This window comes from Streptomyces pinistramenti (assembly GCF_020564935.1).
GTDB lineage: Bacteria > Actinomycetota > Actinomycetes > Streptomycetales > Streptomycetaceae > Streptomyces > Streptomyces pinistramenti.
On the sequence record NZ_JAJCXB010000013.1, the window covers coordinates 1 to 113325 of the forward strand.

112 protein-coding genes and 5 pseudogenes (1 of these 117 only partly in view) are annotated in these 113325 nt (G+C 70.5%); 69 read left to right on the top strand and 48 right to left on the bottom strand.

Annotated elements, in window-relative coordinates:
* Nucleotides 1-126: 126 nt before the first annotated feature.
* Nucleotides 127-603, top strand: coding sequence for an NUDIX domain-containing protein (locus LIU39_RS11820; protein ID WP_227046606.1), 477 nt, complete (start codon nt 127-129; stop codon nt 601-603).
* Nucleotides 604-814: 211 nt separating this feature from the next.
* On the opposite strand, the gene LIU39_RS11825 is transcribed toward LIU39_RS11820, so the two are convergent.
* Nucleotides 815-2299 carry a peptide deformylase gene (locus LIU39_RS11825; RefSeq protein ID WP_227046607.1) on the bottom strand — a complete coding sequence of 495 codons (1485 nt, stop codon included), beginning with the start codon at nt 2297-2299 and terminating at the stop codon, nt 815-817.
* Nucleotides 2300-2517: 218 nt separating this feature from the next.
* On the opposite strand from LIU39_RS11825, the gene queC reads away from it, so the two are divergent.
* From queC to LIU39_RS11925, 20 genes are all read left to right on the top strand, one after another.
* Nucleotides 2518-3228, top strand: coding sequence for a 7-cyano-7-deazaguanine synthase QueC (queC, locus tag LIU39_RS11830; protein WP_227046608.1), 711 nt, complete (start codon nt 2518-2520; stop codon nt 3226-3228).
* Nucleotides 3225-3929: a 6-pyruvoyl trahydropterin synthase family protein gene (locus LIU39_RS11835; protein ID WP_227046609.1), complete on the top strand. Its 705-nt coding sequence runs from the start codon at nt 3225-3227 to the stop codon at nt 3927-3929. The genes queC and LIU39_RS11835 overlap by 4 nt, the downstream gene beginning before the upstream one ends.
* The gene (locus LIU39_RS11840; RefSeq protein WP_227046610.1) at nt 3916-4644 is read left to right on the top strand and encodes a 7-carboxy-7-deazaguanine synthase QueE; all 729 of its coding nucleotides are present in this window, start codon (nt 3916-3918) and stop codon (nt 4642-4644) included. The genes LIU39_RS11835 and LIU39_RS11840 overlap by 14 nt, the downstream gene beginning before the upstream one ends.
* Nucleotides 4634-5083: a DUF6884 domain-containing protein gene (locus LIU39_RS11845; RefSeq protein ID WP_227046611.1), complete on the top strand. Its 450-nt coding sequence runs from the start codon at nt 4634-4636 to the stop codon at nt 5081-5083. Before LIU39_RS11840 ends, LIU39_RS11845 begins: the two co-directional genes overlap by 11 nt.
* Entirely contained in the window at nt 5080-5652 is a 573-nt protein-coding gene (locus LIU39_RS11850; RefSeq protein ID WP_227046612.1) for a phosphoribosyltransferase, read from the top strand. Before LIU39_RS11845 ends, LIU39_RS11850 begins: the two co-directional genes overlap by 4 nt.
* Nucleotides 5653-5699: 47 nt before the next feature.
* Nucleotides 5700-6398: a PIG-L deacetylase family protein gene (locus LIU39_RS11855; protein WP_227046613.1), complete on the top strand. Its 699-nt coding sequence runs from the start codon at nt 5700-5702 to the stop codon at nt 6396-6398.
* Nucleotides 6398-7117: a WbqC family protein gene (locus LIU39_RS11860; RefSeq protein ID WP_227046614.1), complete on the top strand. Its 720-nt coding sequence runs from the start codon at nt 6398-6400 to the stop codon at nt 7115-7117. Before LIU39_RS11855 ends, LIU39_RS11860 begins: the two co-directional genes overlap by 1 nt.
* Nucleotides 7114-7722, top strand: coding sequence for a GTP cyclohydrolase I (gene folE, locus LIU39_RS11865; protein ID WP_227046615.1), 609 nt, complete (start codon nt 7114-7116; stop codon nt 7720-7722). Before LIU39_RS11860 ends, folE begins: the two co-directional genes overlap by 4 nt.
* Before the next feature lie 134 nt (nt 7723-7856).
* Nucleotides 7857-8408: a formylglycine-generating enzyme family protein gene (locus tag LIU39_RS11870; RefSeq protein ID WP_227046616.1), complete on the top strand. Its 552-nt coding sequence runs from the start codon at nt 7857-7859 to the stop codon at nt 8406-8408.
* Nucleotides 8405-9511, top strand: a complete 1107-nt coding sequence (locus tag LIU39_RS11875; protein ID WP_227046617.1) for a glycosyltransferase family 4 protein — start codon at nt 8405-8407, stop codon at nt 9509-9511. Before LIU39_RS11870 ends, LIU39_RS11875 begins: the two co-directional genes overlap by 4 nt.
* A gap of 8 nt (nt 9512-9519) precedes the next feature.
* Nucleotides 9520-10311, top strand: a complete 792-nt coding sequence (locus LIU39_RS11880) for a reverse transcriptase family protein (RefSeq protein WP_227046618.1) — start codon at nt 9520-9522, stop codon at nt 10309-10311.
* A gap of 23 nt (nt 10312-10334) precedes the next feature.
* The gene (locus LIU39_RS11885) at nt 10335-11717 is read left to right on the top strand and encodes a glycosyltransferase family 4 protein (RefSeq protein WP_227046619.1); all 1383 of its coding nucleotides are present in this window, start codon (nt 10335-10337) and stop codon (nt 11715-11717) included.
* Nucleotides 11714-12541, top strand: a complete 828-nt coding sequence (locus LIU39_RS11890) for a 5'-3' exonuclease (RefSeq protein WP_227046620.1) — start codon at nt 11714-11716, stop codon at nt 12539-12541. The genes LIU39_RS11885 and LIU39_RS11890 overlap by 4 nt, the downstream gene beginning before the upstream one ends.
* On the top strand, nt 12538-13314 hold the full coding sequence (locus tag LIU39_RS11895) for an HAD family hydrolase (RefSeq protein ID WP_227046621.1): 777 nt from the start codon (nt 12538-12540) through the stop codon (nt 13312-13314). The genes LIU39_RS11890 and LIU39_RS11895 overlap by 4 nt, the downstream gene beginning before the upstream one ends.
* A gap of 64 nt (nt 13315-13378) precedes the next feature.
* Nucleotides 13379-14677, top strand: a complete 1299-nt coding sequence (locus tag LIU39_RS11900) for a PLP-dependent aminotransferase family protein (RefSeq protein WP_227046622.1) — start codon at nt 13379-13381, stop codon at nt 14675-14677.
* 194 nt (nt 14678-14871) lie between these two features.
* Nucleotides 14872-15705: an endonuclease/exonuclease/phosphatase family protein gene (locus LIU39_RS11905; protein ID WP_227046623.1), complete on the top strand. Its 834-nt coding sequence runs from the start codon at nt 14872-14874 to the stop codon at nt 15703-15705.
* Between the two features lie 208 nt (nt 15706-15913).
* Nucleotides 15914-16570 (top strand): hypothetical protein, encoded by a 657-nt coding sequence (locus LIU39_RS11910; RefSeq protein ID WP_227046624.1) that lies wholly within the window; start codon nt 15914-15916, stop codon nt 16568-16570.
* Between the two features lie 94 nt (nt 16571-16664).
* The gene (locus LIU39_RS11915) at nt 16665-16907 is read left to right on the top strand and encodes a hypothetical protein (protein WP_227046625.1); all 243 of its coding nucleotides are present in this window, start codon (nt 16665-16667) and stop codon (nt 16905-16907) included.
* A 69-nt stretch (nt 16908-16976) separates the two neighbouring features.
* Complete coding sequence (locus LIU39_RS11920; RefSeq protein ID WP_227046626.1) at nt 16977-17471, top strand: hypothetical protein; 495 nt, start codon at nt 16977-16979, stop codon at nt 17469-17471.
* A 2453-nt stretch (nt 17472-19924) separates the two neighbouring features.
* The gene (locus LIU39_RS11925) at nt 19925-20131 is read left to right on the top strand and encodes a cold-shock protein (RefSeq protein ID WP_227046723.1); all 207 of its coding nucleotides are present in this window, start codon (nt 19925-19927) and stop codon (nt 20129-20131) included.
* Here the strand turns inward: LIU39_RS11925 and LIU39_RS35545 are convergent.
* Both LIU39_RS35545 and LIU39_RS11935 read right to left on the bottom strand, forming a co-directional pair.
* Nucleotides 20118-20651, bottom strand: coding sequence for a DUF6233 domain-containing protein (locus LIU39_RS35545; RefSeq protein WP_372463846.1), 534 nt, complete (start codon nt 20649-20651; stop codon nt 20118-20120). The two genes, LIU39_RS11925 and LIU39_RS35545, sit on opposite strands and share 14 nt — an antisense overlap.
* A 559-nt stretch (nt 20652-21210) precedes the next feature.
* Nucleotides 21211-22086, bottom strand: coding sequence for a haloalkane dehalogenase (locus LIU39_RS11935; protein ID WP_227046627.1), 876 nt, complete (start codon nt 22084-22086; stop codon nt 21211-21213).
* 410 nt (nt 22087-22496) lie between these two features.
* On the opposite strand from LIU39_RS11935, the gene LIU39_RS11940 reads away from it, so the two are divergent.
* From LIU39_RS11940 to LIU39_RS11965, 6 genes are all read left to right on the top strand, one after another.
* Nucleotides 22497-22901 carry a hypothetical protein gene (locus tag LIU39_RS11940; protein WP_227046628.1) on the top strand — a complete coding sequence of 135 codons (405 nt, stop codon included), beginning with the start codon at nt 22497-22499 and terminating at the stop codon, nt 22899-22901.
* Nucleotides 22898-23158, top strand: coding sequence for a hypothetical protein (locus LIU39_RS11945; protein ID WP_227046629.1), 261 nt, complete (start codon nt 22898-22900; stop codon nt 23156-23158). The genes LIU39_RS11940 and LIU39_RS11945 overlap by 4 nt, the downstream gene beginning before the upstream one ends.
* Nucleotides 23159-23326: 168 nt before the next feature.
* Nucleotides 23327-23887, top strand: coding sequence for a hypothetical protein (locus tag LIU39_RS11950; RefSeq protein WP_227046630.1), 561 nt, complete (start codon nt 23327-23329; stop codon nt 23885-23887).
* A complete protein-coding gene (locus LIU39_RS11955) occupies nt 23884-24090 on the top strand; it encodes a hypothetical protein (RefSeq protein ID WP_227046631.1) in 207 nt (68 codons plus the stop codon). The genes LIU39_RS11950 and LIU39_RS11955 overlap by 4 nt, the downstream gene beginning before the upstream one ends.
* 130 nt (nt 24091-24220) lie before the next feature.
* Complete coding sequence (locus tag LIU39_RS11960) at nt 24221-24784, top strand: ATP-binding protein (RefSeq protein WP_227046632.1); 564 nt, start codon at nt 24221-24223, stop codon at nt 24782-24784.
* 135 nt (nt 24785-24919) lie between these two features.
* Complete coding sequence (locus tag LIU39_RS11965; RefSeq protein WP_264482677.1) at nt 24920-25438, top strand: WhiB family transcriptional regulator; 519 nt, start codon at nt 24920-24922, stop codon at nt 25436-25438.
* A 230-nt stretch (nt 25439-25668) separates the two neighbouring features.
* On the opposite strand, the gene LIU39_RS11970 is transcribed toward LIU39_RS11965, so the two are convergent.
* Entirely contained in the window at nt 25669-27216 is a 1548-nt protein-coding gene (locus LIU39_RS11970) for a flagellin (RefSeq protein ID WP_227046633.1), read from the bottom strand.
* Nucleotides 27217-27630: 414 nt separating this feature from the next.
* Between LIU39_RS11970 and LIU39_RS11975 the strand changes: the two genes are divergently transcribed.
* Entirely contained in the window at nt 27631-28092 is a 462-nt protein-coding gene (locus LIU39_RS11975) for a hypothetical protein (protein WP_227046634.1), read from the top strand.
* Between the two features lie 549 nt (nt 28093-28641).
* Here the strand turns inward: LIU39_RS11975 and LIU39_RS11980 are convergent.
* Entirely contained in the window at nt 28642-29094 is a 453-nt protein-coding gene (locus LIU39_RS11980; RefSeq protein WP_227046635.1) for a hypothetical protein, read from the bottom strand.
* 355 nt (nt 29095-29449) lie between these two features.
* A pseudogene (locus tag LIU39_RS35260) lies at nt 29450-29680 on the bottom strand (SPDY domain-containing protein); the annotation flags it as partial.
* 824 nt (nt 29681-30504) lie between these two features.
* Between LIU39_RS35260 and LIU39_RS11990 the strand changes: the two are divergent.
* Nucleotides 30505-31068, top strand: coding sequence for a DUF3291 domain-containing protein (locus LIU39_RS11990; protein ID WP_227046636.1), 564 nt, complete (start codon nt 30505-30507; stop codon nt 31066-31068).
* Nucleotides 31069-31129: 61 nt separating this feature from the next.
* Here LIU39_RS11990 and LIU39_RS11995 read toward each other — a convergent pair.
* A pseudogene (locus LIU39_RS11995) lies at nt 31130-31686 on the bottom strand (IS3 family transposase); the annotation flags it as partial.
* An 83-nt stretch (nt 31687-31769) separates the two neighbouring features.
* Here LIU39_RS11995 and LIU39_RS12000 point away from each other — a divergent pair.
* The 10 genes from LIU39_RS12000 to LIU39_RS12045 all read left to right on the top strand — a co-directional run bounded on the left by LIU39_RS12000 (nt 31770) and on the right by LIU39_RS12045 (nt 40463).
* Entirely contained in the window at nt 31770-32123 is a 354-nt protein-coding gene (locus tag LIU39_RS12000; protein WP_227046637.1) for an AMP-binding enzyme, read from the top strand.
* Nucleotides 32120-32347: a phosphopantetheine-binding protein gene (locus LIU39_RS12005; RefSeq protein WP_227046638.1), complete on the top strand. Its 228-nt coding sequence runs from the start codon at nt 32120-32122 to the stop codon at nt 32345-32347. The genes LIU39_RS12000 and LIU39_RS12005 overlap by 4 nt, the downstream gene beginning before the upstream one ends.
* Before the next feature lie 895 nt (nt 32348-33242).
* Entirely contained in the window at nt 33243-33755 is a 513-nt protein-coding gene (locus LIU39_RS12010) for a DUF4232 domain-containing protein (RefSeq protein ID WP_372463847.1), read from the top strand.
* A 390-nt stretch (nt 33756-34145) separates the two neighbouring features.
* Nucleotides 34146-34736, top strand: a complete 591-nt coding sequence (locus LIU39_RS12015) for an STAS domain-containing protein (protein ID WP_227046639.1) — start codon at nt 34146-34148, stop codon at nt 34734-34736.
* 12 nt (nt 34737-34748) lie between these two features.
* Entirely contained in the window at nt 34749-36611 is a 1863-nt protein-coding gene (gene dnaK, locus LIU39_RS12020) for a molecular chaperone DnaK (RefSeq protein WP_227046640.1), read from the top strand.
* Complete coding sequence (grpE, locus tag LIU39_RS12025; RefSeq protein WP_227046641.1) at nt 36608-37234, top strand: nucleotide exchange factor GrpE; 627 nt, start codon at nt 36608-36610, stop codon at nt 37232-37234. Before dnaK ends, grpE begins: the two co-directional genes overlap by 4 nt.
* Before the next feature lie 731 nt (nt 37235-37965).
* Nucleotides 37966-38757 carry an SDR family NAD(P)-dependent oxidoreductase gene (locus LIU39_RS12030; protein ID WP_227046642.1) on the top strand — a complete coding sequence of 264 codons (792 nt, stop codon included), beginning with the start codon at nt 37966-37968 and terminating at the stop codon, nt 38755-38757.
* Between the two features lie 310 nt (nt 38758-39067).
* Entirely contained in the window at nt 39068-39646 is a 579-nt protein-coding gene (locus LIU39_RS12035; protein WP_227046643.1) for a DUF2975 domain-containing protein, read from the top strand.
* Nucleotides 39646-39879, top strand: a complete 234-nt coding sequence (locus LIU39_RS12040) for a helix-turn-helix domain-containing protein (protein ID WP_227046644.1) — start codon at nt 39646-39648, stop codon at nt 39877-39879. The genes LIU39_RS12035 and LIU39_RS12040 overlap by 1 nt, the downstream gene beginning before the upstream one ends.
* A 182-nt stretch (nt 39880-40061) precedes the next feature.
* Nucleotides 40062-40463 carry a PPOX class F420-dependent oxidoreductase gene (locus LIU39_RS12045; RefSeq protein ID WP_227046645.1) on the top strand — a complete coding sequence of 134 codons (402 nt, stop codon included), beginning with the start codon at nt 40062-40064 and terminating at the stop codon, nt 40461-40463.
* A 26-nt stretch (nt 40464-40489) separates the two neighbouring features.
* On the opposite strand, the gene LIU39_RS12050 is transcribed toward LIU39_RS12045, so the two are convergent.
* The 12 genes from LIU39_RS12050 to LIU39_RS12105 all read right to left on the bottom strand — a co-directional run bounded on the left by LIU39_RS12050 (nt 40490) and on the right by LIU39_RS12105 (nt 51452).
* Complete coding sequence (locus LIU39_RS12050; RefSeq protein WP_227046646.1) at nt 40490-41152, bottom strand: 2OG-Fe(II) oxygenase; 663 nt, start codon at nt 41150-41152, stop codon at nt 40490-40492.
* A 206-nt stretch (nt 41153-41358) separates the two neighbouring features.
* The gene (locus LIU39_RS12055; protein ID WP_227046647.1) at nt 41359-41712 is read right to left on the bottom strand and encodes a tail fiber domain-containing protein; all 354 of its coding nucleotides are present in this window, start codon (nt 41710-41712) and stop codon (nt 41359-41361) included.
* 29 nt (nt 41713-41741) lie between these two features.
* Nucleotides 41742-42281, bottom strand: coding sequence for a hypothetical protein (locus tag LIU39_RS12060; RefSeq protein WP_227046648.1), 540 nt, complete (start codon nt 42279-42281; stop codon nt 41742-41744).
* Between the two features lie 454 nt (nt 42282-42735).
* Nucleotides 42736-43302: a hypothetical protein gene (locus LIU39_RS12065; protein WP_227046649.1), complete on the bottom strand. Its 567-nt coding sequence runs from the start codon at nt 43300-43302 to the stop codon at nt 42736-42738.
* Entirely contained in the window at nt 43299-44420 is a 1122-nt protein-coding gene (locus LIU39_RS12070) for an ROK family glucokinase (RefSeq protein ID WP_227046650.1), read from the bottom strand. The genes LIU39_RS12065 and LIU39_RS12070 overlap by 4 nt, the downstream gene beginning before the upstream one ends.
* 202 nt (nt 44421-44622) lie before the next feature.
* On the bottom strand, nt 44623-45432 hold the full coding sequence (locus LIU39_RS12075; RefSeq protein ID WP_227046651.1) for an ATP-binding cassette domain-containing protein: 810 nt from the start codon (nt 45430-45432) through the stop codon (nt 44623-44625).
* Entirely contained in the window at nt 45429-46496 is a 1068-nt protein-coding gene (locus LIU39_RS12080; protein ID WP_227046652.1) for an ABC transporter permease, read from the bottom strand. The genes LIU39_RS12075 and LIU39_RS12080 overlap by 4 nt, the downstream gene beginning before the upstream one ends.
* A complete protein-coding gene (locus tag LIU39_RS12085) occupies nt 46493-47476 on the bottom strand; it encodes a sugar ABC transporter substrate-binding protein (protein ID WP_227046653.1) in 984 nt (327 codons plus the stop codon). The genes LIU39_RS12080 and LIU39_RS12085 overlap by 4 nt, the downstream gene beginning before the upstream one ends.
* Nucleotides 47477-47904: 428 nt before the next feature.
* The gene (locus LIU39_RS12090; protein ID WP_308409377.1) at nt 47905-48624 is read right to left on the bottom strand and encodes a GntR family transcriptional regulator; all 720 of its coding nucleotides are present in this window, start codon (nt 48622-48624) and stop codon (nt 47905-47907) included.
* 170 nt (nt 48625-48794) lie between these two features.
* Complete coding sequence (locus LIU39_RS12095) at nt 48795-49643, bottom strand: transporter substrate-binding domain-containing protein (RefSeq protein ID WP_227046655.1); 849 nt, start codon at nt 49641-49643, stop codon at nt 48795-48797.
* Nucleotides 49644-49876: 233 nt separating this feature from the next.
* Nucleotides 49877-50545, bottom strand: coding sequence for a bifunctional 4-hydroxy-2-oxoglutarate aldolase/2-dehydro-3-deoxy-phosphogluconate aldolase (locus tag LIU39_RS12100; RefSeq protein WP_227046656.1), 669 nt, complete (start codon nt 50543-50545; stop codon nt 49877-49879).
* Between the two features lie 457 nt (nt 50546-51002).
* Nucleotides 51003-51452 carry a ribonuclease domain-containing protein gene (locus LIU39_RS12105; RefSeq protein ID WP_227046657.1) on the bottom strand — a complete coding sequence of 150 codons (450 nt, stop codon included), beginning with the start codon at nt 51450-51452 and terminating at the stop codon, nt 51003-51005.
* Nucleotides 51453-51671: 219 nt separating this feature from the next.
* On the opposite strand from LIU39_RS12105, the gene LIU39_RS12110 reads away from it, so the two are divergent.
* From LIU39_RS12110 to LIU39_RS12120, 3 genes are all read left to right on the top strand, one after another.
* Nucleotides 51672-52298, top strand: coding sequence for a helix-turn-helix domain-containing protein (locus LIU39_RS12110; protein ID WP_227046658.1), 627 nt, complete (start codon nt 51672-51674; stop codon nt 52296-52298).
* Nucleotides 52299-52357: 59 nt separating this feature from the next.
* A complete protein-coding gene (locus LIU39_RS35265) occupies nt 52358-52573 on the top strand; it encodes a DUF6126 family protein (protein WP_227046659.1) in 216 nt (71 codons plus the stop codon).
* Nucleotides 52574-52896: 323 nt separating this feature from the next.
* The gene (locus LIU39_RS12120; RefSeq protein WP_227046660.1) at nt 52897-53577 is read left to right on the top strand and encodes a thiaminase II/PqqC family protein; all 681 of its coding nucleotides are present in this window, start codon (nt 52897-52899) and stop codon (nt 53575-53577) included.
* A gap of 115 nt (nt 53578-53692) precedes the next feature.
* Here LIU39_RS12120 and allB read toward each other — a convergent pair whose 3' ends face one another.
* Together allB and LIU39_RS12130 are read right to left on the bottom strand one after the other, a co-directional pair.
* Nucleotides 53693-55027 (bottom strand): allantoinase AllB, encoded by a 1335-nt coding sequence (allB, locus tag LIU39_RS12125; RefSeq protein ID WP_227046727.1) that lies wholly within the window; start codon nt 55025-55027, stop codon nt 53693-53695.
* Nucleotides 55028-55486: 459 nt separating this feature from the next.
* Nucleotides 55487-56290, bottom strand: a pseudogene (locus tag LIU39_RS12130) (cytosine permease); the annotation flags it as partial.
* Between the two features lie 136 nt (nt 56291-56426).
* On the opposite strand from LIU39_RS12130, the gene LIU39_RS35270 reads away from it, so the two are divergent.
* Both LIU39_RS35270 and LIU39_RS12140 read left to right on the top strand, forming a co-directional pair.
* On the top strand, nt 56427-56879 hold the full coding sequence (locus LIU39_RS35270; protein ID WP_308409374.1) for a hypothetical protein: 453 nt from the start codon (nt 56427-56429) through the stop codon (nt 56877-56879).
* Nucleotides 56880-57001: 122 nt separating this feature from the next.
* On the top strand, nt 57002-57805 hold the full coding sequence (locus tag LIU39_RS12140) for an IclR family transcriptional regulator (protein ID WP_227046661.1): 804 nt from the start codon (nt 57002-57004) through the stop codon (nt 57803-57805).
* 56 nt (nt 57806-57861) lie between these two features.
* On the opposite strand, the gene LIU39_RS12145 is transcribed toward LIU39_RS12140, so the two are convergent.
* Together LIU39_RS12145 and LIU39_RS12150 are read right to left on the bottom strand one after the other, a co-directional pair.
* Nucleotides 57862-58374, bottom strand: coding sequence for a DinB family protein (locus LIU39_RS12145; protein ID WP_227046662.1), 513 nt, complete (start codon nt 58372-58374; stop codon nt 57862-57864).
* A gap of 152 nt (nt 58375-58526) precedes the next feature.
* On the bottom strand, nt 58527-58844 hold the full coding sequence (locus tag LIU39_RS12150; RefSeq protein ID WP_227046663.1) for a DUF5955 family protein: 318 nt from the start codon (nt 58842-58844) through the stop codon (nt 58527-58529).
* 359 nt (nt 58845-59203) lie between these two features.
* On the opposite strand from LIU39_RS12150, the gene LIU39_RS12155 reads away from it, so the two are divergent.
* The 5 genes from LIU39_RS12155 to LIU39_RS12175 all read left to right on the top strand — a co-directional run bounded on the left by LIU39_RS12155 (nt 59204) and on the right by LIU39_RS12175 (nt 63986).
* Entirely contained in the window at nt 59204-59452 is a 249-nt protein-coding gene (locus tag LIU39_RS12155; protein ID WP_227046664.1) for a hypothetical protein, read from the top strand.
* A gap of 109 nt (nt 59453-59561) precedes the next feature.
* Nucleotides 59562-60140, top strand: coding sequence for a nucleotidyltransferase family protein (locus LIU39_RS12160; protein ID WP_227046728.1), 579 nt, complete (start codon nt 59562-59564; stop codon nt 60138-60140).
* A 285-nt stretch (nt 60141-60425) separates the two neighbouring features.
* Nucleotides 60426-62069, top strand: a complete 1644-nt coding sequence (aceB, locus tag LIU39_RS12165; RefSeq protein WP_227046665.1) for a malate synthase A — start codon at nt 60426-60428, stop codon at nt 62067-62069.
* Between the two features lie 219 nt (nt 62070-62288).
* Complete coding sequence (locus LIU39_RS12170; protein WP_308409375.1) at nt 62289-62555, top strand: SCO5918 family protein; 267 nt, start codon at nt 62289-62291, stop codon at nt 62553-62555.
* A 549-nt stretch (nt 62556-63104) separates the two neighbouring features.
* Nucleotides 63105-63986 (top strand): chitosanase, encoded by an 882-nt coding sequence (locus LIU39_RS12175; RefSeq protein ID WP_227046666.1) that lies wholly within the window; start codon nt 63105-63107, stop codon nt 63984-63986.
* A 73-nt stretch (nt 63987-64059) separates the two neighbouring features.
* On the opposite strand, the gene LIU39_RS12180 is transcribed toward LIU39_RS12175, so the two are convergent.
* From LIU39_RS12180 to LIU39_RS12215, 8 genes are all read right to left on the bottom strand, one after another.
* Nucleotides 64060-65517: a nucleobase:cation symporter-2 family protein gene (locus LIU39_RS12180; RefSeq protein ID WP_227046667.1), complete on the bottom strand. Its 1458-nt coding sequence runs from the start codon at nt 65515-65517 to the stop codon at nt 64060-64062.
* A gap of 317 nt (nt 65518-65834) precedes the next feature.
* Nucleotides 65835-67235 carry an 8-oxoguanine deaminase gene (locus LIU39_RS12185; RefSeq protein WP_227046668.1) on the bottom strand — a complete coding sequence of 467 codons (1401 nt, stop codon included), beginning with the start codon at nt 67233-67235 and terminating at the stop codon, nt 65835-65837.
* 45 nt (nt 67236-67280) lie between these two features.
* Nucleotides 67281-68678: a nucleobase:cation symporter-2 family protein gene (locus LIU39_RS12190; RefSeq protein ID WP_227046669.1), complete on the bottom strand. Its 1398-nt coding sequence runs from the start codon at nt 68676-68678 to the stop codon at nt 67281-67283.
* An 83-nt stretch (nt 68679-68761) separates the two neighbouring features.
* Nucleotides 68762-69718 carry a factor-independent urate hydroxylase gene (pucL, locus tag LIU39_RS12195; RefSeq protein ID WP_227046670.1) on the bottom strand — a complete coding sequence of 319 codons (957 nt, stop codon included), beginning with the start codon at nt 69716-69718 and terminating at the stop codon, nt 68762-68764.
* Between the two features lie 7 nt (nt 69719-69725).
* On the bottom strand, nt 69726-70157 hold the full coding sequence (gene uraH, locus LIU39_RS12200) for a hydroxyisourate hydrolase (protein WP_227046671.1): 432 nt from the start codon (nt 70155-70157) through the stop codon (nt 69726-69728).
* Nucleotides 70154-70675, bottom strand: a complete 522-nt coding sequence (gene uraD, locus LIU39_RS12205) for a 2-oxo-4-hydroxy-4-carboxy-5-ureidoimidazoline decarboxylase (protein WP_227046672.1) — start codon at nt 70673-70675, stop codon at nt 70154-70156. The genes uraH and uraD overlap by 4 nt, the downstream gene beginning before the upstream one ends.
* Nucleotides 70676-70842: 167 nt before the next feature.
* Nucleotides 70843-71223, bottom strand: coding sequence for a helix-turn-helix domain-containing protein (locus tag LIU39_RS12210; protein ID WP_227046673.1), 381 nt, complete (start codon nt 71221-71223; stop codon nt 70843-70845).
* Nucleotides 71220-71489, bottom strand: a complete 270-nt coding sequence (locus LIU39_RS12215) for a YkoF family thiamine-binding protein (protein ID WP_227046674.1) — start codon at nt 71487-71489, stop codon at nt 71220-71222. Before LIU39_RS12215 ends, LIU39_RS12210 begins: the two co-directional genes overlap by 4 nt.
* A 136-nt stretch (nt 71490-71625) precedes the next feature.
* On the opposite strand from LIU39_RS12215, the gene LIU39_RS12220 reads away from it, so the two are divergent.
* From LIU39_RS12220 to LIU39_RS12250, 7 genes are all read left to right on the top strand, one after another.
* Nucleotides 71626-72465: a TIM barrel protein gene (locus LIU39_RS12220; RefSeq protein WP_227046675.1), complete on the top strand. Its 840-nt coding sequence runs from the start codon at nt 71626-71628 to the stop codon at nt 72463-72465.
* Nucleotides 72466-72532: 67 nt separating this feature from the next.
* Nucleotides 72533-73426 carry a 2-hydroxy-3-oxopropionate reductase gene (locus LIU39_RS12225; protein WP_227046676.1) on the top strand — a complete coding sequence of 298 codons (894 nt, stop codon included), beginning with the start codon at nt 72533-72535 and terminating at the stop codon, nt 73424-73426.
* A 5-nt stretch (nt 73427-73431) separates the two neighbouring features.
* Nucleotides 73432-74619, top strand: coding sequence for a thiamine pyrophosphate-binding protein (locus LIU39_RS12230; RefSeq protein ID WP_227046677.1), 1188 nt, complete (start codon nt 73432-73434; stop codon nt 74617-74619).
* A 225-nt stretch (nt 74620-74844) separates the two neighbouring features.
* Nucleotides 74845-76302 (top strand): catalase, encoded by a 1458-nt coding sequence (locus LIU39_RS12235; protein ID WP_227046730.1) that lies wholly within the window; start codon nt 74845-74847, stop codon nt 76300-76302.
* Nucleotides 76303-76860: 558 nt separating this feature from the next.
* Complete coding sequence (locus LIU39_RS12240; RefSeq protein ID WP_227046678.1) at nt 76861-77598, top strand: hypothetical protein; 738 nt, start codon at nt 76861-76863, stop codon at nt 77596-77598.
* Nucleotides 77599-77667: 69 nt separating this feature from the next.
* Nucleotides 77668-78168, top strand: coding sequence for a GNAT family N-acetyltransferase (locus tag LIU39_RS12245; RefSeq protein ID WP_227046679.1), 501 nt, complete (start codon nt 77668-77670; stop codon nt 78166-78168).
* 96 nt (nt 78169-78264) lie between these two features.
* The gene (locus LIU39_RS12250) at nt 78265-78639 is read left to right on the top strand and encodes an MmcQ/YjbR family DNA-binding protein (protein ID WP_227046680.1); all 375 of its coding nucleotides are present in this window, start codon (nt 78265-78267) and stop codon (nt 78637-78639) included.
* A 19-nt stretch (nt 78640-78658) separates the two neighbouring features.
* Here the strand turns inward: LIU39_RS12250 and LIU39_RS12255 are convergent, their stop codons facing one another.
* Entirely contained in the window at nt 78659-80296 is a 1638-nt protein-coding gene (locus LIU39_RS12255; RefSeq protein WP_227046681.1) for an AMP-binding protein, read from the bottom strand.
* Nucleotides 80293-81996, bottom strand: a complete 1704-nt coding sequence (locus tag LIU39_RS12260; RefSeq protein ID WP_308409376.1) for an AMP-binding protein — start codon at nt 81994-81996, stop codon at nt 80293-80295. Before LIU39_RS12260 ends, LIU39_RS12255 begins: the two co-directional genes overlap by 4 nt.
* A 93-nt stretch (nt 81997-82089) precedes the next feature.
* Between LIU39_RS12260 and LIU39_RS12265 the strand changes: the two genes are divergently transcribed.
* The 3 genes from LIU39_RS12265 (at nt 82090) to LIU39_RS12275 (ending at nt 84850) form a co-directional block, all read left to right on the top strand.
* Nucleotides 82090-82935 (top strand): helix-turn-helix transcriptional regulator, encoded by an 846-nt coding sequence (locus LIU39_RS12265; protein ID WP_227046682.1) that lies wholly within the window; start codon nt 82090-82092, stop codon nt 82933-82935.
* Nucleotides 82936-83212: 277 nt separating this feature from the next.
* Nucleotides 83213-83770: a GNAT family N-acetyltransferase gene (locus LIU39_RS12270; RefSeq protein WP_227046683.1), complete on the top strand. Its 558-nt coding sequence runs from the start codon at nt 83213-83215 to the stop codon at nt 83768-83770.
* 222 nt (nt 83771-83992) lie between these two features.
* A complete protein-coding gene (locus tag LIU39_RS12275) occupies nt 83993-84850 on the top strand; it encodes a methionyl-tRNA formyltransferase (RefSeq protein WP_227046684.1) in 858 nt (285 codons plus the stop codon).
* On the opposite strand, the gene LIU39_RS12280 is transcribed toward LIU39_RS12275, so the two are convergent.
* Genes LIU39_RS12280 through LIU39_RS12290 form a run of 3 tightly spaced genes read right to left on the bottom strand, consistent with a single transcriptional unit; the run spans nt 84847 to nt 88116 of the window.
* Nucleotides 84847-87237, bottom strand: coding sequence for an ATP-binding protein (locus LIU39_RS12280; RefSeq protein WP_227046685.1), 2391 nt, complete (start codon nt 87235-87237; stop codon nt 84847-84849). The genes LIU39_RS12275 and LIU39_RS12280 overlap by 4 nt on opposite strands.
* 2 nt (nt 87238-87239) lie before the next feature.
* Nucleotides 87240-87854, bottom strand: coding sequence for a DUF6879 family protein (locus LIU39_RS12285; RefSeq protein ID WP_227046686.1), 615 nt, complete (start codon nt 87852-87854; stop codon nt 87240-87242).
* A complete protein-coding gene (locus LIU39_RS12290) occupies nt 87847-88116 on the bottom strand; it encodes a hypothetical protein (protein WP_227046687.1) in 270 nt (89 codons plus the stop codon). Before LIU39_RS12290 ends, LIU39_RS12285 begins: the two co-directional genes overlap by 8 nt.
* A 532-nt stretch (nt 88117-88648) precedes the next feature.
* Between LIU39_RS12290 and LIU39_RS12295 the strand changes: the two genes are divergently transcribed.
* Nucleotides 88649-89335 (top strand): alpha/beta hydrolase, encoded by a 687-nt coding sequence (locus tag LIU39_RS12295; RefSeq protein WP_227046688.1) that lies wholly within the window; start codon nt 88649-88651, stop codon nt 89333-89335.
* Nucleotides 89336-89360: 25 nt separating this feature from the next.
* Here the strand turns inward: LIU39_RS12295 and LIU39_RS12300 are convergent.
* A pseudogene (locus LIU39_RS12300) lies at nt 89361-89846 on the bottom strand (hypothetical protein).
* 201 nt (nt 89847-90047) lie between these two features.
* On the opposite strand from LIU39_RS12300, the gene LIU39_RS12305 reads away from it, so the two are divergent.
* From LIU39_RS12305 to LIU39_RS12315, 3 genes are read left to right on the top strand one after another with little or no spacing between them, the layout of a single operon-like run.
* Entirely contained in the window at nt 90048-91301 is a 1254-nt protein-coding gene (locus LIU39_RS12305; protein WP_227046689.1) for a helix-turn-helix domain-containing protein, read from the top strand.
* Nucleotides 91302-91357: 56 nt separating this feature from the next.
* A complete protein-coding gene (locus LIU39_RS12310; protein ID WP_227046690.1) occupies nt 91358-91723 on the top strand; it encodes a DUF6415 family natural product biosynthesis protein in 366 nt (121 codons plus the stop codon).
* Nucleotides 91720-92394: a recombinase family protein gene (locus LIU39_RS12315; protein WP_227046691.1), complete on the top strand. Its 675-nt coding sequence runs from the start codon at nt 91720-91722 to the stop codon at nt 92392-92394. The genes LIU39_RS12310 and LIU39_RS12315 overlap by 4 nt, the downstream gene beginning before the upstream one ends.
* A 190-nt stretch (nt 92395-92584) precedes the next feature.
* Here LIU39_RS12315 and LIU39_RS12320 read toward each other — a convergent pair whose 3' ends face one another.
* From LIU39_RS12320 to LIU39_RS12340, 5 genes are all read right to left on the bottom strand, one after another.
* Nucleotides 92585-93778 carry an XdhC family protein gene (locus LIU39_RS12320; protein ID WP_227046692.1) on the bottom strand — a complete coding sequence of 398 codons (1194 nt, stop codon included), beginning with the start codon at nt 93776-93778 and terminating at the stop codon, nt 92585-92587.
* An 89-nt stretch (nt 93779-93867) separates the two neighbouring features.
* Nucleotides 93868-95325, bottom strand: a complete 1458-nt coding sequence (locus LIU39_RS12325; RefSeq protein WP_227046693.1) for an NCS2 family permease — start codon at nt 95323-95325, stop codon at nt 93868-93870.
* A gap of 282 nt (nt 95326-95607) precedes the next feature.
* Nucleotides 95608-97992: a xanthine dehydrogenase family protein molybdopterin-binding subunit gene (locus LIU39_RS12330; RefSeq protein ID WP_227046694.1), complete on the bottom strand. Its 2385-nt coding sequence runs from the start codon at nt 97990-97992 to the stop codon at nt 95608-95610.
* 5 nt (nt 97993-97997) lie between these two features.
* A complete protein-coding gene (locus LIU39_RS12335) occupies nt 97998-98606 on the bottom strand; it encodes a (2Fe-2S)-binding protein (RefSeq protein ID WP_227046695.1) in 609 nt (202 codons plus the stop codon).
* Nucleotides 98597-99484: an FAD binding domain-containing protein gene (locus LIU39_RS12340; protein ID WP_227046696.1), complete on the bottom strand. Its 888-nt coding sequence runs from the start codon at nt 99482-99484 to the stop codon at nt 98597-98599. The genes LIU39_RS12335 and LIU39_RS12340 overlap by 10 nt, the downstream gene beginning before the upstream one ends.
* 265 nt (nt 99485-99749) lie before the next feature.
* On the opposite strand from LIU39_RS12340, the gene LIU39_RS12345 reads away from it, so the two are divergent.
* The 3 genes from LIU39_RS12345 (at nt 99750) to LIU39_RS12355 (ending at nt 103787) form a co-directional block, all read left to right on the top strand.
* Complete coding sequence (locus LIU39_RS12345; protein ID WP_227046697.1) at nt 99750-101414, top strand: PucR family transcriptional regulator; 1665 nt, start codon at nt 99750-99752, stop codon at nt 101412-101414.
* Nucleotides 101415-101682: 268 nt separating this feature from the next.
* Nucleotides 101683-102594 carry a hypothetical protein gene (locus LIU39_RS12350; RefSeq protein ID WP_227046698.1) on the top strand — a complete coding sequence of 304 codons (912 nt, stop codon included), beginning with the start codon at nt 101683-101685 and terminating at the stop codon, nt 102592-102594.
* A gap of 317 nt (nt 102595-102911) precedes the next feature.
* On the top strand, nt 102912-103787 hold the full coding sequence (locus tag LIU39_RS12355) for a hypothetical protein (RefSeq protein WP_227046699.1): 876 nt from the start codon (nt 102912-102914) through the stop codon (nt 103785-103787).
* A 30-nt stretch (nt 103788-103817) separates the two neighbouring features.
* On the opposite strand, the gene LIU39_RS12360 is transcribed toward LIU39_RS12355, so the two are convergent.
* The gene (locus LIU39_RS12360) at nt 103818-104594 is read right to left on the bottom strand and encodes a GntR family transcriptional regulator (protein ID WP_227046700.1); all 777 of its coding nucleotides are present in this window, start codon (nt 104592-104594) and stop codon (nt 103818-103820) included.
* Between the two features lie 130 nt (nt 104595-104724).
* Here LIU39_RS12360 and LIU39_RS12365 point away from each other — a divergent pair, with 130 nt between their 5' ends.
* From LIU39_RS12365 to LIU39_RS12380, 3 genes are all read left to right on the top strand, one after another.
* Nucleotides 104725-105564, top strand: a complete 840-nt coding sequence (locus LIU39_RS12365) for a (2Fe-2S)-binding protein (RefSeq protein WP_227046701.1) — start codon at nt 104725-104727, stop codon at nt 105562-105564.
* Between the two features lie 199 nt (nt 105565-105763).
* Entirely contained in the window at nt 105764-106606 is an 843-nt protein-coding gene (locus tag LIU39_RS12370; RefSeq protein ID WP_227046702.1) for an SAM-dependent methyltransferase, read from the top strand.
* A 916-nt stretch (nt 106607-107522) separates the two neighbouring features.
* A complete protein-coding gene (locus LIU39_RS12380; RefSeq protein ID WP_227046703.1) occupies nt 107523-107879 on the top strand; it encodes a hypothetical protein in 357 nt (118 codons plus the stop codon).
* A gap of 769 nt (nt 107880-108648) precedes the next feature.
* On the opposite strand, the gene LIU39_RS12385 is transcribed toward LIU39_RS12380, so the two are convergent.
* The 5 genes and pseudogenes from LIU39_RS12385 to LIU39_RS12405 form a co-directional block, all read right to left on the bottom strand.
* Complete coding sequence (locus tag LIU39_RS12385; RefSeq protein ID WP_227046704.1) at nt 108649-109749, bottom strand: DUF5954 family protein; 1101 nt, start codon at nt 109747-109749, stop codon at nt 108649-108651.
* A 395-nt stretch (nt 109750-110144) separates the two neighbouring features.
* Nucleotides 110145-110650 (bottom strand): annotated as a pseudogene (locus tag LIU39_RS12390) (phosphotransferase).
* Between the two features lie 106 nt (nt 110651-110756).
* The gene (locus tag LIU39_RS12395; RefSeq protein WP_227046705.1) at nt 110757-111434 is read right to left on the bottom strand and encodes a hypothetical protein; all 678 of its coding nucleotides are present in this window, start codon (nt 111432-111434) and stop codon (nt 110757-110759) included.
* Nucleotides 111435-111481: 47 nt separating this feature from the next.
* Nucleotides 111482-112114, bottom strand: a complete 633-nt coding sequence (locus tag LIU39_RS12400) for a hypothetical protein (RefSeq protein ID WP_227046706.1) — start codon at nt 112112-112114, stop codon at nt 111482-111484.
* 9 nt (nt 112115-112123) lie between these two features.
* Nucleotides 112124-113325: the 3' portion of a putative T7SS-secreted protein gene (locus LIU39_RS12405; protein WP_227046707.1), read on the bottom strand. The gene runs 16 nt beyond the window's last position; the window shows 1202 of its 1218 coding nt (coding positions 17-1218); its start codon lies beyond the right edge, outside the window; it ends in the stop codon at nt 112124-112126.

Genomic DNA, 113325 nt, shown 5'->3' on the forward strand with positions numbered 1-113325 from the left:
TCAATACGTGCCCAAAGATCGTCCGACACCACCCACGGCGGACCATTGCCCTTCCCCATACCCGGCCCAACGACCCACCCAGGTACCAGACATGGCCTCCCCAGCTCTTTCTGTTAGCTCCTCTTAGTGACCTCCGCAGCCGCCGCCTTCATCCAACGGGCGGACGGTCGGGTGCTCCTGGTCCACCACGCGGGCACCGGGTACTGGGTTGCCCCGGGAGGAAAGACCGACGAGCACGAGACCCCGTTCCAGTGCTGTGAACGGGAGGCCCGGGAGGAGACCGGGGTGCCGGTCACCCCGGGGCGTCTGCTTGTCGTGCAGTGGCTTCCCGGCGGCCAGTTGGGCACATACAAGAACCCATTCCCGTGCCACCTGTTTCTCTTCGCCGCCACCATCGCCCCGCAGGACGTTGACCGCATCCAGGTCCCCGAACGCGAACTGCTCGGCTGGAAATGGGTCGACCCCGACCACGCCCCCGCCCTCATGGATGACACCAACGCGGCGCTGTTCACCGCTGCCGTGAAGGTGACGTCCGGCGCCGCGGCGGCACCGGTCTACCTCGAAGGCCGCCACGCGCCCACGGCGGTGCCGGCCGTTGAGTAGCAGCCGCGCCGTCCGGCACAGGGGTGTGGGAAGACGCCTTGTGTGAAGAGCTCGCCGTCGTCGCGCAGCGTTGCATCGCCGGGTAAAGCGACGACCCGGCCGGCCAGCGCCTCTTTGGTGCGGTCGAGGCTGACGAACGCGCTGACCGGCGCCCCTCCCGTGCCTGTACTTGCCTGCTGTGGTGGGGCGTTGACCGGCTGGAGTGCCGGATTCAGCGGTATGTCCAGCTCTGCCCGGTCCCCCGGTACTCCTCGACCGGGATCGGGCGGACGCCGGGGCGCATGCGGTCCCGGTAGAGCGTGCCGTGGAGGTGGTCGACCTCGTGGAGTACAAGGCGGCCGAGCCCGCGCTCGAAGCGGGTGAGGCGCGGGGTTCCGTCGGGTTCGGTGTGGGCGATGAGGATGCTGAGCGGTCGCGGCACCAGTCCCCGTACGTCGAAGTAGGACAGGCAGCCCTCGTACTGCTCGTCTTCGTCGGACGACGTTTCGGCGATGACGGGGTTGAGGAGCACGACGGGGTCGGCGCCGTCCTGGGGCGGGATGATGACGGCGGCGGCGCGGTCGATGCCGATCTGGCAGGCCGCAAGGCCCATGCCCTTCCCGAAGACGTGGAGCCGGCGCACCCGGCCGATGGCCTCGAAGATTTCGGCCACGACCCGCTGAGCCTCGTCTGCTTCGGCGGGGAGGGTGAACGGGCGAGCGGTGGCGTGCAGGAGCGGGTCGCCGTCCTGGACGATGCCGGCGTCGGCCATGGCGGTGCTGGGCGCCAGGGGGTTCATGGGCGCGGGCTCACTCTCTTCGGGGTCGGGGGACTTGAGTCGCCATTCCAGGCGGTACCGGGCGTGGAGTTGGGGATTGCTTGTGGTCCAGGAGAAGACCGTCCGATCCCCGTCCGCTCGTTGTGCGGGTGGCGTGCGCACCGGTACGAAGTCGGCGGTCAGGGAGGTTTCGGTGCCCCAGACGGTGGGTTCGGATGCGGCGGGGAAGGTCAGGGACACGGTCAGTTCACGGGTGGGTACGCGGACCGCCCGCTGGAACCAGGGCCCCCATTTGTCGGCGCTGACGGAATAGGAGTAGGTGATCTCTGCCTCCTGCCCGGGGTAAAGCGGGTAGCGGGCCTGGTTGTTGGCGAAGGTCAGCCACACCTCTTTGAACGCGTCGCGGTCGTGCTTGACGATCCAGCCCATCGCCTCGGGGCCGCAGTGCGCTTCGAGCTGCAGTTCCTCCCACGTCAGCGGCTGTGCCCGGTAGTGGGCGTTGGAGCGTTCGGGGTCACCCGGGTACCGGTCGACCGCGATCCGTACGAGGTAGCGGGTGACGGGTTCGTCGCCGGTGTTGCGCAGCAGGCGCCGCATCCGCAGGTGGTACGTCGATCCGTCATATCGCAGGTCCGCGGCGTCCTCCAGGACGAGGAGACCCGTGGACGCCGGGAGGCCCGGGGGCTTGATCTCGGGGGCGGTGCTTGCGTCGTCGCGCTGCCAGGCTTCCCACACTGCGCCGGCCGCCGCCAGTTCGCTGTCCATGCGGCGTGCGAGGGCGGAGCTGCCGTGCTCACGGCCTGCTTCGAGGTGGCTGACATAGGACGGGTCGATGCCCAGCTTTCTGGCGAGCCCCGCCTTCGAATGACCTCGGATGGAGCGGAAGCGCTTCAGCTCGGCGGCGAACGTCTCGCGCTGGGTCTCGGACTGGTCCCCCATGTATCCACTTTCTCAACGGAGTTGAAGGTGAGCGTGAGTGAGTGCCGCTCACGGATGCCTCATCCTGCCCTGTTGCGGCTCACTACTACCAGGCGGCGATGGCGCCGCGCCGGCGCTGGCCGGTCGCCGCCTCCCTTCAGCCGTGCCAACGGCTGCTCGCCCCGTAGTTCCGCTACTGCCCGGCCACCGGCCGGGGATCTTGGAAAGGGCACACGATCATGAAGGAATACCCGCCGCGTCAAGCGGTGCTCATCGCCTCGGGCGGCATGGACAGCACGGTGGCCGCCTACGAGCTCCGAAGCCGGGGCAGCGCGGTGACCATGCTGTCCTTCGACTACGGACAGCGCCATCACGTCGAGCTGGACTTCGCGGCGAAGATCGCCGCGTTGCTGGAGGTGCCCCACGAGATCGTGGATCTCACCGGCGTCGGACGGCTCCTGGGCGGGTCCGCGCTGACGGACGACACGGTGCCCGTGCCCGACGGGCACTACAGCGACGAGACGATGCGGTCCACGGTCGTCGCCAACCGCAACATGATCATGCTGAGTATCGCGGCCGGAGTCGCGGTCTCCCGCGGGGCGCACTGTGTGGCCTACGGCGCGCACGCGGGCGACCACACCATCTACCCGGACTGCCGGCCCTTGTTCTACCGGCAGGCCGAGCTGGCCATCCGGGCCGGGAACGAAGGGTTCCTCGCGGACGGTTTCTGCCTGGAAGCGCCGTTCCTGGAGTGGACGAAGGCCGACATCGCCGCCCGCGGCCACCAGCTCGGCGTTCCGTTCGCCCTAACGTGGTCCTGCTACAAGGGCGGCGCCGTGCACTGCGGGCGGTGCGGGACGTGCGTGGAGCGCCGTGAGGCGTTCGCCGCTGCCGGGCTGGACGATCCGACCGCCTACGCGGCCGACGCGGAGCGCGGTGAGGTCGCATGAGCGGCGGGAGCTGGCGGATCGGCAAGACCTTCCGTTTCGAGGCGACGCGCACGGTGGACGGGCGCTTCGACGGGCATTCGTTCGTGGCCGAGGCGGTCATGGCCTCCCCGCAGCTGTCCGAGGAAGGCTTCGTCGTCGACTTCGGCGCGCTGGCCGGCGTGAAGCGGCACATCGATGAGGTCCTCGATCACCGGTACCTCAGTAACGTCCTGCCGGACGCGAGCGACGAGGGCCTGGGGCGCTATCTGACCGAGTGGGCCCAGCGACACCTGCCCGGTGAGGTCACCGCCGTGCTCGAAGGGATACGGATCCGCACCGGCCGCCCGCCAGCACCTCCGGCCGGCGCTGCAGCGTCTTTCGAGGCGTCCCATCGTCTGGCCGGCCTGCCGGCAGGTCACCCGTGCGGGCGGCTGCACGGGCACTCCTACCTGGTGACCATCCCGCCCGGGGGCGCCGATGGCGCGAGGGCTGCCGGCGTGCCGGGGCTCTTGCGCCGCTACCTCGAAACCACGCTCCACGGCGAGGTCTTGAACGACGCCGTGGAGTTCAACCCGACGTCCGAACTGCTGGCCCACCACCTTGTGCGCTGGCTGGAGGACTGGGGTGTGTTCCGCCCTGGCGGGCGCGGCGTGCGGGTGCGGGTGTCGGAGACGGAGACCAGCTGGGCCGAGTTCGAAGGACGGCGCCATGACGGACGTTGAGATCACGCTGCCCTCCGCGGCCGACACGCTGCCGGTCACCGAGAAGTTCGCCGGCACCTTCCAGGGCGAAGGCCCCAGCACGGGCGTGGGCGCCATGTTTGTGCGGTTCGCGGGCTGCAACGAGTCCTGCCGCGGCTGCGACACCCCCTACACCTGGGATGCGAGCCGTTTCGACCTGCGCCGGGAGTCGCAGCGCGAGGTGGTCGGTGAGCTGCTGGCGTGGGCGCTGGGGCGGCCGGAGAAGCTGGTGGTCCTCACCGGTGGTGAACCGCTGCTGCACCGCAACGTGGTGCCGCTTGCCCTGGGCCTCAGGGCAGCGGGCAAGGACGTGGAGTTCGAGACCAACGGCACGCTCGTGCCGCCCCGGGAACTGGTCGACGCCGGTGTCCGGTTCAACGTGTCCCCGAAGCTGTCGGTGTTCGGGGCCGGGATGCCGCACGGGAAGCGCATCGTCCCCGCGGCCCTGCGGGCGTTCCAGGAGTCTGGCCTGGCCCGGTTCAAGTTCGTTGTGAAGGACCCGTCGGTCGAGCTGGCGGAGATCTCGGCGCTGGAGACGGCGTACGGGCTCGATCCGGTCTGGGTGATGCCGGAGGGCACCACCGCCGATGCGGTGCTGGTCGGGATGCGGGCTCTGGCCGGGCCGGTGAGTGAACGCGGCTGGCACCTGAGCACCCGGCTGCACGTGCTGATCTGGGGTGACGAGCGTGGCCGGTGACCGCATGGCGTGCGAGGGGCTGGTGATCGTGGCCTGCTGCGAGGAGAAGGCCGTGACCTCCGCCCCCGTGCCCGCCCTCGACCTCTACCAGGGCTGGGTGGTCCCCCTGGTCAGGGACCGCGTCGCGAGCAGCTCCGCTCACCGTGCCCACGTTCTGGTGCTCTCCGCGCTCCACGGGCTGATCACCGCGGACACCCTCATCTCCACCTACGAGCAGCCGATGACCGCCGAGCGGGCGGCCGTCGTGCGCCGCCGGGCGCCGGGCCGGCTGGCCACCCATCTCGCCCGGCACCCCGCGCGGGAGGCGCTGCTGCTCATGGAGCCGGACTACGTGGAGGCGCTGGGCCCGTTGCCCCTGCCCGTCACCCACATCATCACCGACCCGATGGCCCGACACGACGACATCCATGCCGTCCTGACCTCCTGGAGCTGGCCGTGACTCCTTCCTCTGCCCGCGTTTTCCAAGGCCGCCGCATCTGGCAGCTGACCCGCAACGACTTCCTGTCCGCAGCCTGTCTCATCGCCCACAACGAGCGCCCTCACACCCCGGACGCGGTGGTAGGCATCGCGCGCGGCGGCGTCGAACTGGCCGAGCTGGTCGCCGAGCAGCTCCACGTCCCCGTGGTCATCGTGCGGGCCCGGCACAACACCAGCGATGACATCCGGCAGAGCGCAACCGGCCGCGTCGCACTGGACGTTGAGCACAACGAACGCGCCCTCGCCGGTCTCCCTCAACGTTGCCGGCTCCTGTTGGTCGACGACATCTGCGGCACCGGCGCGACGCTGGAGGCTCTCGTGGGCTCCCTCGCCCGACGCCCGCAAGCGCCCACGGTCCGCACCGCCGTGCTGTGCCGCAACGAGGGCGCCGCCTTCCCGGTCGATGCGTACGGCTGGGACGTGGCGGACTGGGTCCACTTCCCCTGGGAGAAGGACCCCGGCTCGCCCGCCGAGCCGCTCCCCCCGCTCGCCCGGCTCCGGTCCGCACGGCCGACCGGCCTGCCCCGCTAGGGCATTGCCCGCCCGTCCCTTCCACGGAAAATCAGGAGGCAGGCCACATGTTCGGCCTGGAACCCGGCGACCGCGTGCTCGCCGTCCCGCCCCACCCCGACGATGAAACCCTCGGTGCCGGCGGCACCATCGCCCGGCTGACCGAAGCGGGCATCGAAGTGCACGTCCTCGCCCTGGCCTGCGTCACCCTGCCCCGCTGGGGCGCCGCAACGAACACCGCCCGACGGCGCGCGGAATTCGAGATGGCCTGCGACGTCCTGGGCGTCGCCGGGCGGGACATCGCCTGGAGTGACGATCACCGGGCACGCAACCTCGGCGCGCACCTGAGCGAACTCGTCCGGCTTCTCGAAGCCGGACACGCCCTCTCCCTCGCCGAGCTGCGCCCCGAAGCCATGCTCATCCCGGCCGCCGGCGCCGTGCACCAAGACCACCAGGCCGCCCACCAGGGCTGCTACGCCGCAGCCCGCCCCACCGGCGGCCTGCGGCACGTCCCGCGCCTGGTCCTTGGTTTCCGCGGTCCCGAAGACCACGCCTGGAGCCCGCGCAGCCCGCACGCCAGTGTGCTGGTGGACATCACCGCCAGCTCCGCGCTCAAGGACAAGGCCCTGAACTGCTACGCCGGCGAGATGCGCGACCCCGGCCACCCCCGCTCCCTGGACCGGATCCGCGCGATCGACACCGCGACCGCCGCGGCCCTGGGCTGCGAGCGGGCCGAAGCGTTCGTCCCGTACCGGATGGCCTGGTGATGGGCGGCCCCCGCGTGCTGGTCGCCCATCAGCCCGCCTACCTGCCCTGGCCGGGGTACTTCTCCCGGCTGCTGGACGGCGTGGACGAACTCGTCCTGCTCGACCACGTCCAGTTCAGCGAACGCGGCTGGCAGCACCGCAACCTCGTCCGCAACCCTGCCGGGCCCCAGCCACTTCGGCTGACCGTCCCGGTGCGCCGCCGCTTCGGCCAGAGCATCACGGACGTCGAGGTGGCCGACGAGCCCTGGGCGGCGCGGCACTGGCGCACCCTTACCCAGACCTACGCCCGTGCCCCGTACTGGGGCGATCACCGCAGCGCGCTCCAGCACCTCTACGAAAGGCCGTGGCAACGGCTGGCGGAGCTGAACCACGCGCTGCTCCAGCTGCTGCTGGACGCCTTCCGCCTCCCCGTGCAGCTGGTCAACTCCTCCGCCCTCAGGCCGCGCGGAGGGCAGACGGCCATGCTCGTCGACCTGTGCCACCGCCGGGATGCCACCGTGCTGCGGGTGGGAACCGGAGCCGCCGCCTACCTCGACCACCCACTGCTGGCCGAGCACCGCATCCGCGTCGAGACCGCCACCTACACCCACCCCCGCTACGGAAGCGCGCGCGGCTGGATGCCGGGCCTGAGCGCCCTGGACCTGCTGCTCCACGAAGGCCCCAACGCCCCCTCCATCCTCCGTGCCGGAGCACGGACCAACCCGAAGGCGACCGCATGACACCTCACAGCACAGCCGCCCCCGCCCCGCAGGCACAGGTCGATGTCCCCCTCGTCGCCGGTATCTACCGGCAGTTGCTCCTCGCGCTGGGCGAAGACCCCGACCGCCCTGGCCTCAAAGACACACCGGAGCGGGTGGCCGCCTGGTGGTCGGAGTTCCTCGATCACGAACCGGGGCGCACCGACACGGTCTTCGCGCAGGAGTTAACGGCCGGATCCGACCAGCTGGTCGTGGTGCGCGGCATCACCGTCTGGAGCCTGTGCGAGCACCATCTGATGCCCATGAAGCTGGAGATCACGATCGGCTACCGCCCCGCCGGCCAGGTCCTGGGCCTGTCGAAATTCGCGCGGATCGTCGCTGCGCACGCCCACCAACTGCAGGTCCAGGAGCGCATCGTGGACGGCGTCGCCGCTGACACCGGCAAGGCGACCGGCTCCCCGGACGTGGGCGTGGTCGCCGAGGGCGAGCACTTGTGCATGAGCATGCGCGGGGTCAAGCAAGGGCAGGCCCGGACCCTGAGCTACAACCTGGGCGGTGCGTTCGGCGGGGACAGCCCGCTGGGAACGCGCCTGGTGATGCTCGCGGCCCCCGGCGGGCGGGCGTGAGGGTGGTTGCGCCCGGACAGGGCCGTCTTTCGCCAGCGACGAGCCCGCGTGTGCTGGTGCGCGGGCCGGTGAGGCCGCAGGGGAACGTACCTGCTGTCCGGGGCCCCTCCACGGTAGCGCCCGCCACGGACCCCGTGGAGTGGATTCGCCTACCGGGAGGGCGAGTTCCGGCCGGAGAATGGCACCGGGCCCAACCGGTTGCCGTCCTGTGGTGGTCCGCGACCCCGCTGACCGCGGACGGACTGCCCCTGACGGGCCTGCGCCTCGATGAAGCCGCCGAGCTGGCCTCCGAGCTGGGGGGACGGATCCCGACGTCGGCCGAGTGGGAATGGATGGCCGGCGGCGGCTCGCGTCGCTACCCCTGGGGCGCCGCCGAGCCCAGCGCCCAGCACGCGAACCTGCGCGCGAGCGGCCCCGGGCACACCACGCCCGTGCACGCCCATCCCGCCGGCCGCACGCCACAGGGCCTGTGGGACGTGGCCGGAAACGTCTGGGAGTGGACCACCGCCCCCTGGCGGCGCGACGGGATCGCGCTGCTGCGCGGCGGCTCCTACCACTCCCTGTCCCAGTACGCCGCCTGCGCCCACGACGCCCCACCCGGGCTGCGTTCGCCGGGTATCGGCCTCCGCCTCGTCCGCGACACCCCGCCCGCCCCTCACTCTCCCTGTGAACGGAGCACCTCGTGAACGTCGCCTTCGTCCTGCTGACGTACAACCACGACGAGCCCGCCGGCATCGAGCGCAGCATCGCCTCACTCACCCGCGGCCTGCGCGGCCTCGGCCACCGCGCGCTGATCATCGCGGCCGGCCCCGGCACTGGCGACGACGGTCCGGACCTGCTGCGCCTTGCCACGATCGCCCTCCCGCGCCCGGCCCGGGAGGAGGACCTGATGGTGCAGCTCGCCGATCCCGGCCCCGCCGCCACGGAAGTCCGGCAGCTTCTGGCCGCCCACGACGTCGACCTGGTGTGCTGGGTGGACGCGGTGTGGGGCCTGGGCTATCTCAGCCCCGCACCGCCCGCGGTACGCACCGCGCTGATGGTCCACGTCCCGCGCACCGACGCCCCCTTCCGCCAGAGCCTTCACCACCGGCCCGACACCGTGCTGACCGTGTCCGCGTTCATGCTCAAGGAACTGGCGGACGCGGGCGTGGACACCCGGTGCTGGCACGCCCTGCCCAACGCTCTGCTGCACACGGCCGAGGCACCGTCCCCAGCCGCGCGCGAAGAACTCCGCCGCCGCGGGCCCGTGCGGATCGTGGCCCGCGCCGAACCCCACAAGGGCATCGCCGAACTTCTCGGCGCCTTCCCCGCCGGCCTGGAGCGGCCGGTGCAGATCGTGCTGGCGGCAGCCGGATTCGAGTACTGGCCCGGCATGCAGGACCAGGTCATGGACCAGTGCCGCGCCCTGGCCGACAACCTGCCCGGCGTCGAGATCCGCCCGGCGCTTCCCTGGCAGGAGGTGCCGCCGTTCCTCGCCCAGGCGGCTGCCACCGTCATCAGCTCGACGAGCCCCGAGACATTCGGGAACGTCGCCGCCGAAGCCCTCTTGGTCGGCACCCCGGTCGTCGGCTACGGCCTCGGACACCTGCCACAACTCACCGGCGCCGCCGGACGGATGACCGCGCTGGACGCGGGGCCCACCGCCTTGTGGCGCGCGCTGACCGAACTGCTGGAGGACCACGACGGCTACCACGCCGCCGCCCGGCAAGCCCCGCACCAGGTCGCCGCCCACACCCCGGAGGCGGTCGCGGGCGCGTTCGTGCGCGCCACCACCGCCGGGACACGATGAGCGGCGGCTTGGCCGCGCACTCCCTGATGCGGCAGGTGACAAGCGAGCGCGCACTCAAGCGCGCCGCCCGCCAGTGCATGGGCCGCACCGGCGCCCCCGGCGCCGACGGCATGTCCTGGCGGGCCTTCCGCCAGGACATGCCCGCCCGCCTCAACGCCCTCGCCGCCCGCCTGGCCGACGGATCGTGGCGCCCCTCACCGACCCGCCTCGTCGCCTTCCACGCCTGGGGCAAGGACTACCGGGTCGCCGTCCCCACCGTCGAAGACCGCATCGTGCACCGCGCCCTGCGCAACGCGGTCGAACCCGTCCTGGAACGGGACGCCTACCCACCATGGATGTTCGGCTGGCACCGGCGGGCCGGCCGCCCCCTCGCGATCAGCGCCGCCGCCCGTCACCTGGACTCCGGCCTGCCGTGGGTCGCCGACATCGACGTGGCCGCCGCCTCCCGGGGCGTCGGCCTGGAAGACGCCGTCTCCTCGGTGGCCCGCTTCGTCCACGACGGCACCCTCCTGGCCCTGCTGCGCCGCATCCTGGCCGCACTGCCGGACCCACTCGCCCCCGGCAGCGGCCTCAGCCCGATGCTCACCAACCTCCGGATGGCCCCCGTCGACCATCAGCTCACCGGCCTCGCCGCCGTGCGGATGACCGACAACTACACCCTGTTTTGCCCCACACCGGCCGCCGCAGACGACGCCTACCAGCACCTGACCCGCGCCCTGGCCGCCCACGGGATGAGCCCGGCACCGGGCAAGTCCAAGATCTGGCGGCCCAATCCCGAAGACCTCTACGCCGCCGGCTGACGAACAGACGAACAGGAGCACTCATGCCCCACGGCAACGCGCTGCTGTACTGCGCGGTGAACGGCATCGCGAACAACACCAACGGCATCGGCCGCCAGACCAAGACGTTCCTGGCCACCCTCGCCCACCACCACCCGCGCCTCACCCAGGCAGCCGGCCCGTTCACCCCTTATCTCGCTGTCCCGGAACCCGGACCCGCGACCTGGGGCTACAACCCGGCCGACCTCGCCCACGCCCGCCAGGTCGTCGAAGGGCTCGGCGGTCGTGTCATCGCCCTGCCCTACAACACCCACCGGCCCATGTGGCGGCCCGCCGCCTGGCAGACCCTCTCCGAGCAGGCCGCGACCGCAGCCCGCGACCTTGCCCGCCCCCACAAGCGGGTCCTGGCCATCGGCGTCGACACCCCCTTCGCCGGACTCGCCCACAGCGTCCAGCCCGGCGAGCGGATCGAGGTCCTCCTGGCCCTGTTCTCCACCGCGCAGATCACCGAACGCCCCCAACCGGACCCCGACCGCCTCGCCTGGGAACAGGACGCGCTGAGCGCCGCCTCCCGCAGCACCCACATCTGGGTGGCCGGCATCGGCACCTACCTGACCCGCCACCTGCAGCAGGACTACGGCCTCGACCCCGGCCGGCTCCTGCCCTGGCCCTCCGGCCTGCACCTGGCCTCCGCCGACCTCACCGCGCCCACCGCCTTCTATGCCGAGCAGACCGTACGCAGCTTCGGCATCCCCACCGACCGGCCGGTCATCGCCGCCGTCGGCCGCACCGACCACACCAAGGGCCTCGACCTGCTCATCGACGCGGTCGCGCCCCTGCGCGACCACGTGCACCTCGCGATGATCGTGGTGCCCGCCGACGACGAACGCGCCGCACTCCTGCCGCGCTACCAGGCCCGAGCCGCCGAACTTCAGCTCTCCGCCACGCTCATCGGCCGCTACAGCCGTACCTTGCCCCGCGCCCTGGCCGCGCTGCCCGCGACCCGCGTGATGGCCGTACCCAGCCGCGGGGAGACCCTCGCCAACATCGTCTTCGAAACCGGCCTGTGGGCACAGCACCATGGCGCCATCGCCCTCGCCCCGGGCCGCGACGGCTTCCCGGAACAGATCATCGACGGCCACAACGGACTCCTCTACGCGCCCGATACCCCCGGAGCCCTCACCCACGGGCTGCGCCGTGCCCTGGCCCTGCCCGACCAGCGACGCGGACAGATGCGGGAGAACGCCCACCGGCGGGTGCACGCCGAACGCGACGCCGCCACCCACCTCGCCACGCTGCTGACCAGCGCGTGGCGCCCGGCCGGCCAGGAGCTGGATAATCTCGTCGGCCATCCGCTACCGGATGCCCGTACGCTGCGGTCACAGGCCCCCACCAGCACGCCAGCACCCCGGGAGACCGCGCCATGACCGTGCCCCTGCTGCTCGTCGACGGCCACCACCTGCTCCACCGGGCCTGGTTCGGGTTCGCCGCCCGCATCCACAACCGCGACAAGACCATCGACCGCACCGGCGTGTTCGGATTCGCCGCCCTCCTGCGCAAGGCGCAGACGCAGCACGCGGTCGGCTTCGAGATCTTCGCCGTCTTCGACTCCGAAGACGGCGCCCTGCCACGCGCCGCCACCGACAGTCAGTACAAGGCCGACCGGCCCGCGCCCGAGCCCGGCCTCATCGAATCGCTCGCCCTGGTCAAGACCGCGCTCGACCACAGCGGTGTCCGCTGGATCGAGCAGGACGGGTGCGAGGCCGACGACGTCATCGCCACCCTCACCCAGGCTGCCCGCGCCGTCGGCCGGGCGGTCGACGTCATGAGCGGCGACAAGGACTTCATCCAGCTCCTGGACGACCCGGCCGTGCGGCTGCTGAACACCGGAGTGAAGGACGAACGCCGCTACACCACCGCCGCGCACATCCCGCCCCGCTACGGCGTCACCCCCCGGCAGTGGCCGGACTACCGGGCCCTGACCGGCGACCCGGCCGACAACATCGCGGGCGTGCGGGGCATCGGTCCCAAGACCGCCGCCCGGCTCCTCACCGGCCACCGCAGCCTGGAGTCCGTCCCCGCCGCGGAACTGCGCCCGGCCTGGGCCCAGCAGTGGGGGCGCGCGCGGCAGTGGCGCGAGATGATCAGACTCGACCGCAAGATCGACCTGCCCGACGGGCTCCTGACCGCCACTGCGACCGACCCGCTCCCCGCGGCCCCGGCCGTTCTCGAAACGCTGGACCTGTGGTGAGCGGCCCGTTGATCGCCGTCTGGGACTTCGATGGCACCCTCGGCCACCGCCGCCACGGCATCTGGGCCGAGTGCCTCCTGGAGATCCTCGATGTCCAGCAGCCCGACCACACCTGGACCTTCCCTCAGATCTTCGATGCCCTCGCCCGCGGGTTCCCGTGGCACGAACCCTGCCTGCCCCACCCCCACCTCAACGCGCCGGACGCGTGGTGGGACCACGTCACGCAGGTGGTCGCCACCGCGCTCACCGGCCTCGGCATGGACAACGAGGAGGCGGCCACAGCCGCGCACGCCACACGTCGGACCTACACCGACCGCACCGCCTGGAGCCTCTACCCCCAGGCTCTCGATGTCCTCGACACCCTCACCCAGGCCGGATGGCAGCACGTCCTGCTGACCAACCACGTCCCCGAACTCCCCGACATCCTCGACAGTTTGAGCCTCACCTCCCGTCTGCGCGCGGTCGTCAACTCGGCCGCGAGCGGGCACGAAAAGCCCCACCCCGAAGCCTTCCGCCTCGCCCGCGCCGCCGCCCCGCCCGGCGCACGCCTCGTGATGATCGGTGACAACCCCGACGCGGACATCAAGGGAGCCACCCGCGCCGGCATCGACGCCATCTGGGTCCGGCGCGACGAACACACCGACGTCCCCGACCTCGCGTCCGCCGGACGCCTCCTCCTCCAACCGGACCCGCTGCCGCGGCAGGCCCGCCAAGATATCCGGGAAGTGCCGCCCTTGCCCACAACTTGCCCTGCGGCCAACGTGATCCGGTAGCCTCACTCCCGTCCGCAACGCGGAAGCCCGGAAGCGCCCCGGCCTGGCGCACCGGAGCACTCGTATGCCCAGCACCGCCCAAGCCGACTGCCTGACCGCCTTCGGCGCCCTCCGCGACGGCGCTCCCGCGAGCGCCTTCGAGATCGGGGAAGGCTGCAACCGCTTCCCGCCCTCCCCGGTCCTCGGCCGCTACCTCGCCGACTTGATGTACCGCCTCGTCCAGCGCGGCGCGTTCTCCAGCTACGCGGACCCTTTCCATGGAGGCACCCGGGCCGCGGTCGCTGAACTCCTCGGCGCACACCTGCGCATCGGCCTGGAGCCGGCCGACGTCTTCTTCCCCCGCGGCGGCACCGAAGCCATCAACCTGGCCATCGCCCACCTCGCGGCCACCGGCCACGGGCTGACCCTGCCCCTGCCGAACTACTACGCCTTCGACCAGTCCGCCGTCCGCTGGGGCGCCCCCATCACCGGCTACTACCGGCACGACGGCACCCTCCACTCCACCGGCGCCACAGCGGAGCGCTCCTGCCTGGTCGAGGTCATGCCCAACGGCATCACCGGCGTCCGCCACAACCTGCCCGCCGGGCCCGCCCCCGACTTCACCTTGCTGGACGTCCCCTTCCAGATCAGCGCCACCGGACAACCCCCGGGCGTGAAGCTGCGAGAGCGTCTGTCCCGCCTGGACCTGCGGGAGAGCGCGCTCATCATCACCGCGTCGAAGGACCTCTCCATCCCCGGCCTGCGCGCAGCCGCCGTCATCTCCAAGAACACCGACCTCATTGCCCACCTCGGCCGCGACAACTTCGAACGCATCGCCACCAACAGCAGCCCCGTCGCTGAGATCGTCATGACGTTGTACGCGTCCCTTCTCCCCGTTCTGGAATCCCCCCAGGACGAGGCCATCCAGCTGGCCGTCTGTCGGGCGCAGGACACCGCGAAGCGGGCCGGCCTGCCGGACCTGCCGGGCCTCCTGGACTACCAGCGGCTGCGCCGGCATCTAGCGGCGATGTCCAGCCGGTTCCGCCGCAACATGGACCGGCTCGACCGCGCGGACTCACCGGTGAAAATCGTCCATCAGAGCCCAACCGCCGGGGATCCGACAGCCGGGTACTCGGCGTTCGCTGAACTCCAGGAGAAACAAGGCGACTTCCTGCGCTGGGTGCGACACAGCGGCCGGCAAGGGCTCCGGCTCAATCCCGCCGTCGTCCACGGCGGCACCACCGCAGCCTGGCAGGCCCTCTATCCGGGGCGGCAATTCCTGCGGATGAACCTCTCCGAACCGCCCGCCGAACTCGACCACGGCCTGAGCCTCATCCAGCAACAGCTGCTCTCCACCCCGCAACACGCCACCGCCAACTCCTGACACCCCTTCGTGGACCACCACCGGACGCTCTGACGCCACACCACGACAACCAGCCCCGAGCTCGACGGAGAGACGCTTGATCATCTGCCTCAACGGGCCTTTCATCGGCGGCAAGAGCACCACACCCCTCGGACACCTCCATCGCCTCCTGGACCGCCACGCGAGGTCTCCCTCGACGAGAAGGGCACCAGCCGATGACCTCCCCCGCCGAGCAGCTGTCCCTGCTCGCCCCCGCCGCGCCCGCACGCCAGCCGGCCGACGACTCCGTGCGGCTGCTGCTGTTCAACGCCCAGCACGCCTCCCCCGAACGCTCCCGCCGCCAGGCCGCCTGGCTCGCCGACCAGGACGACGCCGACATCGTCGTCCTCACCGAGGTCTCCCCCACCCACGGCAGCCACGCCCTCGTCACCGCACTCACCGACCGCGGGTACGCCACCGTGATCGCCCCGCAGCCCCACACCCCCGACTACCGCACCGTCATCGCCTGCCGCACCCGCAACGCGGAATCCGTCGAAACCCCGGTGGCGCACCTGCCCCACCGCGCCCCGGCAGCCCGCGTCACCATCGGCGACCACACCGTCGGACTCCTCGGCCTGTATGTGCCCTCACGCGGCCCCAAAGAGCGCCGCAACCAGGCCAAGCGGGCGTTCCAGGAAGCCGTCACAGAGGCGCTGCCAAAGCTGCCCGCGCTCTTCCCCGGGATGCCGGTGATCGTCGCCGGCGACCTGAACGTCATCGAACGCGGCCACCAGCCCCCACACCGGGTGTTCGGCGAGTGGGAGTACACGTTCTACGACAACTTCAAGGACGCCGGCCTGGCCGACGCCTTCCGGCACCTCCACCCAGGCCAAGCCGCGCACTCCTGGTACGGGTGCAGCGGAAACGGCTTCCGCTTCGACCACACCTTCATCTCCACCGCCCACACCGGCTCTCTCCTCACCTGCAGCTACCGCCACGAAGCCCGCGAGGCCGGCCTGACCGACCACGCCGTCATGACGCTGCACATGGACCTCACCCACCCGTCCTGAACACCCCCCACACACGTGCGGACAACACGTCACGCAAAACCGCGAACACCAGCGATTCGGTCACTGGTGCCCGGAGGGCGGCCCTCGCCCGCCATGGTTCGGTCCAGCCGCTCGCCTGAAAGCTCCATGCCACGTCCGAATTACACGCAGAAGCGAGTTCCTCGTTGAACGCCGTTCCTACTGCCTCACCTCTGCGACCACACACGCGGTGCCGCGGCACATCACACACCAGAGAGGCACCCTTGACCGCATAGCCAACCTCAACGCGTACAAGCTCAAGCCGGCCGCCCGGGGATCCGCGGCGTGGAACGCCAGGGCCACCGCCGTGCGGGAGATCGCGCCGGACATCCTCGGCGTTCAGGAGATCGTGGTCGACGAGCGGACCACGGCCCGAGAGGACTGGGAGTCCGAAGCTGCCGCTCTCGTCCACGACTTCGCCGCCGCATGCGGCCTGAGCACGGCGGTGACGGCGACCGCGACCTATCCGCACAACACCGCAATGGCGAACAACACCCACCGGCCCTGGTGGACAGCGTTGATGTGGAACCCCGACACCGTCGCAGTCGTCGACGGCAGCTACCGCCCTTACGGAGCACCCGACTTCTGGCACGGCTTGACCACGGTCAGCTTCGATATCGGCGCCCGTACGCCGGTTCTCGGCTACAGCTACCACGGTGGCCCGTTCCACCCCAGATGGCGCTACGACGAATGCCTGCGCATCAAGGGGATGCTGCGTCGCACGGGCGGGGTGGCGCCGGCCGTCGTCCTCATGGACGGCGACTTCGTCTCCGCCACCGAGGTTGTCGGGGGCAGACGGGCGCATGCGCTCTTACGACGCCGCGCCGTACGTGGGCCAGGACCATGATGATCTCGAATAGCAGGTCCTGTCTGAGCACATCGCGGACGGCTCCAACCTGGCCGACCGCAGTCCGAGTCGCGCCCTGCTACGGCGCGGATTCATGGTCGATGCCGCGGCGCACCTCAACGCCCCCTATGAGCCGACGGTGGGGCACTGGCCGGACGGCCAGGGCGATCCCGACCCGTGGGGGCCGCGCCGTATCGACCACGTCTTCGTGAGCCGCCCGGTTGCCCCCGCACTCGTCACCTACCGCACGCACAAGAGCGCGGCCTCACGGAAGGGGGCCGGTCGCTTGCCGGTGTATGTCGACATCGCCCCCACCAAGGTGCTGGTGAAGGCGTAGCCGGATCGCATACTGCGCGCCCCCGGGCTATCCGAGCAGCCCGCACACTGAGCCCAGAAACGGATTCCCATGCAGATATCAACAGGAGAGCGTTCCGGCGGCGGCCGTCCCTCCGAAGGCAGGATCCTGACGTCGCCCTCGGGCAACGTCCACGTGGTCCTTGACGGCGTCTCCACCCTCTCGGACGACATACCGCGCGGCGGGTGGTACGCCCAGTCCCTGGGCGAGGAATTCCTCGCCCAACCGGCCCGCGAACAGCACCTGGACCTTCGTGTCCCGCTGCGTGAGGCCATCACCACGGTGGCCTTGGCACATGGCCTGGAGCCGGGCGCCTCGCCAGCGGCCACCGTGGCGATCGTGCGCCACCGCGAGAACGTCCACATGGTCGATGCCCTGGTCCTCGTCGACACCCCCGTGATCGCCGTTCACCGCGACGGCCGGGGAGCGCCGTGGCGTCGGTGCGTGCTCGGGCGGGGGCTGGTGGGCCCGGTGTGCGCGGGGCGCGGGTTCCCGGGGATTTTGCATCGATGCGCCGTTCCCCTCATAGGGGGCGGCGGCGTGTGAGTGTGCCGACCTGGGCATGGACCCATCAAATCCGTGCAAGGGCGCGGCTGGTCGCTGCCCTCGTGCCCTCATGGCAATGGCTCCCCTCAGGGATGTTCAGAGAGCTCATGCCTGCGAAAGCCCTGCGGTCCTGTGGTCCGTGATCGGCATGCCGGTGTGCTTCATCCGGGGCAACCACACCACCACTGCACGACCGAAGCAGCCTCGTAGCAAGGAGAAGAGCCCATGAGAACAGTGTTGTCATCCACCGCCCCGATGGCGCCGCGGCGGCTTCCCGCCCTGTCTGCGGCCTTCGTCGTCCTGGCCGCCACCGCAAGTGTCATCGCCGCGCCTTCCCCCGCGGGAGCGGCAAGCGCCCAGGGTCTGCGGATCTCCCCCCGGGCGGTTCGCGAGATGCCCTTCACCGAGGACGGCACGTTCCTGGTTCCGGCGAAGGTGACGTCGGTGACCGTGTACCTGTGGGGCGGTGGAGGACCGGGTGCGGCCGGTGGAGGTGGCGGCGGCGGAGGTGGCGGAGGCGGAGGCGGCGGGTCGAACTTCGCGATCCCCGACACGCTGGGCGGTGGCGGCGGCGGTGGCGGGGCCGGGGGCAGCGGTGGCGGTGGCGGAGGCGGAGGTGGTGGCGGCGGCTATGTCGCCTGCACGCTTCCCGTCGTCCCCGGTGACAAGCTGGAGGTTGACTTCTTGACGTCCTCCAGGGTGTCGCTTCCGGGGCACGGCGGGGCCGGGGGCGGGGGCGGTAACGGCGGATCTTTGCTGGCCAACGGCAAGTCAGGATCTACCGGGAAAGCGGGACTCCGGGCCGCATATGGACCCCAGCGCGGCACAGATGTGGACGTGTTTGATCTGCGCAACTCTCAGGAGGCGGGAGCGCACGGCGGGGCCGCTGAGGGCAACCCGGCGGGGGGAGGCCCGGCCGGAGGCGGAGGCAGCGGGGGCGACGGCGGCGGGACCGGGGTCACGAATCCCGGTGGTGCGGGCGGCACACCGGGCGGGGCGTCCACCGGGGGCGCCGCGGACCCCGACAGCTCATCGGGCTACTGCGACGGCACGAACGAGACAGCCCTGTCCGGCAGCCTCGGATCCGCAGGGCAGGGTGGCAACGCAGGCGGTGCGGGTGTCACGGGCGGCGAGGGCAAGCGCAACTCTGGTTCCGGTCCGGGCGAGGCCGGTGGCTGGGGCGGGGCGGGGGGCGCGGGCGGCGCTGGAGGCACCGGTGCCGTCGGAGCGATGACCCCGCCCGGCGGGACCGGTGCCGGCGGGCGGGGCGGTGACGGCGGCAGTGGCGGCACCGGCGGTGACGGCGGCAACGGGGCCGGCGGCATTGGAGGAGGCGACGACGGCTCCAGCGGAGCCGCCGGAGCCCTCGGGTCGGCCGGCCGAGACGCAGGCCCCGGCTATGCGCTCATTACCTGGTGACATCGTTCGGGCTCCGCTCCGGGAACAGAGCCCGATGCACGGAAGCCGCTGCTGTCTCCAGCTGGCGCGGCTCGGATTCCCGAGCGAGTCCAGGTCGGCGTCGGCCGCAGATCGGGCTGTGAGTGCCTTCCGGCCGACAGCTGTGCGGGGTCGGGCATCGCTTCCCCGGGCCGCTCGTCAGAGCTGGACGGCGAAAGCGTGGGCAGCGATCACGCAGCCCGTGGAATGCCCTCTGTACCCGGCGGCCACCGGGCAGAAGGAGCAGGGCGTCCGCACCTACGCGCTGCGGCCGACGGACGATCCCGCGTGGCACGAACGGGCGCTCAGGTAGGCCGGCGCCTACCGGGCCGAGCTGGCGGCAGTTCTGGCGGGCGCCGTCACTGTGGCCGGCGGATCCACCGGGACCGGGTCAACACGCACAGCGTGAGCCGCCAAACAGCCCGAACCCCGATTACTCCATCAACGGCATGTCGCCCGGCTGAAACCACAGTGGCTCCCCATCTCACCGCCCGGCCAGCGGCTCCCGAACTTCCTGCCGTACTGGCCCTCCACACCCCGATAGAAACAACCGGACACAACAGGCTCTCCCGGAGCGATGGCCACACAGCGAAATGACCAGCCTCTGCGCCACCGGCCACGGCAGAACAGCGGGGCACGCTCCCGGCAGTCCCCTCAGCCAACCCATGACAAAACCACCACCAGACATCCGGCACAGTCCCACCGAACGTCGGCCAACACCCCACCCCAGGACGCGGCAACGCGCCCCCTGTCCCGAACAAAGCAGCAGCTGCACCTGACCCGCCGGACCCAACCGAAAGAGGTTCCCCATGAACAGCAAGCCCCCCGCAAGCAACAACGGAACCGGCACCGAAGAGACACCTACGACTCGTTCGCCTCGGCGCGGCCGGGCACCGTGGTCCATTGCCCTGATCTGCGCGCCTGCCCTCGCACTCTGCACCGTGATGGGCGCCTCCCTCCCGGCCCAGGCCGCCACCGGACAGCCGGCCGCCGCCCCATCGCAGAATCTGCGCGCCCTGGTCAACTTCGGCACGGTCAAGTGGTACAGCGACGACAAGGGATACGGGTTCATCACACCGGATGACGGCAGTCAGGACGTGTTCGTCCACCACTCAGCGATCGTGGGCGACGGATACCGGACCCTGGAAGAAGGCCAACGGGTCGAGTACCAGGTCGAGCAGGGGCCAAAAGGCCCCGTCGCGGCCAACGTCATCCCCCTCTAGCGAACGACGCCCTGTCAGGTGTATCCGTCGCCGAGTTCGAGCGCGGGCACAAGCACGTGGTCGCGTCGCAGTCCCGGCAGGCACGGGCGCCCTCTCGCATCAGTGCGTCCAGGACCTCTATCGTGCCCAGCTCGGTTCCTCCGCCGCCGACATGAGGGCAGGCGGCATCATGCACCAACGTCCGCCCTTTGCGTTCCGGAGCCGGATGTACCACCCAGCCTGGCGCAGGTGGTGACAGAGAGCCGGGGAGGCGCCTGATGGGCACGGCGGAGTTGTCGGTGTCCGGGAGCGTTGCGACGGCGTCGGCGATCAGGCGCTCGAACGCACAGCAGTCAGCGGAGCGCCTGCACACGTTCGTCGAAACTGCTTCATCTGAACGGGAGTTGAAGCTGCCGAGATCGGCTCCGGCGTGCCGCCCACAGCTGACTGGCCGGGCGCCGGGCCGGAGCGGGGCAAGGCGGATGCGAGCGTGCGGAGCAGGCAGCTGCGGGGCGGTGCGGTTGAGCCAGTAGCTATTCACCAGCGGATGGCGTCACCGCGGTCCGTGAAGGCGCCCTCGCGCATCGTGTGGTGATCGCGGTCAACTTCTCGGACCAGCACACGGCAAGGCGCCAGCACGTTGTGGTCAGGTCAGTTGTGGTGCCCGGGGCGTCCCGTGGAGGGCGGGGACGGGGCGTGCGGCCGGTTGACTCGTACGGGTGAATACGGTTGCGGGGGTCGTGCCTTCCCAGGGGGCCGGGCGGGATGGTGAAGGTCCCGGTGGCGTGGACGGCTCGCCGGAACCTTGTTGTCGTTCCGAGACGGCGAAGGGCCCGGCGGCAGGGAGGCTTTCCGCCGGTCGTCGGGGAGAACGGTTTCCCCCGCGCTGTGTGTTCCGATCCGGCCCATGAGTTCTCACCCGGCCGTCCCCAGCAGTCACCGGACAAGGAGCAGGTGCCGGCCGCGAGGTTGGTCAGGCCGCTCTGCGGGCTATGTCGTTGACGGTGCGCAGCGCCAGTGGCCGCGGCGCACCCCGTGGAGCCGGGATCGAACCGGGCGTCCGGTATGGCGGGGGCGGTCACGGGGCGCGTGGGGTGGGCTCAGGTCTCGTCATCGGATCGCAGGTTGTGCCGGTCCGCCCAGGCGGCGAGGGCGGCGGAGATCGCTTCGGGCTGGTCCTCCGCGGCGTCGTGGCCGGCGAGTCCGAGTCGTTCGATCTCCAGGGCGCCGATGTTGTCGGCACACCACTTGATCATCTCCGGGCCGATCGTCGTGCCGGGGCCGGGCTCGAAGGTCAGGAGCAGTTTGGGGGTCTCGGTGTCGGCGGCCAGCCACCGGTCCAGGTGCTCGATCCTGGCGGCCACATCGGCCGGTTCCCCGTCCAGGGGCAGCGAGCGGGCCCATTGCAGCATCGGCCGGCGGCTGTCGCGGGCGGGGTAGGGCTTGCGGTAGGCGTCGAGGTCCTGCTCCGGGAGGCCTGCGGCGACGACGTTCGGCAGGACCTGCTCGATGAACAGGTTCTCGTCCAGGATCAGGGTCTCGCCCACTCCCGGTGTCCTGATCGCCTGGAACAGGTCGCGGGCCGTCTCGGGGAGTTCCTGCCAGGACATCGGTTTCACGACCGGTTCGGTGAAGGCGATGCCGCGCACGCGTCCGGGGTGGCGGGCCGCCCAGTCGAAGGCGAGCGTGGCACCCCAGTCGTGTCCGATCAGCACGACGTCGTCGAGGCCGAGCGCGTCGATCCACGCGTCCAGGTACCGGGCGTGGTCGTCGAAGGTGTATCCGATGTCCGGCTTGCCCGAGTCGCCCATGCCGATCAGGTCCGGCGCCAGGCGGCGGCCGGGGTCACCGACGCCCGGGAGGACGTGCCGCCACAGGTAGGACGAGGTTGGGTTGCCGTGCAGGAAGACCATCGGCTGCCCCGCGCCGGTTTCCCGGTGGAAGATCGTCGAGTCGAGAACGCGTGTGGTGGGCATGGCAGACCTATCCGCGTCGAATGGGCGGGCGGCAGGGGGAAGGGGGCGAGGATCCCCGGGGTCCACGTCCGGCCTGGCACGGCCCCGGAAGCCACAACCTATCCACTCGCCCCTCGCCCACGGTGCCGACACCCCAGTCCACGCCCGTCCGCACGGGATCCGCAAGGAATGCCATCGCGAGAACTGCGCCGGTCAGGCGAAGGCCGAACCGGCGAATCCCGCCCGCACCCACCCTGACCGGCTCGGCCGACGTCTCCCACCGGCGGAGGGAAGCCCAGGACGATCCGGCGCGCCCCGTCGGCACCCGGCCCACGCGCGCTCCACGGCCTACGGTCAATGCTCAGTTGCCGTGTGTGTGGATCCCGCCGCCGGCATGTCGTCCCTCACAGCCCCACGGAAGGTGACCACCGATGTCAATCCCCCGACTCCGGTACGCGGCCGCAGCCACAGCCGCAGCCCTCGTCCTTGCACCGCTCGCGGGCGCCACCGCCGCTCACGCCGGACCCGTTCGCCTGGCCGCCTCACCCTGCCAGGGCGACATCGCGACCGCGCAGGTCGACCTCGCCGCCGCGGACACCGCCGACACCGCCGGCGACGCGATCACCGCCCTCGCCGACGACACCAAGGTCTCGGCGGACCTCAACGCCGCGGCGGCGGACTGCGCGAACCAGCCTTTCCCGATCCCTCAGAAAATCGCCGCCGCCCAGTCCCTGAACACCACCGTCACAGCGTCGGACCGCATCGGCGACACCGGCGCCGCCCGGAAGACCCGCTCGATCCTCAACGCCTTCGTCAATGACATCTTCGAACGATGACCAAGAAGCCTCCCATGGAGAGCATGCAACCGGCCTGCGTGGAGCAGGCCCGCGTACCGGACGACGCCGACCGACGGGCGGCCGCCGAGAAGATCACCGAGGCGCACCAGGAACAGATGGCGCCACTGGCCGCACGCCCCGCGAACCCACACACCACACGCCAACGGCAGGAGCTGGACCGGGCCTACGCCGACGTGATCTCCCCCCTGCCGTACGACGCCGACGCCACCCCGGTGTTTCAGCGCCCCCGCGACTGACTACCGGACAGGCTCTTTCCGGCGGGAGCGTGCTGGAGGCGGGTGACGTGCCCCGGACCATCCTTCCGGAAGAGGGTGCGCTGCCTCCGGACGGCCGCGTGCAGGAGGTGCTGCGGACGGTGCGGTTCGTGCTGGAGGCGTGCATGGCCGGGCGCCCAGAGGTACGGGGTGCGGCTGCTGGGCCAGACCGCGTCGGCTACGTCGCCCGCGGGCTGCTGGCGGATCCGGATCTGCCAGGTGAACGCGGCGGGGTGGTACCCGGCCTACCCGGTGGCCCTGCGCACGCTGACTGTCGTGCAGGAGGAACGGCGTGCCGGCAAGTGGGAAGCAGGCCCTCGCGACCGGGCCGCGATCCGAGCCGCCGGTCTGATCGGGCCGCCCGCCTACGACTACCCAGCGCCCCCGGCGCCGGGTGAACGCGGAGCGCCGAGCCGGCTCCAGCAGGCGACCTGGCCGGCCGGGTGCGCGGGAACGCTGCGCGCGGCGGCCGACCTCACCACCGGCCCGCTCCGCCAGGCCCTCTGGGATGTCGCCGGCCTGTGCGCCCCCCTGTCGCCCGCGGTAGACGAGCTGGACGGGCTATGGGCCCGTGAGCTGACCCTGACGGCGGACGAGTGGGACCTGGAACACGTGCCCGACCTGCTGCTGCGCCAGACCCAGGACACACGGATCATCGTCCATCGACCGGCCGTGACGCTGTCCGTCCCCGATCAGGGAGAAGGGGCGTGAGCAACACCCCGCCATGGTGGTACCGCATACCGGCCACGCCGCTCGGAATCATCATCTGCACGGTCGCCACCGTTGCCTTCATCGCGCTGGGGCGCGACATCGAGCAGCTCCCGGTGGCGGTCGGCATCGGCTTGATCGTCGGCCTCCTCACCGCGTTCGGGCGAGGCATGGCGCAGGCCCGCTGGGACGAGCGCAACCGGTAACGGCTGCAGCCCACCGGCACCCTCTTCCACGCACCCTCCCAGCCATGACCCCCGAGCCGGCCCCGGCCCTGGAAGAGCCCAGAACCGGATCCCCTGCGACTTCCGCGAAGCGGTTGCCGACCACCCCGGCGTGGCGCAGTGGGTGCGCACCATCGCCGCAGCGGCCACGTCGCCGTACGCCGACAGCCTCAACCCGGCCTACGGCGGGGGCGGGCGACGGGTGATCGCCCGCGGGCCTTCGCTGCTGCTGTGTGGCACCACCGGGACCGGCAAGACGCACCAGGCGTACGGAGCGATCCGGTCGCTGACCGCCGCCGGGTGCGCGGTGCGCTGGCACGCGGTCACGGCCGCGGACCTGTACGGCCAGGCGCGCCCGCGCCCCGGTGTCGATGTCGATGTCGAGTGGATGCTGCGCGACATCACCCGGGTGCCCCTGCTGCTCCTGGACGGCCTGGGCGCCGCCAAGAGTTCGGAGTGGACCGAGGAGGTGACCTTCCGGCTCCTGTCCTGGCGCGGCGAGAACCACCTGCCGACGCTGGTAACCAGCAACCTGCCGCCGGTCCAGAGCGCGGGGATGCCCGGGCGCCGTGAGGTCCTGCGCGACAAGGTCGGGGACAGGATCCTGTCCCGCCTGTCCGGCATGTGCACCGATATCGAATTCACCGGCCCGGACCGCCGCTTCCAGCGCCGCTGACCGCCGGACCGCCACCGATTCCTCCTGCGCGGCGCTCGTCGCCGCGCCCTGCCTGCCCCGCCGCCCGGCCCGCCACCCGCTCCCGCGGGTGCGCCGCGCTGCCGCCGGCCTCACGAGGCACATTGCGGAGAACCCTTGCGTTACATCACCACCGACGACGCCCCGCCCCCGGCCCTGCGCGCCATCGCCGACCACAGCTGGCACGCGCGCGGCGTGTGCCAGGGCATGCGCCCTGCGGAAGCCGACCGGCTGTTCTTCCCCACCCCCCGCGGCCACCGGGCCATGGCCGAGGCGCGGCAGCTCTGCGGGCGGTGTCCCGTCCGCACGGAATGCTTCAACCACGCGCTGGACAACGCGATCCCCGAGGGCATCTGGGGCAGCCTGACCGCCTCCGAGCGGCTGGCCTGGCGCAAGAAGGCTGCGGACCGCCTCGACCACAACCGCGTACGCGCGGCATTCCGAGGGCGCGATGTCCATCTGAGCACCCCGGAGCGACGGTCATCCGTTCCAAGCTCTGCTTGCTTACCAGTGCGGCCATGCCCCCTTCCCCTTGTCCGGTCCCGGGAGCGTAATGCGAGACCATCACCAGTCGGCCTCCTGTGCCGATGCAAGGACGATTCGGTGCCCCTCACCCCGGACAACCTTGAGCCATAAGGGCCCTAACTTGACTCTGTCGGGGATGCCGGAGTTCAAGGTGTGCGCAGTGAGGCCGGAACCGGTGGCGGGTGACCGCAGGCCCAGGGCAGCCCACCCGAGTCCAACCAGATCGAGTGTGGCGGCCTTGGGGCTGCGGCTTCTTTTTGGTTACTGAGTTCGGCGCGTCAGGGTGCTGCTTCTCGAAATCTCGGAATCGGGTGAAGGCCAGTGCTGGTCCCTGAACCGGTTCACAGGTCTCGGACCAGGATGAGGATCATCTGCGGCTGCTGGTTGACCTTGGCCAGGACATTGTGGCCGGCCTTGAGCAGGATGTTGGTCTGGATGTAGCTGGCGGTGGCGGCGGCGTAGTCGGTGTCCTGGATGCGGGACCGGGCCGCGGTCAGGTTCGTGACCGTGATGCTGAGGGTGTTGATGTTGGACTGGAAGCGGTTCTGTGAGGAGCCGAGCCGGCCGCGGAGGTTGTTGAGCAGGCCGAGGCCGGCGGTGAGGGTGGCGAGGGGGTTGAGGTAGCCCTTGCCGTTGTTCAGGAGGTCGACCGGGCCGCCCGTGGGGTAGGCCGTGTGGTGGCCGTCCTTGAGGAGCGCGTAGTGCTGGGTTCCGTCCTCCCTGTCGATATAGGAGACGAGGGTGCCGTCCGCCGGGTCGGGCCGCGGGAGATCGGCGGGAACCAGCGGAGTATCGGGATCCACGGTCGTCGCGATGGTCTTGGTGACGTCAAGGCCGGTCAGTCCCAGGGTGGATGTGTTCATCCGCCGCGTGGTGATGAGCACGGCCTTGCCGTCCTTCGTGCCGATCTGGAAGCTGTAGCTCCGGTCCTCGCCGAGGACGTAGTTGCCGTTGAACTGGGTCTGCTGCCCGATCGCGTCGATCGCGTCCAGGCCCTGCTGGATCTCCTGCTGGATCGCGTTCAGGTTGTCCGGGCTGTAGGTGCCGTTCAGGGCCTCGGTGACCAACAGGCTGATCCGGTCGATGAGCTTCTCCACCTCCGCCAGCGCGCTCTCTCCGACTTCGGTCAGCAGGAGACCATCGACGGTCTCACAGGCCACGTTGAACTCCTGGACGTCCTCGGCGCTGAACGCGGCAACGAACGCTGGAATCTCCGTGGCGAGGTTCTCGGCGGCCTGCTCCGGACTCACCTCGGCCTTCGCCGCCAGAGCGGCCAGCGCCTTGGGGTCGAGATGCGCGGTCACCTCACCGGCAGTGAGGGGCTCGTTGTCGCCCTCGCCGGTCCACGACGTGAACTTTGGACCGGTCAGCGGGTCACGAGCCAGCGCCAGAAGCAGGGCGCCCAGGGGCGGTTCGTCATCGGCAGTCCGGCTCTCGATCCACTGGTCAAACACCAGACCGGCATCTATCTCACCGGCCGGGGAGACCGCGTCGATGAACGCCGCCAGTTCCTCACCCAGCGTCTCGACGGCCTCGCCCTGCCCCAGGTGCCGCTCGGTCGAGAACTCGGCCAAAGCGTCCTCGGCGAGAAAGGGAAGGATCTCCTGCGAGCTCACCGGGGCGTTCTCGCCCCCGCCGAGCCAGGACTCCACCTGCGGGAGCAGCTTGGCCAGGTCCGCGACCGACGCCGCGAAACCCTCCGCGTCCGCCTTCACCCGCTGCGCCCGCTCCGGGTTCACCACGATCGGCGTCCGGTACTTCTCGGCGTCCGCCACGGTGTGAATCCGGTAGCGCGAGACGGGTCGCCGGTCCTCAGGCGTGTCCGCGCCGTCGAGGCTCTGCTGGTAATGCACGTACAGCGTGCCGCTGTACGTGGCGAGGGAGTCCATGTTGTTCTCCTGACAAAGTGATCCGAACTGAACAGAATCACCCTGGCACCCCGCCTTTCCGACCTCAAGATCACTTTCGGTCGGAACGCCGGTCCAACCTAGGAGGCACACGGGGCCCGAAAAAGGAGCCAGGAGCCAGAGGTTCTGCCCCCAAGAGTCACCAGTCTCGGCCGAAACCGCCTGGGAACGCCGACCTGCGATACCCGCCGCCATCACTCTGACGCACCGAGGTCAGCAGGGAACAAGCTCAAGGGGACCACCAGGGATGCGGGTCTGTACTCCACGCAGGAACGGAAAACGTTTAAGTGAAAATGCGAGGTACGGGAGCCTTCTTGTGCTGGTGTCGACGGCCGCAGCACACTGCCAGTGTCTGCCTGAGTGCAGGCGGACACTCCGAGTGGAGGAGGCACTACGTTGCCTTTCATCAGAAACGCCAGCGCTGCGATTCTCGGACTCGCTCTCACGGTCGGCAGCACCGCCGCCAGCCCTGCACACGCCGCCGACACCTACACCCTCACCATCGACAGCATCGTCAACGCCAAGGGCGACCTGGCGATCTCTGAGGCGACAGTCACCGGAACGGCGTCGTGCACTCCGAGTCCGGCACAGCAAACGCAGGATGTCGTGGTGACCCTCAGCGAGAAAAATGTGGACTACCTCGGTCTTCACTTCGATCTCATCAGCGGGACGGAGCCCTCGAACCGATTCAGGTGCGACGGAGCACCACACCCCTGGACCGTCACAATCGAGGGGAGCCCTCCAGAGGAACCGGGTGTGACCATTCCCTGGGTGCCGGGACCGGGCGAAGTGGAAGGCAACATCGGCGGTTACGACGGTGTCACGGTAGATCAGCCCGCAACCATCGTCGTCTCCTGAGCGTCTCCTACCGTTTGGTGCAGGTTCGCGCCGATCCTGCGCATGATCGGTGCGAACTCGTGGCGTCGTTACAGTAGGCAGCCGAATACAGGAAACTAATTCGTGGAATAAACTTCCCAGTTTCACTCAGATGGGAGTTTCCCCGGAGCCCTTGTCAAGATTTCCGCATGGTCAACGCCGAGGCGTTCTGGCCATGCGGTTTTCGTTTACCCAAAATAAACAGGAGCACGACGTCATGCCCCTCTCTCCGCCACTCTCCGACTCCGGCCAACGCCGTAGCAGCCCGCAGGAGTAGCCCCCACTCACTCCTGCGAAGGGGTGTTGCGGCCTCGCCGGTCCCGATGCTAGTCAGCGACGGAACTTCGGCCGCCACCCACTCGAACGTGCGACGAATAGGACCTCATCCGCTACAGGGTTCGCGCCCGTCCGGATTCGCCGACGCCGCGTTGGACCACCGGACAGAATTCAGCCAGGAGCCGGAACGCGCCGTGCCCGGCAGGCCGAATCGGCCTGCCGGGCACGGCAGTTACGACGTCCTCCGGTGAATGCTCACCTGGCTCGCGGGGGCTTTTCGGTTGTGGTGAGGGGGCGTTGGACGGTGACCGGGCGGTCGCGTCGTATGCGGACCTCGGTCAGGCGGTCTTCGCCGGGGAGGTGGACGAGGAGGTCGGTGTGGCTGCCCCGGCCTCGTTCGGCGACGGTGGCGACATGGTGCCTGTCGGCGCAGTCGGGCCGGGTGTAGGCATCGCCGGGGCGCAGGGCGCCGGCCCGGTCGCCGTAGACGTCGAGCGGGCGCTGGTCCCAGACGTTCGCGGCCTTCCGCATCGCGGACAGGGTGGACGTCTGGCGGGCGGCCTCGGTCTCCTCCCGGTGCCGCCGGCACGGGGCGCACCCCTGGGCGCCCGGGTTGGGCCCGGCGAGGTGCTGTCCGCACAGCGCCCTGCCGGTCGCCGCATCGCGCCGATGCCCCGTGACCAGGTTCGCGCGGCCCGAGGCGCCCACAGCAGGGCGGATCCGCCATGGCACGGTTCGTCAGGAGGCAGGAGCAGCGAGCCCACCCGCCGCTGGAACGCTGCGAGGGAATCGCTGAGCCGCCCAGCGCCGGTTGTGCCCATGCCTGCCGGCCCACCGGTTCGAGGGACGGCTCGCCGTCCTGGATGAGCGCCGGCAGCCAGCACAGCGTGAAGGCGGAGGTGAAGCCCTGCTCTGCGGCGGCGGTGTCCGGGGCGTCGATGTCGAGCACCCAGCCCTTGTCCGCCAGCGCGGCCAGGACCGTGTCGGGCCCGTCGAAACCGGAAGCGGGCTCGGGCCGCGCGTCGAGCGCGAGAAGGAAATCCGAGAGGGCCTCGTGCGGCACGCCACCAGTGAAGTACGCATTCCACACCGCGGGGCCGCAGGCGTGCGAGCGGGCGGAGACCTGCCAGGCCACCGGCAGCTCGCCGAGGTGGAACGGCTCGTCCGCCAGGACCCACTGGGCCCAGGCCAGCGTATCGGGGCGCAGGTGGAGGACGGTGCTGCGCAGGACCTGCCGGACCTCCTCCGCTCGTCGATCTCCCGGCGTCCGCGGACGATGGTCAGGTTCGTCCAGCCCAGCATGGAAAGGGTGGCGCTGACCTGGTGGGTCAGCTGGCCGTCGTCACCTGCGAGATGGCGTGGCGTGACCCAGTAGGCACCGAAAGGTTGAGGGGTGGGCGGGCCGAGGGGGTGGTGCGGGTGCAGGGGCGCCTCCCGGCGGTGAAGGAATACGAGTGGTCACTGGGGTTGGCCGCGGCGCGCCGCATACGCGGGGTGCGTCGACCGGCTCGTGCCAGGTGAGGGCGATGGCGACCTCGGGCGGAAGCGGCCCGAACTGCTCGGCCTCCGCGCTCTCCGCGATGAACACCACCGGGCTTCCGCACTCGTCCTGCCCGACGAGGACATCGCCCAGGCGGTGCGCCATGGGATAGAACGGGTTGATCGCCAGGCGCAGCACGGCGTCGCCTTCCGCGATCTTTCCTGTCTGCCCCAGGCGAACTGTCGGTCCTTTGACAGCGGACCCAGTCGCCGCGTCTTCCAATCCAGTCGACGCCGCTGGCGTCGCCCCGGCCCACCAGCTTGAGCGGAGCGGCCGATGCTGCTCCTCCGCAGTCGCTGGGCCGATGCGGACTTCCACGACGGCAGGCAGCGACACCGCCCAAGCCTCCGCAAGGGCCTGTGCAAGAGGCCACTTGGACAGGGGAAACGCAACTTCGACATGGCCCGCAGAGGCAGCTACCTTCACCTGGTCTTCGGCGGTCGCTCACGGTCGCACAGGGCTTCCTTCAGGCTGAGCCACCCGCGAAGGGATGAGTTGGTCACGCCCCACGAATCCTCGCCCATGCGTAAGCCACCGAACCGGGTCCACACCAGGCACCCCCAACCAGGGAGAGACGCATGCCCCATCTTGCTCTGTACACGTTCGGCGTCCTGAAGTCACCTCTCGCCGATCCCGCACGTCATACACGGGAGTTCCACGAGAGCGGTGAGGCCGTCTACCGGGAGATCGGGCAGCACCCCGGGTATATCGCTCGTGCTGAAGCGGCAGATCGCAGCCTGGGCGCACGGACGGATTTCGACTCGGACTGGGGTGAGTGGGGAGAGTTTGCCGTTCCGGCCTGGTACGGGAAAGGCCGCACTGTGGAGACCACCGCCCTGGCCGCGACCCTCTCCCTCTGGACCGACCTGCGATCCGCCTTCGACGCCATCTACACCGGTCTGCACCGTGAGGCGCTGAACAGGCGTTACGACTGGTTCGAGAGGACAGGACACCCGGGTTACGTGTTCTGGTGGGCCTCCGACGGCGTGATACCCACCTGGCAGGACGGGGTTTCCAGGCTGGAGCACCTCCACGACCACGGCTCCGCGCCGCACGCCTTCACCTTCCACCACTCGTTCGCCCCGGACGGAACTCCGACCAGGATCAAAGGCATCGGGCCGAAGAGCGACAAGGTTCGCTGACGAGGAAGCCTGAACGACTGGATTCGCTGGGGCCTTGGCCCTTGATCGTGGACACCGGTTGTCATGCGGCAGTGGCCGGCGTAAGTGATCGTCGCTCGAAGGCGATCGGGCTGATCTGGCCGAGTCGGGAGTGCCTTCTTCGGGTGTTGTAGCGGGTCGCCCAGCGGAAGACCGCGAGCCGGGCCTCGCGCGCCCCGGTCCACCGCTTCTTCCCCTGCAGCGTCTCCCGTTTCAGGGATGCGTGCAGCGATTCCGCGGCGGCGTTGTCCGCGCTGGTGCCCACCGCACCGCGTGACCTGTCCACACCGAGGTCCTCGCAGACCTGGGCGAACTCCTTGGAGGCGTATTGCGCCCCGTTGTCGCTGTGGAAGATCGCCCCGCGCAGGCCGTCGGCGCCCCGGACCGAGGCTGCGGCCTTGAGTGCGTCGGTGACCGGCGAGGTGCGCATGTGGTCGGCGATCGACCAGCCCGCCAGCCGCTTCGAGCCAAGTCCAACACCGTTGCGAGGTAAAGGAATGGGCCGTCTCCGATGGGCAGGCAGATTATGTCGCCCACGTACCGGGGGTTCGGTGCGATCGCAGTGAAGTCGCGCCGCAGCAGGTCCGGCACGGGCGTCGCCGGAATACAACAAGCTCGCCTTCACCACCGACGGCTTCTACCGCACCGGCGACCTGGTCCGGCGCACCGCCTCAGGGCACCTCGTGGTCGAGGGACGGATCAAGGATCTCATCAACCGCGGCGGCGAAAAGGTGTCGGCCGCAGAAATAGAAGAGCTTCTCCTCACCCACCCCGACATCGCCCGGGCAGCGGTCGTCGCGATGCCCGACGCCCTCCTCGGCGAGCGGACCTGCGCCTACGTCGTCCCCGACGAAGGTGGGGGAGAGCCCCCGACCCTGGCCTCCGTACGCACACTGCAACAGGCCAGGGGCTTCGCCCAGTACAAGTTCATCGACCGCCTCGACATCGTGGACCGCCTGCCGCTCACCGCACTCGGCAAGGTCGACAAGAAGGCGCTGATCGCCGCCCTCGCACCCCGCACAGGAGAAACAGCATGACGCGCGACGAACTCCACTCCCTGGTCGCCGAGCGGCTCGGCGTCGAGCCCGACTCCCTCACCGGCGACGCCAACCTCGTCCAGATGGGAAGGGAATCCCTCACGGTGATGCGTATCGTCAACCAGCTGAAACGAGCCGGGGCCACCGTCCGCTACTCCGACCTCATCTCCCGCCCCACCCTGGACAGTTGGTGGCAGAACGTGTCCCAGGGCGGAAACGGCTAACGACCGACTCGCGAGGGACCACACGCAGGGGGAGAGACCTTCTTTGCGTTGGCACTCGGCACCCCAACAGGGAGCCACCAAAGCAACACTGTTGTTGCAGCACTCCCGCCTTCCGTATCCGTGTGAACTGGGCATCTACACAGGCGAGTCAAGCACCTGCCGCTCAAGCTGTCGGGCGTCTCGGGGCGGCGTCGGGCGATCTTCGATCAGCCGTACCAGGACTGCCCCTGCCTGCGGCGCCCGCAGGCTCCTCGGAGCCGACGATCCGGCGGATCTACCGCTGCCACCAGCGGGAGCCGCTCCAACTCGGGCCGGCTTCGATCAGCTGCCACTCGCTGTCGTCCGCGGCGGCGGCCAGCTTGTCGATCCGCCGCCGGTCCGGCCGGGGCAGCGCCGTCCAGCATCCGGTAGCGCCCTACATGCATCCGACGCAGGTCCGGTGACCCGCACTCGGCCGCACCCCGGCCGGGGCTGCTCAGCAAACAGGTCGGCCGCGTCCCTCAGCGGGCACAGCCCGCCGAGGTCGTCCGGGACCGGGGCATTCGTGGCGGTCAACGGGAAGGGCGACGACTCGACCAGGCTCCGCTCCCCCCGCGAGCCGCCGGAACGTACCGCCTGCCCCAGACCCGAGGCCAGCAGGGTGACTCGCCAGGGCATCCTCCGGCCCCCATGCAACCCGTCCCACGCTGTGGCGGCTTCGCGGAGATCCTCCACATCCGGCTTGACGTACCACCTCTGGGTGGTGTGCACGTTCGCGTGCCCGGTCACCCACGCCCTGCGACACGGTCGTGACGTTCCTCAGACATTTCCCCCAACGGCGAGGGGCAGAAGTCGTGTTGACCATGGCTCTGTCGGAGGACACCGGCAGGGCCGTCAAGCAAGGCAAGGAGTGTTCATGATGCGTACCAACCGGAAGATCGCCGTCGCCCTCGCCGTCACCGCGCTGGTGGGCGCTGCGGGTGCGGGAGTCGCACAGGCCGCGTCGGCGACGGCCGGCGGCGGCGCCCCCTCCGCATGCCGTCCGGCCAACCACACCGCGAAGATCACCGCGGCGCCCGACAGCACGGGGCACCACCACTACCGCGTCACCCTGACCGCGCCGCGCGGGTACGACCCGTGCACGCTGGCCGGCTCGCCCACCGGCGTGCGGTTCTCCCACCACGGCTCGGAGACCGGCGTCGCCTCCGGCCACTACGGCACCCAGCAGACCGCAGTCACCTTCGGCCCTGGCCACCCCGTGCACTTCGACATCCAGGTTCCCCACAGCACCCACGGCGGCACGCCCGCGGACGAAGCGTCCTTCACGCTCCGGGCTCCGGACGGGGAAATCCCCGGCACGTCCGTCGCACAAGGCAACCTCAAGGTGACCGCCGGCACCCTCATCGGCCCGATTCAGCGCGGCGCCTGACCAGCTTCAGCTTCCATGCCCCCGGAGAGCCGCCCCACGTACGACATTTCCGTGGCCATAGGCGTGCGCGGCATGACGGGCAGGCCGGTCGGGTCACCGCGTCCGGCCGCAGCCCGCGCATGCGGGGACGCAGCGCGGCGTCGAGCTCGTAGTGCAGCTGCGGGCCGGTCGAGAGGTTCAGCTCGGCCACCTCCCGTCTGCACGGTCGGCAGGTAAGGCCACAGCGTCCCGGTGGGCGCGTCCCACACCGGGTGCATGCGCCGCCCGACTGGTGACCGTTATTGCCCGATCAGATACCAATTGCTATCCCTTGTTAAGTTTGCGGACGCGCGTTATATAGATGGTGTCGTCATGCGCATCCCGGTGAGAGACGGGAGAGGAGCGCACGAGATGGTCACTTCCTACGGCGCGGGCGTGCTGCGGCTGACCGTTCCGGCCGTCGGGCGGGTCGAGCCGTGGGAGGGCGAGATCCCCGTCGGAGGCGGCTCACGTACGGAAGACGGGGCCTGGCGGTCGGCGGTGCCGGCGTGGAAGGCGGGCGACTCACCCTTCCCCTCCGCCCTCCGCCTCGTCGGCCTCCGTTCCCCGGGAATCCCGGGGAGGAAGGTGAGGGAGGCGGCCATGAGGGAACGGGTGGGATGTGCGACCGCCGTCCTGCGGGGGGCCGACGGACGCACCCGGGTGGCGGTGTCCGGTGAGATCGACATCGTCAGCGCGCCGCAGTTGCGCATGGCGCTCGACGAGGCGCTGGCCGGGACGGGTCACCTGGTGGAAGTGGACTTCGGGGACGTCAGGTTCTGTGACTGCTGCGGACTGAGCGTCCTGCTGAGGGCCCGCCGCCGGGCACATGAGCAGGGCGCGGACCTGCGTCTCGTCAACGTCGCCTCGCCCTTGGTACGGCGCCTGCTGGACGGGACGGGGACGGTGGAAGCGCTGCTCGGACCGCTGTCGGCGGGGCGCGAAGAGTGCGGTCCGATCTGAGAGGAGCCAGTGATGGCACGGGCAGTGGGCATTGACCTGGGGACGACCAACTCCGTCGTCGCCGTCCTTGAGGGCGGCGAGCCGACGGTCATCACCAACGCGGAAGGCGCCCGGACCACCCCGTCGGTGGTCGGTTTCGCCAAGAAGGGTGAGGTGCTGGTCGGCGAGATCGCCAAGCGGCAGGCGGTGACGAACGTCGAGCGCACGGCGCGGTCGGTGAAGCGGCACATGGGCGAGGCGCAGTGGCGCTTCCCGGACAGCGGTGACATCGACGGCAAGCGGTACACGGCGCAGGAGATCTCGGCGCGGGTGCTGCAGAAGCTGAAGCGTGACGCCGAGACGTACCTCGGTGAGGACGTGACGGACGCGGTGATCACCGTCCCGGCGTACTTCAACGACAGTCAGCGCACGGCCACCAAGGAAGCCGGGGAGATCGCCGGCCTGAAGGTGCTGCGGATCATCAACGAGCCGACGTCCGCCGCGCTCGCGTACGGCCTGGACAAGGAGAGCGACCAGACGATCCTGGTCTTCGACCTCGGTGGCGGCACCTTCGACGTGTCCCTCCTGGAGATCGGCGAAGGGCTGGTGGAGGTCAAGTCCACCAACGGCGACACGCATCTGGGCGGTGACGACTGGGACCAGCGGGTCGTCGACCATCTGACCGAGCAGTTCAAGAACGCCTACGGGATCGATCTGGCCCGGGACAAGATGGCCACCCAGCGGCTGCGTGAGGCGGCGGAGAAGGCGAAGATCGAGCTGTCGTCGACGTCCGAGACGGCGATCAACCTGCCGTACATCACCGCCTCCGCCGAGGGCCCGCTGCACCTGGACGAGAAGCTCACCCGCGCCCAGTTCGAGCACCTCACGGCCGATCTTCTCGATCGCTGCAAGGGCCCGTTCCACAGCGCCATCAAGGACGCGGGGATCAGTGTCCCGGACATCAACCACGTGATTCTGGTGGGCGGTTCGACCCGGATGCCGGCGGTGACCGGGCTGGTCCGTGAGCTGACCGGCAAGGATCCACACAAGGGCGTCAATCCGGATGAGGTCGTCGCCATCGGCGCCACCCTCCAGGCCGGTGTCCTCAAGGGTGAGGTCAAGGACGTCCTGCTCCTCGACGTGACCCCGCTGTCGCTCGGTATCGAGACCAAGGGCGGCATCATGACCAAGCTCATCGAGCGGAACACGACGATCCCGACCAAGCGGTCCGAAGTCTTCACGACGGCCGAGGACAACCAGCCCTCCGTGCAGATCCAGGTCCACCAGGGCGAGCGCGAGATCGCGGCGTACAACAAAATGCTCGGGAAATTCGAGCTGACCGGTCTGCCACCGGCCCCGCGCGGCCTGCCGCAGATCGAGGTCTCCTTCGACATCGACGCCAACGGCATCATGCACGTGACCGCGAAGGACCTGGGCACGGGCAAGGAGCAGAAGATGACCGTCACCGGCGGCTCCTCACTGCCCAAGGACCAGATCGACCGCATGATGCGCGAGGCCGAAGCACATGCCGAGGAGGACCGGCAGCGCCGCGAGGCCGCCGAGACCCGCAACCAGGCCGAGCAGTTCGTCTACCAGACGGAGAAGCTGCTGGCCGACAACGCCGACAAGATCCCCGGCGACGTGAAGACCGAGACACAGGAAGCCCTGACGGATGTCAGGGAGAAGCTGAAGGGCGAGGACACCGCCGCGGTCCGTGCCGCCATGGACAGGGCGGCAGCGGTCGCGCAGAAGATCGGTAGCGCTCTCTACGCCCAGGCCCCGGGCACCGCGAGCGACGCCGGATCCGCCTCCCAGGCCCGGCCGGAGAGCGGAGAGGAGGAGGTCGTCGACGCGGAGATCGTCGACGACGAGAAGGGCAAGGGAGGTACAGGATGAACCGGCCGCCTGCCTCCGGGCCGCCGCGACAGCAGCTCCCCGTCCTGGTCCGCGACAACCGGCGCATCGCCCCGGCCACCCTCCAGCCGGGAAACCCCGACCGGACGACCACCGAACGGGAGACGGAGCCGGGGAAGGAAAGCACCGCACTCGGAACCGTCCCGGCCGAGGCCGGCCGGGACGCCAGGCTCGAAACGCAGCTCGCCGAGCGCACAGCCGACCTGCAACGCCTCAAGGCCGAGTACGACAACTACCGCAAACGCGTGCAGCGTGACCGCCTGGCGGTCCGGGAGATCGCAGTGGCCAACGTCCTCGCCGGCCTGCTTCCCGTACTGGACGCGATCGACCAGGCGCGGAACCACGGCGCAGTCACCGGTGGCCTGAAGGCGGTCGCCGAAGCGCTGGAAAGCCGGCTCGGCGCTCTCGGACTGGAAACCGTCGGGACGCCGGGCGCGCCCTTCGATCCCACCCGGCACGAGGCCGTCACCCACGAAGTGTCCGACACCGTCGACCGGCCGACCTGCACCACCCTGCTACGCCGTGGCTACCGCGTCGGCCGGCAACTCCTGCGCCCCGCACAGGTCGCGGTCACCGAACCGAAGGAACCGGCAACGCGGCCGTGATCCCGGCGCGCAGCGGGTCGTACGTGGCACGGAGATCGTCCAGGCCCGGCATCGGCTGCCCCGCAGGCGCCAAGCAGAAGCCCGAGGCCGAGTGCCGCACGCCCACCCGACGGGCCGTGCAGCACGGCGATCACGAGTTCCCTGCTCCCTATCAGGAGCCAGGAGCAGGGGAAGAACACCCCCGGGCGGCGCGCAGGCCGGATCGCGCGGTTGAGGCACCGCGGGCCGTCTCACATGGGGGTGTTAGCGTGAGCCTCATGCTGTCCCGTCCCTTTTCCGTCATTTCCGGCCGTGCGGTGCGCACGACCGGGATGGGCGTTGCCGCCTCCCGGCGCGGACGCAAGGCCAGGGACCGCCGCCCTACGGGTCTGATCTGGATCGAAAGGACCCCGGCCGCAACGGCCGGATCTGTCTGACGATCGCCTCACCGGCGGGGCCGCTCGGCCCTGCCGTCGTTCCGCATTCCTGCACCTGGCGCCGCTCTGCGCGCCACGGTGTCCACGGCGCATGAGCGGGCGATCTCAGCACCTGCGCGTCCGCCTGCCGAGCCCGTCTCACCGGCCCAGGGCCGCTCCGCCTCTGCCCCCTCCCCGTAGCCAGGCCATCGTGGCCTGACCGGACGGTCGTACCTGTCCCGCGCCGTTCGCGGTGACAGCGACGTCCGCGCGGAGGTGCAGGCAGAGGGAAGCCCCGGAATTCCTTCCTCTGCATGATATGAAAGGCAATCCGCCATGAATCGTTTTGATCACCGCCGCATCCTCGTCACCGGCGCCGCTTCGGGTATCGGGCAGGCAACCGCGCTGCGGCTGCTCTGCGAGGGAGGCCACGTCGTCGCCGCCGACATCTCCGAGGAGGGCCTGGCCACGACCCGGTCCCTGGCCGAAGAGGCCGCGGCCGCCGACCGCCTGCACACCCTGGTCCTCGACATCGGCGACGAGAACTCCGTCATCAGCGGCCTCCGCCAGGCCATCGACACCCTGGGCGGGCTGGACGTACTGGTCAACGCCGCAGGCATCCTGCGCGGTGCCCACACCCACGAGACGTCTCTGGAGCTGTGGAACCGGATCATCACCGTGAACCTGACCGGTACATTCCTGGTCACCCGTCAGGCCCTGCCCACGCTCCTGGCCGGCGGCCGCGGTGTCGTGGTGAACTTCAGCTCCACCTCCACCGCCTTCGCCCACCCCTACATGGCCGCCTACGCCGCCAGCAAGGGCGGCATCCAGTCCTTCACCCACACCCTCGCTCTCGAATACGCCAAGCAGGGCCTGCGCGCGGTCAGCGTCGCCCCCGGCAGCGTCAAGAGCGGTATCACCGACACCACGGCCTCCTACCTGCCTTCGGACACCGACTGGTCCCTCTTCAGCAAGATGTCTCCCCTCCTGGCCACCGACCAGGAAGCAGGCAGCGCCCCCATGGCCGGCCCCGAAAGCGTCGCCGGAGTCATCGCCATGCTCGCCTCCGACGACGGCGCCTTCATCACCGGCACGGAAATCCGCATCGACGGCGGCACCCACGCCTGACGCCGCACCACATGCCGCGGCCCGCCTCGACACAAACGAGGCGGGCCGCGGCATCGGTTCGGGCCCGGCCCAACGGGCTCACTACGCCCACTACGTCCGGCCGCCCAAAACCCCAGATCCACTTCCTCACACGGCAGTTGGGGGCATTCGAACCAACAGCTCCGACGCGTGTGACTGCGTCACCTCCACGCGCAGGTCCGGCCCCCAGCCCGCCGGGGTGGCCCCGCCGGCGACCGTGGACTTGTCGAATATCGATATGCTCCCCTAGTCTCAGGCATATCGAAAATCGATGGGACGGGATGGGATGAACATGCGACTCACGAGGACCCTGGCCTCGGTTACCTTCACGCTGGCGGTGCTCTGCGGGCTCGCCTTCATCGGCACTGCGGTCACGCACATGCTCGACGACGGGGCCGTCTGCGTGAAGACGGGCTTCTGGGCCAATGCCTCACTGGAGCACAGCCTGCCGATCAGCGAGGGCGTGAAGGCGTCCAGCAGTGCCACGCGCCTGTGTCAGGACAACCCCTCCGTGGGGCAGCGCGCCGCGGACCTCGGGAGTCAGCTGCCCTGGCTGCTGTTCGGCTCCCTCGCACTGCTGCTCTTCTCCCGGCTGCTCAAGGCCGTCCTGCAGCAGGGGCCGTTCACCGACGCGGTGGCGCAACGGCTCTCCGCTCTCGGCTGGTTCGTCACCGTGGGCATGCCGCTGGCCGGCCTCATCGCCGGCTGGTCGCAGTCCTGGCTCGTCGGGAGCATGGCCCCCATCATCGGTTCCGGGCCGACGGTTTCCGGGTCGATGGAGCTCACCCTCGCCGGCCTCGCCGCAGTGATCATGGGGAAGATCATGCGCGAGGGCGTGCGCATGCGAGAGGACCTCGAAGGGACCATCTGATGCCCGAAGAGGAACTGCACGCCATCCGGATCCACCTCGACCACCTCCTCGCCGAGCGCGGCATGACGCTCACCGAACTGTCCGCACAAGTGGGCATCACCGTCGTCAACCTCTCCGTGCTCAAGAACGGCCGGGCCAAGGCCATCCGCTTCTCGACCCTGTCGAGGATCTGCGAAGTCCTCCGGTGTCAGCCAGGAGACCTGATCACCCACGACCCCGCCGAGCCGCCCTAGCCGGTCATCCGGAGCCGCTGGTGATTCGCGCATCCTGACGGTGGATTCCCGGTGGTTGGCGAAACCGGGAATCCACCGGACCCAGCCGGTGATCCACGGTTCCAGGGGCAGCGGAAGGCCGGATTCCCTGACGGGGCTACCGTTGCCCCCACACCCACCGGACCACCCCCTGGAGAACTCTCGTGCCCGTACCCCTCGGTGAGGACGTGGTGGCGCTGCTGCGCCGCCCCAGCACCTGCTACATCGCCACCACGATGCCCGACGGCTCGCCTCAGCTCACCCAGACATGGGTCGACACCGACGGCGAGCACGTCCTGATCAACAGCGTGGAGTCGCATCAAAAGACCCGGAACATCGCGCGCGACCCGCGGGTGGCTGTCGCAGTCGCCGACCCCTCGGACCCGACCTCGTACGTCCAGATCCGCGGCCGTGTGGTGCGTGTGACCACCGAGGGGGCGGTCGACCACATCGAGGCGCTCGCGCAGAAGTATCTCGGCGGGCCCTACCCGTGGTTCGGCGGCCGCGACCAGGTCCGGGTGCTCTATGTGATCCAGCCCGAACGGATCAGCAGCCCCCGCGGCTGACGGCCGTGATGTCCAGGTCCCAAGGCTCAGGTTTTCCCGTGCTTCGCGGGGTCGGGGCTGCACAGCCAGCCGTTGACGGCGAAGCGGCTGTCCGCGTGCTGTTTGCTCGGGCAGCTGACCGGCCGTACCTCGTGCCAGGCGGTGGGGCGGAAGAACACGATGCTGTCGTGCTCGGGCTCCCAGTCCCGCCAGGTGCGCTCCTCCCATTTTCCGGCTGTCTCTGTGTGCAGCGGGAGGGCGACGTCGAACACACGCAGCGCGCCCCCGTCGAAGAGCCGGGGTGTGCGGTGCAGGTAGTAGACGAACGTGAGCAGACGCCGGGGTGCGAACTCGGCACTGGTGTCCTGGTGGGGCCGGTAGAAGTCGCCGTCGTTGTGCAGGTTGAGGCTGTAGCTGGGTTCGGTGTACCGGCAGGAGACTCCCAGAGTGTGCTCAACCGCCTCCAGCACTTCATCGATGGCGGCCATCAGCTCAGGCGCGGCGAAGTCCTGGCACGACAGGGACCGGCGAAAGTCGGGGACGACCTCCCGGTCCCGAATCATGGAGGGCTTCAACGTGTCGCCGGTGGAGGCGATGGCGCGCTCCAGCAAGGCGCCGGCCGCCTGCTCGCCCAGGAACTGGGTGATGCGGCAGACCGTCACCGGAAGCCGCCAGATCGCGTCCGTACACACCGGCGACCGCTGGTCCATCGCTTCGGATGGTGCCGTCACGGTGTCGTGTCGTGCCAAGGTGTCCTGCCTTCCGGGTCGCGATGAGTGTTCCGCAGGGGCGGGCTCCCCAAGCCCTTTCAGGGGCTGGGCGGAGACCGTGGGCCGTGCTCGGTCTGGGACGGGCGTGGCCGCCGGCCGTCCGGCCCTCCGGCCGCCGGAGCAGCACAGCAGGCCGTCCGGCGGCGTCAGGTGGCCTCGGGCGTGTGCACGCTCGCGGCTTCCCGCAGACGTTCCACTTCGGCCGTGAGTTCTTCCACGCGGCGGTGCAGTGCCTGGACACACACCAGGGCGACGCCGAGGCCGTCGACGACGGGGATCTTGGTGTCGTCCTGGTTGAAGCCGAAGGCGGCGTGCCAGTCCTGGGCCATCGGCCCGAGGTGACGCACGTCTTCGGGCTCCCAGAGGTAGCGCCAGGTACTGACGGGCAGCGCGGCCACGGTCTCCAGGACCGCGTAGCCGTTGACCGCACCGACCGGGGCCACAGCGCCGCTCTCCCGCGCACCGGCCGACGGGCGCTCCGGGCCAATGCGGTCAGGCACCCGGGACCGCCGGTGGAAGACACGCATCGCTATCGGCTCCAGTCGACCGGCACCACGTCCTGCTTGAGCCCGCGGTCGCTGCAGATGGCGCACGGGGAGCCCGGGACACCGGGGCCCTGGTCGGTGCCGACGGTGATCGCTCCGTGGGCCCCGACCGGGGCGTGGACGCCGTCGCCGACCATCGCGGCTTCGTAGCCGCCCAGCAGTTCCTGGAGGGTTCCGGGGCCCAGGTTCTCCGGGGCGGTGATCGCGGCCACGCCGTCGTAGTCGGTGTAGGCCGCCCCCAGCGTCCGGCCGCCGACGGTGGCGAACACGATCTTCGCGCCGCGGATGGGCTCCCCGGTCACCGCGTCGGACGCCATGGCCTGGATGTTCTCCAGTTGCATCTGCGTGACGTTCAGGGTGGCCTGGCTGGTCGTGAGCCTGGTCGGCTTCAGACTGGGGCATTCCGTTCCGCTGCACGACGCGGCCGACGGGGTGGCCGCAGACGCGGTCACGCCGCTCCCCGCGCCCAGCGACGCCAAAGCCGCGGCCATCACCGCGACGGTCTTACGCCCTAAAAGACTCATGTCCACTCCCATGGGAACTGCCCGACCGCGATCCGTACCGGCGCATGACGGCCGGGACGGCCTGGGCACGTGCAGCGCGCGACGAGTGCCGCCCCCCTCGGACGACGCAAGCGACCGTATCCACACCCATCCGGCCCAACCAGCTGACAAACGCGAGTTCGCGCTATCTGATGAACCGCCCAGCAGGACGGTGACGAACGCGATCGACGCGGTCAAACCCGATGAACGGACGGCCGGAGAACGCATCGCGGCGGCTGGACCGGTGGGGTCCAAAGCGCTGACCACGATGAAGGCGTCGTTACGACCTGTCCCAGGTGGTTCGATTCCCGGCGAGGCGCCCGGCACGAGTACGGGGACGTCCGTCCGGTGCTGCACGGTCTTCTCGCTCGCCCGGCCACGCTGCCGGCTCCGTGACGCGGTCCTGATACCCGGGTCGGGAAGAAGCTGTCGCGGGTCAGAACGTAATGGTCGAGACGGTGTGGACGACCGGGTGGCCGGGCTCGTCGAAGCTGACGGTGATCTGCTGCGTGGGGTGCGGCTTCTTCCCTTGCTGCCGGAGACCGGCGAACTTTCCGTCGCCGGTGAAGTCCCAGCCGACCTGGGCGGCCTGCTGGGGCGTGATGGTGACCGCGCCCTTCTTCAGGGCGGCCGGGTCGGCGCCGATGGCGTCCAGGTAGCGGTTCAGGCCCACGCCGTTGGTCCTGAACTGCACGAACAGTGAGCTGGTCTGCCAGGAGTTGGACTCGTAGTAGTAGACCGGGGTGGAGCCGATCGGCACCGGGACGTTGTAGATCCGCTGCTGGACCTGGGAGGGGAAGGCGTTGATCAGGCCGGTGGCCCCCGCCTCGGCCTCCTTGACCTCGCCGCTGTCGCGGCTCTGGATGCCGGAGATGACGATGTAGCCCGCCGGGATCGCGATCAGCAGGAAGATCACCAGCGCGCTGAGCCAGGGCCTACGGCGTTTGGTGCGCGGTGCGTCGGCGGGCTGCGGTGCGTCGTGCAGGACGTCGGTCTCGGTCATCGGCGGCCGGACCGTTCGTAGCGTTCGTAGCGCTCCACGCGGCGGCGGTTGGCGCGGCGGAAGCGGCGGGCGACCAGGCGGGCGAGGTCGGCGGCCCCGACCATGCCGGCCTCGGGGCCCAGCTGCGCCTTGGCGATCCTGGCCTCGGGGCGGTAGCCGCGGCCGGTCAGGGTGCGCCGGAAGGCGTCCCTGGCGGGGCCGATCAACAGGTCGTCGGCTGCGCTGACGCCGCCGCCGATGACGAAGCAGGAGGGGTCGAGGGCGGCGGCGAGGTTGGCGATGCCGACGCCGAGCCACTGGCCGATGTCCTGGAGGAGTTCGACGCACATGGCGTCGCCCTCCCGGGCCAGCTCGGTGATCAGCGGCCCTGTGATGTCGGGGATGTTGCCCTTGACCCGCTCGATGATGTTGTACGCCACCGGGGAGTCGGCCGCGGCCATCTCGCGGGCCTCGCGCACCAGGGCGTTGCCCGAGCTGTACTGCTCCCAGCAGCCGCGGTTGCCGCACGGGCAGCGGTGGCCGCCGGGCACGACCTGCATATGGCCGAACTCGCCGGCCACGCCGTACTTGCCGCGCTTGACCGCGCCGTCCTCCAGGATGGCGCCGCCGATGCCGGTGCCGAGCGTGATCATGACGAGGTGGTCCTCGCCGCGCCCTGCGCCGAACCGCCATTCCGCCCAGGCGGCGGTGTTGGCGTCGTTGTCGACCATGACGGGGACGGCCAGACGGCCCGCGAGGCGGTCCCGCAGCGGTTCGTTGCGCCAGTTCAGGTGCGGGGCGAAGAGGACCTTGGAGCGGTCCGCGTCGACCCAGCCGGCCGCGCCGATGCCGACCGCGTGCACGTCGTGCCGGTCGGAGAGGTCGAGGACCAGCTCGGTGATGGTGTCCTCGACGACCTTCGGGCTCTTGGACTTGTCCGGCGTCTCGGTGCGGACCTTCTCCAGGATGGTGCCGTCGGCGTCGACGACACCCGCCATCACCTTGGTGCCGCCGATGTCGATGCCGACGGTCGGCACCCGGGGTGCGGTCAGGTGTGACCGCCGCTCGCGGGTGCCGACGGTGCGCAGCACCGTCGCTCTGGCCGACCCCCGGTGGACCCGTTCCCGGTACGTGCTCATCGACCCACCTCTTCGCCGTTGCGGCTGCGGCGTTGGCCCGGTCGGCTGCGTGCTCGCAAGAGTCGTCTCGTCCCTGCGGGTCTCGGGAGGCCGGGCGGCCTCGGTGTGCATGGTTTCGCTGCGATTGTGCATCACGTGTGGCGTCCGGCGCACCGCGGCGTGGGGTCGCGGCCCGTGGCCCCGGTACGGCCGCGGGCGGGTCTCAGTCCGGCCGGTGGCCGCCGGGGAATTCCGGGGTCGTCGCGCGGGCCAGCTCGTGGCTGAGCTGTTCCAGCTCGCTGCCGCCTGCCATTTGGCGGGTCAGCTCGTCCAGGGCGATCTCCGACTTGGCGTGACTGCCGGCCATCGTGCCGCGCTTGAGGAGGACGAAGCGGTCGCCGACGAGGTAGGCGTGGTGCGGGTTGTGGGTGATCAAGACCACGCCGAGTCCGGCGTCCCTGGCGGCCGCGACGTATTTGAGTACGACGCCGGACTGCTTGACGCCGAGCGCCGCGGTCGGCTCGTCCAGGACGAGGACCTTGGCGCCGAAGTAGACGGCGCGGGCGATGGCCACGCACTGGCGCTCGCCGCCGGACAGGGTGCCGATGGGCTGGTCGACGTCGCGCAGGTCGATGCCCATCCGCAGCAGTTCGCTGCGGGTGGTCTCGCGCATCGTGCGGACGTCCAGGCGCCGGAAGGGGCCCTTGCCCTTCGTCGGTTCGGAGCCGAGGAAGAAGTTGCGCCACACCGGCATCAGCGGGACGACGGCGAGGTCCTGGTAGACGGTGGCGATGCCGCGGTCCAGGGCGTCGCGCGGGGAGGCGAGGCGGGTCTCCTCACCCTCGATGGTGAAGGTGCCCGCGTCGTGCTGGTGCAGCCCGGCGATGATCTTGATGAGGGTGGATTTTCCGGCGCCGTTGTCGCCGAGCACGCAGGAGATCTCCCCGGCGTGCACTTCGAGCGAGACGTTCTCCAGGGCCTTGATGTTGCCGTAGAACTTGCTGACGTCGGCCAGCTCGACCAGGGCCGTCATGCCTTCTCCTCCGCGCGCTTGCGTACCCATGCGTTCAGGAGCGTGGCGAGCAGCAGCATCGCCCCGAGGAAGAACTTGAACCAGTCCGGGTTCCACTGGGCGTAGACGATGCCCTTGCTGGTCATGCCGAAGATGAACGCGCCGACGGCGGAGCCGATCGCCGAGCCGTAGCCGCCGGTCATCAGGCAGCCGCCGACGACCGCGGCGATGATGTAGAGGAATTCGTTGCCGACGCCGTCGCCCGACTGGATCGCATCGTACGAGAACAGCAGGTGCTGGCCGGAGATCCAGGCGGCGAAGGCGACGCCCATGTAGAGGCCGATCTTGGTCTTGGTGACCGGGACGCCGACCGCGCGGGCGGCATCCGCGCCGCCACCGGACGCGAAGATCCAGTTGCCGACGCGGGTGCGCAGCAGGACCCAGGTGGCCACGGCGACCAGTGCGATCCACCACAGGATGGTGATCTGGATGTCGACGCTGCCCAGGGTCAGGTGCGAGGCGAAGACGGCGCGGGCGGAGGCGAAGCCCTCCATGTCGGCGATGGTCTTCGTCGAGACGGTGCCGCTGATCAGCTTGGTGAAGCCGAGGTTGAGGCCGGTCAGCATGAAGAACGTGCCGAGCGTGATGATGAAGCTGGGGAGTCTGGTGCGGGTCAGCAGGAAGCCGTTGAAGAAGCCGATGGCGAGGGTGACCAGCAGCGATACGCCGACGCCGACCCAGGTGTTGGCCGTCATCTGGTAGCTGAACATCGAGGAGATCAGCGCCGAGCTGACCACCATCACACCGGCCGAGAGGTCGAACTCGCCGCCGATCATCAGCAGCGCCACCGGTACGGCCATGATGCCGATCGTCGAGGACGCGTAGAGGACGGTGGAGAGGCTGGAGGCGCGCAGGAAGGGTTCGGCGGCGAAGGTGAAGAAGAGGAAGACGGCGGCGGCGCCGACCACCGAGCCCAGTTCGGGGCGGCCCATCAGCCGGTGGACGAGGGAGCGGTGCATCAGCCGTTCGTCGCCGGCGGCCTGCGGGCCGGCGGGCTGCCGTGGCGGGGCGTCGGCGGGGCTCATCGGGTACCCCGCTTCGTGTACTCCTGGAGCGCCGTCGCGTCCTTCTTGGTGATCACCTGGGGCCCGGTGAGGACCGGCTTGCCGCCGCCGAGCATGTCGGAGTTGTACTTGTACAGCCACAGCAGGTCGACGGCTTCGTAGCCCTGGAGGTAGGGCTGCTGGTCGACGGCGAAGCCGAGGGAGCCGTCCTTGAGGCCGCCGGCGACCTGGGCATTGAGGTCGAAGGTGTCGATCTCGGCCTTGCTGCCGGCCTGTTCCTTGGCCTTGACGGCGGTGGGGGCGAACGGCGCGCCGAGGGTGACGACGGAGTCGATGGACGGGTCGGCCTGGAGCTTGGACTCGATGGAGGACTGCACGTCGGGCATGTTGGTGCCCTCGACGTAGAGCTTCTGCAGGTCGCCCTTGAAGGTCTTCGCGGTGCCGGCGCAGCGCTGCTCGTGGCCGACGTTGCCCTGTTCGTGCAGGACGCACAGGGCCTTCTTCTTGCCGCGCTTGTTCAGTTCCTCGCCGACGGCCTCGCCGGCCACCGTCTCGTCCTGCCCGATGTGGCTGAGCGCGCCGTACGCCTTGGACTCCTCGGCGCCGGAGTTGACCGTGATCACGGGGATGCCGGCCTTCTCGGCCTTGGCGACCACGTCCTTCATGGCGTCCGGCTTGGCGAGCGTGACGATCAGCCCGTCGACCTTCTGGTCGATGTAGGACTGCACCAGCTGGCTCTGCCGCTGGGCCTCCTTGTCGTGCCCGTAGACGAACTTGATGTTGTCCTTGGCCGCGGCCTGTTCGGCGCCGTTCTGCACGATGTCCCAGAAGGTGTCGCCATCGCCCGAATGGGTGACCATCGCGAAGGTCCACCTGGGAGTGTTCACAGCGGCCTTGCCGCCGGCGGCCTGTGCGGCGCGCGCGTCCTCGGCGCGCTTGCCTCCGGTACTGCTGCACCCCGCGAGCGAGGCGCCGAGCACCGCCACCAGCACGGCACTCATGACGCTTACGCCTCTTCGAACCCTTGCCACGAGGACTTGCCCTTCCCGCTGATTGTCACGCTGTGTGGTGCACGCCGTTTCGCGCACCGGCACCGGATCCCCGGCCCCAACCGACCAAGTATCCGTTACCGGCGATCTGTACCGGTTCATCGGGTCCGCTCTTCCGCCGGTGGTCACCGAGAGCCACGACCGGTGGACCGGCCGGAGCGGAGCGCCGCCCTTCCCGGCCGCCCGATTGCGGCTGGAGGAGTTCTAGCGGGGGGTGTGGAGCCACGTCAATGCTTTGTCAGAACATTCTGACGCGAGGTGGGTAACGGGACGCCTGCGCGAGCGCGGCCCTCCGCGCGGAAACGGGGCCGGGACCTCGGCGCGGAACGGGCCCGGGACCTCGGCGCGGAACGGGCCCGGAGCCGCGGCGCGGAACGGGCTCAGGGCCGGACCAGCAGCTGGAATTCGAAGGCGTACCGGGACGCGCGGTAGACGTGCGTGCCGAACTCGACGGCCCGGCCGGTGTCGTCGAACGTGGTGCGCTGCATCGTGAGCAGCGGGGCCCCCTCCGCCTCGCCGAGCCGCTCCCCCTCCTCCGCGGTGGCGGACTTGGCGCCGACGGCCTGCCGCGCGCTGTGCAGGGTGATGCCCGCGGACCGCATCAGGCGGTAGAGGCCGGTCTCCTCCAGGTCGGCGGTCTCCAGCCTGAGCAGCCCGGCCGGGAGGTGGTTGCGCAGGTGGGCTACCGGCTCACCGTGCGTGAGCCGGAGCCGTTCGACGAGCACGACCTCGGCGCCCTCGGCGACCCCGAGCGCGGCGGCGACCTCGGCGTCGGCGGGCGTGGTGGTGTGGCGCAGGACCCGGGTCGCCGGCTTCTGCCCGGCCGCCTCCAGGTCGTCGTAGAGACTGCTCAGCTCCAGCGGGCGGCGGACCTGGCTGTGCACGACCTGGGTGCCGATGCCGCGCCTGCGCACCAGCAGCCCCTTGTCGACCAGCGACTGGATCGCCTGCCGCACGGTCGGCCGGGACAGGCCGAGCCGCCCGGCCAGCTCGATCTCGTTGCCGAGCAGGCTGCCCGGCGCGAGCCTGCCGTTCTCGATGGCGGACTCCAGCTGCTGGGCCAGCTGGAAATACAGCGGGACGGGACTGCTCCGGTCCACGCTGAACTGGACGGGGCTCTCGGCTCCCGTGACTTCTGTATCGCGTTTCCCCACGGTCGCGAGCGTAACGGCAGGAAAAGATGACGGGAAGTCCAGAGGTCACATTGTCCGGACATTGGCCGGAGACCGTACGGTGCGCTCCGCGGGATCTCCGGCCCCGTGCGGCGCGGCTACTTCATCCAGGCGTCCTCGTACTTCCGGTACGTGCCGTCGTTCTTCGCCAGGTGCACCCACTGGTCGACGTACGCCTTGAACTCGTCGTCGCCGCGCGGAAGGGCGTACGCCTTCTCGGAGAAGGAGAACGGCTTGTCGGGGTGGACCGAGCAGAGTTCGGGGTGGACCTTGGCCTGGTAGCGGGTCTCCGACGCGTCGGTCATCATCACGTCCGCGCGGCCCGCGACGATCTCGTCGAAGATCGTGGTGTTGTCGGGGTACACCTTGATCGTCGCCCGCTTGACGTGCGCGCGGGCGAAGTCCTCGTTCGTGCCACCGGGGTTGACGACGACGGTCGTGCCGGGCCGGTCGATCTGCTGGAGGGTTCGGTACTTGTCCTTGTCCTCGCAGCGGACGATGGGGGTCTTGCCGTCCTCGCGGGTGGGTTCGCTGAAGTAGGCGGCGCGGGCGCGCGGCAGGGTGATCGAGACGCCGCCCACGCCGATGTCGCAGCGGCCCGCGGTCAGGTCGCCGACGAGCTTCGCCCAGGTCGTGGCGACGTACCGGGGCTTGGCGTCCAGGCTCTTGGCCAGGTCACGGGCCATCTCGATGTCCACGCCGCGGTACTTCCCGGTCTTCGGGTCGAGGTAGGTGAACGGGCGGTAGTCGCCGGTCGTGCAGACCCGGAGCACGCCGCGGCGCGGAACGGTGTCCAGGAGGGTGCCGGGGTGCGGCCGTTTCGCGACGGGGGCGGCCGCCGTGGGCGCAGCACCCGGCGCCGGGGCGGGAGTTGCCGGGGAGGAGGGAGCGGCGACTGTGGCAGCGAGCAGAACGGCGAGGGCGGACAGCGTGACGGCGCGCTTCATGGTGATCGTGACTCCTGTACGCGACGGGCGGGTGGCGGCGGGGCAGGAACGCTCCGCGGTCGGCTCGATCAACTGGTGCGCCGCCGGTGGCCGGTGCGTCCCGGCCGGCGACGGCGTGATCATGCGATCGCAGCGCTCAGAGTGGCAGAGCCCGCGGCCCGGGTGAAGGCCGTGACCGGCCTGTGGGACGGCTGCCGAACGTCCCCCTCCCGGCCGGGCACGCCCCGCCCCGCTCAGTCGTCGTAGAGGTCCGCCGTGCCGATGGTCGTCCGGTGGTCGGGGGTCGTGTCGGCGAGCCGGGTCAGGAGTTCGGCGGCGCGCTTGGCGACGGTGTCGCGGTCGCCGGCGCAGAGGGCCGAGCCCATACCGACGGCCACGGCACCGGCCGCGATCCACTCCGGCGCGCTCTCGACCGTCACCCCGCCGGTCGGCAGGAGCGGGGCCTGCGGCAGGGCGGCGCGGATGTCCTTGAGCCAGGACGGGTCGTGCCCGGAGACGGGGAAGACCTTGAGGGCGTCCGCTCCCCACTCCAGCGCGCGGACCATCTCGGTCGGGGTCGCCACTCCGGCGAATACGGGAACGCCGTAGCGGTGTCCCGTACGGATGACCTCGGCGTCCAGGCTCGGCGAGACGAGGAAGCGGGCGCCGGCGTCCACGGCCATCCGGGCCGACACCGCGTCAAGAATCGTGCCCGCGCCGATGACCGCGTCGTCCCCCAGCTCGCGGGTGAGGGTGGTGACGGCCTCCAGGGCGAACGGGGTGGTCAGAGATATTTCCAGGCTGGTGATGCCGGCCGACAGCAGCGTGTCGGCCGTGGCGCTCGCCTCGTCGTAGGACGTGCTGCGGACGATGGCGAAAACGCGCTGCGCCAGTGCGGCCCGGGTGATCTCCCAGCGATACACGGCAGTTCGCCGTCCTTCCTTGTCTCCGACGCTCTGCGCCGCCCGCCCTTTGACCGCGGCACGGCCGGCACGTGTCTGCGCGTGCCGCGGCGGCTGACCACCAGATGGTCTCTTTGCCGCCGATGCCCGCCCCTTCCTCGTTTCGGCCGAAACGCTACCGGCAGCCACTGACAATTCTCCCGCGGGGGTCCGCCCCGCGTCCCCGAACCGGCGAGATCCGGGGGACGAAACGGGGCCGCGAAGCCGTGGAACCGCGGAGTCGTAATGCCGAAGAGGCGCGGAACCGGAGGGACTTGGGGACGGATGGCGTGGATGCGAAGGCGCGTGGGGCGGAAGGGGTGGCGAGACGGACGGCGGGCCGGCGACGTGGGCGTCCGGGGCAACAGGACGGCGGCCGGGGTGCCATGAAGCCTGGCACCCCGGCCGCCGTGTGAGCCCGTACGCGCCGGGCGACGGCTCAGCAGCCGAAGTCGACGAGGTCGAACGACTTGTAGTGGTCGGAGGTGTAGTAGTCCTCCTTGCTCTTCTCGCCGGTCACGATGCGGCGCGCGCCGCGGTCCTGCGATCCGGGAGTGACGACGGTGAACTCGTGGTAGTAGCCGGAACCCTGCTTCGGAAGGATGCCCTCCCGGTTGGAGAAGACCGTGTTGTCCTGCGGGTACGGGTAGGGGCCGCCCTTGTCGATCAGGTCAAGGGTGTGGTGGGCCTCGTCGGGCAGCTTGGAGGTGCAGATCTTGCCGACGTCCTGGACCCGCACCTGCGCGGCGTGCAGCGACGCGGCGGTTGCGGTGGCGGGGTGGGCCGTGGCGGCGGACGGGGTGGCCGCGACCGCGGTCCCGCCGAGGAGAAGGGCCGATGCGAGGGCGCCCGCGGCGCCGATCCTGGTGATCCGTGGGGGGATTCTCATGCCGACAAGGATGACGCGCGTAGACATGGGCCTGTCAATCCCAAGGACCGTAAGTTTCCCGCGAGTTCACACGGATGCACGCAGCCACCACGGGCGGCCCGCCTGTGTACCGAGCGTGTCCCGCGGCCGTCACCGGGCCGCACTTCCGGAAGGCCCCTCGCTCTTTGCCTCAGAGGCAAAATGTTTGCCTCTGAGGTCAAGGCTGGCTATACCGGATACATGACCGAACACCCGGACGAGACCGCCGATGACGCGGCCGTGGAGCTGCCCACCGTCGCGCCCCGGCTGCGTGACCTGCGGCGCCGCAGCGGGCTGACGCTGGAGGCCGCCGCCCGGCGGGTCGGGCTCTCGCCCGCGCACCTGTCCCGGCTGGAGACCAACCGCCGCCAGCCATCGCTCCCGATGCTGCTGGCGCTGGCCCGTACGTACGGCACCACGGTATCCGACCTGCTCGGCGAGACCGCTCCCGAGCGGGATCCCATCGTGCGGGCCGGACGTGCCGAACCGTCCGAGGCCGGCGGCTGGACGTACTGGACGCTCGGCGGCGCCGGGCGGGCGATGCAGGCCCTGCGGCTGCACGTACCGCAGCGCGCGCAGGGCGATCTGGTGCGGGTGCACCCGGGCGAGGAATGGCTTTACGTCCTCACCGGGCAGCTGCGCCTGACGCTCGGCGAGGCGGTCCATCTGCTCGGCCCGGGTGACGCGGCGCACTTTGACTCGCTGACCCCGCACCGTATCGCCGCGGCCTCGCCGGGCGGTACGGACCTGCTGTTCGTCCACACCCTGCTGCAGAGCGGCGCCGCCGAGCTGTGCCTGGGCGACGCCGCGCCGCGCCGCGGTCTGTGACGCCGGTGACGCGGAGCGACCGCGTGCCGCACCGTTTCGCAAGGGAAGGAACGTACGCCGTGCCCGACCAGTCCACTCCCCCGCCCGCGCTCCCCGGCCCCGGCCCCGACGCCACGTCGCCGGGTGCCGCCCCCGAGCCCGCGGCACCCGCCCGGGTCTACGTCGAGAACAAGCCACCGCGCGGGCTGTACGTGCGGGTCTTCATCTACGTCGTCGCCACGCATGTGCTGCTGGCGTTCATGAGCCTGCTGGTGATCATCGCCAAGACCCGCTGACCTCCGGCGGCCCGGTTCAACGGGCGTACGCCGGGCCGACGTTCTCCCCCGGACCGTGACGAGGACACCGTGGCGCCGCGCCGCAGGGCGCCGCGCGTCACCGGCCGCCCCGGGGCGGCCGCGGATCCCGCCGCGTACCGGGGGCCCCGGACGCGTCCCGCTCCGCTTTCCCCGGCGCGCCGCTCCCCGGCGTCCTAATCTGGGTCCATCGGTCCGAGACGGCCGCTCCACGGCGATGCCGCCGGGCCGGCCCCGTCGTCGGATACGGCACCGGGCGCGGCATCCCCGCGAGCCCGCCCCCGCACCGGAGGAGATCCGCCACCATGGTCCGACCCGCCGACGCAGCCCCCCGGCCGACCGCTGACGCCGTGCTCGACGCCGCCGTACGCGCCCTCACCCCGGACACCGCCGCCAACCGGCTCGTCCCGCGGATCACCACCGGCGAGGCGCCGCGCTCGGTGTTCGCGACGTTCGCACTGGAGCAGCACCAGATCATCGCCTCCGACCGGCTCAGCTTCCGCCACCTGACGCACCGCGCGGACAGCGATCCGCCCGTCGCCGCCTTCTTCGAACTGCTCGCGGACGGCGAGACGCTGGCGCTGGAACGGCTGGGCGCGCTGGCCGACGCCTGCGGGCTGACCCCGGCGGATCTCGACGGGTACCGACCGCGGGCGGGCTGCCAGGCGTATCCGTCGTACGCGGCGCGGCTGGCGCTCGGGGCCGAGCCGGTCGACGTGGTGATCGCGCTGACCGCCAACTTCGCGGCCTGGGGCCACTATTGCGCGGCGGTGGCCCGCTCCATGCGCACCCACTACGACTTCCCCGACGCGGCCTGCGGCTTCTTCGACCTCTTCGCCAAACCGGCGCCTGAGCTGGACGAACGGGCCCTGGCCGCCGTACAGCACGGTCTGGACACCGGCCAGGCACGGCCGGTGTCGGCACACCGGCACGGCCGCCTGCTCCAGGCGTACGAGCTGATGTTCTGGAACTCGCTGACGGACTGACCGGCGCGGCCGCCGCCAGGAGCGGGATACGGCGGGCGGGTTGGACGGGACGGGCGGGGCCTTGCGCCCGTCCGCCGGTGCGGGCGCGGACGGGCGGCTTCGGTGCTCCGTGCCGCTACGGGCGGGTGAGGAGCGTGCCGGTGGGTTCGGCGAGGGTGCTGCCGTCGTTGATCTTCCGGCCGCGCAGCCAGGTGGACCGTACGACGCCGTGCAGGGTCTTCCCCGCGTACGCGGTGATCTTGTTGCGGTGCTGGAGTGCGGCCGGGTCGACGGTGAAGGTCGCCTCGGGGTCCAGGACGGCGAAGTCCGCGTCGCGGCCCGGCTCGATGGCTCCCTTGCGGTCGAGGCCGACCAGCGCGGCGGGGGCCGCGGCCATCCAGCGGACCACGTCGTCCAGGGAGTGGCCGCGCGCGCGGGCCGCCGTCCAGATGGCGGGCAGGCCCAGCTGGAGGGAGGAGATGCCGCCCCAGGCCGCGCCGAAGTCGGCGGTCTTGAGGTCGGCGGTGGACGGCGAGTGGTCGGAGACGATGCAGTCGATGGTGCCGTCCGCCAGGCCCTGCCAGAGGGCGTCCTGATTGGCCGACTCGCGGATCGGCGGGCAGCACTTGAACTCCGTCGCGCCGTCCGGGATCTCCTCGGCGGTCAGGGTCAGGAAGTGCGGGCAGGACTCGACGGTGACCTGGACGCCTTCGGCCTTGGCCGCGGCGATCAGCGGCAGCGCGCCGCTGGACGACAGGTGCAGGACGTGCACCCGGGCGTCGAGCCGTGCGGCGAGGGCGACGAGTCCGGCGATGGCGTCGTCCTCACAGGCCCGGGGGCGGGAGGCGAGGAAGTCGGCGTACCTGGGGCCGTGCGGCTGGGGGGCCGCGCCGAGGTGGTGCGGGTCCTCGGCGTGCACGATCAGCAGGCCGCCGAAGCCGGCTATCTCGCCGAGCGCGGCGGCCAGTTGCTCCTGGTCCAGCTCGGGGAACTCGTCCACGCCCGAGGGCGAGAGGAAGCACTTGAAGCCGAAGACGCCGGCGTCGTGCAGCGGCCGCAGGTCCTTGACGTTGCCGGGTATGGCGCCGCCCCAGAAGCCGACGTCGATGTGCGCCTTGCTGCGGGCCACCTCGCGCTTGATGCCGAGGTGGTCGGCGGTGGTGGTGGGCGGCAGGCTGTTGAGCGGCATGTCCACCAGGGTGGTGATGCCGCCGGCCGCGGCCGCGCGGGTGGCGGTCCAGAAGCCTTCCCACTCGGTGCGGCCCGGGTCGTTGACGTGTACGTGGGTGTCCACCAGGCCGGGCAGCAGGACGTCGTCGCCGAGGTCCTCGACCCGCGCTCCGGCCGGCACCGCCGCGTCGTGCGGCAGGACCGCCGCGATCTTTCCGTCCGTGACGGTGACGGACGCGGCGCGCGTTCCCTGCGGGGTGACGACGCGCGTGGAGCGCAGCACCAGCTCTGTTTCGGACACCCGGTCCCCTCCTCGTTGTTCGGTGATCGGCGTTGTTCGGTTCGGTGATATCGGCGTTGCCGGGCCGTCGTGCGGCCGCCCGGGTTCCGGCGCCCGCGGCGCCCCGTAAACGGAATTCAACAGTCTGTTGAAGGGAGTCTTCACTCCGGGCCGGTGCCCGTCAAGACCCCTTGGCGGGCACCGGCTCACCGGCCGGCACGGCACGCGCCTCGGCCGCCCCCTCGTCCCGGGCGGCCCGGCTGACCTGCGACGCGATGATGTCCCGCGGCACCGGCCCGGCGCCGGAAGGCACCGGCCGTGACGGGAGACCAGCGCGTAGAGCGCGCATCGGAGACCTCCATGCCGAAGATCCAGGAGAACGGCGCGAGCGCGTCGAGCGCCGGGACCAGCACGGCGACGACCGCGAAGGCGGTGAAGTTGACCGGAAGCCCGATGAGGTCGCGGGTAGGAGCGGTGGTCCGGCGTGAAGCGGGCGAAGTCGGCGTAGTTGGGCACCAGGGTCAGGAAGGTGGCGACGGTCAGGCTGACCGCGATCAGGCTCTGCTGGACCTGCGCGGCACCGCTGAGGCCGGTGAGACTGCGGGTGAGCGAGATGTCGCCGCCCGACCGCGCGACCAGGTAGACCGCGAGGGCGAGCACGACGAGCCAGACGACGGGTCCGGTCGCGAAGTCCTGCACCTTGCGGATGCATTCCCTGCCGCGGGTCGGCAGGACCGCCTGGGATCCCCACCTCACCAGGAACGCGACCCAGCCGAGAGTGGACAGACCCAGCACCGAGTTGCGGTGGTAGGCATCGAGGCCGGGCGCGAGCTGGAGCGTCAGCAGGACCACGGCGGTCGAGGCGAGCCAGGTCCGGATGCCGTACCAGGCCACCGCCATGACCGCGCGCAGCAGAGCCGGGATGTTCGCGCCGTGGACGCCCCAGCCGGCGCGGGCGGGCACCGGGTACGGGACGCCGGTGTGGTGGCCGGCGTGGCCCATCCGGTTCATCGGCCAGTGGTCGACCGAGACGCCGTCCGGCAGGGCGAGAAAGACCTCCCAGGCGGGCAGGCCGAGCACGAACAGGCGGGAGGCGAAGGCGTAGTTGCTGATCGCGTGCGTATCGGACATCCACAGCGCGAAGATGCTGTACGTGCCCCATGTGTGTGCGGGGCCGACGCGAGGCCCTCGTTGTGGAGGCGCGGTTCGGGCTGCGGGGGCTTCGAAGGGGTGGTCACGGGTCCTCCCAGGCAGGTGGGGGGCTCGGGCGTGATCGAAGGCCAGTCGTCAGATGCCTGTCTGCGGCGAAAGATCAGTACCCGGCGCGGTGCACGCGGCGCGGACCGTGGGCAGGTGGGCACCCAGCGGCCAGGAGCCGATGGCCTTGGGGCGGGGCGCGGCGAAACCGCGGGACGCGCCGGTGCCCAATCCGAGGCCGGCCGTCACCTCGGCGAACTTCACCGCGGCGGCGGCCCTGGGCGCCCTCACGGCCCGGCTCGCCGAATCCGGCCATGACCAGGGCGTCGAACGGGATGTCCAGGGTGGCGAGCCGGTCCAGGACGGCCGCCGCGCTGAGACATCCCTCGAAGTGCCCCTCGATCGACTCCGGTCCCCACAGGGGTTCGGCGGCGATGATTTCGGTGCGGGGGGGGCGGCGGCTGCGGTGGCGATGGCCTGGATCGAAGCGGTCGTGGAAGCCGTGGTGTTCGGGTTCATGACGAGGATGCGCCTGACGCTCCAGCGATTTGGAGGATTCCACGGAATGGATAGTAGGTTTCGCGCAGCAGAACGTAGCTACGGCCACTGGCCCGGTCAAGAGATAGCGGCTATCCAGCTCTCCAGTCCCGACGAACTTCCGACAAAGACCCGCTGACCGGCGGGAACGAGTGTGCGATACATCGTGTGCCCACGGAACGGGACCGGTAGGCTGCTCCGGTCGGGCCCGGCGCCCGCACGAGCCGAGACCGACCTGACCCGCCCCGAAAGGAACGCGACGTGCCGCCGTCCAGCGCCAGCACCCCCGCCGCCGATGCCAAGCCCGCGGGCGCGAGCGGCGGCGTCCAGTCCCTTGAGCGCGCCTTCGACCTGCTGGAGCGGATGGCCGACGCCGGCGGCGAGGTGGGCCTCAGCGAACTCTCCAGCAGCAGCGGCCTCCCGCTGCCCACCATCCACCGTCTGATGCGCACCCTCGTGGCCTGCGGCTACGTCCGCCAGCAGCCCAACCGCCGGTACGCGCTCGGCCCCCGCCTGATCCGGCTCGGCGAGGGCGCGTCCCGGCTGCTGGGCACCTGGGCCCGGCCGTTCCTCGCCCGCCTGGTCGAGGAGACCGGCGAGACCGCCAACATGGCGCTCCTCGACGGCGACGAGATCGTCTACGTCGCGCAGGTGCCGTCCCGGCACGCGGTGCGGATGTTCACCGAGGTCGGCCGCCGGGTACTGCCGCATTCCACCGGCGTCGGCAAGGCCCTGCTGGCCAACCACCCGCCGGAGGAGGTCCGCGCGCTCCTCGGCCGTACCGGCATGCCGGCGGCGACCGAGAAGACGATCACCGACGCGGACACCTTCCTCGACGCGCTCGCCGAGGTCCGCAGGCTCGGCTACGCGGTGGACGACAACGAGCAGGAGATCGGCGTGCGCTGCTTCGCGGTGCCGGTCCCCAACTCCCCCACCTCCGCGGCGATTTCCATCTCCGGGCCGACCGGACGGGTCACCGAGGCATCCACGGAGAAGATCGTGCCGGTCCTCCAGGACGTCGCGGCCAAGCTGTCGGTGGCCCTGGCCAACCAGTCGCCGGCGTAGGACCGTCCGCGAAGCCCCGCCGTCCGCACGGAAGGCGGGGCGCGCGGCGGCCGGTCTCAGACGCCCGTGCTGCCGTCGATGCGCTCGCGTATCAGGTCGGCGTGGCCGCAGTGGCGGGCGTACTCGGCGATCATGTGGGTGTAGATCCAGCGCAGGGTGACCTGCCCGCCCATGAAGGGGCTGGTGTCGTCGAGCGCGCGGGCGGCGCAGTTCTGCCGGGCGCGGTCGATCTCGGCCTGCCACAGGGGCAGCGCCGTTGCGTACGTGGCCCCTTCGGTGAGGCCGAAGCCGCCGTCGGTGGCGCCCGGGTCGGCGTCGGGGGTGAAGAGGGGCGGGGCGTCCTCCTGGGCCAGGACCCTGCGGAACCAGTTCCGTTCGACCTCCGCCAGGTGCTGCACGAGGCCGAGCAGGGTGAGCGGCGAGGGCGCCACGGACACCTGACGGAGGCGGCTTTCGTCCAGGCCGTCACACTTCCGGGCGAGGGTGGCGCGGTAGAAGTCGAGCCAGCTCTCCAGGGAAGTCCGCTCGTCGGCGTCCAGGGCGGGCATGGCGCGTTCGGGAGTACTCATGCTCGTCATCGTGGCACGGGGGTCTGACAACGGCCGGGGTGGCGGAACGGCCGGGGAAGCGGCAGGGGTGCCGTCCGAGGAATCGCGGCACATGGTGAACGGCCTCGCAGCGGCCGGGATCGCGCCCGGAGTACGCCGCGGCCGGGCCCGTCTCACCTGCCGCTGGGCAGCCCGCCGAAGCGGTCGATGCCCTCGCGGACCTCGGTCAGGGCCGGTGACAGGGCGCTGACCGAGCCGACCGCGCCGGCTATCAGCAGCAGCGAGCGGCGCAGCCGGGGCACTTCGGGGAGCCCGTCGCTCACCATCGCGTGCAGGGCGGCGAGTTCCTCGTCGGCCACCGCGCGGTCCGGCAATTCGGCGGGGAGCACGGCCAGTTGACGGCGCAGCCGGGACACGGCCCCGCGCAGCTCCTGCACCCGCGGGTCGCCCTCACCCCCGGCCGGTGGTACGCGCCTCGGCCCGTGGTCCACAACGACGGCGTCCTCCAAGGGCGTTGGCCCGCTTTCGCAATGCGGGCAAGTTAACGCCACTGTGCGGTCATCGCGCCATACACAGAGCGAAATTCGGTTCGCCGCTGCCCCGCTCCGACACCGGGCCGCGGGCCGGGAATCCCGCTCGGGCAGCACGGCGCGGGCCTCCCCGGCACCGCCCCGACGCACCACGGCGGCCCACGCGCCTGCCCGGCAGCGGGCATGACCATGCGTCAAGACATGTGTTCCCCTTGCCACCCTTTGGCGTGAGCCTTGGCGGTCGGATGCGTGCGGTGGGGCGGGGTGGAGCATTCTCCCTTCCGGGAAATATCCGGCATATCACTGGATCGGAGAACGTGATGGAGTCCCCCAACGGACCCGGCAACGGATCTGACCGCCACCCCGACGACGGTGGGCAGGGGCAGGGCGTCAGCGTCGTGCAGCTCATCTGCCGCGCGTACGGCCTCGCGGATGCCTCGGAGATCACCGTGGAGCACATAAACCGTTATGTCACCGAGCGGCGGCTCATCGAGGAGCACACCCACCACATCCGCGGCCGACTGCGACCACGGATCCCCCGGCCGCGGGCCGCAGGTGACGCCGCCTGACCTCCCGCGGGCGCGCCCGCGGGAGATGGGGTAAGCACTCCCCATGGGACAGACTCCACGGCCGGAACGCGCGGCGCACACAACGGGGGACGGCCGGCCCCGAGGGAGCGTGGCGGGGCTGCTGCTGGCCGCCGGCGGGGGCCGGCGGCTGGGCGGGCGACCCAAGGCGCTGCTGGAACACCGGGGCCGCCCCCTGGTGGAACACGCGGCGCAGGTGCTGCGGGACGGCGGGTGCGGCCCGGTGCACATCGTGCTGGGCGCGGCCGCGGAAACCGTCCGTGCGCGCGCCGACCTGTCCGGGTATGCGAGGCACGACAATCCGGACTGGGCGCAGGGCATGGGGTCCTCCCTGCGGGTGGGGCTGGCGGCGCTGGCCGGTTCGGGGGCGGACGCGGTGGTGGTGGCACTGGTGGACCAGCCGGGCATCGGGGCCGCCGCGGTGGCGCGGGTGCTGGCCGCGTACGAGGGGGCCGGATCGCTGGCGGCGGCGGCGTACGCGGGCCGGCGGGGCCATCCGGTGCTGTTCGGCGCGGACCGGTGGGCGGACATCGCCGCGAGCGCCGAGGGCGACCGCGGCGCGCGGACCTATCTGCAGCGGCACGCGGCCGCGCTCACCCTCGTCGAGTGCGCGGATGTCGCCGAGGCGTACGACATCGACACTCCGGAGGATCTGCACCGGCTGGCCTGAGGCCGGGCCGGGCCGGGGCTGCGGGGGGCCGGGAGCCGAAGTCCGCGGTCATCGACAGTGATCGGGGTGGCACTCAGAGCCATTCGATCAGCACTTCTGTCGACTCGGAGAATCTCGACGTCAACAAACCATTGAAGTTCCGCGATAAGGAAACTACTCTCCACTGGTCAGAAGCGCCCTGAACTCAGACGGCGCCCGCGACCGTACCTCGGAGCCTGCGGCACCCCGTGCCGCCCGGACCTCCCGGCGGCCGCACGGCACCGCCGCCGAATGGAGTGACCGCTCATGTCCGCACCAGCGCCGTCCCCGCTGGCCGTCGCCGAAGTCGACCCCGCCCACGTGCCCGCGCGGCAGGACGAGGTCCTCACCGACGCCGCACTCGCCTTCCTCGCCGAGCTCCACCGCCGGTTCACACCGCGCCGCGACGAGCTGCTCGCCCGCCGGGCCGAGCGCCGCGCCGAGATCGCCCGCACCAGCACGCTGGACTTCCTCCCGCAGACCGCGCAGATCCGCGCGGACGACAGCTGGCGGGTCGCCGAATCGCCGGCCGCGCTCAACGACCGCCGCGTCGAGATCACCGGCCCGACCGACCGCAAGATGACCATCAACGCGCTCAACTCCGGCGCCCGGGTCTGGCTCGCCGACTTCGAGGACGCGTCCGCTCCCACCTGGGAGAACGTCATCACCGGCCAGCTCAACCTGATCGACGCCTACGAGCGCAGGATCGACTTCACCGACCCGCACTCGGGCAAGTCGTACGCACTCAAGCCGGCCGGCGAGCTGGCCACCGTCGTCATGCGGCCGCGCGGCTGGCACCTCGACGAGCGTCACCTCCAGGTCGCGGGCAAGCAGGTGCCCGGCGCGCTGGTCGACTTCGGCCTCTACTTCTTCCACAACGCGCAGCGGCTCCTCGACCTCGGCAAGGGCCCGTACTTCTACCTGCCCAAGACCGAGTCGCACCTGGAGGCCCGCCTCTGGAACGAGATCTTCGTCTTCGCCCAGGACTACGTCGGTATCCCCCAGGGCACCATCCGCGCCACGGTCCTCATCGAGACCATCACCGCCGCGTACGAGATGGAGGAGATCCTCTACGAGCTGCGCGACCACGCATCGGGGCTGAACGCGGGGCGCTGGGACTACCTCTTCTCCATCGTCAAGAACTTCCGTGACGGCGGCGCCAAGTTCGTCCTCCCGGACCGCAACGCGGTGACCATGACCGCGCCGTTCATGCGCGCCTACACCGAACTCCTGGTCCGCACCTGCCACAAGCGCGGCGCGCACGCCATCGGCGGCATGGCCGCGTTCATCCCCAACCGCCGTGACCCCGAGGCCAACGAGCTGGCCCTGGCCAAGGTCAAGAACGACAAGGACCGCGAGGCGGGCGACGGTTTCGACGGCTCCTGGGTCGCCCACCCCGACCTGGTGCCGATCGCCCGCGCCTCCTTCGACGCGGTGCTCGGCGACCGGCCGAACCAGAAGGAACGGCTGCGCGAGGACGTCGACGTCCGGGCCTCCGACCTCATCGCCATCGACTCCCTGGACGCGAAGCCGACCTACCAGGGCCTTGTCGACGCCGTGCAGGTCGGCACCCGCTACATCGAAGCCTGGCTGCGCGGCCTGGGCGCCGTCGCCATCTTCGGCCTCATGGAGGACGCGGCCACCGCCGAGATCTCGCGCTCGCAGATCTGGCAGTGGGTCGACGCCGGAGTGGTCTTCGACGACGAGGGTCACGTGGGCGAGAAGGCCACCGCCGACCTGGTCCGTACGATCGCCGCCAAGGCGCTGGCCGACATCCGCGCCGAGGTCGGCGAGGACGCCTTCGCCGCGGGCACATGGCAGCAGGCCCACGACCTGCTCCTCCAGGTCTCCCTCGACGCCGACTACGCCGACTTCCTGACGCTGCCCGCCTACGCGCTGCTGACCGGCTGAGCGGCGCCGCCCGCCCCCGTCCGCACCCGGCGTTCCGGTCCTGCGGGGGCGGGCGCGTACCCCTCGCCACCTGGCCCGCCGGCCGCAGCCGAGCCCCGGCGTGCGGCGGGCGGCGACCCTCCGGGAGGCTCCGGCCCGCTCCCGCGTGAGCCTTTCGTCCGGGCGGATTCATGAGAAGGTGACAGCTCGGGTTCCATTCCTGCTCACCCTTGTTGAGGCATGATGCGCGTCACCATTGCCGGAGTTTTCTTCTACATCCAGGCGAGCGAGGTGGAACAGAAGATGAGCGCGGTCGAGCCGGAGCCGATCGACGGTGAGTCCGTCCTCGTCGGCACCACCGCCTACCCCGTCAAGCAGGTCGGCCGGATCGTCACCGGGCAGGACCCCCGGGACTTCAGCACCGGTGAAATGGTGCGGGCGCTGCGCCAGTTGGGCTTCACGTGCAAGCCGCGACCGGCGTCCCCGGAGCCCGCTCCGTTCCTCTGACCGCCGCTCGTCCGACGCGCCGGGGCGCGGGTCAGCGGGCCGGCCCCGGGTCCGCGCGGTGCTTTGCCCGTGCAGCAGGAGTCATCCGCCGCGGGTACCCGGACCCGCCGCTCCGGTTCGCCGATACCGGGGCGGCGCCGGCGCCTCCCGCCCGCCGCTGCGGCCGCCGTCGCCTCCCGCTCCGCCCGCCGCCGGGCCCCGTGCGCGCCCCCGGCCGGCATCCGCGACCTGCGGCAGGAGCCGCCGAGCGCGCGCGGCCCCCTCACCTCCCCGTACCGGCGGCGCCGGCGCACCTCGCGTCCGCCCTACCGCGCCACCCGAGCCCGCCGGGCATCTTCCTCTCGGGGCCCGCCCCAACTCCCCTTGTACGGACCGTCGTTCGCCCACGCAAAGCGGCCCGCCGGGTACCCATGAGGCCCCTTCGTATCCGCCTTCGGCCCGTACCGGATAGCTGTGCTTGACGGGTATACGTCACCCAACAAGTCTGGTAGTAAAGCTTCCTAACGATTGGGGAAACCCCCACAGCCCACTCCGGATTCGGAGGTCCGCATGCGCTCCCGATCGATAAGCTCACGTGTGACCAGAATTGCCACCCGCGTCGCGCTCGGCGTCGCCCTCCTCACCGTCCCCGCGACCGCCATCGCCGCGACGGCCACCTCGGGCAGCCGTACCCCGGCAGCGCCCCACTCCACCACGCACTCCGCACCCTCCTCGCGCGCCGCGACCGGTCTCGACGACCCGGCCAAGAAGGAGATCGCGATGCAGCTGGTCTCCAGCGCGGAGAACTCCTCGCTCAACTGGAAGAAGCAGTACGGCTACATCGAGGACATCGGCGACGGCCGCGGCTACACCGCCGGCATCATCGGCTTCTGCTCCGGCACCCACGACATGCTCGAACTCGTCGAGCTGTACACCAAGCGGGAGCCGGACAACATCCTCGCGAAGTACCTGCCCGCACTGCGCAAGGTGGACGGCAGCGACTCGCACGAGGGACTCGACCCGAACTACACCAAGGACTGGAAGAAGGCAGCGCAGGACAGCGCCTTCCAGAAGGCCCAGAACGACGAGCGCGACCGGGTCTACTTCAACCCGGCGGTCAAGCAGGGCAAGGCCGACAAGATCGGCGTGCTCGGCCAGTTCGCGTACTACGACGCGATCGTGATGCACGGCGACGGCGACGAGGACACCAGCTTCTCCAGCATCCGCAAGCGCGCGCTGGACAAGGCGAAGCCGCCGTCGCAAGGAGGCGACGAGAAGAAGTACCTCAACGCCTTCCTGGACGCCCGGGTGTGGGCCATGAAGCAGGAGGAGGCGCACAGCGACACCAGCCGGGTCGACACCGCCCAGCGGGTCTTCCTCAAGGACGGCAACCTCGACCTGCACACGCCGCTCAAGTGGAAGGTCTACGGCGAGGACTTCCACATCGGCTGAGCAGGAGGGGCCGACGGCCCGCGGGAGGGCGGCAACAGCCGTTCACCCGCGGGCCGTTGCGGTTGCCGCGCGGTCAGTGGTACGGGGCCTTCGCCGGCGCACCGGCGTCGTCGGCGCGGCCGCGGTCGGGCTGCGGCGGGACGGCCGGGGCGGGCGGCGTGCCGGTCCCGTGCCCGTCGGCGGCCGGGTCCTCCTCCCGTTTGCCGAAGTGGTTGAAGGCGAGGTTGAGGACGATGGCGACCAGACAGCCGGTGCTGATGCCGGAGTCCAGGACGACCAGCAGGTCCTTGGGGAAGTTGTGGTAGAAGTCCGGCGCCGCGATCGGGATCAGGCCGATGCCGACGGCCGCGGCGACGATCAGCGCGTTCTCGCCCTTCTCCATCGCGGCGGAGGCCAGCGTCTGCACGCCGCTTGCGGCCACCGAGCCGAACAGGACGATGCCCGCGCCGCCCAGCACCGGCAGCGGCACCAGCGAGATCACCGAAGCGGCCACCGGGCACAGGCCGAGCACGATCAGGATCACGCCGCTGGTGGCGACCACGAACCTGCTGCGCACCTTGGTCATCGCGACCAGGCCGATGTTCTGCGCGAACGCGCTGTTGGCGAAGCCGTTGAAGAGCGGGCTGAGGGCGGTGCCGAGGGTGTCGGCGCGCAGTCCGCCCTCGATGGTCCGCTCGTCAGCGGGCCGGTCGACGATCTTGCCGAGGGCGAGCATGTCGGCCGTCGACTCGGTCATGCAGACCAGCATCACGATGCACATCGACACGATGGCCGCGATGCTGAACTGCGGTGCGCCGAAGTGGAACGGCGTCGGGAAGCCGATCAGGCCGGCGTGGCCCAGCGCCGAGAAGTCGGTGATGCCGACGGGTATCGCGATCAGCGTGCCGGCGATCAGGCCGAGCAGGATGGCGATCTGCTGGAGGAAGCCACGCAGCACGCGGCGCAGTGCGAGCACGATGACGAGGGTCAGTGCGGCCATTCCGATATTGGTCAACGACCCGTAGCCCGGGGCCCCTTCGGTGCCGCCCTGGGACCAGTTGAAGGCCACCGGAAGCAGCGAGACGCCGATCAGGGTGATGACGGTGCCGGTGACGACCGGCGGGAAGAACCGTACGAGCTTGGAGAAGTAGGGGGCCAGGGCGAAGCCCAGCACACCGGCGACGATCACCGCGCCGAAGATGACCGGCAGTGCGTGCCCGGGGCTCTGGGCCTTGGCGATGGCCACCATCGGGGTGACGCCCGCGAACGAGACGCCGTTGACGAAGGGGAGCTTGGCGCCGACCTTCCAGAAGCCCAGCGTCTGGAGGAGGGTGGCGATACCGGCGGTGAAGAGGGCGGCGCCCATCAGGAACGCGGTCTCGGTGGCACTCAGCCCGCAGGCCGGTCCCACGATCATCGGCGGGGCCACCACCCCCGCGTAGCTCGCGGCCACGTGCTGGAGGCCGCTGGTGAACATTTTGAAGGGCGGGAGGGTGGCGTCGACCGGGTGCTTCCGGTCGCCCTCCGACTTCTGCCCGGGGGTTGCGGCCACTGCGGGCCTCCTGTCGATTTCTGCACCGCCACGGGAGGGCGGCACGAGGCTGTCACGGAGGGCATGCGATGTGGTGCGTGGTGCGAGAAGTCGCGCGGGTGGCGCAGGGCGAGCGGGCGCAGGTGAGCGGTGGGGCGGCGGAGCGCGCTTGTGGCGCGTGGGGCCGGTGGTGACCGGCCCGGGGGCGCGGGGTGATCTCCGCGCCCCCGGGGTCCGGCGCTTGTGGATCCCGCTCGGATCCACAAGCCCGGCCGGGAGCCGTCCCTCCCGGCCGAGTCAGGGGCGCTGCGCGCGGGGGCGCAGCGCGGGCCCGCGGGTCAGCTGTCGGCGGCGATGCGGGCCAGCCGGCGGGCCTCGGTGCGTGCGGCGCAGGCGATGGCGTCCTCGTCGGCGCGGGTCAGGTGGCCGTCCTCGACGACCGGCCGGCCGCCCACCAGGGACAGCGTGACCGGGGCCGCCGCGCCGAATACCAGCGCGGTGACCGGGTCGGCGATGGAGGAGTGGCCGATGCCGTCCAGCTTCCACAGGACCAGGTCGGCGAGCTTGCCGGCCTCCAAAGAGCCGATCTCGCCGGTGCGGCCCAGGACCTGCGCGCCGCCGTAGGTGCCGAGCCGCAGCGCCTTGCGGGCGTTCAGCGCGGCTTCCCGGTGGGCGCCGAGGCGGTTGACGAGCAGGGCGTTGCGCAGTTCGGTGTGGAGCTCGCCGGACTCGTTGGACGCGGTGCCGTCCACGCCGAGGCCGACCGGGACGCCGGCCGCCAGCAGGTCGGGGACGCGGGCGATGCCGGCGGCAAGGCGGGCGTTCGACGACGGGCAGTGGGCAACTCCCGTGCCGGTGCGGGCGAAGGCGGCGATGTCGGAGTCGTTCATGTGGACGCAGTGCGCCATCCACACGTCGTCGCCGAGCCAGCCGGTGGACGCGAAGTAGTCGGTCGGGCCCATGCCGAACAGCTCGTGGCAGAACTTCTCCTCCTCCACGGTCTCCGAGCCGTGGGTGTGCATCCGGACGCCCTTGCGACGGGCCAACTCGGCGCCCTGGCGCATGAGTTCGGTGGAGACGGAGAACGGGGAGCAGGGTGCGGCGGCGATGTGCACCATCGAGCCGAAGGAGGCGTCGTGGTGGGTGTCGATGGCCTCTTCGGTGGCCAGCAGGGCGCCTTCGGTGGTCTCGACGGCGAAGTCCGGGGGCAGCCCGCCGTCCTTCTCGCTGCGGTCCATGGAGCCGCGGGCCAGGGTGATCCGGGCGCCGATCCCGGCGGCGGCGGCCAGTTCGGCGGCGACGAGGTCGCCGGAGCCCTGCGGGAAGACGTAGTGGTGGTCGGACGCGGTGGTGACGCCGCCCCTGACCATCATGCCGAGCGAGCCCTGGGTGGCGGCGGCCAGCATCGGTGCGTCGATGCGGGCCCAGGTCGGGTAGAGGGCGACCAGCCAGTTGAACAGGTTGTGGTCGGTGGCCAGGCCACGGGTGATCCACTGGTAGAAGTGGTGGTGGGTGTTGACCAGGCCGGGGGTGACCAGGTGACCCGTTCCGTCGACCCGGCGGACGACGTTCGCCAGGCCCTCGGGGGCGCGGCCGGCGCCCACCGACTCGATGACCTGCCCGGCGACGACGACGTGACCGGTGGCGTACTCGGTGTCGTGCGGGTCGACCGTCGCGATGGCGCAGTTCTCGATGACGATGCGCTCGACCGCGCTGTCAAGGGATGCCGATGCAGCCATGGTGCTTCCTACTTTCCCTGCTGGCGATTCGGGCACGGCATGGCCCTACGGAATTTGAGTGCCGGAGCTGGGCGAGGCGGCTGACAGTACCGCTGCCCGTGGGGTGCTCCGGGTGCCGAGGTGATGGAAGAACAGGTTGAGGAGCACGGCGACCAGGGCGCCGGCGCTGATCCCCGATCCGAGCACGGTCTGTGCCCAGGCGGGGAAGTCGGCGTAGAAGGTCGGTGCGGCAAGGGGGATGATGCCGGCGCCGAGCGACACCGCGACGAGGATGATGTTGGAGCTGTCGTCGAGGCCGGCCTCGGAGAGCGTGCGGATGCCGCTGACCGCGATCGAGCCGAACAGCACGATCCCCGCGCCGCCGAGCACCGGCATCGGGACGAGCGAGACGACCGCGCCCAGTACAGGGAAGGCGCCCAGCACGATCAGGGTGGCGCCGGCCACCGCGACGACGTAGCGGCTGCGGACCCGGGTGAGCGAGACGACGCCGACGTTCTGGGCGAAGGCGCTGGTGGGGAGGCCGCCGAAGACCGGCCCCAGCAGGGTGGCGATGCCGTCGGTGCGCAGTCCGCGGGTGAGGGTGCGGCTGGTGCAGCGGCGGTCGCAGATCTCGCCGAGTGCGAGCATGCCGGCCGCCGACTCCGTCATCAGGACGAGCATCACGATGCACAGCGAGATGATCGCGGCGGGCTGGAATTCCGGCGGCCCCCAGGCGAAGGGAGTGGGGAGCGCGGCGAGTGGCGCCGAGCGCAGCCCTTCGAAGCCGGCCATGCCGAACGGGATCGCCACGAGGGTGCCGATGACCAGGCCGAACAGCAGGGCGATCTGCTTGATGAAGCCCCGGGTGAAGCGCTGGATGAGCAGGATCACAACGAGGGTGAAGGCGGCCAGGGCGAGGTTCTTCATGTCGCCGAAGCCGGCGGCGTTCTTGTCGCCGCCCTGGGCCCAGCCGACCGGCACCGGCATCAGGGTGACCCCGATGAGCGTGATGACCACGCCGGTGACCAGAGGCGGGAAGTAGCGGAGGAGTTTGCCGAAGAACGGGCCGACGGCGAGGCAGAAGACACCGGCGACCATCACCGCCCCGTAGATGGCGGGGAGTTGGTGGCCCTTGGAGGTGTTCTCGGCGATGGCGAGCATCGGGGTGATGCCGGCGGAGCTGGCCGCGTTGACGAACGGCAGCCGGTTGCCGACGGCCTTGCGGATGCCGAGCGTCTGGAGGAGGGTCGCGCAGCCCGCGATCAGCAGGCCGGCGGCGATCAGGCGGGTGCGGCCTGCGGCGTCCAGGCCGACGGCCTGGCCGATGATGAGCGGAGGGGTGACGACGCCGGCGTACATGGCAGCGATGTGCTGGAGGGCGGCGGGGATCAGCCGCTTGGGCGCCGGCTTTTCGTCCACCGGGTGCACCGGTGGGGCAGGGTCAACGTGCGGGTGCTGTGCCATGGGTCGGTCCCCTCAGGAATCGCGTCCCCCTCCCCGCTGCGGGGCAGGGAGGGGACGCGAGGCACGGCGCGGCGTCGGAGCCGTCAGAGGTTCGTCAGATCCAGCGGGATCCGGGCTTCGACACCGTCGCGCAGAACAGTGGCTTCGATCAGGCCGTACGGGCGGTCCGCCGCGTAGTAGACGGCGCCGTCGGCGGCTTCGTTCTTCAGGCCGAACGGCTCCATGTCCACCAGGAAATGGTGCTTGTTCGGGAGCGAGAAGCGGATCTCGTCGACCTCGGAACGGTTGTTGATGATGCGCGACCCCATCTGGTACAGGGTCTGCTGGAGGGAGAGGCTGTAGGTCTCCGCGAACGCCTCCAGCATGTGCTTCTTGACCTGCTCGTACGAACGCTCCCACTGGGGCATCCGCTGGTCGTCGTCGGTCCAGTTGAACCGCCAGCGGCTGGACACCTCGGTCGCGAGGATGCGGTCGTAGTCCTCCTTGAGGAGCGTGTACTTGTCCTTGATGTAGCCCCAGAACTCCGAGTTGGTGGAGTTCATGACGACGAGGTCCTTCAGTCCCGAGATGACCTGCCAGCTCTCGCCGTCATAGGTGATCTCGGTGAGGCGGGTCTCCTGGCCCTTGCGGACGAAGGAGTGGCGGACCTCGTCGGCACCTATGAAGCGGGAGTTGCCGTCGGAGGTGGCGATCCGCTCCCAGGTGTACTCCTCGATGCGGATGCGGGCCTGCTTGATCGGCTCCTGGCTGGTGACGAAGTGCCGGGCCAGGTGGATGCCGAACTGCTCGGCCGACTCGATGCCGTGTTCCTTGGCGAAGGCGAACACGGTGTTCTTGGTGGTGTCGGTGGGCAGGCAGTTGGCGTTGGAGCCGGAGAGGTGCACCTCTTCCAGGTCGCCGGAGAGGGCGACGGAGACGTTGAGGTCCTTGATGTGGTGCGTGTCGCCGTCGCGGGTGATCTTGACGACGCGGTTCTCCGCTTTGCCGTACTGGTTCTGGCCGAGAAGTACCGGGCGGGCTGGGCGGGAATGGGCAGTCATGTCGGTGCTAGCTCCCTCGGTATACGGAGTAGCCGAACGGGTTGAGCAGCAGCGGTACGTGATAGTGCTCGCCCGGCTTGACGGCAAAGGTGATTGCCACCTCCGGGAAGAAAGCTCCGCTGTCCCTTACGCGGGGGGCGTCCTGCTGTTCCTCGGCTTGCTGGTCGGTGCGGTGCAGGTCCGGCGATCGATGCTTTTCGGACACGAAGTACTCCTCGACGGCGAAGTCGAGGAGTACGTGGGTGGTGCCGTCCGGGAGGGCCGGCAGGTCCTTGCAGCGCCCGTCCGCGTCGGTCGCGGACGCGCCGTGGGCGCTCCAGGCGGCGTCGCGTCCGGAGCGCACCGAGAGCGTGAGGGCGACGCCCTCGGCGGGGCGGCCCACGCTGGTGTCCAGGATGTGCGTGGACACCGACGTCGGGGTGGCCGTCTCGCTGCTCATGCTGCGTCTCCTTCTGCGGTTTGCGTCATGCGGGCCAGACGGATGCGGTTGATCTTTCCCAGCTCCCTGCGAACGATCTCCCGTTCCTGTTCCGGGGAGTTGTCGATGCGGTTACGGACGGCGTCCCGCATCTGCTCCCCGGTGCGCCCGGAGGCGCAGATCAGGAAGACGTGCCCGAATTTCTCCTGGTAGGCCAGGTTCAGTTCGAGCATCTCCGTCCTGAGCGCGTCGGACGACGCGGCCATCCCGCTCTGTTCTCGTGAGGACGTCGGGTCGCCGGGCTTCGGGCGGCCGATGGGCGGATGCCCCGCCATCGCCTCCGCCAGATCCGCCGCGGTCAGCTCCGCCATGGCGGCGTCGCTCGCGGCGAACAGGGCTTCGGTGGTGGCGAACGGGCGCCGGGCGCAGAGGGCTTGCCCCCATGCCCGGCTGGCGCACACCTCGTGCAGTGCGGCCTCGGCGCTGCCGTCGCCGGCAGCGTTGAACCGGGCGAGGCCCGGGGTCGTACTCGAAGACACGGGAAGCCTCCGTGGCCTGGTGCTGGCTCTGCTTGGCTGGAAACAGCTAAGACCTCCGGCAACATCACGTCAACACTTTGTTGAAAACTCGGCAACAGAAAAGCCGCCGCCCGGAACATCCGGGCGGCGGCGCACGCCGATCGGCCGCCACCGGGCGGCCGTTGACCTCACTCCTCCCGCTTCGCCGCGTTCTCCCTGTTCAGGTAGTTGTAGACGGTGAACCGGCTGACCCCCAGCGCACCGGCGACCGTCTCCACGCCGTGCCGCACGGAGAACGCCCCGCGCGTCTCCAGGATCCGCACCACGGACTGCTTGGTCTTCCGGTCCAGATCGGCCAACGGCATGCCGTGCCGACGCTGCAACTCGGCGAGAAGGTGATCCAGTGAATCCGACAGGTGCGGGAGACGCACGGCCACCCGCTCCTCGCCCTCCCAGGCGAGCACGACGTCGTCACCCCGGGCGAGGCCGGGCGCGACCATCTGTCCGCCCATCGCGTCCACCAGCGGCTTGACCGCCTGGACGAACGGGTGGTCGGCGGGCTCCGTCACCTGGCGCTCCCCTCGGACTCCGCGGCCTCCGCGATCACGTTGACCTGGAGGGAGACCCGGGTGGCGCCCGCCTCCAGGGTGTCCCGCAGCAAGGCGCCGACCGCGGCGAGCACTTGGTCGGCACCGCCTTCCGCGGTATTGCCGAACGGGCCGACGTCAACGGCGTCGAGACCGGCGCTCGTGACGATCTCCCGCGCCACCACCGCATGGGCCGGCGCCTCGTCCAGGTCGAACGGCTCCGTCGTGAATTCCACTCTCAATCGCACGCCGTTCAACCTACGCGGGCATCGCCGCCACCACCAGAAATCGGCCCACCCCCCTCTTGACAGCTCCCGCGACCACGAGGCAGGGTTCCGTTAAGTAGAAAGTAAGTTCCACTATCCGGAAAGGGCACCGGGTCTTATGGGTTTCACGGAGACGCGCTTCAACGTCAACCTGTCGATTCTGTTCACCGAGCTGCCGCTGCTGGAGCGTCCGGCGGCGGCGCGGGCCGCGGGTTTCACGGCGGTGGAGCTGTGGTGGCCGTGGGTGGATGCGCCGGTGCCCGAGCAGGCGGAGCTGGACGCGTTGCGTGACGCGCTGAACGACGCCGGAACCCGCCTGGTGGGCCTGAACTTCTACGCCGGGCAGCTGCCGGGCCCCGACCGCGGCGCCCTGTCGGTGCCGGGGGCGGAGTCGGAGAAGTTCCGGGCGAACGTGCCGGTGGCCGTGGAGTTCGGCCGGTCGCTGGGCTGCACCACCTTCAACGCCCTCTACGGCAACCGCGTCGAGGGCGCCTCGGCGGCGGAGCAGGACGCGCTGGCGCTGGAAAACCTGGCCTTCGCCGCACGGGCGGTGGCCGAGGTGGACGGGACGATGCTGATCGAGGCGCTCAACGCGCCGGAGTCGCCGGCCTGCCCGATCGTGTCGGCCCCGAAGGCCGTCGAGATCGTCGACGCGGTGAACGCGGCGACGGGTCTCGACAACACCCGTTTCCTGATGGATCTCTACCACCTGTCGATGAACGGCGAGGACCTGGAAGAGGTCATCGACCGCTACACCGGCAGGACCGCGCACGTGCAGATCGCCGACAATCCCGGCCGCGGCGCACCCGGCACCGGATCGCTGGACTTCGCCGCGCTGCTGGAGCGGCTGCGCAAGAACGGCTACCAGGGCTGGACCGGCCTGGAGTACAAGCCGGGCGACGGCCCGTCGGCCGGCGCCTTCGCCTGGCTTCCCGCGCCGCTGCGCGCGGCCAAGTAGCCGGCACCCGCGGGCAGTTGGTCCCGCGCCGTTGTTCCGACCGTTGAATGCTGAAAGAGGCTTTTCGATGAGCAGTCTTCCCGAGATCGCGTGGATCGGTCTGGGCATCATGGGCTCCCCCATGGCCGAGAACCTGATCAAGGCCGGCTACAAGGTGACCGGCTACACCCTGGAGCAGGACAAGCTGGACCGGCTGGCCGCGGCCGGCGGCACCGTGGCCGGCTCCGTCGCCGATGCGGTGGCCACCGCGGACGTGGTGATCACGATGGTGCCGGCGTCCCCGCAGGTCGAGGCCATCGCCTACGGGCCCGACGGCATCGTGGAGAACGCCAAGCGCGGCGCGCTGCTGATCGACATGTCCTCGATCACCCCGCAGACCAGCATCGACCTGGCCGTAGCCGCGGCCGCCCGCGGGATCCGGGTGCTGGACGCCCCGGTCTCCGGCGGTGAGGCCGGCGCCATCGAAGCGGTCCTGTCGATCATGGTCGGCGGCGAGCAGAGCGACTTCGACGCCGCCCGGCCGGTCCTGGAGGCGCTGGGCAGGACCATCGTGCTGTGCGGGCCGCACGGCGCCGGGCAGACCGTCAAGGCCGCCAACCAGCTCATCGTCGCCGTCAACATCCAGGCGTGCGCCGAAGCGGTCGTCTTCCTGGAGAAGTCCGGTGTCGACCTGGCCGCCGCCCTCGACGTCCTCAACGGCGGCCTGGCCGGCTCCACCGTGCTGACCCGCAAGAAGGACAACTTCGCGCGCCGCGACTTCGCGCCCGGCTTCCGCATCGACCTGCACCACAAGGACATGGGCATCGTCACCGACGCCGCACGCACCGTCGGCGCCGCCCTGCCCGTCGGCAGTCTCGTCGCCAGCCTCGTCGCCTCGCTCCGCGCCCAGGGCGACGGCAGCCTCGACCACTCCGCCCTGCTGCGCGGCGTGGAACGCCTCTCCGGGCACACCGCTTCCTGAACGCCATGACGGCGCAACGGGTTCCCGCCCTCCGCACGGCCGTGCGCGCCCTGCGGCGGGCCGGCGTCGACACCGTCTTCGGCTGCCACGGGCCGGCCCTCCGGCCGCTGTACGCGGCGCTGGCGGACGGCGGCATCGCGCGCCTGCGGGTGCGGCACGCGGAGAGCGCGCCGCACATGGCGATCGGCTGGGCCCGCACGCGGGGCCTGGCCGGAGTCGCCGCGGTGCCGGCCGGGCCCGGTGCCGTGCGGGTGCTGCCGGGGCTTGCCGTGGCGCTGGAGGACGCGGTGCCGCTGGTGTGCGTCGTCGGCGTCCCCGGCTCCGGCGGTGAGCGCACCGCCGCGGCACGCGATCTCGTCCGGCTCGCCCGCCCGCTGAGCAAGTGGACGGTGCGGGCCGAACAGCCCGCCCGGATTCCGTGGGCCTTTCGCGAGGCCCTGTGGATCGCGCAGGAGGGTCGGCCGGGACCGGTCCTGATCGAGCTGCCGGACGAGGTGGCCGCGGCGCAGACCGGGGCGGACGGGCCGGACGCCGGACGGCACGCCGGGGAGGCCCGGCCGTATCCACCGGCCGGTCCGGCCCCCGCGGCCGGGCCGGAGAGGGGCCACCCGCCGGACGTCGTGCGTGAGGTCTGCGCGCTGTTCGGCACGGAGAACGATGCGTACGTCGTCGGGGTGCAGGACGCCGTCCGCCCGACGGACGGGCCGGGACCGCGCCGCCATGTGATCGGCGGGCGGGGCGGCCCGCCGGGCTGGGAGGTGCCGACGGCGATCGGCGTCCGCGCGGCCCTGGCTCCGCCCGGCGGAGCGGACCGGCCCGGGATGCCGGGCGGCGGCGCGGCGGAGGTGGTCGCGGTCATCGGCGAGCACCACGGATTTCCGGCGCTGGCGGGCGAGTTGGCCCTCGCGGCGCGGTACGGCGTACCGCTCGTCCTGCTGATGCTGCACCCCGCGCTGCACGCTCCGGGCCTTGCTGCCGGTGACGCCGACGACGCGTTCCTCACGGACCACGTGAAGCTCGTGGAGGCGTACGGCTGCGCGGGCCGCCGCGTCACCGATCCGGCGGAGCTCCGCTCGGCGGTCGCATGGGCGCGCAAGGAGGCCGTCTCCACGCGGCGTCCGGTCCTCGTCGAGGTCCGGTACGACCCGGCGGAGCGGGCACGGTTCGGGCCTGCGGCCGGGCCCTGCACCTGAGTTGAACCCCGGGGCCTCGGCCCCGGAACCCGGACTTCCGGGCGGCGGCCGCGTTGACACCTGTCCTGTCGCGCCCAGGCGCGACCGCCGCCCGGAACACCACCCAGAGCCCCCATCTTTGTTTCAACAAACTGTTGACGTTTGGCCGGAGCGCTTCTTACGCTCCGACACGCGGAAGCCAACTTCCGCGCTCTCGTACGGAAGGTCACCATGACGAAGCCCACGCTGACGGCGCGCACACTCACCACGGAGGCCGGCGCCCCCGTAGCCGACAACCAGAACTCCGCCACCGCCGGCGTCGGTGGCCCGATGCTCCTCCAGGACCAGCAGCTGCTGGAGAAGCTCGCCCGCTTCAACCGTGAGCGCATCCCGGAGCGCGTGGTCCACGCCCGGGGATCCGGCGCGTACGGCCACTTCGAGGTGACCGACGACGTCACCGGCTTCACCCGCGCCGACTTCCTCAACACCGTCGGCAAGCGCACCGAGCTGTTCATCCGCTTCTCGACGGTGGCCGACAGCCTCGGCGGCCCGGACGCCGCGCGCGATCCCCGTGGGTTCGCCGTGAAGTTCTACACCGAAGAGGGCAACTACGACCTGGTCGGCAACAACACCCCGGTCTTCTTCATCAAGGACGCGATGAAGTTCCCCGACTTCATCCACTCGCAGAAGCGCGACCCCTTCACCGGCAAGCAGGAGCCGGACAACGTCTGGGACTTCTGGGCGCACTCCCCCGAGGCCACCCACCAGGTCACCTGGCTGATGGGCGACCGCGGCATCCCGGCCTCCTACCGCCACATGAACGGCTACGGCTCGCACACGTACCAGTGGACGAACGCCAAGGGCGAAGCCTTCTTCGTCAAGTACCACTTCAAGACAAATCAGGGCATCCGCTGCCTCGACGCCGAGCAGGCCGCCGAGCTGTCCGGCGCCGACCCGAACAGCCACCAGACCGACCTGCTGCAGTCCATCGAGCGGGGCGTCTACCCGTCCTGGACGCTGTACGTGCAGGTCATGCCGGCCGCCGAGGCCGCCGACTACCGCTTCAACCCGTTCGACCTGACCAAGGTGTGGCCGCACCGCGACTACCCGCTCCAGCGCGTCGGCCGGCTGGTCCTGGACCGCAACCCGGACAACGTCTTCGCCGAGGTCGAGCAGGCCGCCTTCTCGCCGAACAACTTCGTGCCCGGCATCGGCCCGTCCCCGGACAAGATGCTCCAGGGCCGGCTGTTCGCCTACGCCGACGCGCACCGCTACCGCCTGGGCATCAACCACACCCAGCTGCCGGTGAACGCACCCCGGGCCACCCACGCCGACAACTACGGCCGGGACGGCCTGATGGCCACCAACACCTACGACCGGCACGCCAAGAACTACGAGCCCAACTCGTACGGCGGCCCCGTCGAGACGAACCAGGCGCTCTCCGCCCCGCTCGCCGTCGCCGGTCACGTCGGCACCCACGAGGCCCCGGCGCACGCCAAGGACGACGACTTCTTCCAGGCCGGCGAGCTGTACCGGCTGATGTCCGATGACGAGAAGCGGCGCCTGGTCGACAACATCGCGGGCGGCCTCTCGCAGGTCGGCCGGGACGACGTGATCGAGAAGAACCTGGCCCACTTCCACGCGGCCGACCCGGAGTACGGCAAGCGTGTCGAGGCCAGGATCCGCGAACTGCGCGAGGACTGACGGGAGGTCAGAATCCTTGCGCATCCGTACCGGGCGGTCCGCTGAGGGGTGGCCGTCCGGTACGGGGGGAAGCGCGGCGCTCCGCGGCATCCGGGAGTACCAGTGCGGTGGCAGTGCCCGCCCGGCAGAAAGCGGCGGGCCACTCCGCCGCGGAGCCCGCCTCCTCCACCTCCGCACCCCTCTCCACGACTCCGTCCGGTGGCGCGATGTCCTGTCGCGCCCGATGCGCGCCACCGGGCGGGAACCCCTCACGCGTGGCCCCGGATCCGTACGGTCACGGATCCGGGGCCATGCGTGCACGGCGCGGCGGCGGCCCGGCCGGGCGAACGGGCCCCGGGCGCCGGGCCGTTCGCGCACCGGGGACGGCGCGCGGCAAGCGCCCGCGTATGCGCCGTGTGCGCCGGACACCGCTTCCTGGACACACCATGCTCCCCCGGTGTCTCCTGCCCCCCGCGACGATCGGCGCGAATGTGCCTCCGGCTCCTGCATTTGGAGAGACCATGGAGGTCAACAGCAGAGCAGAGCCGCCTGCCTGCCGACCTACCGCCAGGAGCGACCATGGCCGACAGCGTGCCGGTGCGGTGCCCGACGTGCCGCCGCGAGAACGCCTTCACCCCGCCCACCTTCCCGTGCGCCTGCGGGGCCCCGCTGACCCTGCCCGTGCTGCGCGGCGGCGTGCCCGTCGAGATCGTGCACCGCACCTGGCAGGGCTCCTGGGTGGCGGTGCAGTGCGACACCTGCGGCCGCCAGGACGAATGGCCGGCGCCGGAGTCCGGCTGTGTCTGCGGCACGGTCGTACGCATCCCCGTCGTGCCGGTGCCCGCGCCGCCGCCTGCCGTCCGCCGTGCCCACGGGCCGCGGCCGCCCGCCCCGGTGCCGGTGGCCGCCGCGCCGCCCGCCGTACTCAGGCCGGCCTTCCGCCCGGTCACGATCCGTACGGCCAGGGACTGCGTCACGGCCGCCGCGCAGTATCTGAAGTGGCTGGGCTTCACGGACGTCCGCAGAACCCAGGAGCGGACCGCGTCCGGCCTCGACCTGCGCGGCAGCGGGGTGGTGGCGCAGGTCGACCCGACCACCCGGTCCACCGCGCTGCGCGAGATCGAGTGCGTCTGGCTCAACGGCCTCAACGACTCGGCCGTCGCGGTCTTCTTCTCCCTCGCCGGCTACGCCCGCGATGCCCGCTCCCGGGCCGACGACCTGCACCTCCCGCTGTTCGTCATGGACCTCACGGGCACCCCGCAGCCGGTCAACGACCCGGCCGACGAACTGATCAGGCACGGCGCCGCGGGACGCTGACGGCGGGCACACCGGCCGGCGGCGGAAATCCGGTCGCGGAGGCACGGCCGCCGCGGCGACACTGGCCGGATGATCATCCGTACCGCGACATCCGCCGAACTCCCCGCCCTGCGCGCCGTCGAAAGCGCCGCAGGAGCACCCTTCCGCGATCTGGGCATGGCCTCGGTCGCGGACGACGAGCCGCCGTCGCTCGCACAGTTCGCGGCGAGCCTGGCCGCCGGGCGGCTGCTCGTGGCGTGCGAGGACGGGCCGCCGCTGGCATTCCTGATGTGGGAGCCGGTCGACGGCGCCACCCACATCGAGCAGGTGTCGGTGGCGCCCCGCAGCGCCCGCCGTGGTATCGGCCGCGCGCTGATCGACCGGGCGGAGCGGGACGGCGGCGCGGCGGCGCTGACCCTGACCACCTTCCTGGAGGTGCCGTGGAACGCGCCGTACTACGCCAGGATCGGCTTCCGGCTGCTCGACGAAGCGGAGCTGACACCGGGCCTGCGGGCGATCCGCGCGCAGGAGGCGGCGCTGGGCCTGGACCGCTGGCCGCGCGGCTGCATGCGCCGTGAGCCGGCGAACTGACCGCAGCGGGCCGGGTGCGGCGTCCGGCGCCGGACGCCCCGGCCGGCCACATGACGCGACGTCAGCGCGCGGCGCCGGGCACGCCATAATGCGGTCATGATCGACGCCGAAGCGCTGCGGGCCGCCTGCCTGGACCTCAACGGGGCGACGGAGGAGTTCCCGTTCCCCCGGAATCCCGATGTGTGCACCTTCAAGGTCGGCGGCAAGATCTTCGCGCTGACCGTCGTCGGAGCCGTGCCGCAGACCGTGAGCCTCAAGTGCGATCCCGAGGAGGCCAGGCGGCTGCGCGAGGCCCACCCCGAGGTGGTGCCCGGCTACCACCTCAACAAGCGGCACTGGAACACCGTTTCGCTGGACGGCGGCCTCGCCGACCGCGCCGTGCTCGACATGATCGAGGACTCCTACGACCTGGTCGTCGCCTCCCTGCCGCGTGCACAGCGGCTGCGCCTGGACCGGCCCGGCGCCCGCTGACGGCGGCGCGGCCCGACCGCTACGACGCCGCGCCCCGCGCCCGCGCCAGCCGCTCGCGCAGCTCGACCTTGCGGACCTTCCCACTGACCGTCATCGGGAAGGCATCGAGGATCTCCAGGTGGCGCGGGATCTTGAAATGGGCGAGCCTGGAGCGGCAGAAGAACGTCAGCTCCTCCTGCGTCAGCGGGTCTTCGGCGTCCCGGAGGATGACGCAGGCGGCTATCTCCTCGCCGTACTTCGCATCCGGTATGCCGACCACCTGGACGTCGGCGATCTTGGGGTGCGAGTAGAGGAACTCCTCGATCTCGCGCGGGTAGACGTTCTCCCCGCCCCGGATGATCATGTCCTTGATACGGCCGACGATCCGCACGTAGCCGTCGTCGTTCATCACCGCCAGATCACCGGTGTGCATCCAGCGTGCCGCGTCGATCACCTCGGCGGTGCGCTCCGGGTCCTTCCAGTAGCCGAGCATCACGCTGTAGCCGCGGGTGCACAGTTCGCCGGTGCCGCCGCGGGGCACGGTCACGCCGGTCGCCGGATCGACGACCTTGACCTCGATGTGCGGCAGTACCCGGCCGGCCGTCGCCGTGCGGTGCTCCAGGTCGTCGTCGCGCCGGGTCTGGGTGGAGACCGGCGAGGTCTCGGTCATGCCGTAGCAGATGGAGACCTCCGCCATGTGCATCTCGGCGACCACCCGCTTCATGACCTCCTCGGGACACGGCGAGCCGGCCATGATGCCGGTGCGCAGCGACGTCAGGTCGTACGAGGCGAAGTCGGGGTGGTCCAGCTCGGCGATGAACATCGTCGGTACGCCGTAGAGCGAGGTGCAGCGCTCGTCCTGGACGGCCCGGAGGGTGGCTGCGGGGTCGAAGGACGGTGCGGGGATGACGATGCAGGCGCCGTGCGAGGTGGCGCCGAGGTTGCCCATCACCATGCCGAAGCAGTGGTAGAAGGGCACCGGCAGGCACACCCGGTCCTGCTCGCTGTAGCCGACCGTCTCGCCCACCCAGTAGCCGTTGTTGAGGATGTTGTGGTGGGAGAGGGTGGCGCCCTTGGGGAAGCCGGTGGTGCCCGAGGTGTACTGGATGTTGACCGGGTCGTCGGCGGACAGCCGTGCCGCGCAGGCGTCGAGCCGGTCCTGCGGTACGGCGGCGCCGGCCGCCAGCAGCCCGTCCCAGGTCGGGTCGCCGATGTAGATGACGTCGCGGAGGGCGGGGCAGCCGGCACGCACCTGCTCGGTCATCCGCCGGTAGTCGCTGGTCTTGTGGCGGGTCGCGGAGACCAGGACCTGGATCCCCGCCTGCCCCAGGACGTACGCCAACTCGTGCACCCGGTAGGCCGGGTTGATGTTGACGAGGATCGCGCCTATCCGGGCGGTCGCGTACTGGACGAGGACCCATTCCGCGCAGTTGGGCGACCAGATGCCGACCCGGTCGCCGGTGGATATGCCCTTGGCGAGCAGTCCCCGCGCCACCTCGTCGACCGCCCGGCCCAGTTCGGTGTACGTCCAGCGCCGTCCGGATGCGACGTCGACCAGGGCCTCCCGGTCGCCGAACCGCTCGATCGTCCGGTCCAGGTCGGCGCCGATGGTGCGCCCGATCAGCGGCTGCTCGCCTGCCCCGCTCGCGTACGACAGGGTGGTGTCCGGCCCGTTCATCGGTAGTTCTCCTCCCGGTATTCGGCACCGCCGTCGCCCAGCGCGGTGCGTTCGCGCAGTTCGATGCGGCGGATCTTGCCGGAGACGGTCTTGGGCAGATCGGCGAACTCCAGCCGCCTGACGCGCTTGTAGGGCGCGAGCACCTCCCGGGAGTGCGCGAAGAGCAGCTTGGCGGTCTCCGGGCCCGGATCCCAGCCGGCGGCCAGCACGATGTACGCCTTCGGGACCGCGAGGCGCAGCGGGTCGGGCGCCGGGACGACCGCGGCCTCGGCGACCGCCTCGTGCTCCAGCAGGGCGCTCTCCAGCTCGAACGGCGAGATCTTGTAGTCGGACGCCTTGAAGACGTCGTCGGCGCGCCCGATGTAGGTGAGCCGTCCTTCCGCATCGCGGGAGCCGATGTCGCCGGTGCGGTAGAAGCCGCCCGCCATCGCCTCGGCGGTGCGGGACGGGTCGCCGTGGTAGCAGGCCATCAGCCCCACCGGGTGGGTCGAGAGGTCGAGCGCGATCTCACCCTCGTCGGCCGGGGCGCCGGTGACCGGGTCGAGCAGGACGACGTCGAAGCCGGGGGTGGGCCGGCCCATCGAGCCCGGAGTGACGGGCCTGCCCGGGGTGTTGGCGACCTGGACGACGGTCTCGGTCTGCCCGAAGCCGTCTCTGATCGTCACGCCCCAGGAGGTGCGGACCTGTTCGATGATCTCCGGGTTGAGCGGTTCGCCGGCCGCGACGATCTCCCGCGGCGGGTGCCGCAGCGCCGACAGGTCGGCCTGGATGAGCATCCGCCACACCGTGGGCGGGGCGCAGAAACTGGTCACCCGCGCCCGGTCCATCTCGGCCATCAGCCGGGGCGCGTCGAAGCGCATGTAGTTGTGGATGAACACGGTCGCCTCCGCGTTCCACGGCGCGAAAAGGTTCGACCAGGCGTGCTTGGCCCAGCCCGGTGAGGAGATGTTCAGGTGCACGTCGCCGGGCTGCAGCCCGGTCCAGTACATCGTCGCGAGATGCCCGATGGGGTAGGAGGAGTGGGTGTGCTCGACGAGCTTGGGGCGGGCCGTGGTGCCGGAGGTGAAGTACAGCATCAGCGAGTCGTCGGCCCGGGTCTCCCCGGTCGGCCGGAAGTCGTCGGATGCATCGGCGCTCTCCTCGTACGCCTGCCAGCCGACGGCCGCGCCGCCGACCGCGATCCGGGTGTAACCGCCGGGCACGGTCGCGAACTTCTTGCTGTCCTCGGCGCGCACCACGACGTGCCGGGCCTTGCCCCGGGTGATCCGGTCGGCGAGATCGGCGGGGCCCAGCTGGGGAGTTGCCGGGATGACGACGGCGCGCAGCTTCATCGCGGCCAGCGCGGTCTCCCACAGCTCCACCTGGTTGCCGAGCATCACGAGGATCCGGTCGCCGGGCCGCACCCCCTTGCCGGCAAGCCAGTTGGCGACCTGGTCGGAGCGCCTGCGCATGGCGTCGAAGGTGAGCCGGGTCTCGGAGCCGTCCTCCTCGACGATGTGCAGGGCGGTGCGGTCGTTGCCGCGGGCGATGACGTCGAACCAGTCCAGTGCCCAGTTGAAGTGCACGGGCCGGGGCCAGCGGAATTGAGCACGGGCGGCGTCGTAATCCTCACGGTGCCGCAGCAGCAGGTCGCGCGCGGCCCGGAACTCCCGTGTCGCGGCGGGCGAGTGGCCCATCACTGCGCTGTCCGTATCCGTCATGCGTCCTCCTCATTGCCCCGCGACTCCGTGTCATCGTGTAATCAGTGACATAGGTCTCACCACCCCCGAACGGGGGGAAGCGGAGGTGTCGGAGTGCGCGTGGAGTCGGGGTCGGATGAGTCCGTTGACGTGGGGGCGGCGCTGGCGCGTCTGCGCCGGGCCAGCGGACTGCCGGTGGCGTTCGGCGGACTGCTGGCCGGCAGCGGCCGCTACCGGATCAACGAACTGTCCGGGACCGCGACCGCCGCGCTGCGCGGGCTCAGCATCCATCACGGCAACGGCCTGGGCGGCAAGGCGGTGGTGCTGTGCCGCCCGTTCGCGGTGACCGACTACCGCGCCTCGTCGGTGATCAGCCACGAGTACGACGCGGCGGTGGCGGCCGAGGGCCTGCGGTCGGTGCTCGCGGTGCCTGTGGTGGTGCGCCGGCGGGTGCGCGGGGTGCTGTACGGCGCGCTGCGCAACCCGCTGCGGCTGGGCGACGGCCCGCTGTCCGCGGCCATGGAAGCGGCCCGAGAGCTGGAACAGGCGCTGCTGCTCCAGGACGAGGCGGCCCGGCTGCTGTCGGTGTCCCAGCAGCCGACCGCCGCCGACCCCGCCATGTGGGAAGAGGTCCGCGAGGCCCACAGCGACCTGCGGTCACTGGCCCAGCGGGTCACCGATCCACTGCTGCGCCAGGAGATGCTGGCCGCCTGCGGCCGGCTCGCCGCGGCCTCATCGGGCGGCACGGCCCCGGCGGGCGAAGCCCCCGCGCTCTCGCCGCGCGAGGTCGACGTCCTGACGTGCGTGGCAACGGGCGCCACCAACGCCCAGGCGGGCGAGCGGCTGGGACTCCGACCCGAAACGGTGAAGTGCTATCTGCGCTCATCCATGCGGAAGTTGGGGACACACTCCCGCATGCAGGCGGTCATCGCGGCGCGGCGGGCGGGGCTACTGCCGTAGGGCGGCGCCGCGCTCCCCGCTCCTCTCGCCCTCCGGCGCGCAGGCCGCCCATCCCCGCGGGCGACGAGGCGCGGCGCGGCGCACCACGAGACGGGGGCGGTCCCCTGTCCGGGTTGCGGAAGGGCAGGAACGTCACCCGCGGGGCGCCCAGCCGGCGGGCGTACGCTCCGGCCCCTCGCCACCGGGCGCCCGCGCGCCGGCCACACCCCGGTCAATTCCGTTCCTACCGCCGCCATTTCGATTGCCGCGGCACCCGCTCCCCGGCCATCATCCCCTCATGATCGATGCCACCGCACTCTCCGAGAAGCCGGTGCTGGCCGGTGCCCGCATCCGGCTCGCGCCGCTGTCCATACGCCACGCGGCCGCCTTCCACGCCGCGGCGCTCGACCCGGAGACCCGCCGGCTGACCGGCTGCCACCACGACTTCACGCTGGAGGAGGTCCAGCAGTGGTGCGCCGGCTCCGCCGACCGCGCGGACCGCCTCGACCTCGCCATCGAGGACCGCGAAACCGGCCGCTACCTCGGCGACCTCGCCCTGATGGCCATCGACCCCGACAACGCCCACGGCACGCTGCGCATCCTCCTCGTCCCCTGCGAGACCGGCCGCGGCCTCGGCACCGAGGCCATCCGCCTCCTCCTGGAATACGCCTTCGACCGCATCCGGCTGCACCGCGTCCAACTGGAAGTCTTCACCTTCAACGAGCGCGCCCGCCGCACCTACGAACGCTGCGGCTTCGAGGTCGAGGGCCGGATGCGGCAGGCGCTGTTCTGGGAGGGCGAGTGGCATGACGTGTGGGTGATGGGGGTGGTGAGCGAGAGGGGCGCGAAGGGCTGACGGCAGAGACCGCGCGAACAGGCGGGGCAAGGGCGCTCTGCGTGCCTTGAGCGGGTCTTGTCCGCCGGGGCTGCTGAAGAGCCGCGCCCGACTCCCCGTCCTTCCGACGCCGTCCTCACCGCCCTCGACGAACTCACCGACGAGAAGCAAGCCGGTGTGACCTTCTGTGGCCCCCCGCGGATCCCGGCTCTCCACCCCAGTCATCCCACTATGCTGAGCTGCATGACGGACGGCATGCGCATCGGCTTGATCTCCTTTGGCGCAGCGGAGTTCGCCACTCTGCGTGAGACGTGTGTCGATAGCGGCCACGATCCCGTCATCTACGCCTATTCCCGTTCGATGCGCCCCCGTACGACAACAGATGAGGGCGCGGCCCAGGCCGCAGGCCGAATCACCGCCGCGCTGCCTGCGGGAACGGACCTGCTGCTGCCGGGCAGCTCCGAAGGGCTGGGCGCCGCACTGCGCGGATACGCTATCGATCTCCTCGTCTGCTACGGGTTCTCGTGGCGACTGCCCCGATCCGTGCTGCGCATCCCGCGGTACGGCGCGGTCAACATCCACTGCTCGATGCTCCCCAAGTACCGTGGGCCCGCTCCGGTGTTGTGGGCGATCCGCAACGGTGACCCGCATCTGGGCATGACGGTTCACCGCATGAATGAGGAGTTCGACGCCGGCCCCGTCCTCGCCCAGCAGGACGGCATTCCCCTTCCGGACGAGGTGACCCCCGAGAACCTGTGGACCGGACTGTCCCCGGTGCTGCGCAGCTTGCTCACCGCCGCCCTGGAGCGTGTACCAGACCCGTGTGCCGGTGAACCGCAAGCCGCTGACGGCGTCAGCCACGCGGGGCTGCTGGAGCCGGAGTTCTCCGTCGTCGACACGGCCAAGACCGCACGCGAGGTACACAACCAGGTGCGGACCTTCCACTTCATGGGCCCGGACCTTGGCCCTGTCGCCGTCGTCGACGGCCGCCCCCTGAAGGTCTTGCGGACCAGTCTCACTGCGGCCGACGGTCTCCGCCTCGACTGCGCCGACGCCCCCGTCTGGATCACCGCCTCGGAGCCCGTGACAGCAAACTGCTAGGCGGTGTCGTCACCCAGGTTCCGAGCCACACGCTCAGCCAGCGCCACCGCCTGCGGATCATCGAACGGGCCGAGCAGGATCAGCACCTCCTGCCGGACGGCTCGGGCTGTTTCGCGCTCGCCAAGAGGGCCGAGTGCGCCGGATAGGTGTTCCAGAGCGTTCGCGAGTTGCCAGCGGGCGTCGAGCCCACGGTAGGTGGCAACCGCACGGCGGTTCAGCTTCGCTGCCTCTTCAAAGCGCCCCAGCACCTGGCATGCTTCGCCTGCGCCGTCCAACGCGGCAGCCTCCCTGGCGGCGTCGCCGAGTCGCCGTTGCACAGCGGCCGACTCCCGGAAAAGGCGGAGTGCCTTCTCAGGATTCCCGCGTGCTCGTTCGACCTTCGCCGACTCCGCCAGCCAGTGTCCCCGCCAGACGTGGTTGTCCTCATCGTCGGCGATCAACAAAGCTGCGTCGATTGCGCGGCCGGCTGCTTCGAGGTCTCCTGATTCACGCCGCGCCCAGCTGAGCAGAAACAGGGCGTTGCCCTCGCCGAAGTGGTCGCCGATTTCACAGAAGTCGGCGAGCGCTTGTTCAACGATCTCTCCGGCCTCCGCGCCCCGGCCGAGTTCGCACAGGGTCTCCGCGAGATTACTCCGCATCAGCGCCGTCCAGCGGTGGTCTCCGAGTTCGCGGAAGATCTCCGCGCTGTCCTCGAAGTGGCATGTGGCCTCGTCGAGTCGGCGGCGGCGCAGGCCGAGCAGACCGAGGGCATTGATGGACACCGCCGTGCCGCGCTTGTCGCCGATACCTCGGCGCATGGCGAGTGCGGCGCGGTGGCATTCCTCGGCTTCGTCGAGCCGCAATGCCTGGAAGGCGGCCTTGCCCAGGTTTTCGAGCGTCTCCGCCTGCCCGGCCTGCTCTCCCGCGCGCGCGGCGGCATCAACGGCGATCCGGGCGGTCGTCACCCAGTCTTCGAACGCGTTGTGGTGCATGTAGACGGCCCGCAGCACTACGGCAAGACGCCAGGCGATGCCGGGAAATTCGGCGCCGGCGACGCGGACAGCGGTGACCAGGTTGGCGCTTTCCGTGCGGTACCACTGAAACGCGGTGTCATAACCTTCGAAGTGGAGTTGCGTGGCGGGCGTGGGGGTCCGGTCGTCAAGGTCGTAGCGGTCGAACGGCGCGATGGCGCATTGCGCCGCGTACGCGGTGTGGAGATACCAGGCGAGACAACGTCCGAGGATCTCGGTCCGGTCCGCCTCGCTCTCCTCCTGGCGGACCTGCTCGGCCGCATACGCCCGCAGAAGGTCATGAAATTCGTAGCGCCCCGCGGGGCGCCGCTCCAGCAGATGTGCGCGGACCAGCGTGTCCAACAGCGCGCGGGTTTGCGGCGGTTCGGTCCCGGCGAGATTCGCGACGGCCGGGAGACCGAACTCGTTTCCGGGGTGCAGGCCCAGAAGGCGGAACAACCGGGCCGCGGGGCCGGACAGCGCCTGGTACGACCACTCGAAAACACTGCGCATCGCGTCGGCCCCTTCGTCGGCATCGGCTGTCAGGATGCTCCATCGTGCCGACTCGTCGCGCAGTTCGTCGATCAGCTCGCCGAGCGGCAGTGCCGGCCGGCCCGCTGCGCGTTCGGCGGCGATGCGCAGAGCCAGCGGCAGTCCCGCGCACAGCCGGGCCAGCTCCGTCAGTTCGGAGCGCCGGTCACGGGTTCGGTAGTCAGCGGTGGTGGCGCGGAGCAGTGCGACGGCGTCCGTCGTCGGGAAGGTCATGAGCTCCAAGCGCAGTGCGCCCTGTTGAACGACCAGGCCGGACAGATCGTCCCGGCTGGTCACCACGACAAGGCACGCGGCGGTCGCCGGCAGCAGCGGGCGGACCTGCGTGCTGTGAGCCGCGTTGTCGAGGACGATCAGCATGCGCCGGTCCGCCAGCAGCGACCGGAACATCGTCTCCCGCCGCTCCCGTTCGGCCGGTACACGGGTGGAGGGGACGCCGAGATCTTCGAGGAAATTTCCCAGTATCTCCTGCGGCGACGCCGGAGAGCCGGCGGAGTAGCCACGCAGATTGGCATAGAGCTCGCCGCCGGGGAAGTGGGGCCGGATGCTGTGTGCCCAGTGCAGGGCGAGCGACGTCTTGCCGACTCCGGCTGTTCCGGTGATGACCGCGACGCGTACGACGTGCGGTTCATCGTGACCACTCGCCACGAGACCGCCGAGGCGGACCTGCTCTTGGGACCGGTTCACGAAATGGCGCACAGCACCACGGAGTTGATGGGGTACGACGGCCGGGGCGGGGACCGGCTGTTGATGGAAGTGCACCCCACCGTGGACTTCTCCGGCCTGCACGACAGCGTGCGCCGATGCCGAGCCTTCGAACCGGTTGACGTGCCCTGTTTCGTCGTCCATCCCTAATGTTGGCGCGGCGGGGGCGACAGGGGCGCCACGTGCTCGTCGAACCAGTCCTCCAGCGGCTCACCGGTGTTGTAGAGACTTCGAAGGAACTTCTGGCATTGCGGGATGAGATGGGGGTCGACGAACTTTCGCACGGATTCCAGAATCCCCTGTTCGTCATAGACCGCCTGGTACATCACGTGCGAGCCGAGTGTGTAGATCTCCGGAAGCGGGCCGTCATCCTCGAACTGCGCTACCTGGTCCGCCCCGATGACGTGGACGGTGCCCCCGCACTGGTCCCTGATGCGCAGGGCGTGCAGTTCCCATTGCATGTAGTCACTGAGTGGTTCGTCGACCACACGGATCCGCCGGGCCTTGAAGCCGTGCCTGTCGATCTTGCGGTGGTACTCGGCCATGTCCGCACGACCCACTTCCAACAGGCGCATGGACTCGCCCCACTCGCCGCGCGCGAACGCCTCCCAGCTGTCGTAGCCGGGTTCCTTGAAGGTCTGCTGCCGCTCCAGCTTCCAGAATCCGAGGTCGGCGCAGTTCCAGAAGTGCTTCTCGAAGTCGGCGTAGTAGGTGTCGAGCGCCATCCGCTCCCCCGTGGCGCCGCCGAGGAGACTACGCATCCGGGATGTCCGCCTTGGCCGCCACGATCGTTGCCCTCGGGATGACGACCAGCCGCTCCCCGGGATCGACACTCACCCCGTCCGGCAGCCGCCCCTCGTAGGAGGTGGTCAGGTCCGCCCCGATGACCACGACGTCCCCGTTGTCCAACTCCCACACATCCGGGCAGCTGGCGTTGCCGGACGTCTGTCCCAGCTCGTGCGACGACTTGCCCAGCCGTCGCGCGAAGGATGCCTTGGGATCGGCCTCCCATTGCTTCGCCATGTCTCCTCCGTATGGCACCTTCTGATGCTGCCTCAGCTTCGCGCCCATCAAGGCTATCGCTCAAAGTGTTCGTTCGACCGTGAACTGTCATCATTTTCCCGCCGGTGTGGGCCTTCTCCACGAGTCCGGCGTTTCCCGGATGACCAGTGGACGGGTGCCTGGTGAGGCCCGCTCCGGACCAGAGCTCGCGCCTGTCCGTGCGGTTCCTCGGAGGAGTCAGTACCTGATCGGACGTGTCTGTAGGCGATGCCGCAGCAGGCCGGCTTGACGGCCGGGCCAGGGAAACGTGAGAGCGGGACGGCGTGGCCGCGGTGGAGGTGGCGAGGAGAGAGCGAACAGTGCCACTCGGCGCCGAGATGGAGTGCCGAGATGGAGTGCGGCCTCGATGGAGCACAGTCCTTCACGCCTGCCCCGGTGAGAGGGGGCCGGTCCCGGCGGTGGCGGCCTCCGTACCGCCCGGCTAGCGTGATCCGGGGAGAATCGGGGGGGGCGATGAGTACGCCACAGCCCTCGCAGAGAACGGTGCACGATCATGGCAGAGAAGCCCTCGATTGTTCTCGTCCACGGATTCTGGGGCGGTGCCGCACACTGGGCGAACGTCATCGTCGAGCTGCACAGGCGCGGCTACGACAAGCTCCACGCCGTCGAAAACCCCCTGACCTCGCTCGCGGACGACACCGAGCGCACCCGCAAGATGGTCAAGCAGATCGACGGCCCCGTCCTGCTCGTCGGCCACTCCTACGGCGGCGCGGTCATCACCGAGGCCGGCGACCTGCCGAACGTCACCGGCCTGGTCTACGTCGCTGCGTTCGCCCCCGACGCCGGCGAATCCCCCGGACAGATCAGCCAGGAGATGCCACCCGCGGCGGGGGAGAATCTGGCTCCCGACTCCGACGGCTACCTGTGGATCAGGCCCGACAAGTTCCACGAGAGCTTCTGTCAGGACCTGACCGCCGACGAGGCACTCGTCATGGCGGTCACCCAGAAAGCTCCCCTGGCCTCCACCTTCGGCGACAACGTCACCACCCCGGCCTGGCGCACCAAGCCGTGCTGGTACCAGGTCTCCGCCCAGGACCACATGATCCACCCCGACAACGAACGCCGCATGGCCGAGCGGATGAACCCCCGCAAGACCGTCGAACTCGACGCCGGCCACGCCTCGCTGGCCTCTCAGGCAGCCGCGGTCACGGACCTGATCACGACGGCGGCTGCCGGGTAGGGGCTGAGCGACCGGGCTCGCCACCTCACGCGCCGCGCTGAGCCCCGTCGGGCCACACGACCTCAACAGCAAACCGGCTTGCCGCGCCTGCTCAACGGTGTCCGCCGTCCCACCGCCCTTCCCCGAAGGCGGCGCGCCACCCCGGACGGCGGCCACAAGCAGGTCTGCCCGCTTCAGCAACTCATCGTTGGCCGCCTCGTACGCTTCCCGGTTCGCGGTGTCATACGGCATGGTCACCACCTCCGCCTGGGCAGAGAGGCGGTCGAAGGCGGGGGCGTGGTCAGGCTTGACCTTCGACTCGCGGTGATCGCGTGAGGGCAGGACGACGACCAGACGCCCACCGGCCTCGACGACCGCCTCCGCGAACAGGGTGTCGGATCCGCGAGCGAGACAGGAGGCGCCGACCAGCTCTCCACGGCTGTGCGCGCAGCAGCGTCCGCACGGCCTCGCGCACCAGCGGCACGGTGGCCGCCACGAGGTCCATGTGGCCCGTTACGGCGATGGTGGTCACGCTCCCGGTGTCTCCCTACGTGGGCAGCAACTCGCGGATGTCGCCCCGGATATCGCGCGGTGGGCCGGGCACCGCCGCCGGATTTCACGGCCCCGCCGGAGCGATGCGGTGGGGGCAGCTTGCGCATCCGATGCGCAGACGACGAGTGAGGCCCCGCTCCCCTACTCTGGCAGTGTCGAGCCGTCAGAGAGGGGCAAGAGCATGTCCGAGGACAGCACCCCTGGCCCATATGTCGCCCCGTTGGTGTTCGGGCAGCGCATGCAGCTTCTGCGCCGTCGTCGTGGCATGTCCCGCGTGGTGCTCGCCGGTCTCGTCGGCAGGTCGGCGTCGTGGGTCAAGCGCGTGGAGAACGGGCAGCTCCGGACACCGGGGCTGGAGATGATCCTGCGCGTCGCCGAAGCACTGCGGGTGCGCGACCTTGCCGAGTTGACCGGGTACACCAGCATGCGCCGCGACCTGTTCACCGGCCCCGGCCACCCGAGGCTCGCTGCGGTGGCCGAGGCGGTCAACCGCTTCCCCGCCGACGCCGACCGGGCCGCTGCGCCGTCAACAACCCACCTGCGCGCCCGACTTGCCTGTGCGTGGAACGCCCGGCATTCCGCGCCCCACCACCGTGAGGTCATCGGCGCGCTGCTGCCCGGCCTCATCACCGACGGCCAACTGGCCGTCCGGCAGGCCGACACCGCCTCCGAACGGCGCACCGCACAGGCCCTGTTGTCCGAGATTTACAGCCTCAGCCAGTTCTTCCTGGCCTACCAGCCCGATCCCGCGCTGCTGTGGCGCGTCGCCGAGCGGGCGATGGTCGCCGCGCAGGAGCCGGAAGACCCGCACACCATCGGGATCGCGGCCTGGCTCACCACGCAGGCGCACCGGGATTCCGGCCCGTCGCACTTCGATGCCGCCGACGCCGTGACCCTGGCGACGCTGCGGTACCTCGGCCCCTTGCTCCACGATGCGAGCACCGAGGTCCGGGCGATCACCGGGGCCCTGCAGTTCGAAGCCGGATACACAGCGGCGCGGCGCGGGGACACCGGCACCGCGTGGCGCTACTGGGACCGCGCCCGGAACGTCGCCGAGTCGCTGCCGGCGGGCTACTTCCACCCCATGACGTCCTTCTCTCAGGCGGTCATGGGCGCGCACGCGGTGACCATCGCCGTCGAACTGCACTCGGGCACCGAGTCCGTTCGCCAGGCCACACGAGCGGAATCCGCCGCGATTCCCTCACGACCGCGGCAAGCCCGGCACCGCATCGAGCAGGCCCGCGGATACCAGCTCGACGGACAGCCGGACATCGCCCTCGCCACGCTGAACCAGGCGTACGAGGCGGCCCCCGAGACGATCCGCTACAACGGCTACGCACGCCGGATCGTGCTGGAAGAGGCCGAGTCGCCGTCTCCGGACCGGCGTCAGCGAGCAGCAGAACTGGCGGCGAAAATCGGGCTGCTGACCGCTTGAAGGTGGGGACACAAACCGTGTCCCCACTCCGCACACCGCGCTCCTACCGTCGTGCCATGGACACCGTGCAGACACAGTTGACGGCCCCTGCGCCCGTCGGCACCGACCCCGTCAACACCACCATCCACCAAGCCCTCCGCCTCCGCACCGGACGCCCCGACATCGGCATGCTCGCCGGGCTTGAGCGGGAACTGCGCGCACACATCGCCCACCTCCTCCCCGATGCCCGTGAATCCATCAACCGACTCCGCCACGGCGGCGTCGAGGCGCACCGCATGGCCACCCGCCTCGACGCCATCACGCACCAGACCCGCCAGGGCCTCGGCCCCGGCCCTCTCTCCGCACACGTCCAGGTGCAGCAACTCGCCCGCGACTGCCAGTGGTTGCTGACCCTGGCCCGCCGTACGGACGACGCCTCGTGAGCGGGCCCGTCGACAACCACGCATCCGCCTACGTCTACGACCGGACCGCCGCCCGCCACTCCCACCGACTGCTGGATCAGCGCCTCCTGGGGTGCCGGAACACCGCCGAACGGTATGGGTGGGAGGTGGCCGGCGTCTGGGTCGATCGTGGGGCCGATGCCCTGGCCGAACTGCCCGGCAGTCGGTCCGAGTTCATGCGTCTCACGCGGCAGATGACCGGCGACACCCACACGTTCGGCCACCCCGCCGTATGCCTCATCCACAACTGGGACCGCCTCAGCCGGGACCACGCCATCCGCCCCGCCTTCCAACGCCACATCGCGGGCGCCGGTGGCCACACTTCGACGACCTTCGACGAGTCCGACCGGCGTGCCCGGGACACCCTCACGGGGAGGGAGCAATGTCCGGAGCCTCGCGGCGGCTTCCCGAGCTTCCCGTTACGAAAGGGCGTCATGACCGACACCGATCGCTGTGAGACCTGCGGCACCATCGAGGGCGTCGCCGAGGTCTATCAGCATGCCGTCTCCGGGCCCGGCTGGGAGCTGGTGTTGTGCGAATCGTGCGCGCGCAGCCTGCAGCGACGGCCGCTCGATGTGGGTGCCGAGGGGCACCCGCGTGCGCAGCGGGCCGACGCGTTCCGGGTCGGCAATCGGGGAGGTGTGGTGCGGTGACGTTCTCCGAGCGCTGTGACTGCGGGTCCACCTGGAATCTGCGGGACGCCTCTTTCGACACGGCCTCCGGGCCCTGCGTCGTCCGGACCTTCTGCGGCCGATGCGCGCCGGGACCGGACGGGGCGGAGGAAGCGCTGCCGCCTCCCGTCAGCCCGTCTCCCGTGAACCCGCCTCCCGTGGCCCGGTCCCCTCACGCCACCGACCCGATCCGCTCCACCCCCCGCGGGTTGTCGTGGTGAATGGGCGTGTGTGCGCCGGTGAGGGGGGCGCCGGTGCCACCGCGGCGGTTGGCGATGATTTCGGCGGCTATGGAGAGGGCGGTCTCTTCGGGGGTGCGGGCGCCGATGTCGAGGCCGATGGGTGAGCGGAGGCGGTGGAGTTCGAGTTCGGTGAGACCGGCGTCGCGCAGGCGGCGGAGCCGGTCGATGTGGGTGCGTCGGGAGCCCATCGCGCCGACGTAGGCGACCGGGAGCTTGAGTGCACGTTCCAGGAGCGGTACGTCGAACTTGGCGTCGTGGGTGAGGACGCACAGCGCCGTGCGGGAGTCCAGGTCCTGGGAGTCGAGGTAGCGGTGCGGCCAGTCGACGACGATCTCGTCGGCGTCGGGGAAGCGGCTTCTGGTCGCGAAGACCGGGCGGGCGTCGCAGACGGTGACGTGGTAGTTGAGCAGCCTGCCGACCTTGACGAGGGCGGCGGCGAAGTCGATGGCGCCGAAGACGATCATGCGGGGGGCCGGGACGGAGGATTCGGCCAGGAGGACGACCGGCGTTCCGCACTTCGCGCCGTCCGCGCCGATCTCGACGGTGGCGGTGCGGCCGGCGTCCAGCAGTGCGCGGGTTTCGGCGACGGCGGTGCGGTCCAGGGCGGGGTGGCCGCCAAGGGTGCCGGTGTGGCTGCCGTCGGGGCGTACGAGCAGGGCGCGGCCGAGGAGTTCGGGCGGTCCCTGTACGACGCGGGTGACCGCTGCCGCCTCCCCCCGGGCGGCGGCGGCCAGCGCGGCGGCGAGCGTTGCGGGGTTGCTGTCCACCGGCTGTCCCTCGCGCCGGCCGGCGCCGGCCGGCGCGAGGGCGCTCGCGCGTACCGGGGTGACGAGGATGTCGATGATGCCGCCGCAGGTCAGGCCGACGGCGAAGGCGTCCTCGTCGCTGTAGCCGAAGCGTTCGGTGACCGGTTCGCCGGTCTCCAGCGCTTCCTGGCACAGTGCGTAGACCGCGCCCTCCACGCACCCGCCGGAGACCGACCCGATCGCCGCGCCGTCGGCATCGACGGCGAGCGCGGCGCCGGGCTGGCGGGGCGCGCTGCCGTTGGTGGCCACGACGGTGGCCACCGCGAAGTCGCGGCCCTGCTCGACCCACCGGTGCAGCTCTTCGGCGATGTCCAGCATGTCGTTCTCCTAACGGGCGGGGAGCAGGCGGGAGTCGGGGCCATTCGTTCGGATCGGGCCGGCTCGCGACCAGACCCGAACGACAGGACCTACCTGACGCCCAGCCAGCTCTCGATGGGATGGAGCGAGAAGTAGACGGCGAAGACCAGCGTCAGCACCCACATGAAGCCGCCGACCTCGCGCCACTTGCCCTGCGCGGTCTTGATGGCCGTGTAGGCGATGACGCCGGCGCCGACGCCTGCGGTGATCTGGTAGGTGAACGGCATCAGGGCGACGGTCAGGAAGACCGGGATGGAGGTCGCCCGGTCGCTCCAGTCGACGTGGGCGGCCGCGCTCATCATCATCGAGCCGATGACGACGAGGGCCGCCGACGCGACCTGGGCGGGCACCAGTTGGGTGAGCGGCGTGAAGAAGAGGCAGGCCGCGAAGAACAGGCCGGTGACGACCGCCGACAGGCCCGTGCGGGCGCCCTCGCCGACGCCGCTGGCCGACTCGATGAACACGGTCTGGCCCGAGCCGCCGGTGACGCCGCCGATGGCGCCGCCCGCGCCGTCCACGAAGAGCGCCTTGGACAGGCCCGGCATCCGGCCCTTGTCGTCGGCCAGCTTGGCTTCCGTGCCGACGCCGATGATGGTGGCCATCGCGTCGAAGAACCCGGCGAGCACGAGGGTGAAGACGATCATGCCGACGCTGAGGGCGCCGATGGATCCCCAGCCGCCGAATTCGACGTGTCCGAAGAGCCCGAAGTCGGGTGCCGAGACGGCGCTGCCGTGCAGGGCGGGGGCGGTGCCCTGCCAGTCCTTGTCGGTCAGGCCGCCCGCCTTGGTGACGATGATGGACAGCACGCTGCCCGCGACGATGCCGATGAGGATGGCGCCGGGCACCTTGCGTGCCTGGAGCATGAAGATCAGGATCAGAGTGACGCAGAAGAACAGGACCGGCCAGCCGGAGAGGTTGCCGGTGAGTCCGAGGGTGACCGGGCCGCCGTCGCCCTTGCCGACGAAGCCGGCCTTCACCAGACCCAGCAGGGCGACGAACATGCCGATACCCATGGTGATGGCGTGCTTGAGCGCCAGCGGAATGGCGTTCATGATCATCTCGCGTAGCCCGGTGACCACCAGGAGCATGATCACCACGCCGTACAGCACGCACATGCCCATGGCCTGCGGCCAGGTCATGTGGGGGACGACCTGGGTGGTCAGTGCCGCGGAGACGTTGAGCCCGGCCGCAAGGGCGAGCGGGACCTTGCCGATGAAGCCCATCAGCAGCGTGCAGATCGCGGCGCCCAGTGCGGTCGCGGTGACCACGCCGGCGTGCGCGAGGGTGTGCTTGTCCACGTCGGGTGTCGACAGGATCAACGGGTTGAGCAGGAGGATGTAGCACATCGCCATGAAGGTGGTGATGCCGCCGCGTACCTCGCGCGGGATCGTCGATCCTCTGTCGGATATGTGGAAGTACCGGTCGAGCCACGAGCGGCCGGCGGGTGGCCGCGAGCCCTCGCCCGCGTCTTCCGCCGCCGTCTGCGGCTCTATGGACTGCTGGGTCATGGTGCCTTAACTCCCAAGGTTCATAGGTGCACTCGCAAACGCTGCGAGATTTGGGATGGATCTTCGGCTGCACGACCCGGGGGACGGCCCGAGGCGAACGGTGGGTGCTGTCCGGTGCTGCGCGGACAGCGACTGCGTGGTGCGGAAAAAACTCCCTGCTGAACTCCCTGCTGTGGAAGGGGTGGTGTGGGGCGGCTCCGGGCGGCGGGTGGAGGAGGAACGGGCAGACACCCTGCTGCCACCGCCCGGAGGGCCGGATTCCGGGACGGCCGCCCCGGACGGTCAGGTGCCGGTGAGGTGCTCGGGGCGTACCGGCGTCTTGTTCAGCTCCAGGCCCGTCGCATTCCGGATCGCCGCGAGGACGGCCGGAGTGGACGACAGGGTCGGGGCCTCGCCGATGCCGCGCAGCCCGTACGGGGCGGCCTCGTCGGCGAGTTCGAGCACGTCGACCGGGATGGTCGGGGTGTCGAGGATGGTGGGGATGAGGTAGTCGGTGAAGGAGGGGTTGCGGACCTTCGCCGTCTTCGGGTCGACGATGATCTCCTCCATGACCGCGACGCCCAGTCCCTGGGTGGTGCCGCCCTGGATCTGGCCGACGACGGACAGCGGGTTGAGCGCCTTGCCGACATCCTGGGCGACGGCCAGCTCGACGACCTTGACCAGGCCCAGTTCGGTGTCCACCTCGACCACCGCACGGTGCGCGGCGAACGAGTACTGGACATGGCCGTTGCCCTGGCCGGTGCGCAGGTCGAACGCCTCGGTCGGCTTGTGCCGGAACTCCAGCTCCAGGTCGACGGCCCCACCCTCCAGGACGTCCGCGAGATCGGCCAGGACCTCGCCGCCGTCGGTGACGACCTTGCCGTTCTCCAGCAGCAGTTCGGCGGTGGCCCACGCGGGGTGATATGTGCCGAACTTGCCGCGGCCGATCTCCAGGACCTTCTCGCGCACCGCCTCGCAGGTGTTCTTCACCGCGCCGCCGGTCATGTACGTCTGCCGGGATGCCGAGGTGGAACCGGCCGAGCCCACCCGGGTGTCGGCGGGCTGGATGGTGACCTGCTGGACGCCCAGCTCGGTGCGGGCGATCTGGGCGTGGACGGTGACGCCGCCCTGGCCGACCTCCGCCATGGCGGTGTGCACGGTCGCGACCGGCTCGCCGCCGACCACCTCCATCCGCACCCGGGCGGTGGAGTAGTCGTCGAAGCCCTCGGAGAAGCCGACGTTCTTGATGCCGACGGCGTAGCCGACCCCGCGGACGACGCCTTCGCCGTGCGTGGTGTTGGACAGGCCGCCCGGCAGCGCGCGGACGTCCGCCCGCTCCCCGGCCGCCAGCCACTGCTGCTCCGGGGGCAGCGGCATCGCCTTGATGCGGCGCAGGAGTTCGGCGACCGGGGCGGGCGATTCGACGGGCTGCCCCGTCGGCATGATCGTGCCCTCCTCCATGGCGTTGAGCTGCCGGAACTCGACCGGGTCCAGGCCCAGCTCCTTGGCGACCTTGTCCATCTGCGCCTCGTACGCGAAGCACGCCTGGACCGCGCCGAAGCCGCGCATCGCGCCGCACGGCGGGTTGTTGGAGTAGAGCGCGATGGCCTCGATGTCGACGTCGTCGACGACGTAGGGGCCGACGGCCAGCGAGGAGGCGTTGCCGACGACGGCGGGCGAAGCGGACGCGTAGGCGCCGCCGTCCAGCACGATGCGGCACTTCAGGTGCGTCAGCTTGCCGTCGCGGGTGGCCCCGTGCTCGTACCAGAGCTTGGCCGGGTGCCGGTGGACGTGTCCGAAGAAGGACTCGAAGCGGTTGTAGACGATCTTGACGGGCTTGCCGGTGCGCAGCGCCAGCAGGCAGGCGTGGATCTGCATCGACAGGTCCTCACGGCCGCCGAACGCGCCGCCGACGCCGGACAGCGTCATGCGGACCTTGTCCTCGGGCAGGCCCAGGACCGGCGCGATCTGCCGCAGGTCGGAGTGCAGCCACTGGGTGGCGACGTACAGGTCGACGCCGCCGTCGTCCGCGGGCACCGCGAGGCCGGACTCCGGGCCGAGGAACGCCTGGTCCTGCATGCCGAAGACGTACTCACCGGAGACGATGACGTCGGCCCTCTTGGCGGCCTCGTCGGCGTTGCCGCGCACGATCGGCTGGCGGTGCACGATGTTGGGGTGCGGTACGTGGCCCGCGTGGTGGTCGTCGCGCATCTCGTGGACCAGCGGCGCACCCTCGGCGGTCGCGGACGCCTCGTCGGTGACGACCGGCAGCTCGGCATAGTCGATCTTGATTTTGGCGGCGGCCCTGCGGGCGGTCTCCGGGTGGTCGGCGGCGACGATCGCCACCGGCTCGCCGTGGTGGCGGACCTTGCCGTGTGCGAGGACCGGCGTGTCCTGGATCTCCAGGCCGTAGTTCTTCACGTCGGTGGGCAGGTCGTCGTAGGTCAGGACGGCGTAGACGCCGGAGGTCGCGAGCGCTTCGGAGGTGTCGATCGACCGGATCTCGGCGTGCGCGGTGGTGGAGCGCAGCGTGAAGCCCCACAGCATGTCCTCGTGCCACATGTCCGACGAGTACGCGAACTCGCCGGTCACCTTGAGGGTGCCGTCGGGCCGCAGCGTGGACGCGCCGATGCCGGCGCCGGTCCTGCCGCCCTGCGTGAGGTCGGTGGGTGTGCGTGTGACGCCCATGGTGGTCAGGCCCCCTGTCCTGCGGCCGAGTTCTCGCCGCGGGCGGCCGCGAGCCGTACCGCGTCGAGGATCTTCTCGTAGCCCGTGCAGCGGCACAGGTTGCCCGACAGCGCCTCGCGGATGTCGGCGTCCGAGGGGGAGCCGTTGCGCTCCAGCAGTTCGTCGGCGGCGACCAGCAGGCCCGGGGTGCAAAAGCCGCACTGGACCGCGCCGGCGTCGATGAACGCCTGCTGGATCGGCGCGAGTTCGACCTGCTCGCCGGTCTGCCCGTCGGCCGACTGCGGCTTGGCCTGCCACCGCTTGGCCGCGTCCACGGTGGTGCCGCCGCAGGCTCCGGAGGCGCAACCGCTCTGCCCGGCGCGCTGCTTGGCGAAGTCCGCCAGGCCCTCGACGGTGACGACCTCGCGGCCCTCCGCCTGGCCCGCGGCCACCAGGCACGAACACACCGGCACGTCGTCGAGACGGACCGTACAGGAACCGCATTCGCCCTGTTCACAGGCGTTCTTGGAGCCCGGAAGGCCCATCCGCTCGCGGAGGACGTACAGCAGGCTCTCGCCTTCCCAGACGTCGTCGGCCTCCTGCTTACGGCCGTTGACGGTGAAGTTCACGCGCATGAGGCGCTCCTTTCCTGTCCGCGGTAGGACTCCCAGGTCCAGCCGAGGGTGCGGCGCGCCATGATGCCCACGGCATGGCGCCGGTACTTGGCGCTGCCGCGCACGTCGTCGATCGGGTTGCAGGCGCCGGACGCGAGCTGCGCGAACTGCTTGGCGACGGACGGCGGGACGGTCTTCCCCGATTCCCAGAATCCGCCCTCGTCCAGCGCGGCCGCCAGGAAGTCCTCGGCGGCGCGGGCCCGTACGGGGGTGGGCGCTGCGGAGCCGATGCCGGTGCGCACCGTGCGGGTCTCGGGGTGCAGCGCGAGGCCGAAGGCGCACACCGCGATCACCATGGCGTTGCGGGTGCCGACCTTGGAGAACTGCTGCGGCCCGTCGGCCTTGGGCAGATGCACCGAGCGGATCAGCTCGTCCTGCTCCATGGCGTTGCGCTTGACGCCGACGTAGAACGCGTCGATCGGGATCATGCGGCGGCCGCGTACCGACTCGACCTCGACCTCGCCGCCGGAGGCGAGCAGCGCGGGGTGCGCGTCGCCGGCCGGGGACGCGGTGCCGAGGTTGCCGCCGACGCCGCCGCGGTTGCGGATCTGCGGGGAGGCCACGGTGTGCGAGGCGAGCGCGAGGCCGGGCAGTTCGGTCCGCAGGTTCTCCATGATCAGGGTGTACGGCACGGACGCGCCGAGGCGTACGGTCTTCTCCCCGACCTCCCACTCCGACAGGTCACCGATGCGGTTCAGGTCGAGCAGGTACGCGGGCCGGCGGTGATCGAAGTTGATCTCGACCATCACATCCGTACCGCCCGCGATGGGTACAGCCGTGGGGTGCTCGGCCTTCGCGGCGAGCGCCTCCTCCCAGCTGGCGGGGCGAAGGAAGTCCATACGAGGCTCTCTTCTGTGAATTCGGGTCGTTCGCTGCTCGTGGTGAGGACCTTCGGCCCTCGTCGCCATCAAGCCGTTCATGTCTTGTTCATGCTGTTGGGGCAAGTGAACGCGCTCACGGCCCGGCCGGTGCAGTCACCGAAACCATGAAGCGGTTGGCTGGCCAATACCTGTGTCTTGTAGATTCGAACGAATAGCGGGGTGCAGCAACCTCGCGGCATTCCACCGGCACCACAAGACACAGCAAAGATCGGCGGGCGAGGTCATGCGGCTCCGCGCACTCCTGGACACGACATCCCTGGGCCTGCGCCTGCTCGGGGGCGAGGACGAGCTGGAGCGCTCCGTACGCGGCGTGATGACCACCGACCTGCGCGACCCGAGCCGCTACCTCTCCGGCGGGGAACTGGTCCTCACCGGCCTCGCCTGGCGCCGCGAGGCGGCCGACTCCGAGCGGTTCGTCCGGATCCTGGCCGCCGCGGGAGTCGCCGGGCTCGCGGCGGGCGAGGCGGAGCTGGGCTCGGTGCCCGACGATCTCGTGCAGGCGTGCGTCCGGCACCGGCTGCCGCTGTTCTCCGTCGTCGAGGACGTCTCGTTCGCCTCGATCACCGAGTACGTCGTCCGGCAGGTCTCCGGCGAACGGGCCGGCGATCTGGCCGCCGTCGTCGACCGCCACCGGCGGCTGATGACGTCGGGGCCCGCGGGTGGCGGCCCCGAAGTGGTGCTCGACCTGCTCGGCTCGGACCTCGACCTGCGGGCCTGGGTGCTCTCCCCCACCGGCCGGCAGATCGCCGGATCGACGCTGGCGGACGCCGGACCCGAACTGCCCGCGGAACTGGCCGCGCAGCTGGCGGGCGAGCACCTGGCGGCCTCCCGTGGCGGCCGCCGCGGCCCGTACCGCGTCACCGTCGGCGCCACCACGTACTCGCTCTTCCCCATCCGGCACGAGGGCCGCGACCTGCGCGAGACGCTGCTCTCCGACTGGCTGCTGGCCGTCGACGCGGACGCCGGCGACTGGCCCGCGGAGCGGCTCGACCTGCTCCAGGGCGTCACCCAGCTGATCGCCGTCGAACGCGACCGGCGCGACGCGGCCCGCACGGTGCGCAGGCGGCTCGCCCAGGAGGTCATCGAACTGGTGCAGACGGGCGCGCCGCCCGCCGAGATCGCGGCCCGGCTGCGGGTGGCGGCGCCGGTGCTGCTGCCCGGTCTGGGGTCCGCGCCGCACTGGCAGATCGTGGTGGCCCGGGTCGAGTGGGACGGCGACGGGGTACCGGGCGGCCCGGTCGCACAGGCCCTCCTGGAGGAGGTGCTGGTCGATCCCGGCACGTTCGGACCCGAGCCGTCCGACCGGATCGCCGTCGCGCACACCGGCGACGAGGCGGTGGCCCTGGTCCCGCTGCCCGCCACCGCCGACGCGGCGGGCGAGGACGCGGCGACGGGGCTGCACGCCGGACCGCTGCTCTCCGTGATCCAGGAACCGCTGGGCCGCGGTCTGGCGGACGACGGCCGGCTGACGGTCGGCGTCAGCGCGTCGGTGCACTCGGCCGAGGGGCTGCGCGGCGCCCTGGAGGAGGCCCGGCACGCCCGCCGGGTCGCGGCCGCCCGCAGCGGCCGGGTCTGCGCGGCCGGCCACGAAGAGCTGGCCTCGCACGTCCTGCTGCTGCCGTTCGTCCCCGACGACGTCCGCCGTGCCTTCACCGCCCGCCTCCTGGACCCGCTGCGCGACTACGACCGCAGGCACCGCGCCGAGCTGATCCCCACCCTGGAGGCGTTCCTGGACAGCGACGGCTCCTGGACCCGCTGCGCGGGCCGCCTCCACCTGCACGTCAACACGCTCCGCTACCGGGTGGGCCGGATCGAGCAGCTGACCGGCCGCGACCTGTCCCGCCTGGAGGACAAGCTGGACTTCTTCCTTGCACTGCGGATGAGCTGACGGCCGACGGAGGCGCCGCGCGGATCCCCCTGTCGTGCGCCGCGTACGCGCCCCGGCAGGCCCCGGCGCGCTCCTCGCGCACGCCTCGGCGTCCCCCCGGGAGCGTGCGCCTCACCGTCCTGGGTCATCCGATCGGGCGGCATCGGGCGGCACCGCCCCCGCAGCACGCCGGGCCGCCCCGCCCGCGGCCCGGCCGATCACCGGCGCCGTCCGGTGACCGAACCGCGCCCAGGCGATTGTGAAATCATTCACCCACCCCCTTGGCCGGGTGACGGAATCCGTGCTGAGATGCGCGCACGGCTCCACCATCCAGCTCGAAGGCGCGCTCGGGGAGGGCAATGTGGCGAATACCGCCATGCCAGAATCCGCGGATTCCGCGGCATCACGTCGGCCGGCGGAACCGGTACCAGCGGTTCCGGCAGCCAGGGCGGCCGCGGGGGACGATCCCCTCGACCGCGCCGTATGGCGGCTGCGGTCCCGCGGCTGCTGGGACGACGCGGCCGCACTGCTGGAACCACACGCCGCCCGTCACGCACCGGCCGCACTGCGCCGCGCGGCCCTCCTGGTGGAGGGCTGCATGTACACCGCCACCGGCTGGGCCGGGGCCGAGGATGCGCTGCGCGCCGCCGAAGCGCTCGCGGGCGACGACGACGAACGCGGCGGCGCGGCCTGCGAACGCGGCCAACTCGCCTACGCCGCCACGGTCCTCGGCGTACGCGACCGGGCCGACGAAGCACGCTCGGCGCTCGGCAGGGCCGCCGCACTGCTCGCGCCGGGAGCGGCCGGCCGGCCGCTGCTCGACTTCCGCCGCGGGCTGATGGCCGAGCACGTCGCCGACAGCCCGCAGTCCGCCCGCGCCGCCTACCGCCGCGCCCACGCGGGCGCCACCGCCGCCGGCGACCTGCTGCTGCTCTCCTCCACCTGGCGGCAGCTGGCCGGACTCGCCCTGCGCGACGGCGAGTTGACCGAGGCGCGGCACGGCTTCACCGAGTCGCTGCGGATCCGTGAGGAGCTGGGCTTCCTCGTCGGGACCGCGCCCGCGCTGGTGGCCCTGGCCGACGCCGCGCCCGAGGACGAGAAGGACCGTCTGGTCGCCGAGGCCGCCCGGCTGTTCCGTCTGATGGGCGGTCTGCCCACCTGGCTCGCGGGCCGTTTCACGGTGGAGGCGGTCACCCCGTAGCGGGCGTCCGCGGCGGTCAGGACCCTGCCGGGCCGCCGCGGCCGGGCCGTCAACCGCTTGCCATCGGCCATGCCCATCCTGGTGAAAATCGGCCGGATCTGCACTGTGCCGGGGCCGGAACAACTGCCAGGGCACACCGCCGCTCCACCCGGATCAGGCGGAATCCCCCGCACACAGCGGGATGTCGGCGCCGCAGGACCCGCGCCCGAGGTGCCGAAAATGGCCGCAAGTCGCACTGCGGGGCGATGGCGGGGACTGGAAGCTGGTCCAGGGCCGGAGCCGGTCCCCCCGTTCGCAGAGCCTTTCAGGAGGCCCCCGTGGCAACTGAAGCGACTGAGACCACCGCAACATCCGACTGGGGCAAGGCCGATTTCGAGGCGATCTACAACTGCCCCGATCCGCGGCGCTACTTCACCACTCTCCAGCCGCTCGACTACCAGATCCCGCACCACGGCCAGGCCGTGTTCCGCGCCGCCGTCGACGCCTTGCGCCGGCGCCGCGCGGACCGGCCGCCGCTGAACGTCGTCGACCTGTGCTGCTCGTACGGCATCAACGCCGCCCTGCTCAAACACCGGTTGACCCTCACCGACCTCTACGACCGGTACGCCCAGCACACCCCGGACGCGCCGCAGCGCCCGCAGCTCGCGCAGGAGGACCGCGCGTACTTCGCCGCCCGGGTACACCCCGACGCCCCACACGTCACCGGCCTCGACGTGGCCGACCGTGCCGTCGGCTACGCCAGGTCCGCAGGCGTGCTCGACCAGGGCTTCGCGGAGAACCTGGAGAGCGACGCACCGAGCCCGCAGCTGCGCGCCGCGCTGGCCGGCACCGACCTGATCACCGTCACCGGCGGCGTCGGCTACATCTCGGAACGCACCTTCGGCCACCTCATCGACGCCATGGACAACCCGCCCTGGGTGGCCGCGTTCGTGCTGCGCACGGTCTCCTACCGGCCGGTGTCCGCGCTGCTGGCCCGCGCGGGCCTGGTGACCGAGAAACTGACGACGCGTACGTTCCGCCAGCGGCGCTTCGCGGACGGGGAAGAGCGGCGGGCGGCCTTCACCGCGCTGGCCGGACACGGCCTGACGACGAACGGCAAGGAAGCCGACGGCTTCTACCACGCCGATCTGTATCTCTCCCGGCCCGCGGCCGACGTCGCCCTGCTGCCGTTCAGCGAGCTGGTACCGGACTGACATCCCGGCCCGCCACGGCACCACGACCGGTCAGTGCGGGTGGCGGGCCGCCGACAGGTGCGCACGCGCGACGCGTTCGGCGACGTCGTACTCCTGGGCGGCCAGGGCGTCCAGAAGAGCCGAGTGCTCCGACGCGTCGGCCAGCAGTTCCGCCCGGCGCAGCCGGGAACCGCCGGCCGGCCGCTGGGTGCGGCGCAGCAGATCGTCGGTGACCTCCACCAGCCGGCGGTTGCCGGTCAGGGACATCAGGGCGTGATGGAAGGCCCGGTCCGCCTCGGCGTAGCCGACCCGGTCGCCGTGCGCCGCGGCCGTGACGCAGTCAGCGGCCTGCGGGCGCAGCTCCTCCCAGCGCTCCGGACGCAGCACCCTGGCCAGCCGGACGACCGCCGGGATCTCCAGCATGGCGCGGACCTCGGCGAGTTCGGCGAGGTCACGCGCGCTGCGCTCGGCGACCCGGAAGCCGCGGTTGGGAACCACCTCGACGGCGTCCTCGCCCGCGAGTTGCTGCATCGCCTCGCGGACGGGGGTGGCCGAGACGCCGTACCGCGCGGCGAGCGCGGGCGCGGAGTAGACCTCGCCCGGCGCCAGTTCACCGGCGAGCAGCGCCTCCCGCAGCGCGGCGAGCACCTGGCCGCGTACGGAGTGGCGCTGGGGGCGCCGTGCGGCATCGGGTGTCGCGGCGGTCGCCGCGCGGACCGCCGTGGCACGCTCATGGACGACGAAATCGCCGTGCGGCACAGCGGAACCGGCTTGCGCGGGCACCCGTGCCCGAGCCGGAGACTGCGCTTCCGCTCTGCCCTGCTCCATGGTGCTTCCTCCTGACATCCCCAGCACTTTAGGCGCCCGGAACCGTGGTTCACACCTCGCGGAGCCGGGGTAAAGTCTTCAGATAAGGTAAGGCTTACCTGCTAACGATCCCGATTCGGTGGTCTCCCGCATGACTCCTGCCCTCGCCGCGCCTGCCCTGACCTCACCTTTCGCCGGTGCCTACGCCCGGCTCACCGAGGTGTTCCCCGGCTTGCGGGTGACCGAGTGGGACACGGCCGCGCCCAGCGGCCCCGGCTGGGTGCCCGCCGCCGCGCTCGCGGCCGGTGACGAAGCCCTCGACGCCTTCCTGGCCTGGGACGACGAACAGGTCCTGCGGGACTACCACACCCGCGCCCGGCCGGACGTCATCGCCAGCTTCGCGCTGCACCGCTACGCCTGGCCCGCCTGCCTGCTCATCACCATGCCGTGGTTCCTGAACCGCCGGGTGCCGCGACTGCCGGTGGCGGACGTCACCTTCCAGCGCGAGCTGGGCCGGATGGCCGTACGGGTGCGCTCGTTCGCGTGTCTTCCCGGCGACCCTGCGGCCGGTCTGCCGGGGGCTCGTGTGGTGCCGGACGAAGAGGCGCTGCGCGCCGAGGTGCGGGACGCGGTCGCCGAGCATCTGACGCCCGTGCTCGACGGCTTCCGGCCCCGGATGCGGCGCGGCCCGCGCGCCCTGTGGGGCATGGCGACGGACGAGATCGTCGAGGGCCTGTGGTACCTCGGGCACCTCCTGGGCGAGGAACCGCGCGCGATGGCCGAGCTGGAGCGGCTGCTGCCCGGCGCCACCGCCCCGTACGTCGGCAGCGCGGCCTTCCGCGAGCTGACCGGACCGTCCGGCGAGGCCCTGCCGACCCGGGACCGCGCGAGCTGCTGCATGTTCTACACGCTGCGCCCCGACGACACCTGCGTGACCTGCCCCCGCACCTGCGACGCCGACCGCATCAGCCGCCTCAGCAGCACCGCCTGACGCACGCTCCCCTTCCGAGCTCCCGGCGGCCAAACCCAACTCGGGCCCTGCATATGGCCGTTCGGACACCGGACACGAGCGCCCGGAAACGAACGCCCCCACAGACAGTTGACTTGTTTGCTCCCTGTGAAGGAAGCGGCAAGTGCGACGAGGCTGATGCCCGAACCGGACGAGCAGCACCGAGTGAGGGGAGACGCCCATGCCGCACGACAGCGCACCGACCTCCGAGGACGCGACGCGCAGCTACTACGACACCGCCGACGTCGACGCGTTCTACGACGCCGTGTGGGGCGGCGAGGACATCCACACCGGGATCTACGCCCAGGAACACGAGGCGATTGCGGACGCCTCGCGCCGCACCGTCGAACGGGCCGCCGACAAGGTCACCGACCTCCTCGCCCCGGGCAGCACCGTGCTGGACCTCGGATCCGGATACGGCGGCCCCGCCCGCTACCTGGCGGAGCGGTTCGGCTGCCGCGTCATCGCCCTCAACATCAGCGAAGCCCAGAACAAACGCCACCGCACCACCAACATCGAGCGCGGACTTGACGGCCTGGTCGAGGTCGTCACCGGGTCCTTCCAGGACATTCCCTATCCGGACCACCGCTTCGACGTCGTCTGGTCCCAGGAAGCCTTCTGCCACAGCGGCGACCTGACGCAGGCACTCAGCGAAGCCGTACGCGTCCTCAGGCCCGAAGGGGCCCTGGTCTTCACCGACTTGATGGCAGCCGATGGCACCCCGGAAGAAGTGCTGCATCCCGTCGTGTCCCGCCTGGGCGTGGACGCGCTGGCCACGCCGGACCGCTACCGCCGGACACTTTCCGGACTCGGCCTGTCCCGCATCGATTTCGACGACCACAGCGGCCAACTGGCCCACCACTACGTACGCCTCACCGAGGAGACCCACACACGCGAAGCGGAACTGCGCGACCTCATCAGCCCCGGCTACGTCGACCGCCTCCTCGGCAACCTGCCCCGCTGGGCGGACGCGGCCCGCCACGAGCAACTGCGCTGGGGCATCTTCCACTGCCGCCGCGCCTGACCGGACCGGGAGCCGGAGCTCACCTGTCGGGCTTCACGCCACCCGGCCGACGCGGCTCCGGCCACTGCCGTCCCCGGCCGGCCGACGTCATGTTTCCCCGGCGGACGCGTCCGGACCCTGCGACGGCCGACGGCAGGTCCTGGGCCTCGGACAGTACGTGCAGTTTGCTGCCCTTCTTGCCGCGATCAACCGGGTTCGGGCCGGTCAGAGCGGCCCCCCTTTCGCCCGCACCTCGCGCGGCAAGACCGGCATCGCCGACGTCCATGTCGACCTCTCCCGCTGCCAGTTCCGGATGAGGCGGAATTCCACAAGACTTCCGCATCTTCGTTCTTCCTGGGGGCGTGACGGACCGTGAGAACTGTCAACGGGAGATCTGCGCCAGTACCCCTGGCGCTAACAGCCGTTGACCGTGCACGGGCAGAAGTGATGTGGCGTCAATCGCAACCTCGGTGGTGGCTCGGCCAAGCCAACACCGAGAACACGGGGAGAGTTCAGGGGGAGATCGTGCATATCAACGCGTCCCGAACAGCGAAAACGGCGGCGACAATCGCTGTTGCCACATCAACACTCGTAATACCGATGGCGAATTCCGCGACGGGTTCGACGTCTTCGAAGTCACGCGACCGGAGCCGCCGTCACCAGCATCGACGCAACATGCAAGCACCACAACCGTAATTACATCGTGCGGAACTATTACCGACGTCCTGCCCGTTACACGCTGCGCTGCGGCACGAAGCGGTGACGGGCGTGGTGTTTCTCCACCTAGACCCGGTCATGCCGAGTTACGAAAAATTCCGTACCATCATCGGTACCCCAGCAGGCAGCAGTGACCTCCTCACTGCATACAGGGTCACGCGATGCTCCACAGCCAAGTGCTGGTCTCGGCGGGGTAGTTAGCGAGGACTCGCAGTGGAAGATGGTGGTGCACATGCCGGCCAAAATGCCAGCCGAGCAGGCTCTGGCCCGTTCATACACCACCGGTGACGGGATGGTCAGATGCAACGTCGATGAACTCTCGGTCAGTCACCAACCGGATCGAAGCGTGATGTTGACGTACTGGCTTACTGCGGAAAGGGAAGGGCTCCAGGCCGAGCGTTGGGAATTCACGCTCCCTTGGGATGACAAGTCCTTTCTGGATGTGTTCACCTCACCCGCCCCAGATCCCGAACGACTTCAGCAACTCGTGTACATCGTTCGTACTGCACTGGAGGAGTGGTGGGACACTAAGGGGCATAATCGCAAGTCGGCGAAGATGGGACGTCGACTTCCCTGAGCCGCCGAACTCCCATGGGCCGTTCCCCCGCATTTCCCTACCCACGGGAGATGCGGGGAACGGCCCATCTCAAACTCAAGTGCGGCTCCGCTGGGGCATCCCAGCCGTCGGCAGCAGCGGCCTGGCCATCGCGGCCGCCGACCTGGCCGCTGAGAGCGGTGCGGCACCGCGCCCTGCCCTTCCAGCTCGGCGCCGGCGAAGACCAATGCGTCTTCACCCGCTGGCGCCTCCGCCGCTGACCGGCCACCAGAAAATGGAGGGCCCCGGCAGGCAGCACCTGCCGGGGCCCTCCACGTTCGAGATCGCGGCCTTGGCGCGCCTGTGCCGTTCACGTTCGGGGAGCATCGCTTCCTCCGCCGCGTAGACGGCCAGGCGTCGCGCGACGTCCTCGGTAAGGGCCCCGCGGTCGACTGAATCCTGCTGGGCGGAAGTGAGCCTGGTCCCGGGGCTCCGGTGCGCGCAGCGGCAGCTCGTCGGCCCGTCCCAGGTACTGGCGCCGGGCCACGGCCATCCATCGCCGGGCCGGGGAACTACCGCCCCCTCCCTGAGCTGGTGGGTCTGGTCGAGCATGCGGCCCTCCGAGTCGACCGGTCGCAGAACCGACCACCGGCGAACGGTTCCAGGAGAGCACGTGTGTGTGCCGCTCAGGCCGATGCGGAGCGCAACTTCCGGATCGGTCACGTACCGGTGCGGCCAGGTGAACCCGCTCGGAGATCCGGCATCCGGGCCGAGCGTGGCCACCACCGCCTGCATGCCAGGCCGGGAAGGCTCAGCTGTCGTCGTCCCCTTGGTGTTCGTGCTCGTAGCGGATGTTGCCGTCCTCATCGAGCAGGAGGTGGATGCGCTCGGGGTCATGACTGCTGATGTCGGATGGACGCGGCCCTTCGGGACCGTCAGGTCCCCAGCGCAGCAGACGGCGGGTGCGGCCGATCCGGTAGACGGTGCCCAGGACCTCCAGTTGGTTGACTCGGCCGGTGCGCAGCCGGTCGGCGGCCTCGGCATACGCGGTCAGTTCTCCGGCCGCGGAGTCATCCATCTTGGCAACCTGCGTACGGGCGTCGACCTGCTGGTCGGCGTCCATAGGGATGAGGCCACGCCTGCGCGGCTCCCAATACGTCAGCGAGAAGTCCAGCGTCTTACGGGCCTCTTGCGCACTGGTGTGCAAGCCGCTGCCCGACTTCCATCCCGTGTCGGTGCGCTCCACGATCTTGAACGTCGTGGGTAACAGCAGGATGTCGGGGTGGGTGCCCAGGGCCCGGTGCGAGTCGAGCCGCACGTCGTCGGGGTACCGGGAACCGGCGTAGGCCATGTCGCGCAGCGTCAGCCGTTCCGCGGCCTGGGTGGGGGTGACCGGCGCGTCGAGATCCAGGACCAGACCGTCATCGATCTCTGCCTCCCTGGAGCCGCGGTCCCAGTCGGGGGTGGCAGGCTCCGGATCGGTCGGGCGCGGCTGCTCGATGCCGTCCGGGCCCATGCCGACGTACTCCTCGGCGCGCACGATCCGGTAGCGGATGCCGAGCACGGTGAGTTCGTCGACGCGTTCGCTCTCCAGCCGGGCAACCGCCGCCAGCAGAGCACGACGCTCCGCCCTGTCCTGTGCCTCGTCCTTCGCACGGAACCACAGCAGCGAATTCAGGCTGTCGCGGGCCGTCTGCGGAGAGCCGTTCGACACCGCGACCACCACCCGCCATCGCTGACCGTCGTCCACTTCCTGCGCGGCAACGCCGAATAGTGGGCCGCGGACCGCCACATTGCCGGCCTGCATCGCGGCGTCAACTGCGTCGGCTTCGACGGCGGCCTCGACTGGTTCCACCGGAACCCGCACCACCACCGGCCGTACCCCGCCCAGCCTCATATCCCCAAGGTCCATGCGCCCATCCTGCCGACTGCGACAGGCTTTTTACACGTATTCCTCCGAATCCGTATGCCCTGGCTCAGGGCGCTGGCGCCGCTGACCCTCGCACAGGCCGACAGGATGGCGGCCGGGCTGGGCGAGGCGTGGACGACGCCCGACGCTCCGTCGCGGCCTCGTGCAGAGCAAGGGGCCGTGACCGGCCAGTGATCCGGCCGAAGTTCCGCGTTCGGACGTTGACGGTGCGCGGTAGGCGTACCGAGTTGGAAAGCGTGGCATGTCCCGCCGAGCATGCCTGGTACCCATGGCCGGACGATCCGGCTGCCGGTCGGAGGCTGATGCAGCACATCGTCGCCGCAGCTGCGGCGAGCCGGTGGCTATGACCGGCACGGTCCTCACACGCAGTGCGTGCCTCAGGCTTCGTCCAGCACTGCCTGGATCACGTGCCGGGCGTTGTGTGCCATCGCCGGGTTGGTCCTCCGGTAGTAGGGCAGCACGATCAGCGCCTGCGAGAGTGTGCGTCCCCGGCAGCGGCTCCAGGTTGCGTCGTCCACGCCCGGTGCCTCGCGGAAGGCTTCTCTCGCATGGGCCGGCAGCAGATTCCACGCCGGGGGGCGCAGGCTGGATCGCCCACTCCCGTGCACCCGAAATCGATCACCGCGGTCAGCCTGCCGCTCTCGACCAGCAGGTTGCCCGGCATGAGATCGGCATGCAGCCACACCGGCAGCTCGTCCCAGCGATGGTGATCGCGACCAGGGCGCGAGGCGCCGTTGGGCGAACCAGCCGCCAGGCGCGCACTGCTGGCCTCCGGGGCCCGCGCCGAAGCCCTACCAGACCGGTGGCGCGCTGCAGGCCGGAGGGCTGGACCTGCGCCCCGACTCGCCCGCGGCGGACGGGGCGGGCCGTTCGGTGGCGGAATCGAACTCGATCACGGGGGCGGCCGGGAGCTGTCGACTCAACGCCCTTAACGGGATACCCCTTGGGCCGACTGCCGCTGAAGCACTCCTCATTGCGCTTGGCCGCTGTTAGCCGAAAGGACTTGCTGGCCTTTTTCCATCGAGATGGGGCGTTATGGGAGCGGGTTTTACTGATGCTAGTTCGGGCGAACTCTCTGGTGCAGGCTGGGCGCTTTCGGGTATGGCGAGGTCAGACTGGTCGAAGGTCATGCTGCGCAGTAGTTCCACGATGTCGGAGCAATACTCGTCCCAGTGGTCTTCGCATGGCGTCGTAAAATTGATGGAAACGAGGCACTGTTCTCCATTTTCTGGTCCTTGCGGTACGGGAAGGAATGCCTGCGTTTCTGCCATGGGTAGGGTCAGGTCTTCATCTGAAGGGGAGCTCTCGGCGGGAATGGGGAAGCTGTTCACCCCGGACAGCACTGCTGTGGGGCCGTTGGGGGTGTCCAGCACGCTTCCGGCCCATGATTCTCCCCTTGCGGCAGTGAGGGAGCGAACTATGCCGTCTGCGGCCACTGCTGCATCTCCGAACTCGAAAGGCGTGACCGTGACGAGCAAGGTTCCGAGCGATAGCTCGCCGTCGTAGGCTCGGACGCAGCACCCGGCATACAGTGCTCCGGACTTTTCGAGTGCCTGTGATGCCTTGTGGAGATTCCTCGTTAGGTTCTGGAACATGACGGGTTTCGCATCGAGGGCTTCTTGAGATACTCGTGTGGTGATTTCTCGTTGCGCTTCTTCGATGGTCATCCCTATGGGGATCTCCGTGAATCCGGCCGGTACCGTGAATTCCAAGGCTAAATTCCCGTCTGGTCGCGATGTGGACCGGGAGGAGGTGGCGGAGGCGGAGGTACAGGAAACTGGGCTGCTTGCTGTCGGCGGAAATCCTCAAGCAGTTGCAGGTTCTTCTGATGCCATTTCCTTGTGTACCGCGGACCGAGTGCAGCCCCGGCCAGGAACAGGATCCCGACCAGGCAGGAGCCCACGACAGCGGGCACTGTCTCCCGGGCGGCCCACGCCAGAGTGAAGAGTCCGGCGGCCGCGATGCAGCACAGGCCGACCAACTGGGCAGGGTGCCACCCCTCGTAGGCTTTGGTGTCCCTCCGTGCACGCGCGGCGCGCTCCGGGTGGATCAGTGACGGGTCGAAGAGAACAGGCCCTGGCCAGGGCTGAGTAACGGCGCTCCAAGTGCCGGCAGCCTGTACGCGAGCCAGCGTGGCCTGGGCGCGTTGCCGGGACGCGGGACTGTCGTCGCGCACGAAAATCAAGCGGCGTTGCCCACGCCCGTACGGCTCCTCGGCGCTGAGTGCATAACCCAATTCTGTGCCGATCCAGGTAATCCGGTCGGCGTGGATTGATCCGAATCCGGTGAAGACGAGTCTGACGGTTGGGCGTCCATCAAATTCCGCTGCTGCTGTCTCGTCGTTCATGATTTACCTTCACCCTCCATCGGGGGCTCGGTCCTTGGCGCTGCCCTTGTTCCATGCGTTCTCCAGCCCGATCAACAAGGGACCGCCACCACCGGGAACACCCCCCATCTCAATGGCCTGGCGTCGATCTTTCGGCTTAAAGTTCTCGAAGACAGAGGGGTCACCGAAAAGCCCAGCCCAGGAATCAACGAGCCCGAAGTTGGCAGCACCATCTGCCGCACGACTCTTGAGCATCGCGGTGCCCAATTTTCCGCCGACGCGAGAGGCAGCGCCCAAGGGGATAATGCCCAATCCGTCCTGCGCCAACGTCCGGTTCGAGACGACGTCTTCGCCTCCCGCCATACGGGCTGTGCCGTGCAGGACAAACGCCCCGGCCGCGAAACCGGACGATGCCAGCTCCAACGCCCCACCTACAGGAGCAAGAATCACTTCGGAGGGAGGAAAGACCATGCCAACCGCTGCGAGGCCCACTCCGACAGCGCCCACCACAGCGCTGACTGTGGACAGAACATCGCCGACGGCAGCAATGGCGTTGGCGTGGTTCTTCACCCAATCCCACGCCTGGTTGGCCAAAGCCGCCTGGGCCTCAGCCAGGGATTCAATGGCGTCTCCAATCCGATCCAGCCAGCCCGGTTCGTCGGGAGCCTCTTCTGAGGCTCGACGTATAGCCTCCGCCACCTTCTCCGCGGCCTCATCATGCTGATGCTTGAGCCGTCCCGCATCCTCGATCAGGGAATTGAGAGCGTCTCGGGCTGAATCAAGTTCCTCGACAGCCGTATTCAATCGTTGCTCTGCGCTATGCAGTTCTTCATCCGTCTCGAACGTCTGCCCGGCCAGCCCCAGATCCGGATTTCCCTCCGCATCTCGCTGACGGGAACGAGCGGTGACGGCACGGTCCTCCATATCCGATGCACGAGACTTCATGGCTTCCAGCTTCGCGGACCACTCATTCAACTGGAATCCGCAATCATAAAAACTCTGAGTCGCAGATTCGACCAGCTTCGGAAGATCCTTCACCCGCATAGAAAAGGCGTCCGCAGCAATTCCGCTCCACTCTTCACCTCCACGGGTGATGGAGCGTAGGGTCTGCGAGACCGAAGCTAGCTTTCTGTGTGCATCGAATGACTGGTCAACCAGCGCACGCGCCGCTGATAGATTTCCAGGGGTCGGGTCGAATCCTAGCCCCGGATATCCCGCAGCATCGGAAGGTA

Coding starts and splice junctions, on each gene's coding strand:
- LIU39_RS11825 (WP_227046607.1), bottom strand. CDS start 2,299: ATGGGGGACCAGTCCGAGACCCAGCGCGAGACGTTCGCCGCCGAGCTG.
- queC (WP_227046608.1), top strand. CDS start 2,518: ATGAAGGAATACCCGCCGCGTCAAGCGGTGCTCATCGCCTCGGGCGGC.
- LIU39_RS11835 (WP_227046609.1), top strand. CDS start 3,225: ATGAGCGGCGGGAGCTGGCGGATCGGCAAGACCTTCCGTTTCGAGGCG.
- LIU39_RS11840 (WP_227046610.1), top strand. CDS start 3,916: ATGACGGACGTTGAGATCACGCTGCCCTCCGCGGCCGACACGCTGCCG.
- LIU39_RS11855 (WP_227046613.1), top strand. CDS start 5,700: ATGTTCGGCCTGGAACCCGGCGACCGCGTGCTCGCCGTCCCGCCCCAC.
- LIU39_RS11860 (WP_227046614.1), top strand. CDS start 6,398: ATGGGCGGCCCCCGCGTGCTGGTCGCCCATCAGCCCGCCTACCTGCCC.
- folE (WP_227046615.1), top strand. CDS start 7,114: ATGACACCTCACAGCACAGCCGCCCCCGCCCCGCAGGCACAGGTCGAT.
- LIU39_RS11885 (WP_227046619.1), top strand. CDS start 10,335: ATGCCCCACGGCAACGCGCTGCTGTACTGCGCGGTGAACGGCATCGCG.
- LIU39_RS11890 (WP_227046620.1), top strand. CDS start 11,714: ATGACCGTGCCCCTGCTGCTCGTCGACGGCCACCACCTGCTCCACCGG.
- LIU39_RS11900 (WP_227046622.1), top strand. CDS start 13,379: ATGCCCAGCACCGCCCAAGCCGACTGCCTGACCGCCTTCGGCGCCCTC.
- LIU39_RS11905 (WP_227046623.1), top strand. CDS start 14,872: ATGACCTCCCCCGCCGAGCAGCTGTCCCTGCTCGCCCCCGCCGCGCCC.
- LIU39_RS11915 (WP_227046625.1), top strand. CDS start 16,665: ATGGTCGATGCCGCGGCGCACCTCAACGCCCCCTATGAGCCGACGGTG.
- LIU39_RS11920 (WP_227046626.1), top strand. CDS start 16,977: ATGCAGATATCAACAGGAGAGCGTTCCGGCGGCGGCCGTCCCTCCGAA.
- LIU39_RS11935 (WP_227046627.1), bottom strand. CDS start 22,086: ATGCCCACCACACGCGTTCTCGACTCGACGATCTTCCACCGGGAAACC.
- LIU39_RS11940 (WP_227046628.1), top strand. CDS start 22,497: ATGTCAATCCCCCGACTCCGGTACGCGGCCGCAGCCACAGCCGCAGCC.
- LIU39_RS11945 (WP_227046629.1), top strand. CDS start 22,898: ATGACCAAGAAGCCTCCCATGGAGAGCATGCAACCGGCCTGCGTGGAG.
- LIU39_RS11970 (WP_227046633.1), bottom strand. CDS start 27,216: ATGGACTCCCTCGCCACGTACAGCGGCACGCTGTACGTGCATTACCAG.
- LIU39_RS11990 (WP_227046636.1), top strand. CDS start 30,505: ATGCCCCATCTTGCTCTGTACACGTTCGGCGTCCTGAAGTCACCTCTC.
- LIU39_RS12005 (WP_227046638.1), top strand. CDS start 32,120: ATGACGCGCGACGAACTCCACTCCCTGGTCGCCGAGCGGCTCGGCGTC.
- LIU39_RS12010 (WP_372463847.1), top strand. CDS start 33,243: ATGATGCGTACCAACCGGAAGATCGCCGTCGCCCTCGCCGTCACCGCG.
- LIU39_RS12015 (WP_227046639.1), top strand. CDS start 34,146: ATGGTCACTTCCTACGGCGCGGGCGTGCTGCGGCTGACCGTTCCGGCC.
- dnaK (WP_227046640.1), top strand. CDS start 34,749: ATGGCACGGGCAGTGGGCATTGACCTGGGGACGACCAACTCCGTCGTC.
- grpE (WP_227046641.1), top strand. CDS start 36,608: ATGAACCGGCCGCCTGCCTCCGGGCCGCCGCGACAGCAGCTCCCCGTC.
- LIU39_RS12030 (WP_227046642.1), top strand. CDS start 37,966: ATGAATCGTTTTGATCACCGCCGCATCCTCGTCACCGGCGCCGCTTCG.
- LIU39_RS12035 (WP_227046643.1), top strand. CDS start 39,068: ATGCGACTCACGAGGACCCTGGCCTCGGTTACCTTCACGCTGGCGGTG.
- LIU39_RS12040 (WP_227046644.1), top strand. CDS start 39,646: ATGCCCGAAGAGGAACTGCACGCCATCCGGATCCACCTCGACCACCTC.
- LIU39_RS12050 (WP_227046646.1), bottom strand. CDS start 41,152: ATGGACCAGCGGTCGCCGGTGTGTACGGACGCGATCTGGCGGCTTCCG.
- LIU39_RS12060 (WP_227046648.1), bottom strand. CDS start 42,281: ATGAGTCTTTTAGGGCGTAAGACCGTCGCGGTGATGGCCGCGGCTTTG.
- LIU39_RS12065 (WP_227046649.1), bottom strand. CDS start 43,302: ATGACCGAGACCGACGTCCTGCACGACGCACCGCAGCCCGCCGACGCA.
- LIU39_RS12070 (WP_227046650.1), bottom strand. CDS start 44,420: ATGAGCACGTACCGGGAACGGGTCCACCGGGGGTCGGCCAGAGCGACG.
- LIU39_RS12075 (WP_227046651.1), bottom strand. CDS start 45,432: ATGACGGCCCTGGTCGAGCTGGCCGACGTCAGCAAGTTCTACGGCAAC.
- LIU39_RS12080 (WP_227046652.1), bottom strand. CDS start 46,496: ATGAGCCCCGCCGACGCCCCGCCACGGCAGCCCGCCGGCCCGCAGGCC.
- LIU39_RS12085 (WP_227046653.1), bottom strand. CDS start 47,476: ATGAGTGCCGTGCTGGTGGCGGTGCTCGGCGCCTCGCTCGCGGGGTGC.
- LIU39_RS12095 (WP_227046655.1), bottom strand. CDS start 49,643: ATGAAGCGCGCCGTCACGCTGTCCGCCCTCGCCGTTCTGCTCGCTGCC.
- LIU39_RS12105 (WP_227046657.1), bottom strand. CDS start 51,452: ATGAGAATCCCCCCACGGATCACCAGGATCGGCGCCGCGGGCGCCCTC.
- LIU39_RS12110 (WP_227046658.1), top strand. CDS start 51,672: ATGACCGAACACCCGGACGAGACCGCCGATGACGCGGCCGTGGAGCTG.
- LIU39_RS12120 (WP_227046660.1), top strand. CDS start 52,897: ATGGTCCGACCCGCCGACGCAGCCCCCCGGCCGACCGCTGACGCCGTG.
- LIU39_RS12145 (WP_227046662.1), bottom strand. CDS start 58,374: ATGAGTACTCCCGAACGCGCCATGCCCGCCCTGGACGCCGACGAGCGG.
- LIU39_RS12155 (WP_227046664.1), top strand. CDS start 59,204: ATGGAGTCCCCCAACGGACCCGGCAACGGATCTGACCGCCACCCCGAC.
- aceB (WP_227046665.1), top strand. CDS start 60,426: ATGTCCGCACCAGCGCCGTCCCCGCTGGCCGTCGCCGAAGTCGACCCC.
- LIU39_RS12170 (WP_308409375.1), top strand. CDS start 62,289: ATGATGCGCGTCACCATTGCCGGAGTTTTCTTCTACATCCAGGCGAGC.
- LIU39_RS12175 (WP_227046666.1), top strand. CDS start 63,105: ATGCGCTCCCGATCGATAAGCTCACGTGTGACCAGAATTGCCACCCGC.
- LIU39_RS12185 (WP_227046668.1), bottom strand. CDS start 67,235: ATGGCTGCATCGGCATCCCTTGACAGCGCGGTCGAGCGCATCGTCATC.
- LIU39_RS12190 (WP_227046669.1), bottom strand. CDS start 68,678: ATGGCACAGCACCCGCACGTTGACCCTGCCCCACCGGTGCACCCGGTG.
- pucL (WP_227046670.1), bottom strand. CDS start 69,718: ATGACTGCCCATTCCCGCCCAGCCCGCCCGGTACTTCTCGGCCAGAAC.
- uraH (WP_227046671.1), bottom strand. CDS start 70,157: ATGAGCAGCGAGACGGCCACCCCGACGTCGGTGTCCACGCACATCCTG.
- LIU39_RS12220 (WP_227046675.1), top strand. CDS start 71,626: ATGGGTTTCACGGAGACGCGCTTCAACGTCAACCTGTCGATTCTGTTC.
- LIU39_RS12225 (WP_227046676.1), top strand. CDS start 72,533: ATGAGCAGTCTTCCCGAGATCGCGTGGATCGGTCTGGGCATCATGGGC.
- LIU39_RS12230 (WP_227046677.1), top strand. CDS start 73,432: ATGACGGCGCAACGGGTTCCCGCCCTCCGCACGGCCGTGCGCGCCCTG.
- LIU39_RS12240 (WP_227046678.1), top strand. CDS start 76,861: ATGGCCGACAGCGTGCCGGTGCGGTGCCCGACGTGCCGCCGCGAGAAC.
- LIU39_RS12245 (WP_227046679.1), top strand. CDS start 77,668: ATGATCATCCGTACCGCGACATCCGCCGAACTCCCCGCCCTGCGCGCC.
- LIU39_RS12250 (WP_227046680.1), top strand. CDS start 78,265: ATGATCGACGCCGAAGCGCTGCGGGCCGCCTGCCTGGACCTCAACGGG.
- LIU39_RS12255 (WP_227046681.1), bottom strand. CDS start 80,296: ATGAACGGGCCGGACACCACCCTGTCGTACGCGAGCGGGGCAGGCGAG.
- LIU39_RS12260 (WP_308409376.1), bottom strand. CDS start 81,996: ATGACGGATACGGACAGCGCAGTGATGGGCCACTCGCCCGCCGCGACA.
- LIU39_RS12270 (WP_227046683.1), top strand. CDS start 83,213: ATGATCGATGCCACCGCACTCTCCGAGAAGCCGGTGCTGGCCGGTGCC.
- LIU39_RS12275 (WP_227046684.1), top strand. CDS start 83,993: ATGACGGACGGCATGCGCATCGGCTTGATCTCCTTTGGCGCAGCGGAG.
- LIU39_RS12280 (WP_227046685.1), bottom strand. CDS start 87,237: ATGGACGACGAAACAGGGCACGTCAACCGGTTCGAAGGCTCGGCATCG.
- LIU39_RS12285 (WP_227046686.1), bottom strand. CDS start 87,854: ATGCGTAGTCTCCTCGGCGGCGCCACGGGGGAGCGGATGGCGCTCGAC.
- LIU39_RS12290 (WP_227046687.1), bottom strand. CDS start 88,116: ATGGCGAAGCAATGGGAGGCCGATCCCAAGGCATCCTTCGCGCGACGG.
- LIU39_RS12295 (WP_227046688.1), top strand. CDS start 88,649: ATGGCAGAGAAGCCCTCGATTGTTCTCGTCCACGGATTCTGGGGCGGT.
- LIU39_RS12305 (WP_227046689.1), top strand. CDS start 90,048: ATGTCCGAGGACAGCACCCCTGGCCCATATGTCGCCCCGTTGGTGTTC.
- LIU39_RS12310 (WP_227046690.1), top strand. CDS start 91,358: ATGGACACCGTGCAGACACAGTTGACGGCCCCTGCGCCCGTCGGCACC.
- LIU39_RS12320 (WP_227046692.1), bottom strand. CDS start 93,778: ATGCTGGACATCGCCGAAGAGCTGCACCGGTGGGTCGAGCAGGGCCGC.
- LIU39_RS12325 (WP_227046693.1), bottom strand. CDS start 95,325: ATGACCCAGCAGTCCATAGAGCCGCAGACGGCGGCGGAAGACGCGGGC.
- LIU39_RS12330 (WP_227046694.1), bottom strand. CDS start 97,992: ATGGGCGTCACACGCACACCCACCGACCTCACGCAGGGCGGCAGGACC.
- LIU39_RS12335 (WP_227046695.1), bottom strand. CDS start 98,606: ATGCGCGTGAACTTCACCGTCAACGGCCGTAAGCAGGAGGCCGACGAC.
- LIU39_RS12340 (WP_227046696.1), bottom strand. CDS start 99,484: ATGGACTTCCTTCGCCCCGCCAGCTGGGAGGAGGCGCTCGCCGCGAAG.
- LIU39_RS12345 (WP_227046697.1), top strand. CDS start 99,750: ATGCGGCTCCGCGCACTCCTGGACACGACATCCCTGGGCCTGCGCCTG.
- LIU39_RS12360 (WP_227046700.1), bottom strand. CDS start 104,594: ATGGAGCAGGGCAGAGCGGAAGCGCAGTCTCCGGCTCGGGCACGGGTG.
- LIU39_RS12365 (WP_227046701.1), top strand. CDS start 104,725: ATGACTCCTGCCCTCGCCGCGCCTGCCCTGACCTCACCTTTCGCCGGT.
- LIU39_RS12370 (WP_227046702.1), top strand. CDS start 105,764: ATGCCGCACGACAGCGCACCGACCTCCGAGGACGCGACGCGCAGCTAC.
- LIU39_RS12380 (WP_227046703.1), top strand. CDS start 107,523: ATGGTGGTGCACATGCCGGCCAAAATGCCAGCCGAGCAGGCTCTGGCC.
- LIU39_RS12385 (WP_227046704.1), bottom strand. CDS start 109,749: ATGGACCTTGGGGATATGAGGCTGGGCGGGGTACGGCCGGTGGTGGTG.
- LIU39_RS12395 (WP_227046705.1), bottom strand. CDS start 111,434: ATGACCATCGAAGAAGCGCAACGAGAAATCACCACACGAGTATCTCAA.
- LIU39_RS12400 (WP_227046706.1), bottom strand. CDS start 112,114: ATGAACGACGAGACAGCAGCAGCGGAATTTGATGGACGCCCAACCGTC.